Annotated in this window: 90 protein-coding genes and 3 pseudogenes (1 of these 93 cut by a window edge); 49 read left to right on the top strand and 44 right to left on the bottom strand. The window is 49.2% G+C overall.

Going from position 1 to position 115,343, the window contains the following annotated elements:
- Positions 1–321 precede the first annotated feature (321 nt).
- Positions 322–3,771: a hybrid sensor histidine kinase/response regulator gene (locus JWG88_RS19600; RefSeq protein ID WP_205235489.1), complete on the top strand. Its 3,450-nt coding sequence runs from the start codon at positions 322–324 to the stop codon at positions 3,769–3,771.
- Between the two features lie 1,523 nt (positions 3,772–5,294).
- Here JWG88_RS19600 and JWG88_RS19595 read toward each other — a convergent pair.
- From JWG88_RS19595 to JWG88_RS19570, 6 genes and pseudogenes are all read right to left on the bottom strand, one after another.
- Positions 5,295–6,480: pseudogene (locus JWG88_RS19595) on the bottom strand (IS3 family transposase).
- 152 nt (positions 6,481–6,632) lie between these two features.
- A complete protein-coding gene (locus JWG88_RS19590) occupies positions 6,633–7,736 on the bottom strand; it encodes an oxidoreductase (protein ID WP_205235488.1) in 1,104 nt (367 codons plus the stop codon).
- A gap of 168 nt (positions 7,737–7,904) precedes the next feature.
- Entirely contained in the window at positions 7,905–8,585 is a 681-nt protein-coding gene (locus JWG88_RS19585; RefSeq protein WP_205235487.1) for a type 1 glutamine amidotransferase domain-containing protein, read from the bottom strand.
- Positions 8,586–8,607: 22 nt separating this feature from the next.
- On the bottom strand, positions 8,608–9,645 hold the full coding sequence (gene curA, locus JWG88_RS19580) for an NADPH-dependent curcumin/dihydrocurcumin reductase (protein ID WP_205235486.1): 1,038 nt from the start codon (positions 9,643–9,645) through the stop codon (positions 8,608–8,610).
- A 148-nt stretch (positions 9,646–9,793) separates the two neighbouring features.
- Entirely contained in the window at positions 9,794–10,390 is a 597-nt protein-coding gene (locus tag JWG88_RS19575; protein ID WP_205235485.1) for a TetR/AcrR family transcriptional regulator, read from the bottom strand.
- A gap of 404 nt (positions 10,391–10,794) precedes the next feature.
- Positions 10,795–11,298: a lactoylglutathione lyase family protein gene (locus JWG88_RS19570; protein ID WP_205235484.1), complete on the bottom strand. Its 504-nt coding sequence runs from the start codon at positions 11,296–11,298 to the stop codon at positions 10,795–10,797.
- Between the two features lie 177 nt (positions 11,299–11,475).
- On the opposite strand from JWG88_RS19570, the gene JWG88_RS19565 reads away from it, so the two are divergent.
- The 17 genes and pseudogenes from JWG88_RS19565 to dctP (JWG88_RS19485) all read left to right on the top strand — a co-directional run bounded on the left by JWG88_RS19565 (position 11,476) and on the right by dctP (JWG88_RS19485) (position 29,709).
- Positions 11,476–11,814 (top strand): winged helix-turn-helix transcriptional regulator, encoded by a 339-nt coding sequence (locus JWG88_RS19565; protein ID WP_205235483.1) that lies wholly within the window; start codon positions 11,476–11,478, stop codon positions 11,812–11,814.
- 613 nt (positions 11,815–12,427) lie between these two features.
- Positions 12,428–14,215, top strand: a complete 1,788-nt coding sequence (locus JWG88_RS19560; protein ID WP_205235482.1) for a sensor histidine kinase — start codon at positions 12,428–12,430, stop codon at positions 14,213–14,215.
- A gap of 209 nt (positions 14,216–14,424) precedes the next feature.
- Positions 14,425–14,500, top strand: a pseudogene (locus tag JWG88_RS19555).
- A 318-nt stretch (positions 14,501–14,818) separates the two neighbouring features.
- Positions 14,819–16,024, top strand: a complete 1,206-nt coding sequence (locus JWG88_RS19550) for an S-methyl thiohydantoin desulfurase domain-containing protein (RefSeq protein ID WP_205235481.1) — start codon at positions 14,819–14,821, stop codon at positions 16,022–16,024.
- Between the two features lie 4 nt (positions 16,025–16,028).
- On the top strand, positions 16,029–18,023 hold the full coding sequence (locus JWG88_RS19545) for a hybrid sensor histidine kinase/response regulator (protein ID WP_205235480.1): 1,995 nt from the start codon (positions 16,029–16,031) through the stop codon (positions 18,021–18,023).
- A gap of 36 nt (positions 18,024–18,059) precedes the next feature.
- Positions 18,060–19,010, top strand: a complete 951-nt coding sequence (locus JWG88_RS19540) for a HipA domain-containing protein (protein ID WP_337833146.1) — start codon at positions 18,060–18,062, stop codon at positions 19,008–19,010.
- 107 nt (positions 19,011–19,117) lie between these two features.
- Complete coding sequence (locus JWG88_RS19535; protein WP_240194632.1) at positions 19,118–20,098, top strand: calcium/sodium antiporter; 981 nt, start codon at positions 19,118–19,120, stop codon at positions 20,096–20,098.
- Positions 20,099–20,239: 141 nt separating this feature from the next.
- Positions 20,240–21,409, top strand: coding sequence for a Fic family protein (locus JWG88_RS19530; RefSeq protein ID WP_205235478.1), 1,170 nt, complete (start codon positions 20,240–20,242; stop codon positions 21,407–21,409).
- Positions 21,410–21,442: 33 nt separating this feature from the next.
- Entirely contained in the window at positions 21,443–21,925 is a 483-nt protein-coding gene (locus JWG88_RS19525) for a GNAT family N-acetyltransferase (RefSeq protein WP_205235477.1), read from the top strand.
- A 536-nt stretch (positions 21,926–22,461) separates the two neighbouring features.
- Positions 22,462–23,583, top strand: a complete 1,122-nt coding sequence (locus tag JWG88_RS19520) for an FAD-dependent oxidoreductase (protein ID WP_205235476.1) — start codon at positions 22,462–22,464, stop codon at positions 23,581–23,583.
- Complete coding sequence (locus tag JWG88_RS19515) at positions 23,576–23,887, top strand: 2Fe-2S iron-sulfur cluster-binding protein (RefSeq protein ID WP_205235475.1); 312 nt, start codon at positions 23,576–23,578, stop codon at positions 23,885–23,887. The genes JWG88_RS19520 and JWG88_RS19515 overlap by 8 nt, the downstream gene beginning before the upstream one ends.
- Entirely contained in the window at positions 23,871–25,298 is a 1,428-nt protein-coding gene (locus JWG88_RS19510) for an NAD(P)/FAD-dependent oxidoreductase (protein ID WP_205235474.1), read from the top strand. Before JWG88_RS19515 ends, JWG88_RS19510 begins: the two co-directional genes overlap by 17 nt.
- Positions 25,299–25,319: 21 nt before the next feature.
- Positions 25,320–25,685, top strand: coding sequence for a RidA family protein (locus tag JWG88_RS19505; RefSeq protein ID WP_205235473.1), 366 nt, complete (start codon positions 25,320–25,322; stop codon positions 25,683–25,685).
- 85 nt (positions 25,686–25,770) lie between these two features.
- Complete coding sequence (locus JWG88_RS19500) at positions 25,771–26,253, top strand: TRAP transporter small permease subunit (RefSeq protein WP_205235472.1); 483 nt, start codon at positions 25,771–25,773, stop codon at positions 26,251–26,253.
- A gap of 2 nt (positions 26,254–26,255) precedes the next feature.
- Entirely contained in the window at positions 26,256–27,560 is a 1,305-nt protein-coding gene (locus JWG88_RS19495) for a TRAP transporter large permease (protein WP_205235471.1), read from the top strand.
- A 44-nt stretch (positions 27,561–27,604) separates the two neighbouring features.
- Positions 27,605–28,603, top strand: coding sequence for a TRAP transporter substrate-binding protein DctP (dctP, locus tag JWG88_RS19490; protein WP_205235470.1), 999 nt, complete (start codon positions 27,605–27,607; stop codon positions 28,601–28,603).
- A gap of 101 nt (positions 28,604–28,704) precedes the next feature.
- Complete coding sequence (dctP, locus tag JWG88_RS19485) at positions 28,705–29,709, top strand: TRAP transporter substrate-binding protein DctP (protein WP_205235469.1); 1,005 nt, start codon at positions 28,705–28,707, stop codon at positions 29,707–29,709.
- Between the two features lie 11 nt (positions 29,710–29,720).
- Here dctP (JWG88_RS19485) and JWG88_RS19480 read toward each other — a convergent pair whose 3' ends face one another.
- Positions 29,721–31,589, bottom strand: a complete 1,869-nt coding sequence (locus JWG88_RS19480) for a sigma-54-dependent Fis family transcriptional regulator (RefSeq protein WP_240194617.1) — start codon at positions 31,587–31,589, stop codon at positions 29,721–29,723.
- Between the two features lie 608 nt (positions 31,590–32,197).
- Here JWG88_RS19480 and JWG88_RS19475 point away from each other — a divergent pair.
- From JWG88_RS19475 to JWG88_RS19445, 7 genes are all read left to right on the top strand, one after another.
- Positions 32,198–33,172: an aldo/keto reductase gene (locus JWG88_RS19475; RefSeq protein WP_205235467.1), complete on the top strand. Its 975-nt coding sequence runs from the start codon at positions 32,198–32,200 to the stop codon at positions 33,170–33,172.
- A gap of 423 nt (positions 33,173–33,595) precedes the next feature.
- A complete protein-coding gene (locus JWG88_RS19470) occupies positions 33,596–34,270 on the top strand; it encodes a FadR/GntR family transcriptional regulator (protein WP_205235466.1) in 675 nt (224 codons plus the stop codon).
- Between the two features lie 81 nt (positions 34,271–34,351).
- Positions 34,352–34,849, top strand: coding sequence for a tripartite tricarboxylate transporter TctB family protein (locus JWG88_RS19465; RefSeq protein ID WP_205235465.1), 498 nt, complete (start codon positions 34,352–34,354; stop codon positions 34,847–34,849).
- Between the two features lie 96 nt (positions 34,850–34,945).
- Complete coding sequence (locus JWG88_RS19460) at positions 34,946–36,439, top strand: tripartite tricarboxylate transporter permease (protein ID WP_306793133.1); 1,494 nt, start codon at positions 34,946–34,948, stop codon at positions 36,437–36,439.
- 75 nt (positions 36,440–36,514) lie between these two features.
- Positions 36,515–37,453 (top strand): tripartite tricarboxylate transporter substrate binding protein, encoded by a 939-nt coding sequence (locus JWG88_RS19455; protein WP_205235463.1) that lies wholly within the window; start codon positions 36,515–36,517, stop codon positions 37,451–37,453.
- Positions 37,454–37,700: 247 nt separating this feature from the next.
- Positions 37,701–39,467 (top strand): gamma-glutamyltransferase family protein, encoded by a 1,767-nt coding sequence (locus tag JWG88_RS19450; protein ID WP_205235462.1) that lies wholly within the window; start codon positions 37,701–37,703, stop codon positions 39,465–39,467.
- 240 nt (positions 39,468–39,707) lie between these two features.
- The gene (locus tag JWG88_RS19445) at positions 39,708–40,712 is read left to right on the top strand and encodes a bile acid:sodium symporter (RefSeq protein ID WP_205235461.1); all 1,005 of its coding nucleotides are present in this window, start codon (positions 39,708–39,710) and stop codon (positions 40,710–40,712) included.
- A gap of 16 nt (positions 40,713–40,728) precedes the next feature.
- Here the strand turns inward: JWG88_RS19445 and JWG88_RS19440 are convergent, their stop codons facing one another.
- From JWG88_RS19440 to JWG88_RS21730, 4 genes and pseudogenes are all read right to left on the bottom strand, one after another.
- Positions 40,729–41,535 carry an NYN domain-containing protein gene (locus JWG88_RS19440; protein WP_205235460.1) on the bottom strand — a complete coding sequence of 269 codons (807 nt, stop codon included), beginning with the start codon at positions 41,533–41,535 and terminating at the stop codon, positions 40,729–40,731.
- Between the two features lie 212 nt (positions 41,536–41,747).
- Positions 41,748–42,578, bottom strand: coding sequence for an MBL fold metallo-hydrolase (locus tag JWG88_RS19435; RefSeq protein WP_205235459.1), 831 nt, complete (start codon positions 42,576–42,578; stop codon positions 41,748–41,750).
- 150 nt (positions 42,579–42,728) lie between these two features.
- Positions 42,729–42,983: a hypothetical protein gene (locus JWG88_RS19430; protein ID WP_205235458.1), complete on the bottom strand. Its 255-nt coding sequence runs from the start codon at positions 42,981–42,983 to the stop codon at positions 42,729–42,731.
- 336 nt (positions 42,984–43,319) lie between these two features.
- Positions 43,320–43,457 (bottom strand): annotated as a pseudogene (locus JWG88_RS21730) (IS1595 family transposase); the annotation flags it as partial.
- 399 nt (positions 43,458–43,856) lie between these two features.
- Here JWG88_RS21730 and JWG88_RS19425 point away from each other — a divergent pair.
- Entirely contained in the window at positions 43,857–45,890 is a 2,034-nt protein-coding gene (locus tag JWG88_RS19425; RefSeq protein WP_205235457.1) for a hypothetical protein, read from the top strand.
- On the opposite strand, the gene JWG88_RS19420 is transcribed toward JWG88_RS19425, so the two are convergent.
- A complete protein-coding gene (locus JWG88_RS19420) occupies positions 45,856–46,131 on the bottom strand; it encodes a hypothetical protein (RefSeq protein WP_205235456.1) in 276 nt (91 codons plus the stop codon). The genes JWG88_RS19425 and JWG88_RS19420 overlap by 35 nt on opposite strands.
- Before the next feature lie 167 nt (positions 46,132–46,298).
- Between JWG88_RS19420 and JWG88_RS19415 the strand changes: the two genes are divergently transcribed.
- On the top strand, positions 46,299–47,543 hold the full coding sequence (locus JWG88_RS19415; protein WP_205235455.1) for an exonuclease SbcCD subunit D C-terminal domain-containing protein: 1,245 nt from the start codon (positions 46,299–46,301) through the stop codon (positions 47,541–47,543).
- A gap of 11 nt (positions 47,544–47,554) precedes the next feature.
- Positions 47,555–50,806: an AAA family ATPase gene (locus tag JWG88_RS19410; protein ID WP_205235454.1), complete on the top strand. Its 3,252-nt coding sequence runs from the start codon at positions 47,555–47,557 to the stop codon at positions 50,804–50,806.
- Positions 50,807–50,812: 6 nt separating this feature from the next.
- On the opposite strand, the gene JWG88_RS19405 is transcribed toward JWG88_RS19410, so the two are convergent.
- From JWG88_RS19405 to JWG88_RS19385, 5 genes are all read right to left on the bottom strand, one after another.
- On the bottom strand, positions 50,813–51,484 hold the full coding sequence (locus JWG88_RS19405; protein WP_205235453.1) for a potassium channel family protein: 672 nt from the start codon (positions 51,482–51,484) through the stop codon (positions 50,813–50,815).
- Positions 51,485–52,948 carry a TrkH family potassium uptake protein gene (locus tag JWG88_RS19400; RefSeq protein WP_205235452.1) on the bottom strand — a complete coding sequence of 488 codons (1,464 nt, stop codon included), beginning with the start codon at positions 52,946–52,948 and terminating at the stop codon, positions 51,485–51,487.
- A gap of 320 nt (positions 52,949–53,268) precedes the next feature.
- The gene (locus JWG88_RS19395) at positions 53,269–53,424 is read right to left on the bottom strand and encodes a bacterioferritin-associated ferredoxin (protein WP_205235451.1); all 156 of its coding nucleotides are present in this window, start codon (positions 53,422–53,424) and stop codon (positions 53,269–53,271) included.
- Positions 53,425–53,627: 203 nt separating this feature from the next.
- On the bottom strand, positions 53,628–54,665 hold the full coding sequence (gene proX, locus JWG88_RS19390) for a glycine betaine/L-proline ABC transporter substrate-binding protein ProX (protein ID WP_353740707.1): 1,038 nt from the start codon (positions 54,663–54,665) through the stop codon (positions 53,628–53,630).
- A 687-nt stretch (positions 54,666–55,352) separates the two neighbouring features.
- The gene (locus tag JWG88_RS19385; RefSeq protein ID WP_205235449.1) at positions 55,353–55,997 is read right to left on the bottom strand and encodes a YceH family protein; all 645 of its coding nucleotides are present in this window, start codon (positions 55,995–55,997) and stop codon (positions 55,353–55,355) included.
- A gap of 299 nt (positions 55,998–56,296) precedes the next feature.
- On the opposite strand from JWG88_RS19385, the gene JWG88_RS19380 reads away from it, so the two are divergent.
- From JWG88_RS19380 to JWG88_RS19370, 3 genes are all read left to right on the top strand, one after another.
- Positions 56,297–57,430 (top strand): restriction endonuclease, encoded by a 1,134-nt coding sequence (locus JWG88_RS19380; RefSeq protein WP_205235448.1) that lies wholly within the window; start codon positions 56,297–56,299, stop codon positions 57,428–57,430.
- Positions 57,427–58,038 (top strand): hypothetical protein, encoded by a 612-nt coding sequence (locus JWG88_RS19375; RefSeq protein WP_205235447.1) that lies wholly within the window; start codon positions 57,427–57,429, stop codon positions 58,036–58,038. The genes JWG88_RS19380 and JWG88_RS19375 overlap by 4 nt, the downstream gene beginning before the upstream one ends.
- A gap of 83 nt (positions 58,039–58,121) precedes the next feature.
- On the top strand, positions 58,122–58,541 hold the full coding sequence (locus JWG88_RS19370; protein WP_205235446.1) for a VOC family protein: 420 nt from the start codon (positions 58,122–58,124) through the stop codon (positions 58,539–58,541).
- 215 nt (positions 58,542–58,756) lie between these two features.
- On the opposite strand, the gene JWG88_RS19365 is transcribed toward JWG88_RS19370, so the two are convergent.
- From JWG88_RS19365 to JWG88_RS19335, 7 genes are all read right to left on the bottom strand, one after another.
- Positions 58,757–60,388, bottom strand: a complete 1,632-nt coding sequence (locus JWG88_RS19365) for an amidohydrolase (protein ID WP_240194630.1) — start codon at positions 60,386–60,388, stop codon at positions 58,757–58,759.
- Between the two features lie 5 nt (positions 60,389–60,393).
- On the bottom strand, positions 60,394–61,434 hold the full coding sequence (locus JWG88_RS19360) for a proline racemase family protein (RefSeq protein WP_205235444.1): 1,041 nt from the start codon (positions 61,432–61,434) through the stop codon (positions 60,394–60,396).
- A 111-nt stretch (positions 61,435–61,545) separates the two neighbouring features.
- The gene (locus JWG88_RS19355) at positions 61,546–62,646 is read right to left on the bottom strand and encodes an ABC transporter ATP-binding protein (protein WP_337833145.1); all 1,101 of its coding nucleotides are present in this window, start codon (positions 62,644–62,646) and stop codon (positions 61,546–61,548) included.
- A gap of 130 nt (positions 62,647–62,776) precedes the next feature.
- Positions 62,777–63,940 carry an extracellular solute-binding protein gene (locus tag JWG88_RS19350; RefSeq protein WP_205235442.1) on the bottom strand — a complete coding sequence of 388 codons (1,164 nt, stop codon included), beginning with the start codon at positions 63,938–63,940 and terminating at the stop codon, positions 62,777–62,779.
- A 256-nt stretch (positions 63,941–64,196) separates the two neighbouring features.
- A complete protein-coding gene (locus JWG88_RS19345; RefSeq protein ID WP_205235441.1) occupies positions 64,197–64,991 on the bottom strand; it encodes an ABC transporter permease in 795 nt (264 codons plus the stop codon).
- A gap of 3 nt (positions 64,992–64,994) precedes the next feature.
- Complete coding sequence (locus tag JWG88_RS19340) at positions 64,995–65,861, bottom strand: ABC transporter permease (protein WP_205235440.1); 867 nt, start codon at positions 65,859–65,861, stop codon at positions 64,995–64,997.
- Positions 65,862–65,996: 135 nt separating this feature from the next.
- Positions 65,997–66,779, bottom strand: a complete 783-nt coding sequence (locus JWG88_RS19335; RefSeq protein WP_205235439.1) for an IclR family transcriptional regulator — start codon at positions 66,777–66,779, stop codon at positions 65,997–65,999.
- 339 nt (positions 66,780–67,118) lie between these two features.
- Here JWG88_RS19335 and JWG88_RS19330 point away from each other — a divergent pair, with 339 nt between their 5' ends.
- Positions 67,119–69,578 carry a radical SAM protein gene (locus JWG88_RS19330; RefSeq protein ID WP_205235438.1) on the top strand — a complete coding sequence of 820 codons (2,460 nt, stop codon included), beginning with the start codon at positions 67,119–67,121 and terminating at the stop codon, positions 69,576–69,578.
- A gap of 41 nt (positions 69,579–69,619) precedes the next feature.
- Positions 69,620–70,282 carry a peptidoglycan DD-metalloendopeptidase family protein gene (locus tag JWG88_RS19325; protein WP_205235437.1) on the top strand — a complete coding sequence of 221 codons (663 nt, stop codon included), beginning with the start codon at positions 69,620–69,622 and terminating at the stop codon, positions 70,280–70,282.
- 133 nt (positions 70,283–70,415) lie between these two features.
- Here the strand turns inward: JWG88_RS19325 and JWG88_RS19320 are convergent, their stop codons facing one another.
- Positions 70,416–70,883 (bottom strand): thioesterase family protein, encoded by a 468-nt coding sequence (locus JWG88_RS19320; RefSeq protein ID WP_205235436.1) that lies wholly within the window; start codon positions 70,881–70,883, stop codon positions 70,416–70,418.
- 281 nt (positions 70,884–71,164) lie between these two features.
- Between JWG88_RS19320 and JWG88_RS19315 the strand changes: the two genes are divergently transcribed.
- Positions 71,165–71,980, top strand: coding sequence for an EcsC family protein (locus tag JWG88_RS19315; protein WP_205235435.1), 816 nt, complete (start codon positions 71,165–71,167; stop codon positions 71,978–71,980).
- Positions 71,981–72,054: 74 nt separating this feature from the next.
- A complete protein-coding gene (gene recD2, locus JWG88_RS19310; protein ID WP_205235434.1) occupies positions 72,055–74,529 on the top strand; it encodes an SF1B family DNA helicase RecD2 in 2,475 nt (824 codons plus the stop codon).
- An 11-nt stretch (positions 74,530–74,540) separates the two neighbouring features.
- On the opposite strand, the gene JWG88_RS19305 is transcribed toward recD2, so the two are convergent.
- Positions 74,541–75,530, bottom strand: coding sequence for a transposase (locus JWG88_RS19305; protein WP_205235433.1), 990 nt, complete (start codon positions 75,528–75,530; stop codon positions 74,541–74,543).
- A 498-nt stretch (positions 75,531–76,028) separates the two neighbouring features.
- Here JWG88_RS19305 and JWG88_RS19300 point away from each other — a divergent pair, with 498 nt between their 5' ends.
- The 3 genes from JWG88_RS19300 (at position 76,029) to JWG88_RS19290 (ending at position 79,554) form a co-directional block, all read left to right on the top strand.
- Positions 76,029–77,507, top strand: coding sequence for a sensor histidine kinase (locus tag JWG88_RS19300; protein ID WP_205235432.1), 1,479 nt, complete (start codon positions 76,029–76,031; stop codon positions 77,505–77,507).
- 122 nt (positions 77,508–77,629) lie between these two features.
- Entirely contained in the window at positions 77,630–78,205 is a 576-nt protein-coding gene (locus tag JWG88_RS19295) for a hypothetical protein (protein ID WP_205235431.1), read from the top strand.
- Positions 78,202–79,554, top strand: coding sequence for a sigma-54-dependent transcriptional regulator (locus JWG88_RS19290; protein WP_205235430.1), 1,353 nt, complete (start codon positions 78,202–78,204; stop codon positions 79,552–79,554). The genes JWG88_RS19295 and JWG88_RS19290 overlap by 4 nt, the downstream gene beginning before the upstream one ends.
- 166 nt (positions 79,555–79,720) lie before the next feature.
- Here the strand turns inward: JWG88_RS19290 and JWG88_RS19285 are convergent, their stop codons facing one another.
- From JWG88_RS19285 to JWG88_RS19275, 3 genes are all read right to left on the bottom strand, one after another.
- Complete coding sequence (locus tag JWG88_RS19285; RefSeq protein ID WP_205235429.1) at positions 79,721–80,062, bottom strand: hypothetical protein; 342 nt, start codon at positions 80,060–80,062, stop codon at positions 79,721–79,723.
- 380 nt (positions 80,063–80,442) lie between these two features.
- Positions 80,443–80,985, bottom strand: coding sequence for an adenine phosphoribosyltransferase (locus tag JWG88_RS19280; protein WP_205235428.1), 543 nt, complete (start codon positions 80,983–80,985; stop codon positions 80,443–80,445).
- Between the two features lie 75 nt (positions 80,986–81,060).
- Positions 81,061–81,894, bottom strand: coding sequence for a 50S ribosomal protein L11 methyltransferase (locus tag JWG88_RS19275; protein ID WP_205235427.1), 834 nt, complete (start codon positions 81,892–81,894; stop codon positions 81,061–81,063).
- A 247-nt stretch (positions 81,895–82,141) separates the two neighbouring features.
- Here JWG88_RS19275 and JWG88_RS19270 point away from each other — a divergent pair, with 247 nt between their 5' ends.
- Together JWG88_RS19270 and purL are read left to right on the top strand one after the other, a co-directional pair.
- Entirely contained in the window at positions 82,142–82,537 is a 396-nt protein-coding gene (locus JWG88_RS19270; RefSeq protein WP_205235426.1) for an HAD family hydrolase, read from the top strand.
- A gap of 507 nt (positions 82,538–83,044) precedes the next feature.
- Positions 83,045–86,857 (top strand): phosphoribosylformylglycinamidine synthase, encoded by a 3,813-nt coding sequence (purL, locus tag JWG88_RS19265; protein ID WP_205235425.1) that lies wholly within the window; start codon positions 83,045–83,047, stop codon positions 86,855–86,857.
- 152 nt (positions 86,858–87,009) lie between these two features.
- Here the strand turns inward: purL and JWG88_RS19260 are convergent, their stop codons facing one another.
- The 3 genes from JWG88_RS19260 to JWG88_RS19250 are packed head-to-tail and all read right to left on the bottom strand — an operon-like array spanning position 87,010 to position 90,571.
- On the bottom strand, positions 87,010–88,824 hold the full coding sequence (locus JWG88_RS19260) for a serine/threonine protein kinase (protein ID WP_205235424.1): 1,815 nt from the start codon (positions 88,822–88,824) through the stop codon (positions 87,010–87,012).
- Positions 88,825–88,832: 8 nt separating this feature from the next.
- Positions 88,833–90,167: an L-cysteine desulfidase family protein gene (locus JWG88_RS19255; RefSeq protein WP_205235423.1), complete on the bottom strand. Its 1,335-nt coding sequence runs from the start codon at positions 90,165–90,167 to the stop codon at positions 88,833–88,835.
- A 23-nt stretch (positions 90,168–90,190) separates the two neighbouring features.
- A complete protein-coding gene (locus tag JWG88_RS19250) occupies positions 90,191–90,571 on the bottom strand; it encodes a RidA family protein (RefSeq protein ID WP_205235422.1) in 381 nt (126 codons plus the stop codon).
- Positions 90,572–90,882: 311 nt separating this feature from the next.
- Here JWG88_RS19250 and JWG88_RS19245 point away from each other — a divergent pair, with 311 nt between their 5' ends.
- From JWG88_RS19245 to JWG88_RS19210, 8 genes are all read left to right on the top strand, one after another.
- Entirely contained in the window at positions 90,883–92,943 is a 2,061-nt protein-coding gene (locus tag JWG88_RS19245) for a serine protein kinase PrkA (protein WP_205235421.1), read from the top strand.
- 47 nt (positions 92,944–92,990) lie between these two features.
- Positions 92,991–94,352, top strand: coding sequence for a DUF444 family protein (locus tag JWG88_RS19240; RefSeq protein WP_205235420.1), 1,362 nt, complete (start codon positions 92,991–92,993; stop codon positions 94,350–94,352).
- A gap of 52 nt (positions 94,353–94,404) precedes the next feature.
- Positions 94,405–96,039, top strand: a complete 1,635-nt coding sequence (locus JWG88_RS19235) for a SpoVR family protein (protein ID WP_205235419.1) — start codon at positions 94,405–94,407, stop codon at positions 96,037–96,039.
- Positions 96,040–96,087: 48 nt separating this feature from the next.
- Positions 96,088–98,385 (top strand): serine protein kinase PrkA, encoded by a 2,298-nt coding sequence (locus JWG88_RS19230; RefSeq protein WP_205235418.1) that lies wholly within the window; start codon positions 96,088–96,090, stop codon positions 98,383–98,385.
- A 38-nt stretch (positions 98,386–98,423) separates the two neighbouring features.
- Positions 98,424–98,924 carry a thiol peroxidase gene (gene tpx / locus JWG88_RS19225; protein WP_205235417.1) on the top strand — a complete coding sequence of 167 codons (501 nt, stop codon included), beginning with the start codon at positions 98,424–98,426 and terminating at the stop codon, positions 98,922–98,924.
- Between the two features lie 324 nt (positions 98,925–99,248).
- Positions 99,249–100,019 carry a purine nucleoside phosphorylase YfiH/LACC1 family protein gene (locus JWG88_RS19220; RefSeq protein ID WP_205235416.1) on the top strand — a complete coding sequence of 257 codons (771 nt, stop codon included), beginning with the start codon at positions 99,249–99,251 and terminating at the stop codon, positions 100,017–100,019.
- Between the two features lie 12 nt (positions 100,020–100,031).
- Positions 100,032–100,706 carry a response regulator gene (locus JWG88_RS19215; RefSeq protein WP_205235415.1) on the top strand — a complete coding sequence of 225 codons (675 nt, stop codon included), beginning with the start codon at positions 100,032–100,034 and terminating at the stop codon, positions 100,704–100,706.
- On the top strand, positions 100,687–102,054 hold the full coding sequence (locus JWG88_RS19210) for a sensor histidine kinase (protein WP_205235414.1): 1,368 nt from the start codon (positions 100,687–100,689) through the stop codon (positions 102,052–102,054). The genes JWG88_RS19215 and JWG88_RS19210 overlap by 20 nt, the downstream gene beginning before the upstream one ends.
- 5 nt (positions 102,055–102,059) lie before the next feature.
- Here JWG88_RS19210 and JWG88_RS19205 read toward each other — a convergent pair whose 3' ends face one another.
- Positions 102,060–102,815 carry an endonuclease/exonuclease/phosphatase family protein gene (locus JWG88_RS19205; RefSeq protein WP_205235413.1) on the bottom strand — a complete coding sequence of 252 codons (756 nt, stop codon included), beginning with the start codon at positions 102,813–102,815 and terminating at the stop codon, positions 102,060–102,062.
- Between the two features lie 252 nt (positions 102,816–103,067).
- Between JWG88_RS19205 and hemC the strand changes: the two genes are divergently transcribed.
- The gene (gene hemC, locus JWG88_RS19200) at positions 103,068–104,003 is read left to right on the top strand and encodes a hydroxymethylbilane synthase (RefSeq protein WP_205235412.1); all 936 of its coding nucleotides are present in this window, start codon (positions 103,068–103,070) and stop codon (positions 104,001–104,003) included.
- An 83-nt stretch (positions 104,004–104,086) separates the two neighbouring features.
- On the opposite strand, the gene hypB is transcribed toward hemC, so the two are convergent.
- The 11 genes from hypB to JWG88_RS19145 all read right to left on the bottom strand — a co-directional run.
- Positions 104,087–104,803 (bottom strand): hydrogenase nickel incorporation protein HypB, encoded by a 717-nt coding sequence (hypB, locus tag JWG88_RS19195; protein ID WP_205235411.1) that lies wholly within the window; start codon positions 104,801–104,803, stop codon positions 104,087–104,089.
- Positions 104,804–104,836: 33 nt separating this feature from the next.
- The gene (locus tag JWG88_RS19190; protein ID WP_205235410.1) at positions 104,837–105,184 is read right to left on the bottom strand and encodes a hydrogenase maturation nickel metallochaperone HypA/HybF; all 348 of its coding nucleotides are present in this window, start codon (positions 105,182–105,184) and stop codon (positions 104,837–104,839) included.
- Positions 105,185–105,188: 4 nt separating this feature from the next.
- Positions 105,189–105,695: a HyaD/HybD family hydrogenase maturation endopeptidase gene (locus JWG88_RS19185; protein WP_205235409.1), complete on the bottom strand. Its 507-nt coding sequence runs from the start codon at positions 105,693–105,695 to the stop codon at positions 105,189–105,191.
- 28 nt (positions 105,696–105,723) lie between these two features.
- A complete protein-coding gene (gene hypE, locus JWG88_RS19180; RefSeq protein ID WP_205235408.1) occupies positions 105,724–106,737 on the bottom strand; it encodes a hydrogenase expression/formation protein HypE in 1,014 nt (337 codons plus the stop codon).
- Positions 106,738–106,805: 68 nt separating this feature from the next.
- Positions 106,806–107,888 (bottom strand): hydrogenase formation protein HypD, encoded by a 1,083-nt coding sequence (gene hypD, locus JWG88_RS19175; protein ID WP_205235407.1) that lies wholly within the window; start codon positions 107,886–107,888, stop codon positions 106,806–106,808.
- A gap of 12 nt (positions 107,889–107,900) precedes the next feature.
- Positions 107,901–108,164 (bottom strand): HypC/HybG/HupF family hydrogenase formation chaperone, encoded by a 264-nt coding sequence (locus JWG88_RS19170; RefSeq protein WP_205235406.1) that lies wholly within the window; start codon positions 108,162–108,164, stop codon positions 107,901–107,903.
- A complete protein-coding gene (gene hypF / locus JWG88_RS19165; protein ID WP_205235405.1) occupies positions 108,115–110,505 on the bottom strand; it encodes a carbamoyltransferase HypF in 2,391 nt (796 codons plus the stop codon). The genes JWG88_RS19170 and hypF overlap by 50 nt, the downstream gene beginning before the upstream one ends.
- Positions 110,477–111,115 carry a Ni/Fe-hydrogenase, b-type cytochrome subunit gene (gene cybH, locus JWG88_RS19160; protein ID WP_205235404.1) on the bottom strand — a complete coding sequence of 213 codons (639 nt, stop codon included), beginning with the start codon at positions 111,113–111,115 and terminating at the stop codon, positions 110,477–110,479. The genes hypF and cybH overlap by 29 nt, the downstream gene beginning before the upstream one ends.
- Positions 111,116–111,162: 47 nt before the next feature.
- Complete coding sequence (locus tag JWG88_RS19155; RefSeq protein ID WP_205235403.1) at positions 111,163–112,863, bottom strand: nickel-dependent hydrogenase large subunit; 1,701 nt, start codon at positions 112,861–112,863, stop codon at positions 111,163–111,165.
- Between the two features lie 104 nt (positions 112,864–112,967).
- Positions 112,968–114,056: a hydrogenase small subunit gene (locus tag JWG88_RS19150; protein ID WP_205235402.1), complete on the bottom strand. Its 1,089-nt coding sequence runs from the start codon at positions 114,054–114,056 to the stop codon at positions 112,968–112,970.
- A 404-nt stretch (positions 114,057–114,460) separates the two neighbouring features.
- Positions 114,461–115,343, bottom strand: the 3' portion of a protein-coding gene (locus JWG88_RS19145) for a tRNA nucleotidyltransferase/poly(A) polymerase-related protein (protein ID WP_240194616.1). Its footprint extends 473 nt past the window's final position; 883 of the gene's 1,356 nt are visible here — the last part of the coding sequence; its start codon lies beyond the right edge, outside the window; the stop codon is at positions 114,461–114,463.

Genomic DNA, 115,343 nt, shown 5'->3' with positions numbered 1-115,343 from the left:
GTAAATTATAGCTTACCAAAGATAGGTTATGGTCTCCAATTTCTTTATTTGTTTTTAGCCATTTGCCAATAATAATAGTTTTGTCTGGTAATAGGTACCTTAGCTCCCCATTTATCTAAAATCCTTTGAGGTTACAACCGGCACGTTAATAATAATCTGCCGCTAATGGATACTATCAACAATTCGCCTTAGTAGATAACTTCAGGATGTAAGCTTAAGTGTTTGTTTTCTAAAGGATGCCTGTGCTATACTCCAACCATTAACGAGAGCACAAATACTGCAAGTACTCGAAAAAATGAAAATGCCTCAAAGGAGTAAAGAATGAGTTCCGATGGTCATTATTTAAAAGATGAACTCTACAATTTGATTAAGACTGATTCTTCTATTTTCGAATTCTTGCAAAAAGGATCGTTGGATGGCATTTGGTATTGGGATCTGGAGGAGCCTGATAACGAATGGATGAGCCCTCAATTCTGGAAGACATTGGGGTATGATCCGCAGGAAAAAAAGCATTTTGCATCTGAATGGCAAGAATTAATCAATCAAGACGATTTAAATACTGCTATAGCAAACTTTCAGAGGCATTGTGATGATCCCAACCACCCTTATGATCAGGTTGTTCGATATCAACACAAGAACGGGTCAACCATATGGGTTCGCTGCCGAGGAATAGCCATTAGGAATGAGAGTGGCAAGCCTGTCCGCATGCTTGGAGCTCACAATGAACTGACACAATTAAAAAAGGCCGAAGAGGAAGTGCGGGAGAACGAGAAACGCTATCGATCTCATTTTCTGCATTTTCCAGTGCCAATTTTTGTCTGGAAACATCAGGATGGGAAATTTGTCCTTTCCGACTACAACGAAGAAGCTGAAACCATCACAGATGGTGAAGCAGCTAAAATCATAGGTATTACTGCTGACCAGCTTTACAATGATGAAAACTCATCACACCTCATTGACACGCTTCTGGACTGCTTCCATCAAAAGCGAACAATCCGTAAAGAATTCAAGTACAGGTTGAAGACAACTGGAGAGGTAAAATCGATCAATGGTACCTGGATTTTCGTTAGTCCTGATACAGTTATGCTGCATACGGAGGATATCACCGATCGCAAGCGGATTGAAGAAGGGCTGGGGGAGTCTAAGACATTTCTGGAGAACATTACTGATATCGCTTATTTGGCGGACGATAAAGGGAATGTTCTCTGGGTAAATCGGGCAGCCGAGCGGGTAACTGGACTTCCTCCAGAAGCAATAATAGATAAACCATTCCTTCCTCTTTTTATGGAAAGGGATCACACCTCCCTGATGGATGTATACAAAAGAACATTGAAGGGAGAATCACTCGAAAGCACACTGACGTTTAAATCTGGTGTCATTTGTCATTTTAGCAGTTTGCCTAAGTACAATAAGAAAGGAGAAATCGTCGGAACTTTCGGTGTGGCAAGGAATATCTCCGAATGGCACGCTGCCGAACGTGCACTCCAAACAAGCGAAGCCCGTCTGAAAAGAGCACAAACAATGGCTAAAGTCGGCAACTGGGAATATGACATTGTCACAGGAAGAGTCTGGGCATCGGAAGAGGCATTCAGCATTTATGGCATTGAGCGAACATCTGAATTTCTTCCTCTCGATGAAGTTGAAAATTATATCGTTGATGCAAAGAGAGTTAAACAGGCCCTTGTGGACTTGCTAGCCCAAAACAAGACCTATAACATTGAATTTCAAGTCAACCCGAAAAATGGAAAAGAATTGATACATGTTCATTCAGCAGCCGAACTAATTTATGATAATGACGGTAATCCTGTGAAGGTGGCTGGTGTAATCCAGGACATCACGGAAGCCAAGCAAGCTGAGGAAATTTTGCATAAAAGCCATGAGATGCTTAAACGCACCGAGGCCATGGCCAGTATCGGCAGTTGGGAATGGGATGTTCAGCATGACCGGGCGTCCTGGTCAGAAGAGTTGTTTCGTATATTCGGATTGGATCCCGCAGAGGGTGCCCCCTCCTTTGCGGATCAATCAGAGCTCTATGCTAAAGGAGACATACAACGTTTAAGTGATGCTGTTGAGATTTGCGTTAAGCAAGGGAGGTCATATGAAATTGAGGTACGAGCCGTTCGAACTGATGGTGAAATAAGGCATTGCATTTCCAGGGGACAACCACAATATGATGAAAATGGAAAGGTCTTCCGGATCGCCGGATCTTTCCAGGATATCACGAAACGCAAGCAAACTGAGTTAGCCCTCAAAGAGAGTGAGGAGCGTTTCAAGGCACTTCATAATGCTTCTTTTGGAGGCATTGCCATCCATGAACAAGGCCTCATCCTGGAGTGTAATAAGGGTTTGTCTGAAATTACAGGCTATGGGTACGAAGAATTGATCGGTATGGATGGTTTACAACTCATTTCTGACGATACCCGTGATATGGTGATCCAGTACATCAAGACCGGCTATGAAAAGCCGTATGAAGCTAAAGGTGTTCGCAAAAATGGTGAGATCTATCCTCTTCGACTTCAGGCCAGGAATATTCCCTTCAAAGGCAATAATGTCAGAGTCGTCGAGTTCAGGGACATCAGCGAGAACAAGCGCACAGAGAAAGAAAGAGAAGAACTCGAGGGAAAGCTGAGACAAGCCCAGAAGATGGAGGCTGTTGGCCGTCTGGCTGGAGGCGTGGCCCACGATTTTAATAACATGCTTAGCGTAATTATCGGCCATGCTGATATGGCCATGGAGGATATGGACTCCTCCGAACCAGTGTACGACAGATTGAAGGAGATTAAGAAAGCTGGTGAACGTTCTTCAGACTTGACTCGACAACTTCTGGGGTTTGCACGTAAACAGACCGTCTCCCCCAAAGTGCTCGACCTCAATAAGACTGTAAAGAGTATGACCAGTATGCTGCATCGCCTCATAGGAGAAGATATTGATCTGGCCTGGTTGCCCGGCGATAACGTCTGGCCGGTAAAAGTTGATCCCAGTCAGATCGACCAGATCCTGGCCAACCTCTGTGTCAATGCCCGGGATGCCATTGCGGATGTGGGCAAAGTCACCATCGAAACCGGCAATACCTCGTTCGACGAGACCTACTGTAGCGATCATCCTGGATTCAATCCTGGTGAATACGTACTTCTGGCCGTTAGTGACGGCGGCTGCGGAATGGACTCCGAGACATTGGACAATATCTTCGAACCGTTTTTCACAACCAAGGAATCTGGGAGGGGCACAGGTCTGGGGTTGGCCACGGTATATGGCGTGGTCAAGCAAAACGAAGGTTTTATTCGAGTTTATAGTGAGCCGGGCGAGGGGACGACCTTTAATATCTATCTCCCACGATATCGGTCCAAAACAGAAGCTCTCCCGGATAAGGTTAAGGACCTCCCTACCGAATTAGGTTACGAAACGATCTTACTGGTTGAAGACGAAATTGCAATTTTAAGGATGACGGCACAGATGCTTCAAAGACAGGGGTATAAGGTTATTACGGCTAGGACACCGGGAGAGGCTATTTGCCTGTCACTTGAGCATGCTGGCGACATCCATCTTCTTGTGACTGATGTAGTTATGCCTGAAATGAACGGTCGGGATCTGGCCAAAAACATCCTCTCTATTTACCCAAATCTGAACCGTCTATTCATGTCTGGGTATACTGCGAATGTCATTGCCCACCACGGCATTCTGGATGAAGGTATAAACTTTATTCAAAAACCATTTTCGAGGGAACAGCTTGGGAGAAAGGTACGAGAGGTGCTGGATAAGGGTAAAGGTTAGAGCTGTGAGGGACTCACTTTATTCATGATTTCGGCATTTCTAGATTTTTCCTAAATACCAATTTGCTAATTGGATAGACCAATTAGCAGCAATGATCATATAATCTGAGATGAAAGGTTTCACCTTCCAATTTAAAATGGATGATGGAATTTCTTCATGAAGGTTTTTCTGAGAGGGTAGGCTCGATTATTTAAATGGAATTGTTTAGAAATGGAGTAACTGGAAAGAAGAGCTTACCAAAGAGAATGTATAGGTTCCCCATGCTGCACGGCGAGGACCTGCACCTGTTTTAAATTGCTGGTGAATTCATACCAACAACCACTTACAAAGCGTAAATGGACTCCTCTAAATTAACAACTCCATTTCAATTGACAGTCGCCAATGACATCCGAGGCATAAAGAATCGGCAGAGATTATCTCAATGCTTGTAAAACGAGGGGAAATAGTTGAGGACGATTCAAAAAAAACAGCTTTTTTTGCCCAAAAAGATGGTTCCGCATGGGCATGACTGCAACGATCTATGAATGCTAAAATATTGATCCTCGCAAAACAAACTGGGTGATTGCCAACATTCCGATGCTCCCAATTGCCACAATCAAAACTACCAAAATTATACGCCATAGCTCCAAATTATTACCCTTTTCCTATCTCAATGTTCCCTTTACACTAAATCGATATGGTATTGTGATTTATTAAGCATAATAGTCTAATGGCATAGGCATTGCGAATGAACTTTCTGGTACAATGAGAAAGAAATGAGATCACCTTCGCATATCCCTTCTCAAATCCCTTCAGTTGCAACTGTAGCAGGAGGTGCTTTAGGACTTGCGGGTTTACGGAAATCTAAAAAACAAATAACCAGTTAGAAAATACTCCACCATGCATTTGAGATTACCAAAAGCAAGTATTTTTGATAAGTTTTTGAGAGTGGTTGGTAAAAAAAGAGTAGTATATTTTCCTGCACTGTCTCATGCAGAGCACTGCCAATTAATTGGGAAAAAAGAGAACTTTCTTAGGGCACTTTTTAGACCAAAAAGTAAAGAGATAAAGGAAGACGCTTTGCATGTTTTTTCAAATGAAGATCTGTGTTGAGTCTTCAAGGAAGTCGCTCTCTATGAATACTGATACTCAAGGCTAATTGACATACCTTATGAGCTCTGATATAAAAATGGTAGGTAATTGAAATGTTGATCATATGTTGATCAGTATAAACTCAACATACTGGAAATATTAAGTTTTTAATGATGAGGCGCCGATTCGACTCCCGCCGCCTCCACCAGTTAAATGTAGTAAAATCAAATAGTTACTAGTGTAAATTCCGGTCGGTAAACGGTCGGTAAGTCCCGCAAGGGGTGATCTTCTTGGTCACCCCTTTTCTTGTTTTTTGCGATCTCAAAATATTCATCTGCCAAATTCATTCATTTAGGACATTACAAGAGTCAGCTATGATGTCGGCTTAAACACTGTAGGCTTAATCATAAATTTGATACTACTGATCTTGCCACAGTAAAATGGAATTTCAGTTAAGCCACTTTTCTTTGTTCCCACCATTCAGTTTCATAATCAGCCGGAGATTTGGTAACCGTTCGTTGAATGCTTTCTTTGACGATTGTAATAAATCTCTATGTACTGAAAAAGAATCCGCTCAGCTTCCCCTATGGTTTTAAACTGACAGTGATGAATCAGTTGGGTCTTGATCGTATGAAAGAAAGACTCAGCTACTGCATTATCCCAGCAATTACCTTTACGGCTCATGCTCTGGATAAGACCGTTTCTCTTCAGCTCCTGTTTAAAATCAGCGCTTGCATACTGAATACCACGATCACTGTGGACAAGCAGGCCTTCACCTGGCCAGCGGTTAATCACTGCTTTTTTCAAGGCTCTTATTGCTGAGTGTCGCTCAAGTGATGAACTCAGATCCCAGCCAACCACAATCCTGGAGAACAGGTCTATGAATACTGTGAGGTAATGCCATCTTCTGCCAATTTTCAGGTACGTTATATCAGTTACCCAGGCTTGATCTGGTGCTGTTGTTGTGAAATTCTGTTTGAGCAGGTTGGGCGCGACGGGCTCATTGTGTTTGGAATCAGTTGTCACAACAAACTTCTTTACCGTTTTGCAGCGGAGCCCCATCTGCTTCACGAGCCGTGCTACCCGCTGCCTACTGACATTAGAGTAGTCAGGGAAATCACGTAAATCTGCAGCAATCATAGGACTACCAGCCATACCCTTATGTTTAGCAAACAGATCTCGTATAATCTTTTGAAGATTCTGCTTCTCGGTTTTCCTTTTAGATATCGGTTTTCTGAACCAGCGATAATATCACGCTCTGTGAAACATCGATCACCTGACACATCTTCTTCACCGTAAATTCAGAGCGATTTTCTTCTATAAACTTGTATTTGATTTCGGTGCTTTGCTGAAGGTGGCCATGGCCTTTTTTAGAATATCTCTTTCCATCCTGGTATCTTGCAGTTCTTTTTCAAGATCGCGGATTCTTCTTTCTTGTTCAGTTAATGATTCTTTGCCATGTCCAGGAAAGGCCAAATTCTCACGAGATCTATATTCTCTTCTCCATCTGTAGAGGAGATCTTTGGATATCCCTAAATTCTCTGCTACTTCAGTTACTGTTCTCCCTTCCTCTTCAGAAAGAAGAACTGCGTTTCTCTTAAAGTCAGGATCGTATTTCCGTCGTTGTTGAACACTCATATTATTCCTCCTGTTATTTTCATAACAGTGGCTTAACTTCGTGTCCATTCCTCTGTAGCAGGATCATTATGGCCAGATTGATAATTGAACCACATAATAAAAGGCCGCCACTTTCATAAAGTGATGTGGTCAAGTAAGCAGCAAACAATTTTTTACTCCTTACTCTTTTTTTCAACGGCACAGTGTAAAGCTTCTTTCGTGGATAAAGTTGAGAAACATTTATTGCAAGAAATACATGCCGCCTTTGTCCTGTCTCCGCCTGCCCATCTGCTGATAAGGTTTGGCTCCCTTATGAGAGGACGTGAAAGGGCAACGTAGTCGGCAAGCCCTGAAGCCACGACATCTTGCACAACGTTAAATGACAGAAATCCTCCAACAAGAATAAGAGGAATACCTATCTCTTTTTTGAAGGTTTCGGCAGCCTCTCTGTAATAAACTTCCCGTCCTTCTGACTTTGAGGTGCCGACCCTGGATGGAATGAGCATCCCAGATTCAAAGGTCCCACCACTCATTTCGATGGCGTCCACCCCACAATCTTCAAGCATATGGGCCACCTTGATGGTTTCTTTAACGGTAATTCCGTTTTCAATAAAATCCTCCGAATTGATTTTGACCATTACCGGGTATGACGTGCCAACCCGTTGCCTGATTTCATTGTACACTTGGAGAAGAAGTCTTGCCCGATTCTCAAGATTTCCACCGTAACTGTCACTTCTTTTATTATAATGTGGAGACAGAAACTGACTTAGTAAATAGCCGTGCGCTGCATGGATCTGAATCCCGTCAAATCCTGATTTTACAGCTCTTTCAGCTGCATCACCAAAAGCGATTACCGTTCTTTTGATGTCGTCAACTGTCATTGCGGAAGCTTTTTTAACACCAGCTTCAAGTACATCTGAAGGTCCAAGAGCTGCATAATCATTTGTTCCTATGCCATTTTTTCCGGCATGGGCAAGCTGCACGGCAATAACTCCGCCATTTTCGTGAACGATCGACGTAATCCGTCTTAGGCCGTCAACCATTGCATCAGAATAGATGCCCATCTGCCCTGGACCTGCTTGTCCTTCCCTTGTAACGTGAGCGTGACCAGTAATGATAAGGCCGACCTCACCACGGCTGAGTTGCTCCATATAGCCACATAGCTGATCTTGCACCGTTCCGTCCAGTCCCGCCATTGCTTCATAGGTTGCAGATCTTACAAAACGGTTTTTTAACTTCATTCCGTTGAGTTCTGTTGTTTCAAAGAGTCCTGTCATTTTTTTCCTTTTATAAAATATAGTTGCCTGGGGTTTGCAAAGTTAACTTCAATCAAAGTGAAGACCTCTTAAGGTCAGTTAATGTTCCAAGATATTTTTGAAACGACACATTAAGGAGGAAGTCATGGTGACCATATCCTCCTTATTAATAGCTCCACGGTAAAACTGTTAACGGCTGAGAAGTTCAACAATGCCTAAAGCAGCAGCTTCTGAGGATGCCGGGTTCTGGCCAGTTACCAGGTTTTCGTCAATCACCACATAATTCCCCCAATCTTCACCTTTGCAGTACACTCCCTCATTTTGTTTGAGCATATCTTCCACTAGAAAAGGAACAACGTTGGTCAGCTGAACAGCTTCTTCTTCAGTATTGCTGAACCCGGTTACTTTTTTCCCTTTAACTAAATGTTCTTTTTGGGCATTTTTAGCATGGCGTAGAACTCCGGGGGCATGACAGACAAGTCCCAGCGGTTTGCCTTTCTGGTGAAACTCCTCAATCAGAGAAATAGAATGCTTATCTTCAGCCAAATCCCAAAGCGGCCCGTGACCACCAGGGTAAAAAACGGCATCAAAATCTTCTGACTTGATCGAATCTAAACGGAGGGTGTTGGCAAGAGCCTTTTGGGCCTGCTCATCTTTTCGAAAACGAGCTGTAGCCGCTGTCTGGAAGTCAGGCTCATCACTTTTGGGGTCGAGCGGGGGCTGTCCTCCTTGCGGGGATGCCAATGTAACTTCAAAAGACTGGTCTTTAAAGACGAAGTATGGTGAAGCAAATTCTTCTAACCAGAAACCGGTCTTTAAACCTGTATCGCCCAGTTTATCATGTGATGTAAGAACCATTAAAATTTTCATCAATTCACCTATAGTATTTTTTTTACAGCTCGTTATTTACTTTGATCACAAGTTTGCCAAAATTTTTACCTTCCAGTAGGCCCATAAATGCTTGCGGAGCACTCTCTAAGCCTTCAACAATCTGTTCCCGGTAGTGTATTTTCCCGGTTCCCAGCATTTCTGTCATGTCTCGTGCGAATTCATCGTAGCGATGACCATAATCGTCAAAGATGATAAAACCCTGCACTTTGATGCGTTTGACTAAAATTGTCCCCATGAGAAGTGATAAACGATCAGGGCCATCCGGGAGCTTGGTTGCATTATATCTTGAGACAAGGCCGCAGACTGGAATTCTTGCACCGACATTCAGCAATGGTAAAACCCCATCAAATACTTTTCCGCCAACATTCTCATAATAGATGTCAATGCCATCAGGGCAAGCCTGTTTAAGCATATCGGCAAAATCTGGATCTTTGTGATCAAGACACTCGTCAAAACCAAGCGTTTCTTTGGCATAGCGGCATTTTTCAGGCCCACCGGCAACGCCGACCGCACGACAACCTTTTAACTTGCCTATCTGTCCGACAGTTGCACCAACCGGACCAGTCGCTGCAGCTACCACCAGGGTGTCACCTGGCTTTGGTTTACCAATGTCTAACAACCCCATATAAGCTGTAAACCCAGGCATTCCCAAAATTCCTAGAGCAAACGATGGCTTTTCTGGATTTTTACCCAACTTAGTGAGATCAGAACCATCCGACACTGAATAGAGCTGCCAACCGCTGTAGGCCAAAACCCATTCGCCTCTCTCAAAATTGGGGTTTCGGGAATCTTCAATTTGACAGACAGTAGCACCAACCATTACGGAATTGACATCTACAGGCGGAGCGTAAGATGGCGCATCACTCATCCGGCCGCGCATATAAGGATCAAGTGATAGGTAGATACTCCGCAACAAGACCTCTCCTTCTCCCGTCATTGGTATTGCAATTTCTTCTAACCGAAAATTGTCTTGAGATGGTGCACCTTTCGGGCGGGAAGCAAGCACAATCCGTCGATTTATATTTTCATTTTGTCCCATAGTCTTTTCACCTTTTTGAAATTGTATATTTTTGTATGAGGTAGTCGGTATTATCAATTGGTTTAATTCATTGCCTCGCCTTAATAGTCGACCAGTCGTCTAGTGAGACTCGCAAAGATAATCCACCAAAAAGATTGTTGGCTACGATTTATGTCACTGTATTGTTATTCAAAATTGATGTGGTTATTCGCATGGCCTGTTGCAGACCATCTGCGTTACGCTGCAATTTGCTCATCAGCGTTGCCCCTAGCCACATGTTATAGAGAAAATCAGCAGTTACGGCTGAATTGCTCTTTACTATTGAGCCATCATCCATGCCTGCTTCAATGCACTGTGCTATTCTTTGAACGACTTGAGAAGACCCGTTCAGCAAAGCGACACGCATCGGTTCAGAAAGATCCGCCACCTCGGCACTCAATTTGACAACCAAACACTTTTGATCAACACATGAATCAGATTGCGTTTCAATCCAGCGTTGCCAATATTCCATCAGACGATTGTAAGCAGAACTGCCTCGTAGTTGAAAAATATTATCAAGAGCAACAAGATATTCTCTGAAGTAATTACTAATAATTTCTTCACCAAACTGTTCTTTAGACTTAAAATAATAGTAAAAAGAACCCTTAGGTACTCCTGCAGATTGGAGAATTTCTGTCAATCCCACGCTAGAGAAACCTTTGCTTACAATGAGCTTATAGCCGGTATCTAAAATGTGCTGACGAGTTTCTTTGGTATCTTTCTTCATGGAAAATACTGTAACACCTAATAGACCGGTCGTCTATGGATGTTTGATAATTATCTTATGAAAACACATCCACCCATTTGTTATGGATGCAATTCAGGGCGGTTAAAGGGTTCATTTTATTTTTCTAAAAACTGAAAGTCGACCTTTACACATGGTATCCTATTGAATTTTTCCTGCAATCAGTACTGATTGCAAGAAAAAATACCTTATGGCAAAACTGAATATGCCTTAATATAAACAAGTTCAGCTTGTTCCTGGTATGAACCATCAGAGCCCTCAGCTACCAATACTATTTTGTTATTAGTACGGGCTCCCATAATCTTTCAAAGTCGATATACATTATCACTCTCTACTACTACTGTTTTTAAGACGAAGGTCGGTTGCCACGCTGATGGCTGTAAAAGTTACAGCTTGTCTTGATATGCTCCTGCAGAGTAGGTCAACTCATAGCTGTGGGAGTAAATCTCGATAAGATTCCCGAATGGATCTTCACAGTAAACCATTCGATATGGTTTTTCCCCTGGGTAGTACTCTCTTACCGGCATTCTCTGTTTGCCGCCATTTTTTACAATTTTAGCAGCCAGTCCTTCAACGTCAGGATCCTGCACACAGAAGTGAAATACACCAGTTTTCCAATATTCAAAGTTGTTTTCACGTTGTTCTGCGTTTTTAAATTCAAAAATTTCAACGCCGATTTTGTCGCCTGTTGAAAGGTGGGCAATCTTAAAGCTTCCCCAGCCTTTACCGAAAACGTCATCGCACATTATCCCAATTGCAGAGTCATCTGATGCTATCTCAGTTGGTGGCATAATTACGTACCAACCGAGTACCTTGGTGTAGAATTCTACCGCTTTGTCAAGGTCAGTCACAGATAATCCGATATGAGAAAAAGTTCTTGGATATGTCATTTTAGTGCTCCTATATATTTTATTGTTGTTCAGATGTTATCGTTGGTACAGTGACACTATAGCAATAGGAAATAGAGTAACAAGAAGGCACTATTTTGTTCGACACGAACCAATTGGTTTGAATTGTCTGAATTAGCCGGTTCTATGATCAATTTTTTTTGAGGGTTACACGATATTATGATTAGCTGGAACGAAAAGCAATACCACTGCCCGGTTGAAGTTTCCATGGCTCTATTGAGTGGAAAATGGAAGTGCCTGATGCTTTGGCATCTAAATGAAGGGACTAAACGTTACAACGAGTTGGAGAGAATAGTGCCGGGAGTCAGTCAGAAAATGCTGACTCAACAATTAAAAGAGTTGGAAAAAGACGGACTGATATTACGAACTGTATATCCGGAAGTACCACCACGGGTTGAATATAGCTTGACCGAACTTGGTCAAAGCGCATTTCCTATTTTAGAGATGATGCACTCATGGGCTGTCAAACAGTTGGGGTTTATCGATCCAGAAGCATAGGTTCGTAGGGGAAACATTAAAGGGTAGCAGATATCCTCACATTGAGATTTTTCCTGTGAGGGTAGGATCGGCTAAACAGAGAATTGATCAGAAATGGAGCAACTCGAAACTTTAGATTACCAAAGATCACCTTGTGTAACGGAAATAGAGCTCCAGTTTTAGGTGTCTACTGTTAGTGGTAAAAAGAAACCGGAGTGTTATACAACAGCGCGAACCATAGTAGTATCTCTCTTCTTCCCATACCACGCCCCCTCATGGAATATTCTTTTGCCAGGATGGGTCCCCTTTTTTGGCCTTGGGCAGAAGCAAGCGGCGACATACCTGCGGGGAGGATAGCGCCTGCAGGGCATCGATACCACCGTGACCATCACCATAGATTCCGACAAAACCGTCGGGGCGATCTTCTCCGCGCAGGGCGATATTTCCATCCCTGAACCTTTATAGAGTAGAACCAGAAAAAGAAACAAATCAAGATTTTAAGAAGGTCTCTGTAAGATAGATATTTTAAGTTTTTTCCCAACAATCACATTGAAAGGGACACAAACACCCGGCGGCTTTTCCGTAGTTTATTGTCTCCTTGAAATGTTTTTCCTAAATAGAATATGCTTAATACATGAGCCATTCAAAACAAAAATATTCCCAATTTGATGAGCGCCTTTATCCTATTTTATTAACACAAATATACGAACGATCTAACACTGGCATTCTTGCTACCCTCATTAATTCGGCAATATTATTATTAGTTCTGTGGCACCAGATATCGCACTGGTTATTGGTTTCATGGTTTTTGACACTCTCTCTTGTATCCTTAGTGAGACTTTTTCTAAATTCATATTTTCTAAGGATAAAAAAAGAAGAAAAAAATATGCGCCTATGGGGACTGCTGTTATTTTTTGGCCTAGGCATATCTGGCATTTTGTGGGGTTCGACCGCAATCTTTCTTTTTCCGGTACAATCATTAGCACACCAAGTATTTATTGCTTTTACACTCGCAGGCATGACAGCGGGCGCAGTGGCTGTTTTTTCTCCAATCATGCCTGTTTTTCTCGCTTTTATCATACCTGCTTTAGCTCCCATAATCGTAAGGTTCGTCATCATTTTTGATATGATTCATCTAGCTATGGCTGCTATGGTTACTCTTTTTGCTATACTTTCATTTAGAACAGCACAGTACACAAATAAATCCACTAGAGAGCTTATTATACTGAAAGAAAATTTTGCTGACCGTCTGGATACACGAACTTTCGAACTAAAAAATACAAATGAACTATTAAAACAGGAAATAAAAGAACGCAAGCATACTGAAGAAGAATTGCATAAGACGTCCTCTCTGTTGCAGGAAATGGCGCTGGGAACAGACGATCTGATTGCCGCACAGGACCTCGAGTTTCGATATTTATTCGTCAATGAGGCCTATTGTCGAGAAATGAACAAGTTGTTTGGGGTGCACATCGAGGTGGGAATGAGCACGATGGAAATGCTTATCCCCTGGCCAGAAGATAAGCGCAAGACGGAAGCAGTATGGCGCCCGGCTCTTGAAGGTAAATCGTTCAGCACTACCGAATCATTCGGCCCAGCTGAAAATGAACAGATCTACGATATACGCACGTATCCGCTGCGCGATGAGCATGGCAAGGTTTTCGGTGCAGCGCAAATAGCGCGGAATATTACAAAGCAGGTAAATACCCAAAAGGCACTTGAGCGCCAAACCGAAGAGCTCGCCACTGTCAACCGTGAACTTGAGGCCTTCTCCTATTCCCTCTCCCATGACCTGCGTGCTCCATTGCGCGCCTTAGTCGGCTTCAGCTCCCTTCTGCACAATTATGCAGATCAACTGGACGGCAAGGCGAATGAGTATCTGCAGAGAATAACGGCGGGGGCTAAAAAAATGAACCTTCTGATTGATAATATGTTGCGTTTGTCACGCATCTCCAGACAGGAGGTGGATATTCAGGAAATCGATCTGAGTTTTATGGCCAAAGCCGTAGTCCACGAACTTGAACAACAGCATCAAAAAAAACATGTCGAATTACATGTTGCCGACGGGCTGAAGGTACAAGGAGATGCTCAGCTTATAAGGATAGCGTTGACCAATCTCATAAGTAATGCCTTGAAATATACCAGTAAGACCACCGGAGCCCATGTAGAGTTCGGCAGCTATCAAAAAAATGGAAAGAAGGTGTTTTTCATTCGCGACAATGGTGCAGGATTTCCTATGGAACAGGCCGACAGGCTGTTTCAGCCTTTTCAGCGGCTGCACAGCGAGAGCGAATTTTCCGGGACGGGCATAGGTCTCCCCATTGTTGAAAGAGTGATTAAACGCCATGGCGGAGAAATTTGGGCCGAGGGAGAGGTCGGAAAGGGGGCCGTTTTTTATTTTACCCTGCCCGCAGAGCGATAACATTTGAAGGTAATAACCGTACCACCCGGGCGATGCCAGCGAATAACAGCTACCATATTTTCTGGTGTTAGCATTTGAAACTTCCAATGGACACCTTAATAACTACCATATTTTTCAATATCTTAGCTTACTACTGTACATCTTGTTTTTGTATAACCGAGATTTTAGTCAAGGTCCTTTTAGTCGGTAAATAGTCGGTAAGGTGATAAGGAAATGGTATAAAATTTTGAAATATATATAAAAATATGACCTGGGCTGCGGGTTCGACTCCCGCCATTTCCACCAGTTAAGTAGTCGAAATTAAACAATTTATTACTGTTTGGTTTCGGCTATTTTCTTTCCCAGTTCTTTCCCGGTTGCTTTCGTGAACCCAGGAGAGACCCGTAAAGCTGAAAACCCGACATGAACACAACGGAGAGCTGTTGGCGGCCTTGCATATACGGCTGGAAAAAGATACGATGCAGCGTTGATTGAATAGAAAGCGATGGCTGACCACCTAATATCTCACTTTTGCTTGAATCAAGCGCTAGGCGCTTGCTAAAAGCAGTTCGATATAGGGAGAGCCAATAAATAATCTGGAAAACAATATGGAATGAGGCTGGTATGGTCAATGATTACTACAGGATTGCTGATCTTAAGTATATTGCTGCAGGTGCTGCAATCCTGGCCAGCGGTGGCGGTGGAAGCTATCTCGACGCTGTGAATATCATCAAAGAATTTGAGGCTACTGGTTGGAGCGGTGCCATTCCCATACAAGAATATGATGGCGCAACAAACTGTTGCGTACTTGCCATGATGGGTTCACCGGATGCCGCCGCCAACATGACGCTATCTGATGTTAATCATTCCATCGCCAATACCATCAGCACATTTCAACAAGCAGCAGGCTTTGTTTTGAGTTGCGTCATTCCAGTTGAAATCGGGGCAATCAACACTATCGTACCCTTCCTGGCAGCGGCTCAAACCGATAATTCTATCAGCTGGGTCGTCGATGGCGACGGGGCCGGCAGAGCCGTGCCGGAACTGCCGCAAACCAGCTACGGTGGCAGCCCTAACCTGGCAGTAAGCCCCTGTTCACTGGCAAATAACGCCGGTACATTAACAGCTATTCAATCTGCCACTTTAAAGGCAGGATCTGCAGCGCAGATGGAAGCCTTAGCCGGCAGCATCACTTCTGCTTTTGGAAGCTTTGCAGGCATAGCCCTCTGGCCATCCAATATCAGTAATCAATATGCATTGTCGGGGAATTATATAAAGAATACTGTCAGCCAAACCAGAGCCTTAGGGCAATTTCTGCTGACTGCAACAACACCTCCACCAACAGCCATCGTTGCCTGTAAAATTGCAGAACTCACTGATCGAGCTGCAGTACCTGTGCTTACCAATTTTTATATCACCGCTATTATTCAAACGACAACCAGCGGTTCCCTTGATGCCGGCATCATTCGTTTGGACAATTCACCAGACCAGAGCAAAAGCACGGAAACACATTATTTATACAATCTCAACGAGAACTTAATCATGTATTCAAGTCTTGGCAGTGTTCCAAACATCATCGCCCCGGATTCTATCTGCTATTATTCGGAAAGCAATGGACTCGGTTTTTCCAATGCGACTAACGACCTCGCTCTTTATTTCAATTCAGAAACAGGGAAAAGCACAGGCAGTACGGTGAGCATCATTAAGGTCAATGCAGCGCCGACACTTTGCAAGACTCCAGGGGTGGTCGCTTCTTTTGCAGAGCTGTTGCGCAACATCGGATATGCAGGCGCACTCCCATATCCTCAAGAGCTAGAGTCTGGAATTTAAAGCGATGGGTGAAGAAGAGCTAGATAAAGATCGCCTGGCACTTGCTTTGGAGGCTGCGGGACTTGATCTTTGGGAGAACGATCTGGTTACCGGTGAGGTTACCCGCGAGGCATCTAAAACATTTACTGAACTCGGCTATAGCGAAGAGGAGGCCCTTGTCTGCATAGATGACCAGTTTGCCTTTGTCCATCCAGAGGATGTCCCCTTAGTCAAGGCAGCAATCAATGAGCATTTGACAGGGGTAACACCTGAATACCGATGCGAGTTTAGACTGAAGGCCAAAGACGGGTCATGGGTCTGGTACGCCAATTACGGAAAAATCATGCAGAGTTCGAATCATAAGCATGGCAGGCGGTTTGTCGGTGTGACCTTCAACATTAACAACAGGAAATGTCAGGAAAACGAACTCCGGCTTGTTAATCTAAAACTCGCCGAGCAAAATGAAATGCTGAGGAAGTTGAATAACACCTTGCGGGAAAGCGAAGACAAGTTCCGTACAACATTTGATTTCAATCCCGATGCAGTGGCCATCAGCCGTCTGGATGACGGTTGTTTTGTCGATATCAATCAAGGGTTTACGAAAATTACAGGTTTTACCCGTGAGGAAGTTATAGGCAAGACGGTCCTGGAACTCAATCTTTGGCACCATCCAGCTGATCGGAGCATATTAGTCCAAGGGCTTCGGGAAAAAGGGTTTTACCAGAATCTTGAGATGCAATTTCGATTAAAAAACGGCAGCATCATTACCGCATTGATATCGGCGAGACTTATCTCCCTCAAGGGGGTTACACATCTCCTCTCTGTCACCCGCGATATAACGGAGCTGAAAAAATTCGAATATGAAAAGCTGAAATTTGAGAAGCTGGAATCCCTGGGTGTGCTTGCTGGAGGAATTGCCCATGATTTCAACAATATCCTGACTGGAGTCATGGGTAATATTTCGTTTGCGAAAATTTTTCTCGATCCCACCCATAAATCCAACAAACCCTTGGCACAGGCTGAAAGGGCAGCGGTGAGGGCCGGAGAGCTGGCGCACCAACTATTGACCTTCGCACGCGGCGGTCAGCCGATCAAGCACGTGGTATCGCTCAAACACCTTGTAGAAGAAGCGCTTTCCTTTGCCCTACTGGGTTCAAATGTCAAAGGAATCGTTGACATACCTGATTCCATCCATGCCCTCGAAGCCGACGAAGGCCAGATGACCCAGGTTTTTCATAACATCATCATCAACGCCACGCAGGCGATGCCGGGAGGAGGCGTGCTGAAAGTCTCCGCCCGAAATGAACTACTGAACGAAAAGAATGCATTTTCACTTCCCCCAGGCCCCTATCTCCAACTGACATTTATCGATCAGGGATGCGGAATACCCACAGATGATCTTAAAAAGATCTTTGACCCCTACTTCACGACCAAATCGACCGGCACCGGTATGGGACTCTCATCGGTCCACTCGATCGTACACAGGCATGGCGGCCATATTCAAGCAGCTTCCACTGTTGGCAATGGAACGACCTTTACAATCCACCTGCCATCAATCGGAAAAGCCTCTGCACATTACCAGGAAGAAACCTCCGGACAGCCGGTGGACAAGCATATAGGCGGGTCAATTCTCGTCATGGATGACGAAGAAATGATCATTAAAATTGCATCGTCGATGCTCGCCTATCTTGGATATGTCGTGACAACATGTTCAAACGGAGAAGAAACGATTGATCACTATAAGGCGTCGATGGACTCCGATACTCCATTTCTGGCAGTTATAATGGACCTGATCATTCCCGGAGGAGTGGGAGGCAAGCAGGCAGCTGAGCAGATCCTCTCTCAGTTCCCTAACGCCTGCTTGATTGTGTCAAGTGGTTATTCGAACGACCCTATCATGTCAAATTATCGTGATTACGGATTTAGCGGGGCCATCGCCAAGCCTTATAATATTCAGAAGTTCCAGGAAGTGCTCGACAACGCCCTTAGGCATTGCGAGAGTGGGTCGGACTTGACTTAATGATATTTCGAATGCCAATAAAATGCCGGAATTTTAGTGAATGGGCTTGAAAGCTCTTCCAAGGGATTGCTGACATTTATTTATGATCAGAGCTGGCTTGGCCATGATGAGCGCAGATCTATTTCTCTTTCTCTCCCTCTCAGTTCACAAAAGTATTCGGGCATCCTGGTTTATCAAGGGGCCTGGTGCCGGCCATCAAGAGCGACTCCAACAAGTCATATATTTAAACTGCCCATTGGTGAGCTTGGCCACACCGGAGTTGACCTGCGGGAGAGCGTTGAGAATGAATGGCTCTGCCAGAGGCTGCTGGAAACATTTGGTGTGCCAATGGCAAAAGTCGATATTGCCCGGTTCGGTGAACAGAAGGTGCTGGTGGTTGAGAGATTCGACAGGCGTTGGTCCACAGACGGGAGGTGGTTGATGCGATTGCCGCAGGAGGATATGTGCCAGGCAACTGGAACGGCGGGTGGTCAAAAATATGAGGCTGAAGGTGGCCCGGGTATGAGACCTGTCATGGGTATCCTGTTAGGTTCGGCAAGTAGTCAGGAAGACAGGGAACTCTTTATGAAATCGCAACTGCTGTTTTGGATGCTTGGCGGGATTGATGGTCATGCAAAAAATTTCAGCATCTTTCACCTTCGTGGTGGGCTGTATCGAATGACCCCCTTGTACGACGTCATTTCAATATACCCCGTGGTTAGTGCAAAACAGATTGATATTCAACGGGTCAAGATGGCCATGGCAGTTCTGGGTAACAACAGACATTACCGCTGGGACCGCATTGTCAGAAGACACTGGTTGGAAACTGCTAGAAAATGTCGTTTTGACCCAATCAGTATGGAGTTAATACTACAGGAGTGCTGTGATATCGTGGGTGACTGTATTATGACAGTAAAAGATATGATCCCTAAAGGTTTTCCAGACCATATAGCCGGTGCAATTTTTACAGGTCTTATGAGGGCGAGAGAGAGACTAGTGAAGGGATAACTGACTCATCTTGTATTCGGGTGGGAACTCTCCATGTTCGAAGCGCAGAAATCTCAGTGCGTGTGGGTACTTAACGGGGCGGATTTGAGTTACATGGGAATTGGATGATGGGATTGTCAATTTCAGCTTTGATAGTCGGTCTTGTTCTTCTGGTATGGAGCGCGGACCGTTTTGTGGAAGGTTCAGCCTCCACCGCAAGATATTTCGGCATGCCGCCGCTGCTAATAGGTATGGTAGTCGTTGGATTCGGGACTTCCGCACCGGAAATGGTGGTTTCTGCGTTGGCTGCTTTTGACGGCAGTCCGGGAATCGCTCTTGGTAACGCATACGGCTCAAATATTGCCAACATAGCCCTGATACTGGGCGTGACTGCTCTGATAAGCCCGATCATGGTACATTCGAGGGTATTGCGCAAGGAACTGCCCATACTGGCGCTTGTGACCCTTCTTTCCATCGTATTGATTGCAGACCTTGATATAACCAGGCTCGATGCTGTTATTCTGCTGCTGGTATTCGGCGGCTTGATGGCATGGACCATTTACCAGGGATTGAGACGAAAGACCGATTCTCTTGCAGAAGAGGTTGAAGTGGCAACGGCTGAAAAAGTGATGCCGCTTAACCGAGCAGTTTTCTGGCTGGTGGTCGGGTTGCTGATGCTTATTGCCAGCTCGCGAATTCTGGTGTGGGGTGCTGTTGAAATTGCACAGGTTTTTGGGGTGAGCGACATGATCATTGGTTTGACGATTGTGGCTGTAGGTACCTCTTTACCGGAACTGGCATCGTCCGTTATTGCGGCCCGAAAGGGTGAACATGATATCGCTCTGGGCAACGTGATCGGTTCCAATCTGTTCAACACACTGGCCGTTGTCGGTATAGCCGGGACGATTCATCCTTTGGCGGTCGAGCCTGAAACGCTCTCCCGTGATATTGTCGTCATGGGGGCTTTGACTGTTTCACTTTTCCTGATCGGCTATGGATTCAGGGGCCGGCAGGGACGCGTAAATCGACTTGAGGGAGCGGCTCTGTTGCTGGTTTATGCAGGATATACAGCATGGCTGATCAGCACGGTATTACATATTCAGACATGAGTTGTAACGCACACCGCCGGGTTATGTGCAAAAATATATTTAAGAAAATGCGCTTGATTTATCTTCCGCAAGTCTTTATTTTAGGATGTAGGTCTAAGTTAAAATAAAGACTAATCTTATTTTAGGATCGAAGCAGGCAGGATGAAACGAGAACTCCAAGGCAGATACGTGCCCATATCGACGGTGGGTGAGACGGCGAAAGCCTTTGTGCCCGCACCGCTGCCGCCGCTGCCGCCCATTGATTGGACGCCGGAACTGCTCAGCAAGTTCGACCAGGCGCTGCTGTCACTCGGCCGGTTGGACAGCGTCTCGACCATGCTACCCGATACCTCTCTGTTCCTCTACATGTACGTTCGCAAGGAAGCGGTACTTTCCTCTATGATCGAGGGAACCCAGTCGTCGCTTTCGGACCTGCTGCTGTTCGAGTTGGATCAGGAGCCGGGCGTCCCGTTGGATGACGTTTGGGAGGTCAGCAATTATGTCGCGGCTCTCGATCACGGCCTGGGCCGGCTAAAGGAAGGTCTGCCGCTTTCACTCCGGCTGCTCCGTGAGATCCACGCAGTGCTATTGACCAAGGGCCGTGGAAACAATCAAAGCCCGGGTGCGTTCCGGCGCAGCCAGAATTGGATCGGTGGCACCAGGCCGGGCAACGCGGCATTTGTTCCGCCTCCGGCTGAAGAGGTGCTGGAGTGTATGAGCAAGCTCGAGTTCTTCGTCCATGATAAGCCGGAGCCGACCCCGGTATTACTCAAGGCGGCGCTGGCCCATGTGCAGTTCGAAACCATCCACCCGTTTCTCGACGGTAACGGCCGTCTTGGTCGTTTGCTGATCACGCTGCTGTTGTGCGAGCAGAAGGTGTTGCGGGAGCCGATGCTCTATCTCAGCCTCTACTTCAAAACGCACCGGCAATATTACTACGAACTGCTCAACAGCGTACGCCTGACCGGCGACTGGGAAGCCTGGCTCGATTTTTTTGCCGAAGCAGTCATTGTTACTGCCACCCAGGCGGTCGAAACGGCACAACAGCTTCTGGAACTGTCGAACCTGGACCGTGACAAAATCAGAGGTCTCGGGCGAGCGGCGGCATCGACCCTGCAAGTCCACCGAGCGTTGATGGAGCACCCTATCGCCACCTCGGGCTCGTTGGTGGAGAAGACCGGCATTACCCCGGCCACTGTCAACAAGGCACTCGGTCATCTGGAGCAGCTCGGCATCGTCAAGAAACTAATCGAACGGAAACGCAACCGCCTTTTCAGCTATGCAGGCTATATTGAGATTATGAGTCGCGGCACGGAACAGCCAAGTTGGTAAGCCGGTTTGAGTAATTCTCGAAGGTGATTATTCATGAAAATACGTAAGCTTACTCCAGATAGTTATGCAAAGGCTTCTGCGCTGCTGCGCCAGGCTTTTCCACGCAGCAGATATGAGGTTCAGCTATTTGAAAAACTGCATGGCAACGGCAGGGAGGTGTATGAGTGGGTGTGCATTCATCGCAACTCGGTTATCGCCTATATTGCCTTTACAAAAGCCTTTGAGAAGAAGAAAGTCTGCGGATTGCACCTGGGACCGCTGGCTGTGCATCCGTCGATGCAGAATAAGGGGATAGGATCGGAGTTGGTTGAATTTGCATTACGACAGGAAATTATAAAGGGTAATACCATTTATGTCCTGGGTGATCCCAGATTTTATCAAAGGTTTGGGTTTGAGCGCTGTACTACGCCTATCTGCCCCTTTGATAAAAACAACGCTCACTTTTTGAGTATACGAAACAATGCATCACACCGGTTTACTGTTGGATATGAGCCTGAATTTAATTTTAAAAATTAACAACTCCCGTGAAACCAACTCAGCTGAGCTGAGCACGGAAACAGTTCGTCGATGTTCATACCAACCTGCTGTATCAGAAGATGTCTTCAGTAGCACATTATCTTATAACAATGTCTTTATTAGAGACATGTGTATATATGAGACACAAATTTGCTCGCGCACTGTTTTTTTTTGTAAAAGTTGCAATGTAGAGAGTGTATGTGTTTTGATATGAAACAAATCTCTCATGATTATCTCTATTGATTATTACCCATTTTTATTTAAACAGGGTTAATAAAACTTACTAAAGCCCACCTCTTTTAGTCAGAAAATCCAAGTATAACAAATATATATCTATTCTTGTCGCATTTTTCTTGCGGCATTAATGTACTCGAAAACTCACTTGGAATAATATTATTTTGCCTGGCACATATCTCGCAACATCGGCCGTGAAGTGTAATTAATGCCTACACATGATAACAAAATGTGTGAGTGATCACCTTCAGCGTAACCAGCCAGTTTCAGCCTATTCAGTTTTACTATATGGAGAGAATTTGGTGGCTTCAGCAGACGTAGCTATTATCGGCGGTGGTATCAGTGGCGCGGCGGCAGGCCTCGGTTTGGTTGAGGAAGGTGCCGGCAAGGTTCTCATTTTTGATGAACAGCTTCCTTCGCAGCGCTTATCGCGGGGCAATTTTGGATTGACCTGGTTCATGTGTAAAGGCGCCAACAATCCTGTTTATGCCAAATGGTGCCGTATGGCGACACGGCAATGGCCGGAGTTCGCGCATAGATTAGAAAAAGAAACAGGATACAACCTGGAGCTTGAATGGACCGGAGGGGCTATTCAGGCTTTTGGTGATGAACAGTACCAAAGCTACGCCCAGTCCATAGAGACCCTCAAAAAGGTGTGCGCTGAGGAAGGCCTTGACTATCCGGTGAGGATGCTTTCCAGAGAGGAATTTGCTGATATGGTGCCGGACATAAAGGTCGGTAATGATGTCACCGGAGTCATGTATACGGCTGATCAGGGACATATCAATCCTTTAAAGCTTCTCGCGGCGGTGCGCTGCGCCTATCAACAGAAAGGTGGACTCTATTATGGAGCCCATAATGTAGCCGAAATTGTCCCGGAAGAAGGAGGTGCCATAACGGTAAAGACCAACAAAGGGTCCTATAGTTGCGGTAAGGTAGTGATTGCAGCGGGGCATGGTTCGCAGCGGCTTCTGACACCTTTGCGGCAAAAACTGCACATTTATCCGCAGCGAGGTCAATTGATGGTGAGCGAGCGCTATAAGCGGGTATTAAAAATTCCCGTACTCTGCACTCGACAGACTCCCGACGGCACATTTATTATTGGATTTTCCACTGAAGACTTTGCACACGACTGCCGGGTAACTCTATCCGGTATGAAAAATCTGGCAAGCAATGCCATTCGGCTTTTTCCGATACTGGCGAAACTCAACTGGGTGCGTTCCTGGGGAGCTATCAGGGTAATGACCCCGGATGGTGCCCCGATCTACAGCAGACTTCCCGAGCACAGCAATATTAGCATGTTGGCTCTGCATAGTGCAGTTTCGCTGGCACCACTGACAACAAGCACCATTGCACCTTGGATTCTCGGCAAAAGTGAAGCATCTCAAATAGCACATTTCAGCAACGAGCGATTCAATGTTTAGACAACAGGATAATCAGACCGTCGTAAACCATGTATCCGTCATTCTCGATGGTGAGAAGAAAGACCTGCAGGGTGGCGTGAGTGTTGCCGCAGCTTTGTTGGCAATTGGTGAAATTACTTCCCGAATCTCACCTTCTTCTCACAAACAGTGCTCGCCGCATTGTCTCATGGGGGTTTGCTATGAGTGTTTGATGGAAATAGATGGAGTGCAGCGGCAGGCCTGTATCGTGGAGGTTGAGGAAGGGATGGTTATCAATCGACGGCTGCAAGAACAGGAAGGGGGTGGCGATGAGTCGCTATTATGATGTTATAGTTGTAGGTACCGGTCCTGCCGGACTTGCTGCAGGCAGCAGCCTTGCCGAAATGGGAATACGGGTATTGACCCTTGACGAGCAGCATAGAGTTGGTGGCCAGATTTACAGAAAAGTAGAAACCGCCTCCGATTCAACTCTGCGGATCATGGGTGAGGACTATAGCAGAGGACTGAATCTAGCCGAGCGTTTTCATAACAGCGGGGCGGAGTACGAAGGTGGTGCCACCGTCTGGAATGTTGAAAGTGATGGCCGGGTCGCCTATTCAAGAAATGGAAAATCTCAGGAAGTGCAGGCCGGCTATGTAATAATTGCAACAGGTGCCATGGAGCGCCCTGTGCCCCTGCCGGGCTGGACTTTACCAGGTGTAATGGGGGCGGGAGCCGCCAATAATCTGGCCAAGGAGGCAAATCTTATCCCTGCAGGCCCGGCAGTATTGGCGGGAAGCGGACCGTTGCTGCTACTTGAGGCGAGCCTCCTGATAAAAAAAGGAGTTCGTATTTCAGCCATACTCGAAACCACTGCTAAAACACCTTCTGTTAAACTACTGCCGCCCGTGGTATCGGCATTACGCCGTGCAGACTTTCTTTTTAAGGGTCTGCAGATGCTTAGGGATATAAGGAAAGCAGGTATCCCTCACTACAAAGGAGTCACCGAGATTTGCGCTCTCGGCGAAGATAGAGTTGACTCTGTGGAGGCAACCGTTAACGGCAGCAAAAAAGCATTTCCTGCAAATTTACTACTCCTTCATTTTGGCGTAATTCCAAATGTTCATATTTTCAGACTGTTGGGCTGTGCCATGCAATGGAACAGTGAACAGCGTTACTGGTATCCCATCTGTGACAGATGGGGCCGAACCAACTTTGAGAGGATTTTTGCAGCAGGAGATGGCGCCGGCGTCAGAGGTGCCTTGGCCGCGGAGTACAGGGGAGAAATTGCAGGTCTGGAAATTGCCAGGTGTCTTGGCCTTCTGCCTGCGTATGAACGTGATGCTCTGGCCGCACCCATATTGACGGCCATGAATCGCGATGCCCTGCCAAGACCGTTTATCGATGCAATGTATGCTCCTGAAATTAAAGGAAAATATTTTAAAGATGAAACAGTACTGTGTCGCTGCGAGAATATAAAGGTAGCAGATGTACGCAAGGTTGTGAAGGAGGGCGTGAGAGAAGTCAATGAAGTGAAAATAATTACCCGCTGCGGTATGGGACCATGTCAGGGCCGAATGTGCGGACCCGCCCTTGCTGAAATTGTTGCAGCTGAGGTGGATGCATCTCCCGAACAGGTCGGAATGCTCACAGTGCGACCTCCTCTAAAACTTGTTCCCTTGGGGGAAATTGCGGAAATGGAGATAGAAAATGCTTCCCAAGGGCAGGCGGATATATTTAAGAACATGAAAAAATAATTACCGGAGCAGGAGTAAATTATGTTTGATATCAGTAGAATGGAAACAACAGAGCGCATGAGCAAGGTTGTCAGGCATAACAGTGCAATATATCTCTGCGGACAGGTTGCTGATAACAGCGAGGAGGCTATCGGACCTCAGACAGAAAATATGCTTGCCAAGGTTGATGCTCTGCTGAAGCTTGCCGGAAGTAATAGAAAGCATATGCTGTCGGCCACAATTTATTTGCGGGACATGAAAGATTTTGCCGCCATGAACAGTGTCTGGGACAACTGGGTGCCGGAAGGATTTGCTCCGGCCAGGGCCTGTGTCGAGGCAAGAATGGCTCGCCCTGATCTTCTCGTTGAGATCTCGGTCATTGCTGCCGCCTGCTCGGTTAAGGAGTAAAGGTATCTGATAGGGGACGGAGGTTGATTACCAGGAACAAGGGGTGATCAAAAAGCGAGCATCATAGCCGACAAAGGAGGGATGAGTGGAGCGGTTTTTCAAATATACACTGACGATATTGATTAGTACAGTTGCCGCAATGGAATTTTACCAGGTCATCATGCGCTACATTTTCGAAATCCCGGTAATGGGCCTGGATGAGGTGCTGGTATATCCGACCCTCTGGCTTTATTTTCTAGGAAGTGTCAACGCATCCCGTGAAGATACCCAGATAAAGGCCAATGTACTTGACGTCTTTCTCAAGACCGATCGGGCAAAGCTGACCGTCCGGGTAGTTGCCGATGTGATGAGTGTTGTCGTTTCCTGCTGGCTTACCTATTGGGCTTGGGAATATTTTCGCTATGCCTTGCGTGTCTGGAAAGAGAGCCCAACCCTCTATGTTCCAACCTTCTATGCAGAATGTTCAGTTTTTATAGGCCTTGTCTTGATGACGATGTATGCGGTGGCATACCTGGTAAAAAATATCCGTAAACTTTTAGCCGGCCGTCAAGCTGAGCAAGGAGCATAACCATGGAAATAGTCACTCTTTCACTTATCTCCCTGGGGGTGCTCGTTGTACTACTTAGCTTTGGAGTACCGTTACCTTTTTGTTTCGGTGGAGCGCTAATGGTTATGTGTACCTTGGGCGGGGGTACCATGAGAGGGACAATGGTCTGGGGTTTTACCCAGCTTGCCAATCCAGTCCTTCTCTGTATTCCGCTTTTTGTCTTTGCCGGATCAATTATGAGCGAGAGCGGTATTGCCGCCAGTCTGCTCCGTTTTGTCAACATATTCGTCGGCAGGATTCGCGGTGGTCTAGGTATCGTTGCCACAGTAAGCTGCGCCATCATTGGTGCCATTTCGGGGAGCGGTCTGACAGGTGTCGCTGCCACCGGCCCTCTGCTTATCCCGGAGATGACTGAAAAAGGTTATCCTCGCGGTTACGCCACGGCATTAGTGGCAAATTCCTCGATACTTGGCCTCCTTATTCCTCCCAGTGTTACCATGATTATCTATGGATGGGTCACGGATACCTCCATTCTTGCCTGTTTTCTTGCAACTCTTGGTCCCGGTTTATTAATTACCGGACTCTTTTGCGTAGTTAACATGGTCATGGCAAGAAAATTCCCCCTGGTAATCGATCCGCCTATGACTCCGGGAGAAACTGTCAGGGAAGGAGTGAAGCGCACCTCGCGAGCCATACCGGCCCTGGTCATGCCGGTTATCATTCTGGGTGGTATCTATGGCGGCATAATGACCCCTACCGAGGCGGCGGCCGTAGCGGTGATATATGCACTTCCCGTTGGTTTCCTGATCTATAAGGGACTGACGATGCAGTCATTCATGAGGGCGGCAAAAGGCTCTGCAACGGCAGTTGGGGCCATCATGGTAATGATTATCTTCAGCCTGATGCTGAGTCAGATATTTGTTATGGAGGATGTTCCTCAAGCCTTGGTAGAAGGTGTTTTTACAATAACTCAGAATAAAATATTACTCCTTATCCTGATCAACTTCCTCCTGTTCTTTGTCGGCATGATTGTAAATGATGTGACGGCAATTATCCTTATCGCTCCACTGCTGCTTCCTTTGATGGAAGCAATAGGTGTCAGTCCTGTGCAGTTCGCCGCCATCATGGGCGTCAATACCGCCATGGGAGGAGTCACACCACCGTATGCATCCATTCTTTATCTGGGCATGCGTATTGGCAAGGTTGAATTTTCTCAAATTATTAAACCGGCAATGATTCTTATTGTGTTCGGCTATGTTCCTGTAGTGTTCCTAACGTCTTTATGGCCGAGTCTTTCTCTCTTCTTTCCGAGTCTTTTCGGATATTAAGACTTTCGGCTACTGATTAAAAATCAACAAAGGGGCTATTTCAAATGAAAAAACGTAATAGATTCAGTTTAGCGGTGATAGTCATTGCCGCGGTATTGGTAACCGGTGTGGTCCAGGCCAAGACATTGAAAATATCTCATGTGCGTCCTCAGGATACGGCTATTGACAAAGATCTTCGCTGGTTTTCGGAAAAGCTGGCCGAGACAAGCGACGGTAAGATAAAAACAAAAATATACCCGGCAAGCTCATTGGGAGACTATACCGTCGTGCAGGAGCGGGTCGGAATGGGTGCTGTTGATATGGCCTGCCAACCTCCCGCTTCTGCCGCCGATAAACGTTTTCAAGTGGTCTATTTCCCGTACATGGTGAAAAATTGGGAACAGGCCAAAAAGAACTATGCAGTGGGGGCGCCCTTGCGCAAGGTGGTGAGCGATCTTTATGCAAAACAGAATATCCAGCTGCTCGCTGCCTGGCCCGTGTACTTTGGCGGCATCGCTTTGAATCGAGAACCTGTATCCCCAGGTGATCCGGATGTTGCCAAGGGTATCAAGCTTCGTGTCCCTCCGATGAAGACATTTCAGCTCCTCGCTGACAATACTGGCTACATGGGGACGCCAATACCCTTTTCCGATGCCTTTACTGCTGTTCAGACAGGCGTTGTCGACGGGGTAATCGGCTCTGGCGCCGAGGGCTACTACTCTTCTTTCAGGGATGTCACTAAATACTACATACCTCAAAACACTCATTTTGAGGTGTGGTACCTCATTATCAATAAGGAATATTATGACGGCTTGCCGGAAGACCAGAAAAAGCAGTTAACCGAAACGGCCGGTCAATTTGAAAACCGCCGCTGGGATACAGCGGAAGCAGATCAGGCTGCAAACGAGAAACGGCTTGCCGATTATGGTACAACAATTGTATCCATCACCGATTCTGAAATTGCCGCAATTGCAGACAAGATTCAGAAGAATGTCTGGCCTGAAGTATTAGACGATGTAGGTAAAGAATGGGGGCAAGGTGTCATTGATTCGATAGTTGAATAAACAGGATCTTAGTGAGATATCATCCCGCTTAGTGGACAACATTTCCCGGCAGAGAACTCTGCCGGGGATACAAGCTGCACGGAAAAGAAGAGGAGAAGGCCATGAGAAAGCTGCTGGAAATCAAAATTCTTTGCGGTGTTATACTTTGCTTTCTTCTGCAGGCAAATGTTAATGCCCAATCAGGAAATATATGGAAGATTGGGCATACCAGAACGGCAGGATCGGCGGTTGATGTCGATATTCAAAAATTCACCAAAAATATCGATGAGTATACTCAAGGAAAGATCCATTTTGAGGTTTACGAGGCAAACAAGCTCGGAGATTACTCTGTGGTCCAGGAGAGAGTTTCTCTAGGCGAAGTCGAAATGTATCTCGGCCCCTTTGGCACAGCCGTTGATAAAAGGCTGGTCCTTGCGTTTGTACCTTTTCTTGTTGAAGATTGGGATAAAGCTGAGCAGGTATACTCGCCTGGAAGTCCACTTCTGAAGCATATGGAATTATTTCTCAGACAACAGAACATCAAAATCCTGGGCGGTTATCCCGTCTATTTTGGCGGCCTTGCCTTGACTGAGAAACCTCAGGCTCCTGGTGATCCTGAAGTAAATAAAAAGATGATCGTCAGGATTCCCCCAATACGCAGTTTTGAACTGACAGCTCGGGAACTTGGCTATACTCCTTATCCGATTACCTGGATGTATGCACGGATGGGGCTGAAAACCGGGATGGTTAACGGTATAATCGGAGGCGGTGCTGAAGGGTATCATGGGCTTCCTGCCATTCGATATTATCTGCCTGTCAAAGATCATTTTGAATACTGGTTTATTTATATGAACCTGGATCTCTGGGAAGAACTCTCTCCACAAGACCAGCAAGCTATCAGCAGGGCTGCCGAAGAAATGGAGGCAGAGCGCTATCGGTATGCAGAAGATAATGAAAAGAAAAGCATTGTCGAGCTTCGTCGAAGCGGCATAGAGGTATTGGAAATAGAAGAAAAAGAGCTAGACGCCCTGCGTCGTAAGATAAGGCATACGGTATGGCCAATTCTTCGGGAGGATATCGGTCCAGCTTTTGATGAAGTTGTGCGTTTTTTAGGAAGTAGTGAATAGATTTACTGAATCTATAGACTTGTTTCTGTCAGCCCATACTCCTGAACCTTGCGGTAAAGGGTGGCTCGAGAAATACCTAAGCTCTTGGATGTCCTCACCATATTCCCTTTGCTTTCCCTAAGTGTGGTGTAAATCAATTCCCGTTCCATTTCACGAATGGTCCCCGGCTTGGCCTTGAGGGTATTTGCAGATTTTACCTTAATGCCAAGATGGGCAGCTTGTAGTTTTCCATTATCGCAGAGATGTAAGGCTCTTTGAATTGTGTTTTCCAATTCCCGCACATTGCCGGGCCAGTCGTATTTAACTAATTTATCGAGTGCTGCGGAGCTGAGCGGGGTGCCCGGGGCATAGCGTTTGATGAAATGAAGAGCCAGCGCTTCAATATCTTCGGCACCTCTCTCGCGAAGAGGAGGTAATATTATTTCAATAATATTCAAGCGATAAAAAAGATCTCTGCGGAATACATTGAGTGCGATAGCCTTTTGCAAGTCAACATGTGTAGCGGCGATAATCCTGGCGTCGGTTCTGGTAACCTTGCCGGCACCAATTCGCTCTACTTCTCCGGTCTGCAGGACGCGAAGAAGTTTGACCTGCATATCATGTGGCATGTCGCCGATCTCATCGAGAAGAATGGTACCGCCGTCCGCCAATTCGAACTTACCTGGCCTTCCATTTTTCGAGGCACCGGTGAATGCTCCGTCAACGTACCCAAAAAGCTCGCTCTCCAAAAGCTCGTTAGGTATTGCGCCGCAGTTTATTGGGATGAACGACTGGCTGCGGCGCTTGCTGCCATTGTGGATAGCTTGAGCAAAAAGCTCTTTACCTGTACCGGTTTCTCCTAGAAGAAGCACTGTAGATGATGACTGCGAAGCTCGAATGGCAAGATCGATTGCTTTTTTAAAAGGTTTTGAATTACCGATTAAGAGATTAAAAGTAAAAAAGGGTTCTGTTCCTGAAATTCTGTCGACCAGTTTTTTGATATCCTTAAATTCTTCAAAAACCATAACTGCCCCAAGGAGATCGTTGTTTTGAGAGACGACAGGCTTGGCGGAATAGTAAAAATGTATGTCTTGCTCGTCTATTTGAAGATAGGCTTCACGTTCCTTCCACTTTTCCGGGTGGAGGTGAATATCATCGAGGTTGAGGTTCAAACCTCGCAAGATCGAAGCCGGTTTACCATCGAGGTGCTGCTGCTTCAATATGTGTTTACCTTTCCGGTTAGTCTTCCAGATTCGCATTTCCTTATCAAGCGTAAGAATACCTGTTTCTGCAGATTCAATAACTCTGTCGAGAAAACCGCTATATAGCGACATTTCCCGATTTCGTCGTAGCAGGCGCATATGTTTTTCGATGGAACGGGCAGCCATTGTAATCATGATGAGAGTGTGGGGATGGATTAAGCTGCTGTCGCCTGAGACCACCAGCACCCCCTCAAGGCTGCCCTGTTTACCGAAAATAGGTGCGGCGGAACTTGAAAAACCATGTGCACGTACACAATAATGATCCTTGTCGTTAAGCTGGATGGGAAATTGTCTTTTCAAGCAGATGCTTATAGCAGAAGTGCCGACGTCTTTTTCCGTCCAGCGGTATCCTGGTGAACAGTTTCTCTCCGCAAAAACCACCTTTATCGCCTCGCTCCCAGCTAAGTGTAGAATATATCCATCATTTTTAACATAGGCTACCATGAAGTCATCAGGAGAGAGCAGCTCATAAAACTCCTCTATGTGCGCGATGACCACGTCAAGGAGATCTCTATTCCTCTCTCTCTTGTCTTCAAGTTCAGTGGGAGACAATTTTACCTGTTTCTCATTGCGCTCTTGACGGCAAACACCATATTTCTGAGAACGCTTATGGGAGGCAAGAATTTCTTGTCGCATCATTTTGTTACTTGGTATTATTTTCTGGGCTGCTTGATGTTCCATGTTGCACCCTTCTATAGGGAGGAGGTTGCAGGAAAGGACTTTCGCTAAACTTGTGTGTAATATTGAAACACTTTTATCCTAACAGAAAAGCAAAAAAGATCAACATAATATGAAAGAAGATGGGTGTATCAATATGAGATTGTTTTTCTTTGATATAACTACTTTATTCCGTCCGGATTCACTTCACGGTCCATCTTGCGAAACAGTAAATTGCGAATTATTTTAATACATAGCCTTCATCGGAAGATTTTTCTTTATCGGCACCCATCAACATTATCCGCAAAGAGGCGCTGAGATTACTGCTGGGACACTGAGATAATTAAAATTGATGCATTCAGGTTCTACTCATTCTATTTCCATTTATAGCACACACGAAATTCATTCTCGAAGAAGTCCTGACGCTCATTGAAACGCCTTTTAAGATTTTCACACGGCTGAACAAGATAAGGGAAATACTCGATCAGCCCTGAGACCGCACTGAAACAGAACACTTCAATATTGATAATCCTTCCGTGAGGGGGTAGTTTGATGATAAAAGAACTGCCAAATCACTTCAGCTAACTATCATGAAAATGACTCTACTATCTGCAGATTTTTCCAGCCCCGCTCTGGGTCTAGGCTGTTGGGGTATGTCCGATGCCTACGGTCCGGCCGATGAAAAGGAATCAATGGCCACAATTGAAGCTGCTCTGGCCGCAGGTCTCCGCCATTTTGATACCGCCGACGTGTATGGTGACGGCCATAATGAAACTTTGCTGAGCAAAGCCCTGGCAGGTCGTCGGCAGGATGTTTTTCTGGCGACGAAATTCGGTTTTGTCGGGGATGAGCATGGGCAGGTTCGGGTTGACGGCCGTCCGCAGCGGGTCAAGACCGCCTGCGAAAGCAGTTTGCGCCGGCTTGGAACTGAAGTGATCGACCTTTACTACCTGCATCGGCGCGATGAACGGGTGCCTATTGAAGAGACGGTAGGCGCCATGGCAGATCTCGTTCGCCAGGGGAAAGTCAGGTATCTCGGTCTTTCCGAAGTCTCGGCCGAAACTCTCCGCCGGGCCTCGACCATTCATCCGATAGCCGCCGTTCAGTCGGAATATAGTCTGTTCACCAGAGATCCGGAAAAAACCGTGCTTCCCGCCTGCCGCGAACTCGGCACGGCTCTGGTAGCCTTTTCCCCGCTTGGCCGTGGCCTGCTGAGCGGCAAGGTGAAATCTCGGCAGGAACTTGCCGATGGGGACTATCGCCGGAATATGCCACGCTTTGCCGATGATAATCTGGAGGAAAACCTTGCGCTGGTCAAGGCACTGGAAAACATGGCGCTGGAAAAGAACGCCACCGCCGCACAGGTCGCACTTGCGTGGCTGCTGAACCAAGGGCCGGACATTCTGCCCATTCCGGGCATGAAGCGGCTGAAACATCTGCAGGAGAACCTTGGCGCGCTGAACATCAAGCTCTCGACCGACGATCTTTCCAGGCTTTCCACCCTCAGTGAAGCCGTCCAGGGGCAAAGGCATAATCCCCAAAACCTGAAATTCATTGATTCCTGATAAGCGCAAAGTTATTCCAATTCTCTCATGCTTCCTCTCGAATATTCCAGGCTCAGTCTTTTTTTAGGGATCATATGTGCTAGGTGTGGTTGATCCAAAAAGCGATCGAAAATTTATGGTTTAGTTATTTCAATCAAACCTGCAATGAATTGCCAATACTCCTTAAGAGCATCTGGAAATAAATTGTTCAGCAAAAAAGATTAATAAACAGCATGATAGTAGGTCAATTGCTTCGGTCGCCTTAAAGGAAAATGCAACTTTAGCAACTTTGACTGAATGTTAATATTGCTTGACAAGCAAAATAACCTCTGGCATATATTGGTCCAACCAGGGCCATTTATTGACCATAAAGTAAAATTGGTTGGACCAGTGGCTCGTGCCAAGCTATATTTAAAAAGCGATTGAGAGGGAAAAATAACAGCCTTGAAAGCACATCAAAAAGTTGTCGAGCAAATAAAGAAATTGATCGAGGAAAAGGGACTCACTGAAGGCGAGCAACTACCTTCGGAAAGGGATCTGTCGCAGGCTTTGAAGGTTTCCCGGCACACTGTACGGGAAGCAGTCAGGAGGCTTGAGCAGCAGGAAATCCTGCAGACGAGACCGGGGAGCGGCACCTTTGTTTATAAAAATATTCAGCACGATTTTGTTTTGAACAGCCTTGCCAATATCGTCCTCCATCAGGACAACGAAGTTAAGGATGTCATGGAATTCAGGATGATGGTTGAGCCTCAAGTGGTGCGGCTCGCGGCGCAGAACGCCACAAAAGGTGATATTCTCTATCTGGAGGAAACCCTGCATCGCCAGAACTCTGCCGCAGACAGTCCCGAGTCTTCTCGTTATGATAGTGAATATCATCTTGGTATCGCCCGTGCTACAGGCAACATGGTTCTGCTCGCGGTTATCATGAACTTGAATGATATAGTCAATAAATACAGGGAAGGGATCTATTATTCCAAAGAACGCGCAAGCTGTTCATACGTCGGCCACTTAAAAATTCTAGATGCAATCAGAGCCAAGGATCAGGATGAAGCTGAGAAGACCATGAAAGAACATCTGACAAGTATCGCCAACGAGATTTTAAATCAGGAATTGAACTGATCAGGGCGTAGGAGACCACTTGCCGGCGGATCATTAGGCATATTCTAAATAACTCGAAAATTGGAGACAGGAGTATCCGGAATGGTAATAAGTTTGGTGATAAGTCTGTTGATTGCTCTATTGAGCGTTTTCTTTTTGATATTGGCCAGGAATCTGCCTCATCTTTCCTCGGTTGATCCGGCAGGACCCGCCCTTTTTCCGGTAGCTGTAGCCTGCATTGCTGTTTTTGCGGTTTCTTTGGATTTACTCATCGGGATAGTAAAGAATAACAGTTTTTTCAAAAATGCCGGCGCTGAATTCCTCTCTTGCTTTTCTGACAAACATATCGCGACAACGCTGAGGCTGGCGCTGGTAATGGTTCTGAGTGCAATATATCCCTATTTTATCATTAAAATTGGCTTTATAGCCGCGACTGCAGGATACATGTTTATCCTCATGAAGATTTTCAAGCTTCCTGTCCTATCTTCAGCCGCCATTTCTATTCTGGTGGCCTTTCTTCTTAATTTTACCTTTGTTCATTTACTCCAGGCCACGGTTCCGGAAGGGGAATGGCTTTATTCTCTGGGTTTCCTGTCATGAAACAGGAGCAGCGCACAAAAATCCTCCTGCTTCTTACCCTCAAGCGGCATGTCGGTATATCAATTTATTATAAATAAATAATTAAGGAGATTTGCTTTGATCGAAAGTGCAACATGGGCTGCCCTGTATTTATTTGATCCAGTTCATTTGGCTTTGCTGGCAGGAGCTGTGATTATGGGAATTGTAGTAGGATCAGCACCAGGCCTTACGTCAACCATGGCCATAGGACTCCTGCTTCCTTTGACTTTCGGCGTAGATAAGTATATCTCATTTATTCTGATGCTGGGGATTTACTGTGGTGCAATATATGGCGGATCAATTACGGCTATTTTATTTAATATACCAGGGACTCCAACTGCTGCAGTTACAGCACTTGATGGTTATCCTCTGGCAAAAAAGGGAGAGGGGGGAAAAGCGCTGGGGGTGGCTACCCTGTCTTCGACTCTGGGAGGATTGTTCAGTTGTCTGGTCCTGGTGACCCTGTCGACTCACCTGGCCAAAATTGCAGTGGCTTTTGGTTCAGCCGAGTATCTCACGCTCACCATTTTTGCTCTTTGTGTAGTTTTTTCTCTTGCTTCAAAATCTATTCTTAAAGGACTTGCCTCTACCGCTCTTGGTCTCATGCTCGGCTGTATCGGCATGGACCCGATTGCCCAGTCGCCGCGTTTCACTTTTGGGCTTTTTGAGCTTATGGTCGGTATTCCCCTGGTCCCGGCTACCATAGGCATGTTCTGTGTGGCCGAAGCGTTCCGAATTGCAGAGCAGCCTGAGCTGAAAATACAGAAACAGCTTGCTCTTTCAGGCATTAGCAGTGCCTTAAAACTTTTCCCCCGATTATGGAAAACCATACTGCGATCATCCGGGATAGGTGTTCTGATCGGTGTCCTCCCCGGGACCGGGGCGATGATGGCATCATTTATGGCCTATGGCGAAGCCAAAAGGAACTCTAAGACCCCGGAAAAGTTCGGCGAGGGGGAAATCGAGGGAGTGTGTGCCAGCGAATCGGCAAACAATGCCGTTACCGGGGGAGCCATGGTACCCCTCTTATCCCTGGGAATTCCTGGTGATCCGAACACATTGATGATGCTTGGTGCAATGACGGTTCAGGGCCTCATACCGGGACCCATCCTGTTCAAGGAAGAGTCGCAGCTTCTCTATGTTATCTTTGGAAGCCTCATTCTGGCCAACCTTTTGATCCTTCCACTGGGGTTGTATCTCTGCCAGTATTTCGCCAAGGCGGCTCAACTTAATCGGAAATATCTAATGCCAATTGTTGCCGTTCTTTCCATTACCGGGGCATCAATCGGTTACGGCCACATCTACTATTTCTGGATTTCGGTGATCTTTGGAATACTCGGCTATTTCCTGAGCAAGGGAGGGTTTTCGGTACTGGCGGTGGCCCTGGGGTTAATGCTGGGACCAACCATGGAAAGGTATCTGAGGTCCCTGTTCATGATGCCGAACAACGAATGGCTGGGCCTTCTGTTGAAACCGATTCCACTCCTTTTTATCCTTGGATCTGTTCTGGTTATTTTCTTTGGTGTGTATAAAAACGGGAAGGGACAAATTAAGCAGGCATCTGTCTCTTAATTATATATATGCCGGAATGCCGGCATCCGGAGAGTTCAAATGCTCTTTACTAAACCTAATTGACTGGAGGAACGAATGAAGAAGATTTTATTTTTGCTTGTCTTTATGCTGATGCCCGTGTTTTCGCATGCAGCAGATTATCCAGAAAAGAATGTAAAGGCTATTGTTGTATGGAGTGCAGGTGGCGGGGCAGATACTGCCTTTAGAATTTTCACAAAATATTTTGAACCGCATTTCGGTGCAGATATTATTGTTCAGAACGTGACGGGAGGCGGGACCAGTATCGGTTATATGACAGCCAAGAGAGCACGACCTGACGGATATACCCTGGTGAATATTCAAGGTGATCTGCCGAAATTCAAACCCATGGGAACGGCTCCTCTTTTCATTGAGGATTTTGATAATCTGGGCGGATTCGCCTTTCAATCACCGGTTCTCATCGTCAATGATGATTCACCATGGCAAACCGTTGAGGAATTCGTTGAGGCCAACAAGAAGGATCCCGGCAAATATACCATCGGTGTTTCGGATATCGGCGGCGTCTTCCATCAGCCTCTTGTTTTGTTCATGGATGCCGCAGGCTTCAAATCTACGCCGATAACTCATCCCGGTTCTCCACAGCAGAGCGCGGCCTTAATAGGCAGGCATGTGGATGGTATCGTTTCCTGGCTCAGACCCAACCTGCCTTACCTCAAGGAAAATAAAATGCGCATCCTTGCCTACTGGGGATCGGAAAGAATGGATGAATTTCCGGAAGTGCCCACTCTGCTTGAAAAAGGTTGGGATGTAGTCTGGGAACACCCCTATGGGATTGGCGGCCCTAAAGGACTGCCTGAAAATGTCAAGCAGCATATCGCTCAGGCACTGGAGAAGACTTGGAAGGAACCCGGCTTGAAGGAAGAATTGAACAACAGGGGCTTGATGCTTCTGCCTCTGCCGGCGGAAAAGTTCAGAAAACACATGCTGCAGGTACAAGACAATATGGCTAAGTCACTGGAACTGATACAGAAATAATTATCTCAAAAACAGTCTGCGAAGCCCCGGATATCCAGCAAGAATGCAGCGGATGGAGGAGGTAAGCGAGATGGTTGAGAGTAGAACTTTGGACAGGTTCTCGGCTGTACACATTGGTACGCCGAGACCTGTCTAAATCCTGAAACGCTGGATGCGCTTTTTTTTGCGTGTTTAAACAAAGTGAATACAACACTTTGTTGTTGAGAGGCAGCAGCTGTTAATGAAGCGGATATAAAAGGATCCAACAATGACCGATGAAAAAGTATATTCAAAATATGAGAGCATAAGAACCTGGACACGGCCGGCGGCCCGAGGCCGGAATTATGCTGTTGCCAGCGGGCATCACCTGGCCAGCCAGGCGGCCATGAGAATTCTGGATAAGGGCGGAAATGTGGTTGATGCCGGGATCGCGGCAGGATTATGTCTCTGCATTCTGCAGCCTGATATGGTCAATTTTGCAGGCGTTGCACCCCTCATGATTCATCTGGTCAAATCCAATGAAACGCGGGTCGTTACGGGCTTGGGTCCATGGCCCGAAAAGGCAAACGTTGAATACTTTGCAGAAAAGCATGACAGCAACCTGCCTGAAGGTATTTTACGAACTGTCGTACCGGGGGCTCCTGATTCGTGGCTTCAGGCTCTTAAGGTCTATGGCACCATGACATTTAAGGAAGTAGCCGCAGATGCTCTGGATTGTGCAAAGAAAGGTTTTCCAATGCACAGGTATCTCAAAAACGGCATAGATGAGAACCGGGAGGCCTACCGGCGATGGGAGGAAAACGCCCGGATATTCCTGCCCTCCGGCAAGGTTCCCGAAGTAGGGGAGCTGTTTTATCAGGAGGATCTTGCTTCGGTCATCGAAGAAATGATTGAAGAAGAGAAAAATAGTGGAGCGATCAGAGAAAAAGGCATAGATGCGGCGAGGGATTATTTCTACAAGGGGGCGCTCGCCCGAAAAATTGCCGCTTACCACCAGGAGAAAGGCGGCTTTCTTAGCTATGATGATCTCGCTCAATTTGAATCTTCTATTGAAGAACCTGTGCAGAATACCTTTGGACAATACACACTCAAAACTGCCAGAGCCTGGTGCCAGGGTCCGGTGCTGCTTTCCGTGCTCAATATTCTGGAGCATTTTGATCTGAAAAGCATGGGGCATAACAGCATGGAGTACATCCATACCATCGCCGAGGCCTTCAAGCTGGTCTATGCCGACAGAGAGGAATGGTACGGGGACCCCGACTTTACAGTTATGCCGGAAATGGGTCTCATTTCGAAGGGATATGCCGAAAAACGCGCCTCCTGCATCGATCCTGAAAAGGCTTCTGCCGGTATGCCCCCACCAGGCGATCCCTGGGAATTCGATCCGGGAGAAAGGCCGGAGCAGAAGCGGATGGCTCCCTGTGACCTGCCGCAGGATGAAAGCCGGGATCTGGATACAAGCTATGTGAATGTGATGGATGTTCAAGGCAATTGTTTCTGTGCAGTTCCAAGCGACATGTCTTTTTCCGGACCGGTTGTGCCCGGGACGGGAATGGTGATTTCCACCAGGGGTTCACAATCGTGGGGAGTTCCGGGGCATGCTTCCGAGGTTGCGGGGGGCAAGCGTCCACGGCTGACACCCCATCCTTCGATGATCTTCAAAGACGGCAAGCCTGTGATGATAATCGGAACGCCTGGAGGAGATGTGCAGTGCCAGGCAATCGTGCAGGTGTTTCTGAATATCGTGCTGTTTGATATGGCGGTTCAGGAGGCAATCGAGTCACCTCGTTTCGCCACCTTCAGTTTTCCCATCAGTTTCGCTCCGCATGCCTATAATCCCGGTCTGCTGAGAATAGAGGAGAGGTTGTTTGAAAAGGTTGCGCAAGGGCTGGAGGAGAGGGGGCACAAGGTTGCACCCTGGGCTGATATGGGCTGGAAAAGTGGTGGAGTCTGCGCAATTGTCAAGGATGAAGACGCAGGAGTGCTCTGCGCCGGCGCTGATCCTAGGAGAGAATGCGTTGCTTTGGCATGGTAAGCAGAAAAACCCCTTATGCCGTTGTTTTTGTGGGTGACGTTAATCCAGAAAAAACAATGATCGTTTGACTTTTCAGGAAAAAGGAAAAAATCCTTAGCTTAAAAATCAGCCGATGGACATCATTTTGGATGTTCAGTTGCAATATTTTGTGTACTTTTTTCAGGCGATTTTATTAAAGAATCTAGTATCACATTGAAAATTCATAACTTTTAATTTGAAAGAGCAGGTAGTGGGTTGGTCATGACAATTTTAAAGAAAAACTGGTTTTTTGTAGGTATCGCTTTGATGTTCGGTTTGGCCTTTGCCCTGCCGGGGCTGGGAGAGGTTTTCAGAGAGTATAGGATCCTGAACGTCGCAATTTTCTTAGCCTTCTTTTTGACCGGGCTAAGCCTTGATACCTCGACTGTAAAAGAACAGGCCCGCCAGACAAAGATTCTGTTTGCGGCGATTCTATCCGCCCATTTTTTAATTCCCTCTCTCGCCTTTGCCTTTGGAAACCTGCTGTTTCCTCATCATCCAGACATAGTCATCGGTCTGATCATTATCGCTTCTGCTCCTGTTACCGTGGCTTCGGGAACGGTAATGACCAATGTCGCCAGGGGAAATGTGGCTCTAAGTCTCTTTATCTGCGTCCTCTCTAATTTTGTGGGAATCCTGATTATCCCCTTCACCCTGAAACTGTTTATCGGCATCGGTCAATATGTCGAATTGCCGGTGCTTCAGATGTTGATTTCCCTATCCCTCAAGGTTTTACTGCCCACCATAATCGGACAATTGCTGCGTCCTAAGGTGTGGCCATACCTCCAACCTCACAAAAAATATAATTCGATCTTTCAACAGTGCGTCGTTCTTCTCATTATATTCAATGCGACTTCAAAGGCCAGTGGAGAACTGCTTCAGGCTGGACCCCAGCTCTTGCTGATGGTTATCGCATCAACGGTAGCGCTGCACACCATTATCCTGGTGATCAATTTTCTGATAGCAACCAAGGTGATCAGGCTTGATTTACCCTCAACCGCTGCCTTTACCATTCATGTATCGCAGAAGACGCTTACTGTTTCGTATCTGGTGTGGGCCGGATATTTTGCCAATCAATACCCCCTGGGCCTCATTCCCCCGATATGTTATCACCTTACCCAGATGATTATGGACACATTCATTGCCGACAGGTTTAGAAAAAAGGCCTTGCAGGTGGAGCGGAATTCTGCTGTTGATCGTGATGGCAAGGGCAATTTAAAGAGATAACAAGGACTGTGTTGGGCTATTTTGCTCGCACGTACAGTATCTTCTGATTTGACCCCGATGCCTGACGTTCTTCCGTAATAAACAGATCCTTCCTGGCTCTGACCAGATCGGATAATTTTTTGAAACCGTACAGTCTGGAGTCAAAGTCCGGCTGAAGCTTGGTGAGGTAGCTGCCGAAGGTACCGAGTTGGGCCCAGCCTTCGTCGTCTGTTGACTGCTCCAGGGCGGTCATGACAAACTCTTTTGGAAATTCAGGAGGATGCTCGTGTGTTTCCGGTGGTGTTTTGGCTGGCGCCTCTTTAGGTTTGCGTCCGTTTTTGGGTGGTTGTATTTCAGTCTCTTTGCGGGTGGATGGGCGCAGAATCTCCGTAAAGACAAACTTGTGACAGGCATTGCGGAAGGCCTCCGGTGTTTTTTTCTCGCCAAAGCCGAGCACAATCAGACCTTCCTCGCGCAATCTCATGGCAAGTCCCGTGAAGTCGCTGTCGCTGGTGATCAAGCAGAAGCCGTCGAATTTACGGGTATAAACCAGATCCATGGCGTCGATAATCAAGGTGCTGTCCGTTGCATTTTTACCGGTGGAATAAGCAAACTGCTGGACCGGTTTGATGGCATAACGCTGCAGAACCTTCTTCCACGAAGCGCTTGTCGGTGAGGTAAAATCGCCGTAGATGCGTTTAACCGTTGCTTCCCCAAATCGAGCTATTTCGGCTAGAAGACCTTCAATGACGGTAGCCTGGGCGTTATCCGCATCAATTAGAACGGCCAGCCGAAGAGTTCGGTCTTCGGATTCGATTTTTTCGATGAGACGGGGAGATGCCATATCTGCTCCAATAGTGTTGAATGCGCCGGGCCCGGAAAAGCAATGCGTTAAAGAATCAAATAAACAGTATCATTCATAGTTTCCTTTCTTGCTGTCCAATGTACATTAGCTTTAAATCCTGGCATCTGCAAGGATCTTTTTGGAGAGGTTGTTCTCATTGCCAAGGCACTTATACCCCTTGGGGTACTGTAAAAGAGTCCAGCCCGGCCGGGTTAATATTGCAAAGACATTCCTACTCCGACCTCTTTTATATCAACAACCTGGGAAAGTGCGATTTTCGATTGCAGGTCGGTGCAGTGACAGGCATGCATCTGCTTCATATTTAATGTATGGATATAGTTTAGAGTACCCTGCAATTGGTCGCGTGACGGTTCTTGAAGATGCAGGCCTCCGAGCACATCATGAATTCGCTCTTCCTTGCACACTTCCCTGGCATACTCGATAATATTGCATATACCGGCATGAGAACACCCGGTAATGATAACCAGACCATTGTCGGATTTATAAGCAAGTGCCGAATCCTCGATCACCCGGTCCTCTTCGTCTGAACCCTCTTTTTTCCCGAATCCCAGAACCGACTCGAATTCGTTCTTTCTTGGAATTTCTCCCAGAAAAACCAGGCGATCTGTCAACCACATTGGTTTATCCGTCAGTTTCAATTGAAAATGCCTGGCCAGTTTTTCTTGAGAAAGCAGACATCCGAATTCGCCGAAGGTTTCCTCGACCACGCTGGTGAAAGTCTCAGTGTGGGTGACGATAACCGGCTTGGCACAGGGCATTCCAACTGCTCTCAACTCGGAAAAATGCCTGATAAGAGGATCCAGGCCCCAGGTATGGTCCATATGGCTGTGCGAAAGCACAAGAAAATCGAGATGGCTCAGGTCCAAGCCCATTTTCTGACTGTTGCTGATAAAAATATTAGAATATCCGGTATCGAACAGAATGCGGCATTCGCCTTCTTCGATTAGTACGGAAAATCCAGGCTCGGCCAGGAAGTACCTGTCGATTATGCTGTTATTGTCCACCAGTACGTGTACTTTCATAGCATGTCTCCGGCGATTTTTTGAAACCGAAAAGCGTTATTTCTAAAACCACAGCAGCAGGAATGCCGTCTTTTCAGCCAAAAGGCCAAAATCGCACTACTTTCATCTCCATTCCTGGGAGGTCACAGAAAATTGTGAAGGGTTTATTGCCTACTTGTCTTCTTTCAGGCGAAGGAGTATTTCCCGTTCCATTTGTTCGGCGACCAGTGCCAGGTTCGGCGTTTCGGCAACTGGACCGGTGTCGTTCCATCCCTTTTTCAGGGCCAGCTTTTTTTTCTGGCGGAACTCTTCGATGGAGCCGACATACATTTTGTAGCACAACAATTTTTGCAGAACATGCCTTTCGGCAGGCGAGAAATCCCTGTCGGTATCAAGCTTCTTTGCCTCATTTATCTGAAATATCATATCCTGGCCCACTGTCTGAAGGAAAATCAGGAGAGTCTCTTTCCGGTGTCTCAATTTCGTGTATAGCAAATTCTCGTCGTTTTGTAAAAAAACCTCTTCTCCAATTGCATCGACCGGCTCTCGCCTAACCCATTCATGATATCATTTTTTTGACTGACTTCCTTTCAAATCTGACTCTAATCTGATATATTCAGAGAAGAGATTCTCAGAAGCTGCGGCTTTTAATATTCTGGACCCTTGCTCCTCAGCAAGTCTCAATCGGTGCGGAGGAAATGTTTTTTGGTGCTGCTGCATGTTTAATAAGGGTTCCAGTCATTCAACACATGTAAAAGCTTAACTCAGCCGCATGTGTATCGGATGACCTTCCTCATTATCAGATACTGCAGCACAGAAATACGTCTTGCCCATAGCCTCTCGGCCGCGTTTACCACCTTTTCCTTTGTCGCTACAGTAGACGTCATCGAGTTCGAATATAGCCTTTCAGGGTTAGTTGAACGTCAGCACTTTTCATATTTGTGATGAAGAAGATAGAGAGGGGCCGTGTTGTCAGCGGCAATTTTTTAGAAGTCCATCACAACTGGTAAAGCTTTTTCCTGCACATCGTTTCTCAGTTCCGTATTTATCAACAAAATCTATTTAAACTCCGGCCTATTTGGAAACCTGACTCAGCTGAGCTGGAGAAGGTAGGTCGCAGGTTGTGGCCGCTTTTGAAATACCTTCCGTATTCTTTATTATACGGTTTTTTAGAAGCAAGTCATTTTGTGCCTGTTGCGGCTGATATAGCAACGAGGCGCGGGGATAGAAAAGAGTGATAGAAGGCTAAACAAGGGGGAATGGCTTTTATTTAATTTATCCACAGGGGAGGATATGATTATGAGAAAGCAAAAGTTTCAATTGAGTTTCCTGCTTGCGTTGATCATTGCAGGTGGCCTGCTGTTATCATTGCCGCAAATGTCCATTGCCGGAAAGAATGGTTATATGGGAGGAGCAGGCAAGATAAAGGTGGATGAAGGTGACGGCGGTGCCGGATCAGATACCGGTGGCTCGGATGGCTCCCAAAAATCGGATACCGGTAAATTATTTGGTGACCTCTACAGGATTCTTCGCCAGCAGGGGGTTGAGGGAGACCAAAAACTGGTGCCGCAGGTGGACGCCGCAGGACCGGTTTTGACTGAGTTAGAGATAACAGATCCTCATTACCCATATTTTCCCGAAGGAGTGCAACTTTTTAATGTATTAGAGAACAGTACCGATTTCCCCGATGAAGTAATAGGCGGCGAGCCGGTACTCACGGTGATTGATCCCGGGGCCGAAAATGATCTCAGGGATTATGGCTGGTATGCCGTGGAAACAGGGATAAATACGGATGGAACCACGATCTATGAGGCCAGGCAATCGCCCTATCCGGCGCAATGCGTTCAGCCGGTAGCGAGTTTTCAGCGTTGGGGCGACATCAGTCCGAAGACCGGCCTGACCAGAAACCGTCTGCCCCTGGTCATCACCTACGATGCCACCTGGGATCGGAGCGAGTGTGAAGTCGGCCAGTTGAACGGAGAGGTGACGGTCGATGCTGCCACCGGGGAGCTGCAGATTCCCATAAATTCTTATTTCATCGAGCCGTGTGACGTTGACGCCGCCGGACCGATACCAAGCGAAAAATGCCAGTGGGCGGATCCAAACAACGGACTGGTCACCTATCCCTACGGCGTAACCTGGTCCGAGCTGGTCGAAGAAGTCCATTTCGGACGACTTAACATGGGCCGTTCACCGGAAGCGGTGCTGCAATCTGCTTTCGACGAGGCCATCAGCACCATAAACAGTGTTGACACCGTTGCCATTAATATCGATGCGGCAGGACGGCTGCTGCTCACCAAAAATGTCTATGATGAGATCGAGGTCGATCCAAATACAGGTATGCCGCTGCTCATCGGTACCATCGAAAAGGCCATAGACTCGCCGCTCGAAAATCTTTCTCTCTATGTCAAACTGATGCAGGATGGCCATCTGGTCACTCCTGCAGACGAGCGTCTACCCATCGACAGGTCGGTTCAGGGTGGAATTCCCCTATGGAAGATGCTTGAACTCGAGGATGGACCGGCCGAGGCTGCGCTCCGCCCCACCATTGATATTGACAAGATGATTGATAATGGGTTGGGTGCATTGGTTGATGTCACCCCGGTTGACTATTACAGCTACTACCAGTGCCTTAACGGCAGCGGCATGCCTACCGACTGCTTCTGCTGGAATCCCGACCCTGTGCAACCGGAGCAGTATGAAGTCCTCGAGGTCTGCGACGCCGTGGTCAGCAGGGCTCTTACCTCTGTTACCGGGTCATGTCCGCTTTCCGCAGATGTCGATAACCCGATCATCTGCGAGGGCCCTTTCACCGGGATATTGAGTGATGGCAATTATGAAGCCGACTCTACAGATATGAACTTCACGGCCGCCTTTCTCGCTGCTGCGGCCGATAAAACGGGCGACATCAACATGGATATGGTTGTCTATCTCAATTCCATCCTGGGTCTCAACAAAGTTATAGGCTACAGCGAATATGACGCCGTAGGCAATCCTGCCAGCAACGCCATCGATTACAGCCTGGACCCTCTGTATTACAACTTCCGCCGGGTCAGCGGTTATCTCCCCGTAGATACCTTTAATGCCCGGGGGGATGGGGGATCCGTATGGGTGCTGCAAGGCGGTTCGCCGACTTGGACGGAACAATTAGTCAGCATCATTGGCGCGCAAATGGACGGCCAGTCGATTTTCGACACCTACGGCCAGACACCTGAAGGTTCTCCCACCAACTTAAGCGCCAGCGAGAATATTCTCGGCTTTGTGCAGCAGGCCGATGACAATCTTAGTGTCATCGAGTTCATTCACACCTATCAGATTCCGGCAATGCGTTAACTGCCACCTCGCGCAATCGCGACAGTCCGGCTTTCTGTTTCAGGCTGGACTGTCGCCGTTGCTCCCAAGCCGTCCTTTCTTTCCAGCTCCGCCTCGAATGACTTACTGCTATTTTCTCCTCTTTTTTCGCCGGCGGCAGTCCTGAAGGCCGGACCAACCTCCAACCGAAGGCGATCATCATCCCCGCCACCATTTCCCCTCTCTCACCTCGCTGATCTTTTCCCTGCTTTTTTGGATCCATAAAAAGTTCACGGCTCAGAAAAATGCCATCAACTTTTGCACAATTCGATCTGTTATATTAATGTGCAAAAAATCTATTGTTGATAGAATGTCGCGGGTTGATTTTTGTACGTTCTCTATCGGAGATAAACCAGCCGAAAACAAAACACGTTGTGTTGATAAATACCGATGAAAATTCTCCATACATCAGACTGGCATCTGGGCCGTTCTCTCTATGGCCGCAAGCGTTATGATGAATTTTCCGCGTTCCTCGACTGGCTCGGTGAGACAATAGAGGCGCAGGGAATCGATGCGCTGCTGGTGGCGGGGGATATCTTCGATACCGGCACCCCCGGCAACAGGGCTCAGGGATTGTATTATCGCTTCCTCTGCAGGGTCGCCGATTCCTGCTGCCGTCATATTGTGGTTATCGCCGGAAATCATGACTCGCCTTCTTTTTTGAACGCACCCCGGGAGCTTCTGCGGGCCTTGAATGTCTATGTGGTCGGATCCATAACCGACGAACCCGGGGACGAAGTCATCGTGCTGCGCAACGAACAGGGTGACCCGCAGGCCATCATTTGTGCCATACCCTATTTGCGGGACAGGGATATTCGCACCGTCATGCCGGGGGAGACGATCGAGGATAAAAACTCCAAACTCATAGAAGGGCTCCGCGCTCACTATGCCGCCGTCTGCGCTATAGCGGAGTCGCGACAAAAGGAGCTTGCCGAAAACGAGAATATCCCCAATGTGCCGATCATCGCCATGGGACATCTCTTCACCGCGGGCGGCAGAACGGCAGCCGGCGACGGCGTCAGAGAACTCTACGTCGGCTCACTGGCCCATGTCGGACGGGAAGTCTTCCCCGCCTCCATCGATTACCTGGCCCTTGGTCATCTGCATGTGCCGCAAATGGTCGGGGGAGCGGAACATTTCCGCTATTGCGGTTCGCCGATTCCCATGGGCTTTGGCGAGGCACTCCAAAAAAAGAGAGTGGTCGTGGTTGAGTGGGACAGGGGGGTAGCGGCCATCGAGGAGATCACGGTACCATGTTTTCAGCCTCTGCGGCGCATCGTCGGTTCACTGGAAGATATTGTCAACGGCATAGGGCAGCTCAAGGAAGAGCAGAGCACCGCCTGGCTGGAAATTGAATACACCGGCGCCGCCGGGCAAGGCAATCTGCGCGAGCTGCTCGAGGAGGCCCTGCAGAATACCTCCATGGAGATCCGGCGCATCAAGAATAAACGGGTAAGCGATCGGGTCATCAACAGCCTTCACCAACATGAAACCCTCGATGATCTCGATGTTCACCAGGTCTTCGAGCGCTGTCTCGATACCTTTGACGTACCGCCTGAAGAACGCGCGGCAATGATCCAATCATATGATGAAATTATCAAGTCTCTTCATGAAGAAGACGTCAATGCGGAATAGAGGGGCGGAGCATGAAGATTCTCGAACTCAGATTTAAGAACCTCAATTCGCTCTATGGCGACTGGGTCATCGATTTCACCTCATCGCAATTCAGCGCAAACGGTATTTTCGCTCTCACCGGCCCCACCGGCGCAGGTAAATCGACCATTCTCGATGCAATCTGCCTGGCCCTGTACGGCACCACCCCGCGTCTTGGGAAGATTACCAAAAGCAGTAATGAAATCATGTCCCGGCAAACCGGCGAATGTTTTGCCGAAGTAACCTTCGAGTCGCAGGCAGGTACCTTCAGGTGCCACTGGAGCCAGCATCGGGCGCGTAAAAAGGCTGGAGCTAAGCTCGCCGAATCAAAACATGAAATAGTCGATGCCAGCAGCGGCAGGATTCTTGAAACCAAAAAACGCAACGTTGCCGCGGTCATCGAAGAGAAGACCGGCATGGATTTCGAGCGTTTCACCCGGTCCATCCTTCTGGCCCAGGGCGGCTTTGATACCTTTCTCAAGGCGGATGTAGAGCAAAAATCGAAGATCCTGGAGCAGATCACCGGTACCGGAATTTATACGGAGATATCCCGGCGGGTGCATGAACGGCAGCGTGCCGAACACGAAGCCCTTAATCTGCTGCAGGCCGAAACCAATGGAATTACCGTTCTCAGCGGGGAGCAGGAAACCGAGCTGCGCCTGGAACTGGTCGGCAAGCAGAAACTGGAATCCGGACTGGCGGCCGAAATTGAGCAGACCAACAAGACCATCGTCTGGCTCAACACCATCCAAACCCTGCATACGGAACTTGCAGGGCTTGCCACAGAGGCCGATAAGCTTGCCGGAGAGCTGGAAACATTCGTCCCGGAGCGGCAAAAGCTGCAGCGGGCCCGGAAGGCCGCTGAACTGGAGGGTGAATACGCTACCCTGATTTCCATGCGTAACCAGCAGGAGACGGACAAAAAAGCCCTGGCTGCCGATGAAGCCCAACTTCCCGGGATGGAAAAGGCGGCTTCGGCCAAAGATGTGCTGCTGCAAAAGGCCGAACAACTGACCTGCACGGCCAGGGAAGAGTGCAAGACCCAGGCCCCGCTGATTCAGAAAGTACGGACGCTGGATCAGCAGATCCTCGATAAGAAGAAGTTGATAGATGCCGGTGCGGCCGAGGAGAAGCATATTGCCGACCAGATTGCCGAACATGGCAAAACCCTGAAGCAGTCACAGGCCAATCATGAAAAGGCCGAAAAAGAACTGCGGCGCGTGCGGGAGCAACTGCTGGCCAACAGTGGTGATGAATTGCTTGTTGGCGGTCTCGGGGGTATCGAGGAACAGCTCAACAACCTGCAGGCTCTGCTGCGGGATGTCTCCGTTCTGCGGCAATCCCAGGAAAATGCCGAAAAGCAGCGGCAGTCCGCCGCAAAGAACCTTGTCCGGCGTACCGGCGAGTTGGCTGACCGCACGCGGGAGCTGCAAGATGCCCGGAAGCAGCTGGAACTAAAAAAAGGTGAGTTGCAGACTCTTCTCGGCGACCGCCTGCTGCGGGAATATCGCACCGAACTGGAATCATTGTGGCGGGAGCTGGCCTTTCTGCGAAAAATCGCCGGGCTCGAAATGGAACGAGACAAACTCGAGGACGGCAAGCCCTGCCCGTTATGCGGTGCCGAGCAGCACCCCTTTGCCGAGGGCAATATCCCGACAACGGATGAGACCGAACAGAGGATCACTGTTCTGACCCAATTGATATCGAAAGCGGAGCATATTGAAACCCGCATCAAAGAACTCGAAGCTGCAGAGAAAAAGGCTGCTGAACTTGTTGTTTCCGTAGAGAAACAGGAAGCGGAAGCGGTGAACAACAGCCAAAATGCTCAAAAAAGCCTGAACGACATCAGTGCCGAGATTACCAGGGCCGATGAACGTTTCGCCCTGCTCAAATCCCAAGCCCTCATTAAGCTGCAGCCCTTGGGTATTAAAGAGATACCGGAAGATCAAATACCAGCGCTGCTGGCATCGCTGCAGGGCCGCCTCATGAATTGGCAGAAGCAGCAGCAGGATCAGGAAAAAATTGAGAAACAGCGCGACATCCTCGCCGCAGAAATCGATAGGTTAGAGGCAGTTATTTCTACCCAGGGTCAGATCTTGATCGACCGGGAAAAGTCGCTGCAAACCCTCAATAAGGAATATGCCGACCAGATTGCCGAACGTCGCGGAGTCTTCGGCAGCGATAAGCCGGATGTGGTGGAAGAGCGCCTGGAAAAAAGAGTTTCCGAAGCGGAGCTTGCCGAGAAGGCAACTCGGCGGGAAAGGGATGAAGCCGGAAGGCGGTTGCATGAGGTTAAAGTCCACATTGCCTCATTGAGAGAACGCATTGCTGCACGAATCCCCGAACTGGAGGCGCTGCAGGCCGCCTTTGTCGACAACATGAACGCAGCGGGGTTTGCGGACGAACAGATATTTATCGCCAACCGCCTGCCCGTAGAGGAACGGGAGCGGCTGACGGCCAGGGCCGGGGAACTCGATGCCGGCAAAGCCGATATAGAAGCGCGCCGCCGGGATCGCGAAAGACGGTTGGCCGCGGAAACGGAAAAAAAGATCAGTGAATCTTCGTTGGAGCAACTGGAACCCATCTATAATGAACTAAAAGAAAAGGCGAGGCTGCTCGGAGACGACATTGCCGGTCTGAAATACACAGCGGCCGAAAACACCAGGGCAAAAGAAAGAATAAAGGAAAAGCAGGGCCTGATCGACGCTCAGAAAAAAGAATGCAGGCGCTGGGAAAATCTGCACAGTCTCATTGGCTCGGCCGACGGTAAAAAGTACCGCAACTTTGCCCAGGGATTGACCTTCGAACTGATGGTGGCGCATGCCAACAGGCAACTTTATAAGATGACCGACCGTTATCTGCTGATACGCGACGACAACCAGCCGCTCGAACTCAATGTCATCGACAACTATCAGGCCGGTGAAATCCGTTCCACCAGAAATCTCTCCGGCGGAGAAAGCTTTATCGTCAGCCTCTCGCTTGCCCTGGGGCTTTCCAAGATGGCCAGCCGCAAAGTACGGGTAGACTCTCTTTTCCTCGATGAAGGTTTCGGTACACTGGACGAAGAAGCACTGGAGACCGCCCTTGAAACATTGGCGGGCCTGCAGCAGGACGGCAAGCTGATCGGCATTATCTCTCATGTTCCGGCCCTGCGGGAGCGCATCAGCACTCAGATCAACATCCTGCCGCTGTCAGGCGGCCGCAGTACCATAACCGGCCCGGGCTGCAGCACAATGATAAATTAAGATAAATTAAGAGCCTTGCTCGTTCTGCTCGTCCTTGGGAAAAAATCTTTTCTGCAGTGTGGAAAGATTTCTGCTGTGCGTCAGGATGACGACTTCGTCGTCCGCCTTGAGAGTATACTCCCCTTCAATAATATTGAAGTTGCCTTCGCGGTAATAACATACGGCTTTAGCCTCCTCCGGCAGATCAAGGTCTTCTATGGATCCTTCCTTCTGCTTGTCCACCGTGAAAGAAAAGAAGCGGGCCTCGTCCTTGATTATGGTGGACAGCTCAAGAAAATCGATGCCGGTGAGCATGTCGGCAAGATAGCGGCTTATGGTACCTGTCGGACTGATGGTGTCTTTCAGGCCGAGTTCGTTGCAGATTGTCTGGAATTCCTCATCCCGGATACTGGGGACTACCCGGTGAAAGCCTTGCGATCTCCCTACGAGGCCGGCGATGATGTTGTCCTGATCGTTTTTGGTCAGGCAAAACAACACATCCGTCTGCTTCGGCCCGACCTCGCGCAGGATGGCTGGTTTAGAGCCGTCGCCATGGATGAATCCGCAGTCCATTTCATCGGCCAGTTCATCTATTTTCTCTCGTTCCTGCTCGATAATAACGACCTCGTATCCTCGCTTTATAAGTATTCGCGCCGTTGACAGACTAAGTTCCCCGGCACCGATGAAGACAACTCTCATTTAGGCCTCCGCTCGTTTTCCTATCCATGTTTTGGGGTAAAAAAGCACGATCCAGACCACCATTTCCAGTCGCCCCAGGAGCATGTCGAAGCAGAGAATCATCTTCAGGAACCATTCCAGGTTTGCGGTTGTTACGCCTGTGGAAAGTCCCACCGTCCCCATAGCGGAGACCACTTCGAAAAGGCTGTCAAGAGGATCATATCCCATTGTCAGAAAAGGCAGCCAGGAAATGAACACGATCACCAGAAACAGCAGTATGATGCAAAGCGCATCCTTTATCTCCTCATCTTCCAGACGTCTTCTGCCGAGGCGGGGATTGAGGATTGCATGCGGCGGCAGACATGTTTTTATGATAACGACCTGCAGGACCCTCATTAGAATGAGCAAACGGAGAAGTTTAATTCCGCCGGCGGTTGATCCGATTCCGCCGCCAATGGCCATGGAACAGATAAGCGCACCTTTGGAAGCGGCATCGAGTCCGGCGACGTCGACTGTGGAGAAACCCGCTGTCGTCTGGGCCGAAATGGCCAGTAGCGGAGCGTGATAGAATGCCAGAGACCAATCCTGTCCTTCTGTCAACATAAGCGCGGCCAGCACCACCGTGAAAATAAGGCACAGGACAAGCAGGGCGCGCAGCTGCGGATCGTCATGGAAGATCCGCCGATTTTTGTAGATGGCTTTATGATAAAGGGCAGGCGGCAAGGCGGAGGCGAAGCACAGCAGGACGACGATCCACTGCAGGTGCCTGCCGTCAAACCCCTTCAGGCTTGTATTATGGGGCGAAAAACCACCGGTGGAGACAGCCGAAAGGGTATAGAGGATGCTTTCGGAAAAATCTCCTCCCAACAGCCACAGCACGGCGATGCCGGCTGAGGTAAGAGAGGCGTATACATAAATAATCCACCTGGCGTTCACCTTGGTGTTGCCGGCTATGTCATCCTCCTGATGCTCTCCGCCGACGGCCAGATTCTTTGCGGCAAGACCCGGCTTGATCAGAATCGCCAAAACAAGAATGATGATGCCCAGCCCTCCGTACCATTGCATCCAGGCGCGGGAAAAAAGAAACGGATACGTTTTCCCCTCAATGTTTGCGATTGTACTCAATCCGGTGGTGGTTCCCGCAGAGACGGCTTCAAAGAAAGCATCGAGAAAATCAAGTTCCGCCGACATCAGAGGATAGGTCATCAGCAGCGGTATAAACAGGAAAACAAGTGCAGCGATCACCATCGCTTCATTGGTCTGAATGCGCCGAGAGGGTCGCAACTGTGACAAAAGCAGTCCGACGCCGGACAAGGCGGCAAGAACAATCATATAGCGCAGGCTTATGGCGTGCTCCCCGGATATCAAGGATACAGCCAGGGGGACGGCTGTCAGCATTGCCAGAGCGAGAAAGAGTTCGCCTAAATACTTCCCCACCGTGTTAAAGCGTATCGAGTATGTCAGCGCCGAAATCTGTTGGCTCATGGCTATACATCCCGCTTATTCTGAAAGAAGATCCAGCTGGAAGTGTCGAAGAATATCCTCTCTCCCCATGGCTCGAGCCTTGTTTCCCTGGCTTTGTCTGCTCTTGTTTTTAAAAGTCTTGTTTTTAAGAATTGCAACAGGGTCTATCAGGGATTGCCCCTGAGCCACAAATAAAGGTCAGAAAATGCTGTGTTTCAGGGTAATAAGAATTGTTTTTGTCTAATTTAATCTCCTTCTTTATTGAAGTTCTCGAAGGGATTTGGCACGACCCCTTTAAATCTTGCTGCCTTGTCCACCAACTGGCGAACATCAGCAAGGCATCAGCGCCCTTTCGGGTTCTTCACGTGACACTGACACCCACCTGCTTTTTTTTCAGACAGGATCCTCTCCATGATCACGGATCTGCCATTTTCCATCACGTCTTCCTCGATATCGGAAGCGGTGTAGCCAAAGCAATAACAAATCAAGCCGTTCATCTTTTTACCTGCTAATGGGGGATTCTGTTCACGGAAATTTTGCAAAAATACCGTTTGGAAGCATCATAAATACTTGAATAATCATTAAACAATTTTTTACCAGCAGTGCTGTCTTCCAAGCATCCTCATCAAAAGCTCAAAAAAAAATCCCGGAAACCATAAATGATTCCCGGGACCGGACTAAATTAAAGCTAAAATATAGCTTACATAGCAGCTTTACGAGCATCTTCCAACCAGCCATTCCAGGTAGATTGGTTTTCAGTGATCCACTCATCAGCATGACCTTCGATGGCCTTCTGGCTTTTCTCACCGTCGTTCATACGGGTGTTCTGCCTATTGATATCAATAAGCGGCAGAGTGAAGACCTCAAAGAACTTCCGGGCAGCAGGGTTGGCTTCCGCGAAGTCTTTGTTGGCAACAATCTGGATATCGGAGACGACAAAGCCCAGATCAATCGGATCTGAAACAGCACCCTCGACGCCGCTCAATGTCATCCGGTCAACAGCATTTTTCTGTGAATCTTTAGGAATAATTTTAGGTACATTAATCCACATCACATCTTTACCAGGCTGTAATTTAAATATGGTCCAGTTTGGCGCCCAGGTGTAGAAAAAGATCGGTTTTCCTGTCTTGTAATTGGCCAGGGCCGATGCCATTCCGGCCTCATAGGATGCTGTTCCGGGGGTGATGTGATCTTTAAGGTCATAGACGTCCATATGATGACTGATCACTGTTTCACAGCCCCAGCCAGGAGGACAGGCTGTCAGATCGGCTTTACCGTCACCGTCGTTGTCAAATGCCTTTTTGACTTCATCGCGTTTGAAATCATCCAATGACTTGATGTTGTATTTCTCCACATGCTCTTTGGAAACCAGGTAGCCGCCAAGTCCACCGGTTTTGGCTACATATCCGTAGGTGTCGGCATCTTCATAGAAATTTTTGGGTAGCTGGGCATCATGCATGGGGAACCAGCCGTTTGTCCAGTAATCGACATCGCCAAGCGCGACGGATTTATAGAAAATAGGATTCTGCAGATCTTTTGGCTTTTTAACATCATAGCCAAGTTCTTCCAGTCCCCGGCGCACCAGGGCTTCCTGGAAAAAACCGGTGTTCCAGGTAGCTCGTGCAGGCTTTACGGTAACGCCTTCACCGGGCTTGTCCGGTGAAGCAAATGCAGTTGTCGCTCCTGTACAAACGAGTGTTGATAAAACAGCACCCATGAGCAATTTTTTCATCATCATCATTAAATCTCCTTTATTCTTTTTTCTTTTTCCATTTCAACGGTTATAGCCCTCAGAAGGGTGTATTCGCCGGGGAACAATGTTCCGGGACCCAAACGCAATGCAGAGCGCCAATAAAACCATGGAAAGGGTATTGTGGGGCTCCAGGTTCAGCCGGGTATATGGATCGGCCGGGGGAACCGGAAGTGTATGCAGCACCTTTGAGTATTTTCGTTATAATTTAGTGCAGTTCCAAGATGTGATTATAGCAATTATTGGTGTGCATTTCAATGGGAAAGATTTTGAACAATATTATATAGTACAATAATATTGTGCTAAGAACCTATATTGTGGGAAAATATCACGTGTAGAAATATTTACGAAATGCGTTAAAAGACCATCAGCCTGACATCCGGAATGTCGAATATCCGAAATGTTGTCTATAAAATGAAGAGTTAGCTTCAGGAAGGGCGTTTATGAATGAAAAAAATTTGACGATCCGGATTTACAGCATCGTATAATTTTGATTGTTCCCTTTAGTACCTTACGGATATTTGTTATGCTCTCAATTTTTTTTACCAGGGTTCCGCGAGATCAAGATGAAATTTCTGAGAAAAGTGGAAATAAGACATCGGCAAGTCCTGAATTAGGAAAAGAATTTGGGGAATAAAGTGCTGGAGAAGAAGCTCTATACATCCTCCTCACAAATCATTCAAACTGGGATTTAAATTCCATAAATTCCCGGCGCAGATCCACTAGTTCCCGATCCAGCCTTGCAACCTGCTCTTCCAGTTCCGTTATTCTGTCGTTTTCCCTGGAAGGCGTTGGAGTGGCTGTTTGAAACTCGAGATCCAGCGCTGCTTCCTTTCGCTCTCCGCTTAAAAGATGATCGTATCGAGATTCTTTGCGGCCCGGTTGCCTGGGCAGTTTTGTCACCAGCCCGCTCTCTTCGAGGCTGCTTATGGTTGCCTGGACTTCCCCGAGGTCGGTGAAACTATAGAGGCGCTCGGTGCGGCCGCGAATCTCTCCTACAGTTTGTGGTCCACGCAGCAGAAGAATAGCCAGGATCGCCTCCTCGCGACCAACCAGATTCAGACCTTTTGTAAATATATGTTCGTATTTTGCAACCCGGCTGACATTGCTCTGCCGGACGAGCTTCTGCGCAATCAGGCTATCCAGTGCGGAAACAACGGTTTCTTCATCATAGGAGACCACCGGGTCGCGGTTCGATTTCTGGTTGCAGGCGTTGATTAAACCGTTCAGGGAGAGGGGATAGTAGTCGGGAGTCGCTCTTTCCTTTTCCATCAAACAGCCAAGCACCCTAACTTCCGTATCGCTGAGTAGTATATCCATCTATTCAACCTCACTGTTATTTTGACTGTGCTGTAAATATTCTTCCCCAGTCATTTGCCGCAGAAATCTTGATCCTGGGATGCCGGAAACGGGGCAGCGGCAGGCTTTTTGCGTTCTCATCATTGTTAGCATCACTCTCCGTGTTGGTGCAATAAAAATCGGTGTGCTCAAATTGAGATCGATTCTGCGATAAGCATTTTTACGAATCCATCACCATAACCTGACTGATATATTGATATTATCGAGGAGCAGTGGTAATGGTTTGGAAAGCCGATTTTGAAGCTGCCAGGAGATAGCCGATGTCCCGTAAAAATATCCTTGATGATATGCTTTTTCTTGCTGCCAAACTGCCGTGGTGGCTGGGAGTGGGTTGCGCCCTGCTGTCCTACCTGCTGCTGCACCACTATTCTCTGCAGCCGTTGTCTCCTGCATCAGGCCTTGATGATCTCATTAACGGCGTTTATCTCGGGGCTTTCCGTGCACTTGCCGCCTTTGGCCAATACATCCTGCCGCTGCTGTTTCTGCTGGGGGCGTTACTATCCGTGCTGCAGAAACGGAAACGCAAAAACCTCTTTAAGGCAGCTTCGCGCCGCAGCTCGGCGGAGAGTTTGAATGACATGCCCTGGCGGGATTTTGAATTTCTGGTGGGCCAGTATTTCCAGCGTCTGGGCTTCAGAGTTGAAGAAACGGGAAAAGGAGCAGACGGCGGTTATGGTCTGATTGCCGTCAAGGACAGGGAAAAATTTCTTATCCAGTGCAAACAGTGGAGAGTCGATACAATCGGGGTAAAGATTATCCGGGAGCTGTTTGGTGTAGTGACGGCAGAGCAGGCCAGCGGTGGAATAGTGGTTACTTCAGGTAAATTCAGCAAAGACGCACTCGCCTTCGCCAGGGCCAATAGGATTATGCTGATTGACGGTAAGGAGTTGCACGGCAATATACGCTCGCGGGCGGGGACGGAAGATGGGCCGGACAGTAAAAAAGGCTGTGATCACCCGAAGCTGAAATGGGCCTGTGCGGCACTTTTACCGCCCTTAGTCGGTGGAGCAGTGCTGCTGTTTACGGAACCAGGGAGGATGGTGTATTCCTCTTTTTCGACACGGAATCAGGATCCGGCACAAAGCCATGAAAGCGGATCTGCCTGGCAGCCGCAGGAGAATGACCGAGTTTTCAGCGTCGGGCAGGTCCGGCAGGCTATGGAAGAAGTGCTGCGCAACAACAGCCGGCAGGCAGAAAACAGGGACGGTGAAGGGGCTGCCGAGCCGGTCCTCTACCGCTACGAGATAGAGCTGCATAGCGGTGGCTGGATCTCCGTCGATAATGCCGAGATTAGCGATAAGACAATTATCTATACAGGAAGGCGCGGCCTGGTTGTCTCCCTTGATCGGAATGAGGTACGCAGTATGAAGCGGGTCCGTGTGGAAAAAGAGTGAAAAAGAAATCGATGAGCGATGATTGTCACAATTTTCTGAAAAAATGTCTGCTCTTCGATATTGAGGTAAATAAGCGCAATGTCATTTATTCGATCGGGGCCGTCCATGTCGGCATGTCCCGTGCCCGGGAAACCCTGCACCTTTTAAAGATCGATGGGGTTACCAATCCCCATGCGGAGGTATTTTCCGGTAAATTCCTGCAGGAGAGAAGACTGCTCCCCTCTGGGAATAAGGAGCGGACTTCATACCGCTATGCGCTGCTCGGCATGGAAGATCTATTCATCGATTATGCCGGCAGAAGGCTGGAAAACAGCGCGATCCGGAGGGCTTTGACGGTGCTGAATTGCGGAGATGTGCTAAGCCTTGCGGGGCGCGGCGATCATCTTGAACTGGTTAATAACGAGGGCGTTTCCGTGGCTCGTTTGTCAAAAAAAGCCAAACATATCTGGGATTCAAGGCTTGAATTCATTGAAGAGATAACTATTGTGGCAATGATCAGGCGCTACCGTGACGATGTCGATGATGAAAAATTTAAAAACAGATGCCACGGAGATATGTGGGAGGTTCCTGTGGTGGAGTTGTCGTACCGGTCACTGCCGACACCGTAAATCTCCACTACCGTGATTCCGTATACCGTTCCGCATTCCGGAACGCCTATGAATATTAACTAACAGCAAAAAAAGGAGAAAACATGAAATTTTTACACACCATGGTCCGGGTAAAGGATCTTGAGCAGTCGGTTGCCTTTTTCACCGATATCCTCGGATTGACCGAAACACGAAGGAATGAGTATGAAAAAGGCCGCTTTACCCTGGTCTATCTGGCAACCGCTCCCGGTGAACCTGAGGTCGAATTGACCTACAACTGGGACCAGGAAACACCGTACAGCGTGGGGGACAACTTCGGCCACTTGGCATTCAGTGTGGAAAATATCTATGATTACTGTCAGATGCTGATGGATAAAGGCGTTACCATTCTCCGTCCGCCGCGTGACGGCCATATGGCTTTTATCCGTACTCCGGACCAGATCTCTATTGAATTTCTGCAGGAGGGAGAAAGACTGCCGGTGCAGGAACCCTGGGCGTCTATGGAGAATAAGGGGAGTTGGTAAGGGCGGCAGGCTGGAAGGACGGTAGTCTGCATGTATTTAGAGGCTTTTGTGAGGTGATGTCAGCCTGACAATCCTGTACTTAGACGCACTTATGAAAAACTATCCTTTCCCTATCCCCCGGCACTACTTTTCTACCGTCATTCCGGACCCCGATCCGGAATCCATAATAGTTACTGTATGGAGCGTGCTGACATAAAACTGCAGTATTCCGAGTACTAAAACAGCCGATGTACAACCCGGCCTTCAAAGATGGTCATATCCACAGAAGTCTCAGCAATATGCTCCGGCGGTTCAGCTAAGATATTGTTGCTGAGAACGGCCAGATCGGCCTTCATGCCTGGAGCGATAACACCCAGATCGTCAGCCTTATGCACCATCGCAGGCACCGCAGTAAAACCATTCAGTGCTTCGGCGACATTAACCCTTTCCCCGGCATGCCAGCCCTCGGCAGGGGTTCCGTCGAGCCGCTGCCGGGTGACCGCGGCATGAATGGCCGGCAGCGGTGCCGGAAGGCACACCGGACAGTCGGAGCTGAACATCACCGGCGCACCGGTGTCCATGAGGCGGCGGAAGGCATAGGTCCATTTGCCCTTTTCGCCGACCGCCTGGTCGATAAGGTTGAAGTCGAGGACCATGTTGCAGGGAGTGACGCACAGGGCCAGATCGAGGTTTTCAAGCCGCCGGGCATCCTCGGGCCGGATCATCTGCACATGTTCGATGCGGTGCGGGTATACAGGCCTGTCTCCATTTCCGCGGTTTGCCTGCAGTTTCTCAAAAATATCGATCAGTTCCCGGTTGGCGCGGTCGCCCACGGCATGTACCATTACCGCCAGGCCGGCAGCCTCGGCTTTGGCGATGTCCCTGGACAGTTCGTCCATGTCCAGCATCGGCATGCCGCATCCGGCATCGAGGAAAGGATCGATCATCCAGGCGGTGCGGGCACCCATGCCGCCATCCGAGAAAAACTTGACATGGCCGAGGCGCAGCTTGTCGCCTCCGAAGCCGCTGCGCAGGCCGAGTCCGATAATATTATCGAGCTGGTGTCCGGGTAGAGTGACCCAACTGCGCAGCTCGAGCCCCCCCTGCTCGTCGAGTTTCTGAAAACCCTGCAAAGCCCTGGCGCCGTCGCTGTCCTCCATCAACCGGACATCGTGGATTCCGGTGATGCCCACTTTGTGCAAAGCTCTTGCACCTTCTCTGAATGCATCCAGCACTTGGGCTGAACCTGGAGGTTCTACGGATTTGCGCAGCAGGTTGATGGCAAGCTCGCGCAATACTCCGGTGGGCTCACCAGCCCCATCCCGCTCGATCCTGCCCTCGGGGGGATCGGCCGTGGAGGCGTCAATACCGGCAAGCTGGAGGGCTCTGGAGTTGGCCACCGCCAGGTGAAGATCGCAGCGCCATAACAACACCGGATGATTGGGGGCGGCTTTATCCAGTGTGGTGCGGCTGGGCATCACCGGCTCGCTCCAGTCGGTCTCGTTCCAGCCCTGGCCCATGATCCATTGATCTGAGGGGAGTTGCTCTCCTTTCCGCCGCACCATGTCAAGCAGGTTGTCCAGACAGCCAAGACCTTCGAGTTGGAGGTCGCGGCGCTTGAAAGACCATTCGTAGAAGTGGATATGGGTATCGATGAAGCCCGGCACCGTCAGCCTGCCGCCAAGATCGATTTTTTCGGTGTCCGCTGAAGCCAGAGGCAGAATGTCGTCGTTAGAGCCAATGGCCATGATGCGGCCGCGGCCAATGGCCAATGCCTGTGCTCCGGCGATGATGGGCGCGGCGGTGTCCCTGTCGGCAAAGAAACCGTTGTAGAGAATGATTTCAGGAGCAGGATATGTCCTCTTCATGTCGCTCACAGCAGGAAACCCTCCGGAAAAGGATCCTGCGGATCGATGACAAACTGATGGGATCCGGTCATCACCGCGCTTCCCCTGACCAGGGCCACGATGCCCTCGAAATTGCCGATCTTCTCCAGCCGGATTATCTCACCTTCGAAAACCGTGCCCAGCGGGCTGCTGTTTCGGTAAACCTGCCCGGGTTTCAGTTTGCCCTTATGGTGGAGCAAGGTCATTTTGGCGGTGGTACCGGTGCCGCAGGGCGAGCGGTCCATATGCGACTGCCCGTAGATGACCACGCTGGTGCCGCGTCCTTCGCCGCCTTTGCCGTCCTCGGCATAGAATTCGACAACGTCAACGGTCTTGACCTCGGGCCGCTGAGGATGGCGGACTTCAAGCGTGCGGTTGGCCGCCTCGATTATCTCCATGCCCAGGGAGATGAGTTTGTTGCTGTTGGCGGGAATAAGATCGATGCCGATGTCGGCCGCCGACACCATGGCAAAGAAGCCGCCGACATAGACAAGATCGATGCTGATCTCACCGAACTCGGGGATGTACAGGAGGCTGCCGGTCTGGGAGACAAAGGAGGGCACCATCTCCAGGCCGACGGACTCGACCCGGCCGTCGCGGATATGGGCATGGGCCTGCAAGGGACCGGAGGGAGTATCGATAGTGATAACCGTGTCGCCGTTATCCACCTCGATGGCTCCCGTTTCCACCAGCGTTGTGACCGCACCGATAGTGGCATGACCGCAGAGATAGGGAAAGCGCCTGGCGTCCATATAGATCAGCCCGAACAGCGCTTCCGGGCTGACCGGCTCGGTGACCATGGCAGCAAACATGTCGCGGTGGCCACGGGGTTCGCAGGTCAGCAGCATACGTATATTGTTGTGGCGGGCAGCGAAAATATCCCGTTTTTCGGCGATGGTTTTTCCCGGCAGATCGACGCCGCCGAGCAGTAGCCGGGTCGGCTCGCCCTGGGTGTGCGAGTCGATGGTCCGCAGAAAATTTGAATAACGGCCGGTAAATCCCTGCACGGCCTGCTCCAGGTTGAGCATCGTTGTCCCCTTATGGTGGAGAAAGAAAGTGGAGAATACTTAAAAACGAAAAACCTGAAAACGATAATGTCTGTTTTCAGGTTTAATGCAATTCTACAGTAAAGATCCGCTTCATTCAATGGGAATGAGATGGCAATGGTGCGGTGCTACCTCGACACTGACCTTCTCCCCGACATTATAGATTCTGGTTCTCATCATACTGATGATATGGATCTCCCGACCGCCGCCGAGTTCGATAAAATAGCTGACCTCACCGCCCATATAGCTGCGATCCTTGATCTTGCCCTCGAAGGCATTCATTCCTTCAGTAGCGTCAAACTCCTCCATGGGGTAAAGATCGAAGCGCTGCGCCCGGACCACCAACTCAACCCGATCTCCCTGGCTGAACATATTTTTGTTGTCGGCGATAAGCAGGTCGCCTGTTTCAATCTTGACCCGGACATGCTCTTTTTCAACCTCGACAATCTCGCCTTTGATAAAGTTGGAGTGCCCCAGGAAATCGGCGACAAAATGATTGATCGGTTCGTTGTACACCGTCTGCGGATCGCCTTCCTGCTGTTTGCGCCCCTCTTTCATCACCAGGATTTTGTCGGACATGGACAGGGCTTCGCGCTGATCGTGGGTGACGAATATGGTGGTCACGCCCAGCAGTTCCTGGAGGTTGTCGACCTCTCGGCGCATCTCTTCGCGCAGATTTTCGTCAAGAGCTGAGAGCGGCTCGTCCATGAGCAGGACATCCGGTTCGATGACAATGGCGCGCGCCATGGCAATACGCTGCTGCTGGCCGCCGGAGAGTTGGCTGGGCATACGATTTTCCACGTTGGGAAGGCGGACCATTTCCAAAGCTCTGGCCACCTTTTCCCGGATCTCATCCTTTGATACATTGCGGTATTTCAGGCCGAAGGCCACATTGTCAAAGATGTTCTTATGGGGAAAAAGAGCATAGTTCTGAAAGATCATGCCGAGATTGCGCTTATGGATCGGAGTATCGTTGATCCGTTTTCCCTTGATGAAGATATCGCCCTCGGTGGGATCCTCAAGACCAGCCACCATGCGCAGCAGTGTAGTCTTGCCGCAGCCGGAAGGTCCTAGCAGGGTTACCAGGCTGCCTTCCTCGATATCAAAATCCATCTTTTCAACGGCGACGATATTGTCGAACCGTTTCATTATGCCTCTGAATTCCACAATAGGCTGTTTCTTGCCGGTTGCCACTGTCCTTTTCTCCATGTTCCAAATTATACGATAACCTGGCCGGGCTCCCATGCCCGGCCCGTGCTGCTGTGCTGCGGCGTATTGATTTTTTGGGTGATGGAAAAAATCAATACGCCCGGGTTGTGGTTAATCAGCTGCCTGCCTTGATGCGGTCCCATTTTTCCGTCCATTCCAACTGGTGCGCATTCCAGTATTCAGGTTCGGCGAAAAGATACCCTTCCAGTGTACCGGTTGGATCAAAGGCCGGAAGTTTCTTGATACTCTCCGGCAATTCAACCTTGGTGGGATCGAGGCTCGGCGGATAGTTCTGTCCCTCGGCCACGGCGATGGCGGCTTCCGGCTCGAGCATGAAGTTAAGCAGCTGCTGAGCAACTTCAAGGTCTGTCCCCTTGAGCACAAAAAGATATTCCATCCAGGAGTAGGTGCCTTTCGGAGAGAGGTAGCCGATGGGATGTCCTTCCTGCTGCAGAGCGGCGATCCTGCCGGACCAGGCGGAGGTGGCGTAGATTTCCTCGTTGGCCAGCAGACTCATGAGTTCGGCTCCTGAGCTCCAGTATTTTTTCATCAGATCGCGCTGTTCACGCAGGGCTGCCCAGATGGCATCGATATCGGTCATGTTGTTTGGACTTTGACCGGTGTGCAGCGCGGCATACCACATATTGGTCCTGAAGTCGCCGCCCCAGCTGCCCAGCTTGCCTTTGAGTTCCTTGTCCCAGAGCAGGGAGGCGCCCATTTTTTCAGCCTTTTCCTTGCTTATCTTGGTGGTGTTGTAGGCGATGCCTGTCTGACCGAGATCATAGGGGACAGCAGACAGAGTGCCGCCGGTAATATCGCGTAGCGGCTTGATCATGGCTTTCATCACCAGATCCAGGTTGGGGATTTTCGCCTCGTCCAGTTCCGTGGAGAATCCCAGATCGACATAACGGGCGTAATCGAAGACGGCACTGAGGTGGGCGATATTAAATTCACCGCCCGGTGGATAAGAGGCCTTGACCCTGGTGAGATACGAGTCCATGTCACCGAACTCGCCGTCGATTACCTTGATGCCGGTAGCTTCGGTGAAGGGCTCAAAGGCGTATTTGCGGAATGCCTCTGAGGTACTTCCACCCCAGCCGTCGAATCTGATGGATTCCGCTGCCTGGGCATTGCCGAGCATCTTGCCGAAAGGACTTCCCATCAGGCCGATGGTGGCGCCTGCCATGGTAAGGTATTTGAGAAAGTCTCGGCGGCTGAGATTACCGCTTTTGTAGGCATCATAGACACGATCCAATTTTTCCTTGGTAACGATTGACATGTGTTCTCCTCCCTGTTGTGTTTAATGTGACGTAACTCTTCAGCAGCATACCCGATGTATGGCTAACCGCCCTGCTTATGGACATATGGCGTACTGCTAAACAGTTACAGACCGGTGGTTGGCCAAATAATGCGGATCAACCTGAATAGTTACAATGTGACTTTGAATCCATCCTCTGTGATTGCCGAAACCGAGTTGTTCCGGAGTGGTCCGGAAACCGTCAATCCCTGATTATTCCGGCGCTATTGCAACCTGTTCACTCCTTAAACTTGGAAAATCTGCGTGACAGATATCCAGCCAGCAGCGGCGTGGAGACTGTCAGCACGATCATTACCGTACCAAGGGCGTTGATTTCGGGGCTGATCGAATTTCTCAGCATACTGAATATCTTGACCGGTACGGTCTGGTTCTCCGCCGTCGCCCAGAAAAGCGTGGCGGTGATATCGTCGAATGAAATCGTAAAGGCAAAGAGGGCTCCGGCCAGAATGGCGGGCAGCAGCAAGGGGAAAGTGACTTCCCTGAAGGTCTGAAAGCCGTTGGCCCCCAGTGACCGTGCAGCCTCCTCATATTCTTTTTTGATGCCGACCAGACGTGCCTGAACAATGAGCAGTACATAAGGCAGGGTCAGAACCACATGACCCATGAGCAGCAGGGCGAAGCTTTTTGGTTGCTGCAGATAGCGCAAAAAAAGGAGCAGAGCCACGCCCAGCACCACCTCGGGAATCATGATAGGAGAGAGCAGCAGGGTATTGATGGTGTTTTTGCCGGGGAAGTCAAAACGGATAAAAGCCAGTGCCGCAAGTATGCCGATGGCGGTTGAGATAATGGCGGTGAGTGATCCCAGGATCAGTGAATTTTTAAAGGCGTCGATGATCGAGTCGTTCTGGGCGAGTTTAATGAACCAGCGCAGGCTGACCCCATCCATCGGGAAGATTCCGAACTGCTTGGGGTTGAATGACAAAACAATGACAACCACGATGGGCGTGAACATGAAGATGTAGACCAGTATGGTGTAGAACCTGATGAGTGACCATCCAATTGAATGTCGCATGGGTTATTTTCCCTGAAAGCTTTTGAAAATCTGGTTGATACCCAGGTAACGATTGTAGGTCCAGACAATCACAAACAGCAGTGACAGCAGGATCACACTGATGGCGGAGCCGAAGGGCCAGTCCAGAGTGCCCACGACCCGTTTGAAAATAAGGTTGGCGATCATGTCGTTGCCGGGCCCGCCAAGGATCATGGGCGGTAGATAAGTCCCCGCCGTCAGCACAAAGACCAGGAGACAGCCGGCGCTGAGGCCGGGCAGGCTCAGAGGCAGAGTGACTTCGCGGAAGGCCTGCCATTCGGTACAGCCCATGGAACGGGCGGCCTCGAGCAGGCTCTTGTCGATGCCTTCGAGGCTGACGTAGATGTTGAGCACCATAAAGGGCAGCAGGTACATGATCAACCCCATCAGCACGGTAAACTCATTATAGAGCATGGAGATAGGAGTTTCCAGCAGCCCGATCTTTATGAGGAAATGGTTGATAAGACCGGAATCGCCCATAATGTTAATCCAGCTCATGGTCCGGATAATGAAGCTTATCCAGAAGGGCAGCATGATCAGCAGAAGATAAATCTGTTTGTACCGACTGGTGCTCCGGTAGAAAAAATAGGCCGGGATGTAGCCCATGATCACGCAGAGAAAAACGGTTTCAAAGGCAATTCTGATGGTGCGGAACAGTATTTTGGGATAAAAAAAATCTTCGAAGAATTTAGCGTAATTGCCAAACTGGAAAGCCGGGATGTCGGCGCCGCTCGGGGCGCGCAGCCAGAAGCTGTATACCACAACGAAACAGACGGGGATGACGAGAAGAAAAAAGACTGCGCTCATGGAAGGGGCCAGGAGTGCCCAGGGTTTCCAACTTTTGGTTTTCATAGCTGTCGATCAGAGGTTGAAGTGCGTTTTTAAGTATTTAAACCGTGTCCCGTATTTAAACCGTGTCCCATATGCATGTAAAATGTGCAGCAAATCAGTCCTGACCATTGGAAATAATGTCCCGCAGGCCCGGCACTAAATTTTTGCAGAGGGAAGCAGCTGAGAGAGTTGGGCGGCTGTTTCCCTGACCATATCTCCGTATTGAGCCATGATGCTCTCCGCGGTGTGCTGCAGTACTGAAAAATCAAAAGATACCGCACCCACCGACGTTGCGTTTATGGGGTCATACAGCGGTGCGGCAATAGCCAGCACGCCGGGCAGATACTCTTCCACCTGCATGGCGAATCCGCGCTTTCTGGTAATTTCTATTTCTTTGAGCAGTGTATCTTTATCGCGGATGGTGTTTGCCGTTTTGGCAACCAGATCCATCCGCTCAATTTTTTCAGCGATGATGTGGTCCGGCAGGCTGGAAAGATAGGCCTTGCCCAGGGCCGTGTTGTGCAGACAGTTTGTTGAAAATTCCGGCAGGCTGAAAGTCAGGGCCTCCTCCGCCTCCCTGTGGTAGAGACGTACCAGGGTATCATCTACCGCATAGGCGACATCGATGCTGATATTGTTTTCCCGGTGGAGCCGGTCGACGACATCCTTGATCATTTTGAGGTTATCGGTGGCCTGCATCAGGTTGATGCACAGCAGCAGACACTGGGTCGACGGCCGAATCTCCTTGGTTTTTCGATCTTTTTCCAAATATCCCATCTCTACCAGGGTGTTGATGTAACGGTAGGTGGATGTCATATTGAGATCCAGAGTCTTGGCGATTTCGCTCTGGGTTAACACAGGGGTGTCATTCTTGAAAAGAGACAGTATTCTCAAGCCCTTTTCCAATGATTTGGAAAAATAGTATTTTCCTTTTGACATTCCGTTTTGGGATGAATTATTATCTGTCATACTATAATGGGAAAGTTATTACTATAATAGTTAAAATTGCAGATTTTGAGGAGAATGTCAAATAATAATCTGGTGAAATTCCGGATGCTTCCCGTTTTTATAATTTGGGGAATTTGTTTTTGTTTATTAATTTCAGTTGTTTGTTTCTCCAGGTGAAGCGGAATGAGAGGAGAGGAGAGTTTTTTTTACCTGGCTCTGAAATATGTATATTTTGGTAGCTGTTGAATACCTCCCTGATCGGTCATAATCAGCAGAAGTGTGTTTTGACGGCTCTATGTTTTATTATCCTCTTATATTGGGAGAACGAGGATGTCTGAAAATGAGACGATGTTGGAAATTGATTATGCAAATTCCGGGGAAAAAAACGAAGCTTCCCTTACGGACCTTACCGCCGCTCTTACCGGTTTCTTGGAACAACTGGGGGTAAGGCCCCTCATTGACCGTTCCTTTTTCGAAGTAATTCAGATCGGCGATGGTCTGACTAAACGGGAGAGGCTGCTTGAAGCTTGCGGATACGCGGACGATCCTCAGGGATTTTTCACTGATCTCCTGGCGCAGCTGGGCAAAGCCGACGGTACCAAGAAGATCGTTGTCGGTGATATTGAAATGCCCCACCTGCTGTTGATGGCCATTCTTGAGGTGGTTCTGCCCGGAAACAGATTTATATCCATCAAGAACACCGAGCAGCTGGAGAAGGTTGCCAATATCAGGATCAAAAAGTCCGATCATGCCGACATGCAGAAGGTGATCGATACCTATCCGGTGCGGTTGTCGATGCATACTATTCGTCAGATGCGGGTCTCCGGCAGTGTAGCGTATCAATATCTCCCTTTTGTAGAAGAGCTTGATACCATTGGCCATACCAATACCTGGATCGGTCAATTTCACCAGGGACTACTTGAGCAGATGTATCTGAATCGGGTCATTTTCCTGCTCAATATGGCCTGCCCCGTCTACTGCAGGTTCTGTTTCCGCAAGCATAAGGAGGAGAGAAACCAGCAAAATCCGAGCGCCGAGGATGTCCGTACGGCCATCGAACATGTGGCCAACTCACCGGCTATAAAAGAGATAGTCATCACCGGCGGCGATCCTTTCATGAACCGGGAAAATATAGCGAGCGCAATCGACGGGCTGATGGAGGTCGAACATGTGCAGACGCTGCGCCTGGCCACCCGCTCCATCGCTTATTACCCCCATTTGTTTCTCGCCGATGATGCCTCGATGCTCAACTATCTGAAGCGCAAAAACCTGGAGCTGCAGGAACGCGGCAAGCGCATGGAGATCGCCACCCACTTCATCCATCCCGATGAAATTTCGCCGCAATGCCTGATGATCATCTCGGAGCTGGTGAAAAGCGGCATAGTCGTTTATGTGCAGACACCCTTCCTCAAAGACTGCAACGACCAGGGGCCCGAACTGGTCCGGCTTTTCAGTCTGCTGCGCGGTGCCGGCGCTGAACTCCATTATATCTATATCCCCTGCAGTCCGATCCACGGCAACAGCATTTATTGGTCACCCATTTCGAAAGGACTGGAGATGGGTAGCTACCTTCGGGCTCATCTCTCCGACCGGGTCATCCCCAGGATCTGTACGGCCACGCCGATCGGCAAGATGGACTGGAATATCAGCGGTTGGGCAGTAGAGCCGGTGGAGGAAAACGACAATTTCATCTGGATCCGCAGTCCCTACAATCCCGACTATTTCAAGGAGTTCGCTCCGATAGCCAATGAGCTTGAAAATATACGGGTCAATGAGGAGGGCACCATCGATATCCAGTATATGGCCAAGATCGGTGACGACTCGCTCTTTCTCGGTTCACGCCCGCTGCGTTTCGGCGGCGGCATGACTCAGCCGGAGAGCACCGAGGCGGTTCTGGAAATGATGAGGGAGGAGAGGAAGCTCTCGCCTTCGCTGGTCGATACCAGATCCTTTAACCTGTCACGCGTCCATGAGACCAGGGTCGAAGTCGATACCGAGTGCACGGAGGAGGATCTCTATTATATCCGTGGCGATGAGCGCATCACCGATGTAGTGATCATCTCGGAAACCGATGCGGTCGATTCTCTCTATCAGATTGACAGAATCGTTAAAGTTCTCGATGACATACCTCATGTGAACGCCATTCGTCTGCGCAGCCTTAAATTTAATTATGAGCCGCAGTTGTATACAGCTGAGGTGATCGACAGGCTCGCCGGTCTGAACAAGCTCACCCTGGTCAACCCCAAACGGCTGGAAATCGAAACTCATTTTCTGGTGGCGGAGGAATTCACCGAAGAGCATGGCCGTCTGGCCCGACTCCTTAGAAACAAAGGTATCACGGTATACAACAACACCCCGCTGCTGGGACGGATCAACGATACCCCGGAAACCATACATCTTCTCGCCTACCACTGTCGCCAGGCGGGCATTGAATTTCATCATCTCTATGTCGCCGGGCTGGATGTGCAGAACCGCTGGAACAGTGAAAATCCGGTGGCACTCTATGATGTTATCGACATTGCCACACGGGTGCGCAGGGACGGCAGCGGCCGTGAAGTACCCCGCTATATCGTTCACACCTTGCTGGGCGAAGTCGACTTCGGTATGGCCTCTACGATCATCGGGGATGGCGAAGACCTCTCCCTGAAGCTGCTGCCCTACGATCTTGACTACTTCAAAGGAATGTCGGCCGATTTTGAATGGCCGGAAGGTGTCAGGGAAGACAATGACGGCAAACCTGTGGTGCCGATTACGGGACTCTTGAAAACTACGGATTTTGCTCTTTCGTAGCACCTTGATTTATTAAGATAACTTTGGCGCCGGGAGGGCCTATGCATTATCCATTTATGTTGTATAGCCGCAGGGTCGAGTATCAGCCGATCTTTCATAATCTACGGGGTGATCCATTTATTGCCGATCTTTCCCCTCGAAGCAGCCTTCTCTCAGGCGTCGATATGCGCGATCAGCGGAGTTTTCAACAGATTCTTGAGGAAAAGATGGGGGCGGAGTACAGTTGGGGGGTGGCAGCCTATCTGGAAAACAGGGATACCCTGCTGGCGGATTGTCCCCAGATGGTGGAAGAGGGACGCTTCATCCATCTCGGTTTGGACATTATCGTCGGTTTGGGGACCCCCCTTCATACCCCGCTTGATGGTGTTGTCGCCGAAAGCGGTTATGAGAGCGGAGAGGGTAACTACGGTAGCTTCGTCCTTCTCCGCCATGAAAGCCCCTATTTCGAGCCCTTCTACAGTTTTTACGGTCATCTGCGGCGAGAGAGTCTGCCGCCGGCAGGGAAAATTCTCCCTGCGGGGCAGGCTTTTGCGGAAATTGGTGATTTTCATGAAAACGGCAACTGGTTTTACCATACCCATCTTCAGGTCATCACCTTGAAGGGACTGAAGTTGGGCTACGCTTCCAAGGGGTATTGCGCTGCAAAAGATCTGGCGGAGATGAATGAGATTTGTCCCTCTCCGATACCGCTGTTTAAGGTGTAGGCGGAGGCCTTGTCTTTGAAACATTGTATGCATTCCGCATCAGGCATGGAATGACGTCCGTGGAATGGAGATGGGTGCTGCCACATACCCGTCATTCCGGACCACGATCCGGAACCCAGCAGTTGCGGTTATCTCAACCGATCTGGTATGTCGAGGTACCCGCAGCAATCAGCAACTTCTTGTCGTTGTGAAGTTCGGTGCGGGTGACCGCCACCCTGTTGCCCTGGCGCAGGAGGGAACCGGAGGCAATAAAATATTCACCCTTACCGGCTCTGAGGTAGTCAACGCGAAGATCAATGGTACCGAGTCGTGCCATACAACGTGCTATCTCCTCGTCGTTTTCATTTTCAAGTTGCTTGAGAAGCTTGACGGAAACGATAAGCCCGCCGGTGAGGTCGAGCACTGAGGAAATAGCGCCGCCGTGGAGGATTTCACGGACAAAGTTACCGATCAGCTCCTGCCGCATGTCGATACGAACCTGGACTTCCTCCAACTCAAGACGGATTATTTCAATGTCCAAAAGCCTGTTGAAGGGCATTCTCTTTTCATAAATGTCTTTTAAAACATCAAGATTATCCGCAAATCGTTTGTTTCCCTTCATCTTTCTCCCGAGTTCGTGGTATCTCTTTTTCGAGATAATCGTTTATGGTTTAAATAGAGACGGTAGGATCTTCCGGCAAAACATAGCCGGTTATGGTTTGTATTTAAAGGAAAAGATTGGCCAACTTGTGGATGTTTATCCCGGATCAGCAGGTTTTTATTATCTAGTGTGGCGGTTCTTCCTTTTGGCGTTAGTGCCGTTATGGATTAAAGTACAGTGATGATACTGTCTCTTTTCAGAAAAATATGGATTCCCCGGCGGAAATTACAAGGAGGAAAGTGATGACGGAATTATCACCTCAGGATCTTGACGATCTGTTATATGCACGGACACTGTTGGAGAATCCGGGCCTTGCCGTGAAGATTACCAATGCTGTAGGCACTCCGATAGAAAAGGCCTTCGACCTGCTGCCACGGAACTGGACCGATGTTGTTCATCGAAGCACGCAGAGGGCTCTTGAAATCGCGGTAAACTCGGCCCTGCTGACCTTGAGGAGAAAAAATACCAGGCAGGCCGCCAACACCCTGCATAAATTTATGGCCGCCGGGCTGGGTGCCGCCGGCGGTTTCTGGGGACTACCCGCGTTAAGCGTCGAGCTGCCCGCTTCAACTACGGTAATGCTGCGGTCTATTGCCGACATTGCCCGCAGTGAACTGCACGATCTGGAGGATGCGGCGGTAAAAGTCGCCTGTCTCGAGGTGTTTGCTCTGGGTGGGCCGAGCGAGGCAGACGATGGCGCTGAAACCGGGTATTTTGCCGTCAGAGCGGGGCTTGCCAAAACCATCAATGATGCCGTACAGTATATTGCGGCAAAGGGGCTGTCCGAGAAATCCGCACCCGCTCTGGTCAGGGTCATCTCGCAGATTTCTTCACGCTTCGGCCTGCAGGTCACCGAAAAGATGGCGGCCCAGTCACTGCCGCTTCTCGGAGCAGTAGGCGGAGCGGTGATTAACAGTCTGTTCATTGATCATTTCCAGAATATGGCCCGTGGGCATTTTATTATCCTGCGTCTGGAGAAAATCTATGGCCGGCAAACAATAGAGGAAATATATAAATCGCTGAAGGGAGAAGAGTACCAGACCGGCAATTACCAATAATTCCCATACCCGACCTGATTCGCCATCTGTTTTCTGATATTCAGGCGGCAGCAAAGAATTTCCACGCAGACCTGATGACATTTATCACTGAAACATTGAAGGGCATCGTCCAGCGCGTCACCTATCATAATCCGGAGAACGGCTGGTCGGTGCTCAAGGTGCAGTCTTATGCCAATCCGGGGGATCCGGTGACGGTGACGGTTCATCAGACCACGGTTTTTGCCGGGGCTACCATGGAATTTCATGGCTCCTGGACCGTCCATCCTCAGTTTGGCAGGCAGTTCAAGGCAATCAATGCCCTTGAAAAAAAGCCGGCCTCCGTCGGCGCCCTGGAAAAATATCTGGGTTCCGGGCTTATCAAGGGCGTCGGTCCGAAAACAGCAGGGAGAATAGTTCGACATTTTGGTCATGACACTCTTACGGTTTTTGAAGAGCAGATAGAGAGGCTCACTGAAGTTCCGGGTATAGCCTCCGGAAAGCTGACGATGATCAAGGAGGCCTGGTATGAACACCGCATGATCCGTGAGGTGATGATCTTTCTGCAGGGCCATGGCATTTCAACACTCTTTGCGGTGCGCATCTATAAAAGATATGGAGATCGGGCTATTACCATGGTCAGCGAAGATCCCTACCGGCTGGCCCGGGATTTTTACGGCATCGGCTTCTTTTCAGCGGATGAGGTGGCGCTCAGCATAGGCCTGGCCAAAGACAGTGAAGAGAGGATTATGGCTGCGATCCGGCACGTGCTGGCATCGAGCAGAGAGCAGGGGCATTGCTATCTTACCCGCGAGCAGATCGGTGAAGAGGTGGAAAAACTGCTGGAAATAAAACTGGCGGAGCGCCTTGATACGGTGCTCAAGCTCATGGAGGATGACAACCAGCTTCGCTTGCGAATGCTGGGCAGTGGTGAGGGAGGGGAGTTAATCTGCTACTATTCCAAGACCCTCTACTACGACGAGTTGACGGTGGCTGCCCGCCTGCACCGGCTCACCGGGCGCCCCCCTGAAGAAGACGTCCGGATGAAACAGTGGATTGAACGCTATTGCACAAAGTACGACCTGCAACTCAGCGGCGAACAGGCGGCCGCCGTTGCCGCCATCGTCGGCTGTCCCTTTTCCGTTCTTACCGGAGGTCCGGGCTGCGGCAAAACCACTACCACCCTGGTGATTGTACGGCTGCTCGAGTCCATGAAAAAGAAGGTCCTGCTTGCTGCTCCGACCGGCAGGGCCGCGCAGCGTATGGGCGAGGTCATCGGTCGTCAGGCCAAGACCCTGCACCGGCTGCTCGAGTGGCAGCAGGGCAGCTTCCTGCGCAATGAAGAACAGCCTCTGGAGAGTGATTTTCTGATTGTCGATGAGTGTTCCATGCTCGATATCTCCCTGACGGCTTCGCTGCTGAAGGCTGTCCCCGAGGACTGCAACGTGCTTTTTATCGGCGATGCCGACCAGTTGCCCTCGGTCGGAGCGGGCAATGTTCTGCGTGATATCATCGATTCCGGAAAAATCCCCTGTTTCCATCTGACCGAGGTGTTCCGACAGGCCAAGGAATCGTTCATCGTTGAATACGCCCACCAGATTAACCGCGGCGAGATTCCCAGAATCGAATCCCCTTTCAAGTATCCGCAGATCTGGAAAGACAACACCGACTGTCTTTTTCTCGATTCCGAGCAGGCCACCAACGAGCAGCTGAGCTTTGTCGGCCGGATGAAACGCGGCGTCAACCTCGGTATCAGCCGGCTGGAGGGGTTAAATAGCGGTGAGACGCCCTATGAATTCCGTACATCGGAAGTGATATCCTCGGCCTATGAAAGTGAATTTGAAGTGCCCGCCAAATTCAGACATGTCGATCTGGAGCGACTCTGCCGGGCCGGCGATGCGGTGGAGGAGCTGAAGGCGTTGCTGAAAAAGGTGCATCCATGGTCGACTCTGCATTATGGTCTGACCGCGGTGCAGTCGGTGGTGCAGCTCTATCGGGAGTGGATACCCAGGTATTACGGCAGGGATGCTGAAATTCAGATCCTCTCTCCCATGACCCGCGGGACCCTCGGCACCGCCAATCTGAATACGGTTATTCAGCAGGCCGTCAACCCCGCCGGGCAGGAAAAGGCCCAGATCCAGGTGGGTGAGCGCATCTATCGCAGTGGCGACAGGGTCATTCATCGGAGGAACAATTACGACCTCCAGGTTTTCAACGGTGATATCGGCATTATTCAGTCGATTGACAGCCGGAATCTGACTATGATGATCTCCTTTTTCCCCGACGGCCGGGAGGTGGAATATCAGAAGGACGATATTGTCGAACTCGATCTGGCCTATGCCATCACCATCCACAAATCCCAGGGGAGTGAGTTTGCTGCGGTGATTATTCCGGTGCTGACGCAGCACTTCAAGATGCTTTACCGCAATCTGATCTACACCGGTCTGACCCGGGCTCGAAAACTTGCGGTCCTGGTCGGCACCCGCAAGGCCTTGGCAATGGCAGTTCGCCGCCAGGACACCGGCAATCGTCAGACCGCCCTGAAAGAGATCCTGCAGAGTGCAGAGCATTGATGAAGCAGGATTTAAAGACTTCTCAAGCGTTCCAGGCGTGTTTCCAGAAGAGTCATTCCTGCATTGAGGGCAGGGTCGTGAAGACGTTTCTGCCGTATTTTTTTTCGGGTAAGGCTGATCGAGGTATAGTCGAGATTCATTAAAACGGCGATGGCCGGATTGGTAAGGCCCCCGTAGCGATAGAGCATATCCATGGCAATACTGCGTCGGTCTCCGGGAATTTTTAGCAGCTGATCACGCTCGCAGTGCAGTCCCCGTTCAAGTTCCGTGAGAATTTTTTCCTGTTCCAGAAAACGGCCGATCTTTTTAACTCCGGGCTGTTTATGAGGCAAGGTTGTGCCGCTTCTTTTTTTCATCTCCCTTACAAATGCGCTGGAACCCAGAATGGATTGGTCGATGATTTTCGCTTTCAGCGAAAGACCGTGGCCCGGCAACTGAAGCAGCGCCTCCGTATATTTCCGTCGACCCTGCGGAGTATCTCCCCCGAAAGAATCCAGGACCAATTGATGATTGATAAAGTGGTACCTGGGATAAGTGCCCATGAAACCGGGAAGGCTGCTCCATTTCCAGGTGGGCAGAAAGGCGTTCCTTCTTGATCTGCTGCACCTCTTTTGCATCCCGACCATAATGGGATTGAGGTGCAGATACTGCGACAGAGGCAGGAGGTAAAGGTCCTTTTCCAGAACTATGCTCTTGTATCTTCCCGCGTAAATATGTCCTCTGCGCTGGTATATCCTGTTAAAATATGCAGTATAGGTTATATTCAGGTGGCGCATAAACTCGCTGAGATTACCGAGAGGCGTTTCGATCAGAAGGTGAAAGTGGTTTTTCAGGAGTACAAAACCATGGAGGGCTGTGCTGTGCGTTGCCATGGATGTTTTTAAGATCTCAAGGAAATTTGCATAGTCATCCGCCGACTTAAAAAAGGCTTTCCTTTCATTGCCGTATTGGGTGATGTAATAAAATGCACCTGGATATTGAATACGCAGTGGTCGTGCCATTTTATCCGGTCATTCGAGAGCGTTAATGGTGACGATTTAGGAGTCCATCAATATTAGAGCTGTATAAGAGGCAAGGTGAAGGCGGTCTTATTCAGCATACTGAAAAAATGATATCACCTAAAAACTTATAAAAGTTGACGAGATGGACGGGTCCAACAAAAAATGAATATATCAGAACTTGTGATTTCAACAACGGTTTGTTATGAATAGGGCGGAGAATGTCATAAGCCGTTGTAATACGGTGTATATTTAATCATATGAAGTTGTTGGAATTATAAGAGAAAAAGAGTAATTATTCAGTAGCCATCCGGTCAGCATTACCTGTCCTCGAATCGTCCGGAAGAGCAAAGATAGAGCTGAACGCGCTGTGTTCAAATCTCTGCCGCATTCTGTATTGCCGTGGAAAAAACATGCCGCATAGTGGCAGGTCGTTCGGCCGGCTTGACGATTATGACCTATTACCTGAATAGTTTAATCAACAGAGTGGGACATAAAAATTTGAGAAGATTAGGTAACTTTAAACTCGGCATTACCAAGAAGGTACTGGGAGCATTTTTGGTCTTCGTGCTGATATTTTATGGTACACTTTTGATATTGTTCACTAATACTCAGAAAATTGTCGCGGTGACCGAGCGTATAGTGAGCAAGAACAATGAAATATCGGCAATTTCCAAGGTGTTGTACGAGAGCCTCCTGAGTATGGAAGCCAACGATAAAAAATATCGATTGCTCAATAAAGATATTTACCTGGACTATTTTTACGAGGAACAGGAGAGTTTCGAATCGAGCCTGGAAAAACTATTGTCACTGGAATCTCCTGAATTTAAAGTTGCTTCGATCTGGCAGGACTTAGCCGCCGAATATAACGATCATGTGCAGAGCATTCGCAATGGTGATGAAGGTGTGTCGCCGGGAAATCATAAATGGGCCCCGGAAAGGAAGATTAATACCTGGCTTGAAACCATATCTGCGGCCAGGTTGGCTAACGATCGGGAGATAGAAAAATCGCTGTTCGATATCAACAATCGGGGAAAGTTAAGTGTTCGAAACGGTCTCATCGGCATGGGAATTACCATTATCGTCGGTCTGATTGCCGTACTTTTTCTCTCAAAATCGATATTGCAACCGCTCAAGGAACTGAAACACGCGCTCAGAAACATTTCCTCCGAAAAGGACACCGAGGAGATCAATATCGATCGTAAAGATGAGTTTGGTGAACTCGCCGTGGCCTTCAATGATATGAGCCGGCAACTGAAGGAAGAGGAAGAGCTGCGTTCGGAATTTATAGCCACTCTCAGTCATGAAATCCGCACGCCCTTGTCTTCCATCAGGGAGTCCGTCAATATGATACTGGAAGGTGTATTGGGTGGAGTAAATGAGAGGCAAACTCAATTTCTGGAGATAGCCCAGTCGGAAATTTATCGTATAAGCGATCTATTGAATCATCTTCTTCAGGTTTCCCGTCTTGACGCTGAAACCAGAAAGGTCACTCCTGTATTGATCGATCCCAATAATCTCGTTTTAGAGGTTTCCCGAGGGCTGATACCGACTGCCAAAGCGAAAAGCGTGGCAATGAAGTTCTATAAAATGTCAGATCCACCCGTTCTCATCGGTGTGAAAAAGGAGTTGCAGCAGGTTCTTTTTAATCTTCTTGAGAATGCGATCAAGTTTTCTCCAAAAGGCGGAAAGATCGATATAGCGCTTTCTCTGGAGAGTAAAAATGATATGCTTGTCTACCAGATTACAGATCAAGGCCCCGGAATCACAGATCAAGAACAGTCTTTAATATTCAGCAAATATTACCGTGCTAAAAACGCCAGAAATCATATGGACGGCGTAGGTCTCGGCTTAAGCATTTCCAAGAGAATTATTCAGTTCCATGGCGGTGAAATATACGTTAAGAATAATAATAAAAAAGGATGCTCGTTCTATTGCTCTCTCCCGTGTGAAATAAATGAAAAGAAGAAGGCCGCCTGAACTTTGACGGCGACTAAATAAACCTGATTCCCCGTATCATAGGTTTTTAGCCATCCGGGAACTTCGAGTCAACTTACCCTTCCCTAAATAACTTGTTTGATGCTCAAATTATGTGGTGCTGTATGTTGAAAAAAAATATTCGTGTTTCACTGTGTTGTTTTTTATCGGCAGCTTTGCTCGCTTTGGGGCTCTCCGGCTGCAGTGTCATCCAGACCCTTGAGGGATTAGGTGTTCCTGATCCTGAAATAGGATCACTGTTCCATGCGGAATATGCCTTTTTCGCAGGAAATTACACGCTGGCTGAAGAACTTTACTCTAAGGTCCGGAACAACAGCGAAAAACCATTCTATGTCAACCAGGCTGTTTATGGTCTGGCCAGTCTTGCCATCATAACCGCAGAAAACACTAATGAATTGGAACTGGCGCTGGCGATGATGGAACAATGGCAGGAGCCGGGGGTTGAAGTAGACGGCTATGGAGAAAATCCGAAGATGTTGGCCACCGCCATCAGCGCGCAGGTAGATCTGCTTGAATGCAGGCCTGAAATTCGATATGTAACCACCAAGAAGGAAGGCGAATTGATAAAGAAACATCAGGAGGAAATCGAGGAGTTGCAAAAAACAATCAAAAAGCTTGAGCACCAGATATCAGTTCTGGAAGCCATTGATCAAGAGATACAGGAAAAAAGGAAACCATGACCACTCCGACAACAATTCTGGTTGTCGATGATGATCCCAATATTCTTGTAGTTTTGGAAGCAAGACTATCGGCAGCCGGATTCTCAGTAATTCAAGCCAGCGACGGCCTTTCCGCTCTGAAAACTCTCAAAGAGACAAATGTCGATTTGATGATTTCCGACATGAAAATGCCGGAGATGAGCGGTATGGACCTTTTCTGGGAAGTTCGCAAACAAAGCCAGTTCCTGCCCATTATTTTTCTCACCGCCTACGGAACTATCCCGGATGCAGTGATGGCTGTGAAAGCCGGTGCTGTCGACTACATCTCCAAGCCCTTTGATGGAAAAGAGCTGGTAGCTAAGGTCAACAGTACTCTCCAACAGAATGCAGGTCCTCCGGATACCTCGGAAACGCCGTTATTTGAAGATGGTTTCTATTGGGGTACTAATCCGGTAATGCAGGAGCTCCATACAATGACCAAGAAGGTCGGCGCCAGCAATGTGAATGTTCTGATCCTTGGTGAGAGCGGGGTCGGCAAGGAATGCATCGCCAAAGCGGTTCACAACCATTCCTCAAGGCGGGGAGCTGCATATATGGTGGTGGATTGCGGTTCCACACCCCCGGGAATCCTGGAGAGTGAGCTGTTCGGTCATATGCGGGGTGCTTTCACCAATGCGGTACAAGATAAGCCTGGTTTGATAGAAGCTGCCGATGGAGGCACTCTCTTTCTTGACGAAATAGGAAATATTTCCTCGGAAATGCAAAGCAGATTACTGCGCTTCCTTGAAGAAAGAAAAATACGAAGAGTCGGGGCAATTAAGGAGATATCTGTTGATTGTCGTGTGGTTTCGGCCACCAATGCAGATTTACCCCTGGAGATAAAGGAAGGCAATTTCCGGCAGGACCTCTACTACCGGCTTCGGGTGATCACTATCAACGTGCCGCCGCTACGGGAAAGGAAAGAGGATATTGCCGCCCTGGCCCGGTTTTTAGTGAAAAAGCAGTGCGACGAGCAGGGCCTGCCGCCGGTTGAGATTCCGGAAGAGACCATCGCCTGGATGGAAAATCATCAATGGCCCGGTAACGTCAGAGAACTGAAGAACGCGCTGGAGGCCGGTGTCGTATTGTGCCGCAACAATAAACTGCTGCCTGATGATCTGCAGCTGGCAGTGGCGGAAGAATCGACCGAAATAGAAGCAGAGACAACCAAGTCGTTTTCCATTGAGCGAAGCGAGAAAGAGGCCATAATCCGTGCTCTCAAGCAGACAAACGGTGTCCAGAAACGTGCTGCCGAACTTCTCGATATCAGTAGAAGATCAATCCATTACAAGATCAAGAAATATAATATTCAGGTAGCCGATTACAAATAGTTGTCGGATGGATGACGGTAGAATCTGCAGGAATGGGCAGGAGTCGAAAAACAGTGGAGGGTAATTGTAATTAACCAGGCAGGGGAGTTCCTGGAAAACCAAACCCCTCCACTATCTTGGCCGATATTATGCGGAGAAAGGATAGGTTGGCGGTATATTTCAGGTGCTACTCACGAGAAGCCAGTTGGGCGCGTGCCACCTGGATCTTCTCAACAGTGCCTTCCTTGACAACGGTACCGATAATGTTGACAACCTTTCCGACAATGCCTTCAAAGTTCCCGCCGGCCAGGTGATAGGTGGCATTGGGAGTGACCAGGGCGGTGCCGGTGGGAATCTTTTTGACTGTTCCGGTAAAAACCAGATTGTTGACATCCGTCCCCAATTGCACAGGGATTATCGGAGACTGTGGAGATGGTTTGGCAGAGGAAATAGCCATTGTATTAGTGGCAAGGGTAAAGACAAGGACAAGAAATAAGACGGCAACGGCGGACAATCTCTTCAGTTTCATTGGTTTCTCCTTTTGTTGAGCTGACGGAAAGAGTTTTTTGAGACAAGACCCATTTCATTTTGCATAGATTGTGCCATCCGTTTCCATATAAAAATAATCAATAAATAGCGTAACATATACTCACGGCCCACAGTTTTGCTGAAATAATTTCTCATGGTGTTACAAAGGTTGCACATATACAGGGTAAGAATTGCACTGAGGGTGTACGTTGGGCAGGGTATTCGCTGTTCATGACCACAGCGGTCTGAAAATAGATGCCTTCACCATGGTGTCGGTAAAAGACGGCGCTTTTGTGCCGTTTGCTTCCAACTGGTAAGGGCTTTAGAGATTTCAATTTCGGTGCAAAGCGGGGAATCCCAAAACTCGGCAGTTTGCCCTGTTCAATCCCCTTCGAATTCACAGAAGGTGTGAACCGATACTCCTGCGGAGCGGAGTTTGGCGCTACCGCCGATATCGGGCAGGTCTATGATGGCCGTTGCCTCGAAAATTTTCGCTCCTAACTGCTCGATAAGCTGGGCTGCGGCGAGCATGGTACCCCCGGTAGCGATCAGATCATCAACCAGCAATACTCTCTCTCCCTTTTGCAGGGCATCTGTATGTATTTCTACTTCCGCTTCTCCATATTCAAGAGAATAGGCCCGGCCTATGGTGTCTCCCGGGAGTTTGTCTTTCTTGCGCACAGGGACGAAGGAGGTATTTAAGAGATAGGCAAGCGGGGCCCCGATAATAAAACCTCGGGCGTCTATGGCCACCACTGCATCGATTTCCGCCTGAAGATATCGATACACAAAGACATCGATGACCTTTCTGAAAATCAGCTTGTCGGCCATCAGGGTGCTGATATCACGAAAAACCACACCCTTTTTGGGCCAGTCGGGAATAGATCTGATATGTTTTTTCAGTTCTGCGAATGATGAATCCATAGAGTCGACCTCGGTGATAATGGTGATGGTTTCTATTGAGACCGCTTGCCAGCTCCGGCAACCTCTGAAGCGCCCTCAAGCTGTTGCGGTTATGCCTAAAATAGTGTGCCAGGTGCCGTCCTGGCTCCATCTTTGCAGAATAAGCACCGGCAGTCCGGCGAGATATTCCTCTACCTTCGCCGCTTCGCTGGTCAGAAGGCCGGAGAGTACAAACCATTTCTGTTTGAGAAATCCTTCAGAGCGGATAATGTCTTTCATAATATCATAATGGATGTTGGCCACCAGCAAATCCGTGGGGATCTCCGAGAATATTTCGGCCTGACTATTTATAACCACAATGTTGTTTTCCATTTCATTCAGGACAACATTGTCTCTGGCCGTCCGGCATGCCAGAAAATTATAGTCGACCGCCACTGCCTTTATACAGCCCCGTTTAATTGCGGCCAAAGCGAGAATGCCTGTACCAGTGCCGAGATCGAGCATGGTTTCGACTTTGCCGCCGGCGCATGTGATTTCTATTGCCTGGAGGCAGTCTCTGGTGGTCGGATGCAGGCCGTTGCCGAAAACCACGCCGGGGTCAAGAGTTATTACCGTGGAGGGTTCTTCGGCAGGAGGAGTAAACCACGGCGGAACGACAAGGAATCCGCCGATTTGGCGGGGCTCGATCTTGCCCCCCTGCCATTGTTCATAGGTCATCTGGTAGGTATCGAGCAGGACCAGATCTTTCTGTTCCTCTATCAGAGCCTCTATGGCATCAGGAGCCTCCTGGAGAAAAAAAACAAAAGAGAATTCATCTTCTTCCCAGGTTCCCAAATAGTTTTTATTAACAATTTTCTTGTCTTTTGCTATTCTACCTTGGAGGTAATAGATATGTAGCATAGATTCAGGGGTTAATTTCGCTGACTGCATAGTGGTATCATCTGGCTTTTGATTGTATCGGGTCCGGCTGTGATGCCGGCGCTTTTCAAGATGTCTCGATCGTCCTATATACCCGCTGACTTTAAATGGCGAAAGGACTATTTTGACTCTCCAAGCGAGCCATTCAGCTCTGTATCCCCTGTGAAAATCGAAGAAGAAACCTGCTGAGCTTCTAGTAGTACCTTCGGTGAACTGTCTGTGAAGGTATCTTTTCGGCTCGGCCGGGTTGGGAGTGTGTATGATAATTTGTGTGGATTTTGACGGCACCATAGTGGATCATTGTTTTCCGGAAATTGGAAAACCAGTACCAGGCGCAATAAAGTGGCTGAAAAGGTTAAATAAATACGGAGCAAAATTGATTCTGTTCACCATGCGCTCGGACAGTATTCTTTTCAAAACGGCGTTAAGCGATGCCAGGCGCTATTTGCAGGAGCAGGGGATTGAGTTCTATGCGGTGAATGAAAATCCAACGCAGAAAAGCTGGACCGTCAGCCCCAAGGTTCATGCTCATGTGTATGTAGATGATTCCGCCTTCGGCTGCCCTCTCATTTTTCCCAAGGGATTCAACCGTCCCTGTGTAGATTGGAGTGAGGTGGGGCCGGAACTTGAGCGCATGTGCCTGTCTCATGGATAGCCCTTAGGCCACTAGCTTCAGGGGAAGCCGTAATCCTGTATCAGGAGAGCGTCGGATATCGAATTTTCAGCTGCCTGGGTAAACTGCAGCCGGGGTCGAAGTCTCCTTTACGAAGCCGTGAGTTTGTGGTTAAATGTCTGGGCGTAAGTCACCTAACCCCGGAAAGCCGGTTAACCGGCCAAGATAAGTACCTTGCCGGTAGACTCAACCTGCTATTTTTTAATATAGTTTCCTTTTTCTTGTTTTTTTTATGACAGTTTTGGGGAGTAACGTACTAAATTTCCAGATAGTAATATGTAAAAAAAAGGATTACCAAATTAACTCAGCCAATGACATTTGTCTTTTCCGGTAAGGCGCCAAAGAAGAATTTGGAATGACAGTAAAAAAGGTTTTCAAGATCTTCAGCCCCGGCAAGCATAAAACCTGCTGAGCTTCGTTAATAATCAACTAAAAAAGACTTTATACCGGCCCTTGGCCGGATGGATACCAGAGGAAAAGGATTATAGAATGGGTTCAACTGTCGTCGTGCAGCTCTACCGAGCCATTGATGAAACAAGGGCATATTGTTTTAACATCGAATCAACCAGGCCTTTGAACGAAAAGGAGATAGAGTCTCTGCGGCTGGTCCTGGCAGATGGATTCCTGGTGGAGACAGTATCTACAGCGCCTGTTCTTCATGGTGATCGTGTGGTCGAGGTGGGACCGCGCCTCAATTTTGCCACCGCCTGGTCATCCAATATGGTGTCAATCTGCAGGGCCATCGGCCTTGATACGGTAACCCGCGTCGAACGATCAAGACGCTATATTGTGCCTGAGGGAACTTCCATTGAAGAATTTTTAGAAAGTCACCATGACCGGATGACGGAATGCCGATACAGCCGGGCACTGACTACTTTTGAGACCGGGGTCGAGCCGGAGCCGGTATACGAAATCGATTTGATGAGCAAAGGCCCGGCGGCTCTCGAGGAAATTCCCGGTATTTCAATGGATGAGTGGGATCGGAATTTTTATCATAGTTATTTCGTCAAAAAGATCGGCCGCAATCCCACCATCGTCGAGATCATGGATCTCAATAACGCCAACTCCGAACATTCAAGGCACGGCTACTTCAAGGGCAAGCAGGTGATTGACGGCAAAACCTGTGAAGCCACTCTCTTCGAGATGGTTACCGATACCTTGAAAGCCAATCCCAAAGGATCCGTCATTGCCTTCAAGGACAACTCCAGCGTCATTGCCGGCTACGATATCAAAACGCTGTTGCCTGAAAATCCCGGAGCGCCATCGCAATTTGTCGAAAGTGAAGTATGTTACGATGTGCTGCTGACCGCAGAAACCCATAATTTTCCAACAGGCGTGGCGCCTTTTCCGGGAGCGGAAACAGGAACCGGTGGCAGGATTCGCGACGTTCAGGGGACCGGACAGGGCGGCTTTGTGATTGCCGGTACTGCGGGATACTGTGTCGGTGATCTTAATATTCCCGGTTATCCGTTGTCCTGGGAGCATTCCTACAGTCGTTCCGAGAATCTGGCATCTCCGCTGGAAATCGAGATAGAGGCCAGTAACGGAGCTTCAGATTACGGCAATAAATTCGGTGAACCCCTGATCCAGGGATTTACCAGATCCTTCGACATGGAACTGCCCAATGGAGAAAGGTGGGCCTTCCTGAAACCCATCATGTTTACCGCCGGTATCGGCCAGATCGACCACAGACACATAGAGAAGGGTCCGCAGGAGAAAGGGCTGCTCATTGTGCAGGTCGGCGGACCGGCCTACCGTGTCGGCTTCGGGGGAGGCGCGGCTTCCAGCATGCTCCAGGGCGAGAATGTCTCGGAGCTTGATTTTGATGCCGTCCAGCGCGGTGATGCGGAGATGGAACAGAAAATGAACCGCGTCATTCGCGCCTGCAACGAAATGGGCGACAAAACTCTCATTGACGTGATTCATGATCAGGGTGCCGGTGGACCTGCAAATGTGCTTAAAGAACTGGTTGAAGATTCCGGAGGATGGGTCGACATCCGCAATATCAGGGTCGGCGATCCCACCATGTCTGTCCTGGAGATTTATGTTGCCGAATACCAGGAACGCACCGGTTTCCTCATTCATCCGGATAATATCGAAAAATTCAAACGGATCTGTGCCAGAGAAAAGGTGGCTTGCGAGGTGCTGGGTGAGGTCACGGGGGATCTGCGCTTCGTCGTCCATGATTCATGGGATGGCTCCACTCCCGTTGATATTGAGCTCGATGAACTGCTGGGCAATATTCCCCGCAAGGTTTTCGAAGATCGACGGGCCGATCCCAAGCATGTCCCTCTGACCTTTTCCGGCGATTTAACGGTAAGGGATGCCCTTGATGATGTACTGCGTCTGGTTTCTGTCGGTTCTAAACGCTTTCTCACCAACAAGGTCGACCGTGCCGTCACCGGACTCATCGCCCAGCAGCAATGCTGTGGCCCGCTGCAGCTGCCGCTGAGCAATGTTGCCGTCGTGGCTCAGAGCCATTTCGGCAAAACCGGAGGCGCCACGGCTATAGGTGAGCAGCCCATTAAAATACTGGTTGACCCCGCGGCCGGAGCACGGATGGCGGTCGGTGAGGCCCTGACCAACCTGATGTGGGCCAGGGTTGAAGAACTCGACCAGGTAAAGTGCTCAGCCAACTGGATGTGGGCTCCCAAACTCGAAGGCGAAGGAGCTGCCCTGTATGATGCCGCCAAGGCCATGAGAAATGTGATGATCAGCCTCGGCATTGCGGTGGATGGAGGCAAGGACAGTCTTTCCATGGCGACCATGGTGGAGGGCAGAACCGTAAAATCACCGCGGCAGCTTGTGGTCTCTCTCTATGGCGCGGTACCCGATATTACCAAGGTGGTTACTCCCGATATCAAGGAGCCGGGTTCAATCCTGCTGTTCATCAATCTGAGCAAGGATTACAACAGGCTGGGAGGTTCCTCCTTTGCCCAGACCCAGGAGCAGATCGGTTATCTTGTCCCCGATCTCCGGGATACCGGCCTGCTGAGAAGATGCTTTCAGACGGTGCAGGACCTTATTGATAAAAACTTAATTCTTGCCGGCCATGACCGGAGCGACGGCGGCCTGATCGTCACCTTGCTGGAGATGGCCTTCGGTGGCAATTGCGGTTTTGAAGTGGATGTTCAGGGATGGGAATCGGCGATTGCCTCGCTGTTTTCCGAGGAACTTGGGATCGTTCTCGAGATTCGCGAGGATACCCTCGAGGAAGTCAAATACTCCTTCGATGTAGCCGGTATATCCTATGAGGAAATCGGCCGAACTCTGGTGGAACCCCAGATTATCCTCTCCTATAATCAGGAGATCGTCCTCCAGGAAAATATGTACGTTCTCCGTCAGATCTGGGAAGAGACCAGCTACCAGATCGAGCACCTGCAAATGAACCCCGATTGTGCGGATGAGGAGAAAAAGAACATCTTTCAGCGTACCGGGCCGGAATATAAATTAAGTTTCGATCCGCTGCCGACGCCGGCTGATTTGCTGGTGCGTAACGATAAGCCCAAGGTTGCCATCCTGCGCGACGAAGGCTCCAACTCGGATCGTGAGATGACTTCGGCTTTTTACAGCGCCGGCTTCGAGCCCTGGGATATCTGCATGACGGATCTGCTGGAAGGTCGGGTCACACTGGAGAGCTTCCAGGGGCTTGCCGCGGTGGGTGGTTTTTCCTACGCCGATGTGCCTGAGTCGGCCAAAGGATGGGCGGCAACCATTCTTTTTAACGAGCGGCTCAAAGCGCTGTTCGATGAGTTTTACAACCGCCAAGATACCTTCAGCCTCGGAGTATGCAACGGTTGTCAGCTTTTCGGACTGCTGGGCTGGGTGCCCTGGCGCGGCCTTTCCGCAGCCGAGCAGCCACGATTTGTCGCTAATGTATCCGGGCGCTTCGAGTCGAGATGGTCGACGGTCAAGGTGAAAAAGTCGAAGGCAATGATGCTTGCCGGCATGGAGGACCTGGTCTTCGGCATCCATGTCGATCATGGTGAAGGCAGGCTGATTTTTCCAGACGCTGATGTGCAGAACAAGGTGCAGAACCAGGGCATGGCCCCTCTCTTCTATGTCAATGATCAGGGCAATACCACGGAAGCGTATCCCTTCAATCCCAGCGGTTCCACCAAAGGAATTGCAGGACTTTGCTCGGAAGATGGCCGTCATCTGGCCCTGATGCCTCATCCGGAAAGGGTGTTTTTGCCCTGGCAGGCGCACTATCTGCCTGTGGAAATGCGGCATCTTAAAGTCTCACCCTGGATGCGCATGTTTCAAAATGCCTATGAGTGGTGCAGGCAAGGGAAAAAGTAAATCTGATTACCCCTGAAACTCAGGATTTTCAGGCATTGTGCTGAGGATTAAGAGGAATCAGGAAAGTAACAAAGAAGGGGCAGGCCGGTCAGGCAGCCTTTCCCGCAGAACATCGGATATGGAGCAGCCTGAAGAGACAGAATCCTATCCCATTAGTTGAGTTCGACCGGGACTTTGGTCCTGAAGCCAACGTCGAAAAAACCTTCCCACGGATAACGCGGGGAGGCTTCCTGGTTTCTATTGATCATCGCGGCATCGATGACACCGCTGAAGAGCTGTTCCTGCTGTGATTCATCAGGTGCAGCATCTTTAGGTACACGGACCCACTCCTTGATTTCAACCCCCATTTTGTCCAGGACCTCCCTTTCAACCACTTCTTCCTGAGGAGGAGAGGGCTCGTGCATCATCATCTGGTGACCAGCTGGTTCCCCGGGTTGTTCCTGCGGAGTTTCATCTGCAGGGTTTTCCAGGTGATAGAGGTAGGCGAAACGCCACTCATCCTCAGTGAGAAGCTCTTTGCCGTAATGTCCTGCATACATCATTGCCCCGTGATAGGTCACACGCAGCACCGGTGTGTCGCCGTTCTCCTGATTGAGGAGGTGAAAGGTGTCATGTTCGAAAATTATCTGCTGTTCGGCTGTTGAGTCTCGGCCGATATAGTTGACGATGGTATCCCCGTGGCGAACAACGCCGTTTTCAACAAAGACCTTCTCTTTGACCGCATTAAGAAATTCCACAAACAAAAAGTTGGTGACCTTCTGCCAGTCCATGTAAAACGGAGGATTTGCACCGGACATGTCCCGTTGACCGGTCAATATCATCCGGCTGCCGTCTCTGCCCGTCAGGAAAGCTTCCAGACTCTGAGCATCATCTGCCGAAACGATCATTTGATTGTCTGCTGAAGTGCCACCACTGCCAAGATGAGCCTGCTCCTCCAGGCTGACAGGACTGTCGTCTTGCTCCAGCATGTGGTATACGGTCATTGCCGAAACTGAAAGAATTGCCGCAATAACGCCCGCCGCAAGCCATTTATGGTGCCGCCCCATAGCTGTCGCTCCACTTTCCCCTGCTTCACCGCGGCCGCTTTTTTCGAAAAGGGAAAGAGCTTCCTGCACTTCATTCCTCAGCCCCTGCACATTTTGATAACGTTGTTCGGGTCTTTCCGCGGTTGCCTTTCTGATTACACCATCGATCGCCGCCATGAACTCACCTTCGGAATCATCGATACCAACGGAGGTGAAGGGGACGATTTTCTGGGTGAGTTTTCCATGAACCGCTTCAAAAAGAATTTTACCCAAGGCATATATATCGGTGGGATAATCGGCAGTTTTAAAATCGGAACACTGTTCGGGGGACATATAGGCCAAAGTACCAAGCATCTCGACTGAACTGGTCACTGCCTTCATTTGGTAGGATCGGGCCAGCCCGAAGTCGGCGATCTTGGGTATATTCCCGTCCATGAAGATATTTTCCGGCTTGAGGTCGCGGTGTACGATTTTGTGGGTATGCAATACCTCTACTCCGTCAAGTACAGGTAGGAAGTAGTTGCGAATCCACTGAGCAAACAGCTCCGGGGCATCATCGAGACCGTCGTCGGAGAGGGTGAAGCGCAGGGAATTGCCTGGAATATATTCCATGACGATATAGGCCGTCCGGAAACCTCCGGATTCGCTGTCGGCTACTTCTCCATAGTCGTATATGGTGAGAACGTTGGGATGACGGACCTGTGCCATGGTCTGCACTTCTCGCTGAAATCTGGCAAAGGCAATTTCCAGTTCAACAGGATCTTCCTCTATCTCGGAAAGGATGGTTTCCGAGATAATCTTTATGGCAACATCGCGCTTTAGATTGGTTTGATGGGCTCTATATACCTCCCCCATGGCACCTTTGCCGATGAGCTCGATGATTATCCACTTGCCGTCAAGAACCTTTCCGGGCTGAAACGTTATATTTTCCTTTTCGTCCATAGGAGTCTTTAGCTCTTCCCGGCTTTGAGCTGCTGCTTTTCCCTCATTATTTTGATGATGGTTTTATCCGTTGCTACCATTCCCTCGGTACTTATAATTCCCATATTGCGGACAGTCGATTCCGGGCCGTCGCCGATGATGCCGTCGGTGTCCTGCACGCTGATACCCTGCAGCGAAAAAAGAGCGGCCTGAACCGCTGCCCCGGCGGCGGTGTTGAGCTTGATGGCACAGCCAGCCTTGGCGCCGTCGCAGATTATTCCGGTGAGATCCTCAGAGATGTTTTTGATCGCCCCGGCCATATGTCCGGCGTCGCCGCCGATCAGGTAGGTGATTCCGGCGGCGGCACCCGCTCCGGCGGCGACAGAGCATCCGCAGACCGCCGAAAGAGTGCCGATGTGCGCCTTGACATAGGCGGTAACGATATGGCTCAGGCCCACGGCCCGCAGGACAGTTTCGTGATCATGATCGATGAAATCCTTTATCGCCCAGATCGGCAGGGTGGCGGTCAGGCCATGGTTGCCGCTGCCGGCGGAGCTCATCGCGGGCAGTCTTGCCCCGCCCATGCGGGCGTCGGCCGCCGCGGAGGTGAGGATTTTAGCGGTCATGGACATATCCCTTGTCAGCAGTTTTTGTTTGAGCATCCTCTCCAGTGCCTTGCCAATGCCGAGTCCGGTACCGTACTTGAGGCCATAGGCGGCCAGTTTAAGATTACATTGAATCCCTTCTTCGATGAACTGCAGATCTTCGGCGTCCAGACCCTCTATCAAGGCCACCAGATCTTCCAGGCGTCTTTGTTTCAGCCAGTCCTCGAGCTGCTGATGCCGGCTGACGGTTGTGCCATCGTTGAGCTCCTTCAGCAGAGGCGATCCTTTCTGGATTATGCCATTGAGTCTTAGTTCGACAATATTATTGTGCCGCCGGACGATGACTGATTCGGCGATAACTTCTGCGCTTTTGATCGTGGTATGCACATAGAGACCGGACTCTTCGCGCAGATTGACGGTAACTCCTTTGTGCTCGAGAAAAGTCTTTGCCCCAGCCACGGTGTCGTCATCGATATCGGCCAGCACTTCGAGCCCGAGCGCAGGATCACCGCCGAGTGCTCCAAGAATTGAAGCAGTGTCCAGCCCGATCATGCCGTGAGTTCCGGGAATGATGACGGCAAGGCCGTTTTTGTAGATGTTGGGATCGAGCAGGATCTCTATGGAGTCGATGGAGTCAATGGTGCGGTCCGGAAGGAGCGAGGCTGCCGCAGCGGCACCAAGGGCAACGGCGACGGGTTCGGTACATCCTAGGGCAGGCGCCACCTGCATCTGCAGAATATCTTTTGCGCTGAACGACATAACATTTTTTCCTGAAGGGATTTTTACGCCATGGAAACGACGGCCTCGATTTCAATGCGGGCATTGAGCGGCAGTGCAGCCACCTGCACAGTTGAACGGGCCGGTGGATTGTCTTTAAAAAACCGGCCATAGGCCTCGTTGACTTCGGCAAAATCACCGAGGTCTTTCAAGAATATTGTAGTCTTGACGACATTTGCCAACCCTGTCCCGGCGGCTTCGGTAACTGCCGCGAGATTGTGTAGTATTTGTTCGGTTTGGGCGCCCATGTTCCCCTCGATGATCGTGCCGTGTGCCGGATCGATGGCGAGCTGGCCGGAGACGAAGAGAAAGTCTCCACTGATAATACCTTGGGAATAGGGACCGATAGCCGATGGTGCCTTGTCAGTTTGTACAGGTTTGTTCATCTGTATCTCCATGTTGAGTTGTACCGCAGGTTTTACGGATAGTCTTAGTATAATTATAAATGGTGTATTTGGATACCCCGTAAAGTTTCGGCGATCGCTGATTTTTTCCCTGGGAGTCATAGCTGCCGGCTTCTCCCTGTCTCCACAAGATTTTGCGCGAAAGAGATTCGCTGGTTTAAGCAGCCGATATCGCCGGTGAGAGTCATGATAGCATAATTCAACCTTAATAATTACCTTGAAATAACGGGAAACATATGCGGATAATACATACAGGATACCTGTGTTAATCTGATTTGCTTAAGGAGGGCAAGATGCCATCACCAAAAAATATAACGCTTCATCAGCATATAACCGCTGTTAAAAAAGGGGAAAGAGTTTTTGAAAATGCTTTTCAGAGTGTTTCCCGGATGATTCTTCAGGGCAAGATAGACAAGGTGCTGGTCAACGGTAAGACCACCTTCGATTTTACAGTTTTCAGAGAGGGAAAAAAGCATATCATCGGCATGTATGATGAAATCAATTCCTTTGTCTCCTTCGTAAAAGATGCCGCGGAAGGCGGATCATCAAAAGAAATGGCATTCGTGCTGGTCGGTGAACCTGGCAATGGCAAGACCTTTCTGGTGGAATATATCTGCTGGCTGTATAGGAAATTCCTCACTCATCCGCAAAACAGAAAATATACTTTCAGATACAATGGGGTGGATGAAATAGGCAGTTATGGCCATATAAAATATATCGATTCCCAGACCTATGAAGACCCGATGGTTCTGGCAATGAATCTCCACGAAACCGTCGAGGAATCTCAGAATTATCTGGCCAGGCGCTATCGCTTGACCGACCATCAGCTGGAAAGCTGGTTTGGTAACTATCGGCCCCTGGGGGCATGTTCATCCTATATCTGGAATGACATCCGTAATCATAACGACGGCAACCTCGATGACATGCTCAAGCATATCGAGATTATTCCGGTCCCGCTTACCGAGAGCCTGGGGACGGTGACCGGAAAATATCCGGCCAAGGATAAGATCACTTCCTCGGCTGTTGATCTTCTCGGTGAGGAATCAATCCAGAGGCTGCTGCATATAACCGATACCAACAACCCCTATCGTTTCGACCTGCGTCGCGGGGCTCTGGCCCGGGTGGCCGGGGGCGGCATCCATTTCAGCGACGAGATCTACAAGAACAAAAAGGATCTGGTCCAGGTATATCTGGGCATTATCCAGAACAGGTCTATCGAAATCGACGGATACAAATGGCCGATCGACACCCTGATCATCGCAACCAGCAATAACTCGGAATTCAACCGCTTTCTCGCCGAGAAGGAGGAGGCGCCTATCGTTGACCGCTGCCGCATCTGCTATGTGGCCCATAATACCAACTACAAGCTGCAGCATGATTTGACCGCCTATGCAATTGGCAACGAGGCCAAATCCACACTTACCGGGGATGCGATGCACCAGGATCCGAATCTGAATTATGCCGCATCCATTGCCGTGGTACTGAGCCGTCTGCCGCGCAGTGAAAAGCTGACCACCATCGAGACCATGAAACTCGCCTCCGGCGAGGTTGCCGGAGAAAAGAGCATCAAGACGCTGTCAGAGGTAATCGACACCCTTAATCAGGATCCGGATATTACCAAGCGCTTCGGCCAGAAAGGGCTGGGGCAGAGAAATCTTGGCCGGTCCATCCAGCTGCTTCTTGAAAGCTCGGAAACCAATGAGGGCAGCTGCATGTTTGCCTATGATATCTTCCGTTGCCTGGAGAGGGTGGTTCTCGATTATGTTTCCGAGTCACATGACAGAGCCAAATTTCTCGATGATCTGAAAATTGCCAAGGGGTTGTACCGGGAACGGATCATGACCGAGATGTTCAACGCCTATATGGATGAGCCGCTGGCAATCCGCAAGGATGTGATGCATTATGTCAATATGATCATAGGTATTGATGCCGAGAATCTCGGACCCGACAAAATGTGGAAATACAAAAATCCTCAGACCGGTGAGCTGCAGGCATTGAAAATCGATGAGAGGTATATCGACTCGGTGGAGGACAGGCTTGGTTTGAAGACCAAGGAGCAGAAAGAGACCTTCAGGACCTCGATCCGTAAGATTTACGGACAGAAAATCTCCGTTGATCCGAATTACGATTTCATGGACAACCTTGAACTGGTGAAGGCGGTGACCGATGTTCGCCTCAAATCGGATATCGCCGGAGCCGGCAGCCTTATCGGCGCCCTGGCCAATCGAACCAATGAAGAGAACCAGAAGCTGTACGACAGGATGGTCGACACCATGCTCAACAAGCTCAACTACTGCCAGACCTGTGCTCAGAAAACTATCGAATATTTCTGTACGCAGGAGGATGAAAACTGATCCTGCTCCAGCCACTATGGCAATGAAACAGCAAAGCGGATGGAAGAATGAAAGAAAAAATGGAAATGCTCAACCGGCGGTTGAATGATAAAAAACTGACCCCGAAGCAGAAACGCATTATTGAGCTTGAGCTCCGCCTGATCAGGGAAAATCAGGAAAGACTCAAATGTGCTGCGCCGTTTATCAAAAGAATCTGGGAATATAATGATCTCGATACCCTTCAGGATAATGTCGTGATGAGAATGCCCATGACATTTTCTCAGTCCATTGATGATCTGATTGCCCGGGACACCCAGCGGGAAAAAGACGGCTTCCCCCGCAAAATCCGCATTGGGAAAATGATAAAGCCGAGTCAGGACGGCGCCGAAAAGGTGGTTGTCGTCCCTACCACCGTGGAGGAGAAGCTGCTCCACGACCAGATACGTGAAAACGAAGAAGAGAGCGAGAACGAAGGCGGCAGCGGCGAAGGTGAAGAAGGAGAAGTGATCGGTGAACAGCCGGTGCGCGAAGAGCAGGAAGGCGGCGAGGGGGGTGCGGGCCAGGGAGAGGGCGGCAGTCATGAGACTGACACCAATGCCTATGATATGGGACGGATTCTTACCGAGCAGTTTCAATTACCGAATCTCAAGGAGAAAGGAAAAAAGCGTTCCCTGTCGCGTTACGTCTATGATCTTACCGACAAGAACAGGGGCTTTGGTCAGATCATAGATAAAAAGGCGACCCTGAAAAAGATCATAGAAACAAATATCGGCCTGGGCCGCATTAAAACCGGACAGATTATCGAGCCCCGGGACCTGCTGATCTCTCCTGCAGACCGCATCTATAGAATTCTCTCCCGTGAGAAGGATTATGAGTCACAGGCCGTGGTCTTTTTTCTGCGCGATTATTCCGGCTCGATGCATGGCAATCCCACCGAAATGGTGGTTACCCAGCATGTTCTCATCTATTCCTGGCTAATCTATCAGTATGAGAATCATGTGGAAACCCGCTTTATCCTGCATGATACCGAAGCAAAGGAAGTGAAAGATTTTCATACCTACTACAACCTTCGGGTGGCAGGCGGTACCCAGGTGGCCTCTGCCTACAGGCTGGTCAATGAGATTGTTGCCCAAGAGAGCCTGGAGCGTGATTACAATATTTATATCTTTCATGGCACCGACGGAGATGACTGGGATACCACGGGCAGGGAAACCCTGCCGGAATTGGAAAAAATGCTGACCTATGCCAATCGTATCGGCATAACGGTTGCCGAAAACGGCTACGGCATCAGCGGTGGCACCGAAGTGGAAAAATATCTAAAAAAATCGGGACTTCTCGAAGAAAAAAAGGAGTTGCTGCGCCTCGATGTGATGAAGAAAGAGAGCGATGAGCCGAGACTGATCGAGGGTATCAAGAAACTGATATCCTAAGGCCTTGGATCGCTACAGGAAACAAAATGAAAAGTAATACAGGACGATCAAGATGGAACTGATCAGCCAGCATGCCAAGAAAATAATGGAAGGATGCAAGGAGAGGGCTCGGGGAAAGGGACTGAGTTTTCAGGATGAGAGCCTCGAATACATCGTCACCAACCGTGATCTTCTTGAACTTTCACCAAAAAATATGATTCCCACCCTCTATGACTACTGGGTGCAGGATGTTGAAGTACTCAAGGGGAAGGGCCGTTATGAGCTCTATCCCGGCAATCCCTACGAGACCGTGATCAACACCAGGCCCGCCATCTCTTTTTATAATGATAATAATCCCGACTGGCTCAACGTGATGATTTTTTATCATGTTATCGGACATATTGATTTCTTTCAGAATAATCTGTATTTCCGCCATACCTGGGATTATGATTTCGTCTCCCGCGCTCTCTCCGATAAACGGATGATAGCCAAGCTGCGTTCCGAGAAAGGGCGTTGGGTTGATTACATCATCGAGTTCGCCAGGGCCCTTGATAATCTCGTCGGATTTCATAAGGAACTGGCCAGGTTTTCCGGACCGAAGAAGGGGACCAAGCTGAAGAGGCTCGACTTCTATTTCGATATATTCCTGCAGCGCCAAAAAAAGGTTTCCGTTACCTCCTACGTCAAGGAGATTGAACGGTACAACTCCCTGGTAAAGGAAAATCCCCAAGAGGCGGAAAACCAGTTCATCGAATCGGTGCAGACTAAATTTGCCGAATTCGAATCGCTCTACTCCCAGTACCGTAAAGATAAAAAAACAGGAGGTCACCAGGACATTTTCCGGTTTCTCATGGAAAATTCAGAGTTTCTCAACAAAGACAAGAACCGCTGGATGCTGATGATCCTGGAGGCGGTACGTGGCACCTCTCTCTATTTTCAGCCGCAGATCAGGACCAAGATTCTCAATGAAGGCTGGGCCAGTTACTGGCATGAGGAGCTCTTTCTCAGCGATGACCGGATAAGCGGACACGAGGTCGACTTCGCTATTGTCAATGCCAAGGTAACCTCGATGCCCAGGGTGGGGCTTAACCCCTATGCCCTGGGAATGCGCCTCTTTTCCTATCTGGAGGATCTCGGTAATAAAGGAAGGATATCGTGGAATTTCAGTCATCTCAGGGATAGGGCGGAACGTGCTGAATTTGACGAAAAAACCATGAGCGGCCGTGACTATATTTTCCAGGTGCGGGAAAACTGTTCAGACTCCATGTTCATCAACTCCTTTGTAGATCAGGATTTTGTCGACCGGCATCGGCTTTTTGTCAGCGGCAAAAGACTTAACAAGGAGCGCATGACCTGGCAGTATTATGTCAAGAGCAGGGATGCCCAACAATATAAAAAGATGGTGCTTGATTCTCTCTATCACCCTCCCTCCATCGAAATCAGCGTTACAGAAGACAACAGTCTCCATCTCAACCATGTTTTCGAGGAAAAACCACTGGTGAAGGAATATATCAAGGGAACATTGCTTGGTCTCGAGTATCTCTGGGGAAATCAGGTTTATCTCGATACCTCGGAGGCGACACTGCGCAATACCACTGGTCCCGCAGGGCGTCCGCAGAGGACGGAAAAACCGCCGCAGGAAGTCTCCTGGAGACGGGTGCGCTATAGGATGAAGGACCGGATGCTGAGCAGAAAAGACCTGGGCTGATTTTCTGCAGAAATAGAACCTTGTCAGTATCATTTCAGGAATGTAACTATGCCGAATGTATCACAAGCGCTTAAAAATATACAACAGAGTGAAAGCGAATGGAAACAGCACCCGACACTTTCCTTCAGCGAATTCCTCGAAGAGTTGAGTCTTCATCCGGAAAGGGTCATCCGCAATATCTATCAATACTATGCCGACATGTTCCATACCTATGTCACCGCGGATCAGGACGAATACCATGATGATCCCGAGTCGATAAACTATGTCAATTATGACAGCAGCCGGCTCTTTGTCGAGAATTCAGACCGTCCTTTTTTTGCCGACAGGCTTTTTGCCAACCGTTTGGCCAGGCATGTGGAATCCCTCTCGGTGGGCGCCCAGCAGAATAAGATTTACATTTTCGAAGGTCCTCATGGCAGCGGCAAATCGACTTTTCTCAATAATCTTCTGCGAAAATTTGAAGAATATTCGCGGACCAGTGAAGGTAAGCGTTATGAGACGGTATGGCGGCTCAAGCGCGATCATCTTTTTGGCGGCATGCACTCTTTCAATAATCTGACCGACAGATTGGCCTGGTATCTTGAAAATGAGGGCAAGGAGGATCTTGCAGAGGAAATGCGCAAAGCCTGTAAGAACGGGGATGAACTGCTCGGCGATCATATCGAGATTGCCTGCCCCAGCCATGATAATCCGATCCTCCATATACCGAAAAACGCCCGTCGCCGGTTCTTTGACGATCTGCTTGAAAATGAAGAGTTTAAATGGAAGCTCTTCACCGAAAAAAAGTATGAATGGGTTTTTCTCGATACTCCCTGCACCGTCTGTATGTCGCTCTATCAATCCCTGATGCGTTTACATAATGATCCACGCAAGGTGCTGGATATGGTGTATGCCCGGCCATATATAAAAAACAGACGGGTGGGAGAGGGCATTTCGGTTTACAACCCGGGTGACAAGCCGTTGAGCGAAGCCGTACTTCGCAACGAGATGGTGCAGCGCAGTCTGGATATCCTTCTCAGTGATTCTGACCGGGTTGATTATATTTATTCGAGCTATGCCAAAACCAACGATGGAATCTATGCCTTGATGGATATTAAATCCCATAATACCGAGCGGCTCATGGAACTGCACAACATAATCAGCGACGGGGTGCACAAGGTCGAGAATACAGAAGAATACGTTAACTCACTCCTGTTGGCGCTGATGAATCCCGAGGATAAGATGATGCTCAAGGATCTGCAGGCCTTCTCGGACAGGATCGAATATATTAATGTTCCCTACATTCTTGATCTGAAAACGGAAGTGGAGATATACCGTAATACTTTCGGCAAACATATAGATGAGAGTTTTCTGCCCAGAGTTCTACATAATTTCGCCAGGGTTATTATTGCCACCCGTCTCCACACAAAGTCCGAAGCAATGCTTGACTGGATTGGTGATCCGGGGAAATACGACACCTATTGCGATCAGAATCTGCAACTCCTTAAAATGGAAATCTATACCGGCCATATTCCCAAATGGCTGTCGGAGGAGGATTTAAAGAGCTTTACCGCCAAGAGACGGCAGAAGATAATTGCCGAATCCGAAAGAGACGGTTGGAAAGGTTTGTCCGGCCGGGATTCCCTGAAGATGTTTAATGAATTTTATGCGGACTATTTTTCAGAAGACAAGCTTATTGATATGTCCATGCTCGTGAAGTTTTTTAAGAAATACTGCAAGCAGGACAAGAACATCCTGCCTCCGGGTTTTCTCGACTCAGTGCAGAAGATGTATAACTACGGAATATTGCAGGAAGTTAAGGAGTCTTTGTATTATTATAACGAGGCGCAGATCTCCCGCAGTATACAGAATTATATGTTTGCCGTGAATTTCGAACCCGGCACTATCGAAACCTGCAGGTTTACCGGTGATAAAATTGAAGTCACTGATGAGTTTTTTCAGCGCATCGAATCAAAACTGCTTAGTCAAAGAAGTAATGCCAAAGCGTTTAGGGCCGATGTTCAGAAAAAATATACCTCGGTGACTCTCCCCCAGGAAATTCTCAGGGATAATCTTGATATTACCAAGACCAGTCTTTTCAAGCAACTGCACAGCAAATATATTCATAATCTAAAGGAAAAGGTCCTTGAGCCTTTTTTGAAAAATGAAAATTTCCGTATGGCCGTCAAGGATTTCGGCAGCGAGTCATTTAAGACTTACGATAAAAAAATCCGCTATGATGTTACCTATATGATTGAGAATCTGCAAAAAAAATTCCAATATTCCCACCAGGGGGCAAAAGAAATCTGCATATATGTCATTGACAACAATCTGGCGAGTTTCTTCTCGAGACAAAGAGACTTGTAATTCACCATCAATGAAAAACACAAACCAAGGAAGATACGATGACCACTATTACACTGAAAGGCAACGCCATAGAAACAATCGGGGAACTTCCGACAATCGGTGGAAAAGTTCCCGATTTCACCCTGGCTGCAACTGATTTATCGGACCGCAGCCTTGCAGATTTTACCGGCAAAAGGATAATTTTCAATATCTTTCCAAGTCTGGATACTCCGGTATGTGCCGCCTCTGTAAGAAAATTCAACAGTGAGGCTTCTGCTCTGGATAATACCGCTGTTCTGTGCATATCTGCAGATCTGCCCTTTGCCCATAATCGGTTTTGCGAGGCGGAAGGGCTTGATAAGGTAACAGCCCTCTCCACCTTTCGTTCGCCTCGGTTCGGTGAGGATTATGGTGTAAAAATCACCACAGGCCCCCTGGCAGGTCTTCTTTCCAGGGCAGTTGTGGTGACCGATGCCGAGGGAGTTGTCAAATATACCGAACAGGTTCCCGAAATAGCACAGGATCCTGATTTCGATGCCGCACTGGCAGTGTTAAAATAAGCGCTTTTTGAGCAAAGCCGCAGCGCGCATTCTTCTCTGCCCCGCACTCCGTGAAGAGCAATTTCCGGGATCGGTTAAAAAAGTGATTGCCGCACTGGTACAACTCACATAATATATGGAGGTGCCTTGATCTGCAAAAGACCAAGGCATCGGGGACAGGAAAAACATGCTTGCTTCAAGCGTCCGGAAATTCTCTGGTTCCGCCATCCCTGGATTTGAATAAGGGTTTTTGTTGTTTAAGATTGGTTTTCATCTTTCGGGAGCCTCAACAGGACGTCCACCTGAAGGATTTGGGAATCATTCAGTCGGAGTGTGATGGCGTATATGCTGAATGATAATACCGGGGGAAACGTGCTGCCGTTGTTGAGAAAATCTTTTGCAGGCATTGTTCATGGAACGGTATCACGCCATGGCGGAGTGAGCAAGGGACTCTTTGCCGGAAATAACATCGGTTTCGACATCGGTGATGATGCCGACAAGGTCGAACGCAACAGAGAACGGCTCAGAACCGGATTCGGAATCCGGCACTTAATCTCCTCCCGCCAGGTTCATGGCGATAAAATCTATCATGTTCGGTCACTGCTGTCTGAAGGTAGGCTTGACGGATATGACGCACTTACGACAGATCTCGCTGATGTCGGCTTGATGATCTCACATGCAGATTGCCAGGCTGTGTTGATCTACGATACGGTGCGCGGTGTGGTTGCTGCTGTTCATAACGGCTGGCGCGGCAGTGTGGCAAATATTCTTGGAAAAACAGTGGCAGCCATGAACAGCGAATATGGTTCACTGCCGCAGGATCTCGAGATTGGGGTTAGTCCGTCTCTGGGGCCATGCTGCAGTGAATTTGTGAATTACCGCGAAGAGCTGCCTCATGATTTCTGGAAGTACCTGGTGAAGGAAAACCATTTTGATTTCTGGCAGATTACCCGTCGGCAGCTTATGCGCTGCGGCATTCGCAGCGAATCCATCGCCATCGCCGGTATCTGCACTTCATGTTCCGTCGATTATTTTTCCTATCGAAGGGCTGTCCGTCTGGATTACGGAATTACCGGAAGAAACGGCACCGTTATCGCCATGGTGGAAGAAGAATGAAAGGGAGTGTCAATGCGGGTGTTGTTAATCGAAGATGATGAGAAAATCGCCTCGTTTATCGAGAAGGGACTGAAAGAATCGGGTTTTCTTGTTGATTCAGCCGGCGAAGGCAATACTGGACTTTCGCTGGCGCTGACCAATCCTTATGATGCCGCTGTGGTGGACATCATGCTGCCCGGTCTGGATGGCCTGAGCATAATAGAGGAGATGCGGCGGCGGCAAGTAGAGACTCCGGTGTTGATACTCAGTGCCAGGCAATCTGTTGACGACAGGGTTCAGGGACTGCAGAGAGGAGGCGACGACTACATGATCAAGCCCTTTTCCTTCAGTGAGCTGCTGGCCCGTCTTCAGGCGCTGATCAGGCGCGACAGATCCAACAGCAACTCCACTCTGCTGGAGGTGGGACAACTGCGTATGGATCTTCTCAGACATGAGATATACCGGGGCGATAAAAAAATCGAACTGCCGGCAAAGGAATATGCTCTTTTGCAGTATATGATGCGAAATCCGGATGTGGTTCTTTCTAAAACATCCATACTGGAGAAGGTGTATGACTATGCCTTTGATCCACAAACCAACGTTGTCGATGTTCTGGTGTGTCGCCTGCGCAACAAGGTGGACAAGGACTTTCCACGCAAGATGATCCATACTGTCAGGGGAATGGGGTATGTCCTCAGACCACAATAGGTCCGGCCGTCATTTTGCCGCCGGCTATCTTTCTCTTTTCTGTTTTCTTTCCCTGGTCTTTCTGCTTTCTCTTGCGGTCGTGCTGCTTCTGGTCAGAAAAGAACTACAGGAATATTGCCGTGATGATGTAAGCGGCCGGCTGGAAAAATATCTGCAGCAGCGCTCAATTGATCCTTTGATTCTTACCGCGAGGGGTGAAGGGGGCACAGTCCTTCACGGTCTGAATTTCGTCAGATTGATCAGTGAAAACCAGCAGTTTTTTTATTCCGACAGCCCGGATTTAAAGGTGGATTTTGAAGGCCTCGTCAACCTTGATCCCCTGCGCTCGGCACAGTGGATATCCTTACGAGATACCTCCCGAAAGGGGCAGTGGACGGTGCAGTCCATCAGTCTCGGCAACGGTTTTATGGTCCAGGCCGGAAGAAAACACCCAGACATCGTTGATCTTTATTCCGATTTGCTGAGAACAGTTTTCATCATGGCCGTCTTGTCTCTGGTGATGGCAGGTGTTCTGACCGCCATCAGCCGCAGGAAAAGTCTCGTGCCTCTGCGCAGGGCGGAGGACTACTTGAGAAAAATCACCGAGAAGAATGAAGAACCGCGGCAAGACTATGACGATGATGCAGCTGCCGGGCTGTATCAGCTGTTTGATGGCCTGACTAGCAGAAACAGGCGGCTGATCCAGGAAATGCAGGAATCGCTCGATAATGTGGCCCATGACTTGAGGACTCCCATGACCAGACTGCGTTCCGTCGCCGAGTACGGCCTGCAGCAGAATTCTCCGGAAAAGCTTGCCGAAGCCCTCTCCGACTGCCTGGAAGAGTCGGAACGGGTGCTGTCGATGCTCGGCATCATGATGAGTGTTGCCGAAGCTGAATCCGGAACAATGCGACTCAGCAGGGAACCAGTGCAGCTCTACTCGACAATTTCCGATGTATTCAGCCTTTACGAATATGTGGCGGATGAAAAGAATATCGAACTGCAGATGAATATTGATCCGCAGATTATCATACAAGTCGATAGGATGCGAATAACTCAGGTTTGGGCCAATATAGTCGACAATGCCATAAAATACGGCAGAAAAGGGGGATACGTCAGAATCTCGATGCGAACTGGAGAGGGTGGCGTAACCGTCATTTTCGAAGATAACGGCATGGGCATTTCAGAGAACGAACAGGAACGCATCTGGGAGAGGCTGTTTCGCGGAGATAGGAGTCGGAGCCGACCCGGGCTGGGGCTGGGCCTGAATTATGTACGGGCGGTGGTTGAGGCGCATGGAGGCCGGGTTGCCGTAACCAGCACATTGGAGGTGGGTACCTCCTTTGAAATACTGCTTCCTCTTTCTTGAGGAGCTCAGGCTATACTGCAGAAGGACTCCGTGAAGTCAAGATCGCAGATCAGGGGGGAGTGATCGGAGAGCTGAACGTCGGGAATGGCAAATTTACTGACTTCAAGCTCGCTGCTGTGCAGGATGAAGTCGATCTGTCGGTGGGGCGCATGGCTGGGATGCGAGGGAAGTCCATCCGGATTGGCGCTGCACAGACCTGTGGCCGCAAGAAAAAGCTCCAGCTCATTGCTGCCCCAGAATGTGTTGAAATCACCACCTATGACTACCGGTTTGTTGGTGGATTTAACCAATTGATGGAGTCGCTGCAGCTGGTTCTGGCGGTGACGGAATTTGAGGGAGAGATGGACGATAAAAAAGACGACTGAATCGAACTCCGCCTCTATCACCAGACGCTTGATGCCCTCGTCGAAATAGTGATACCGGTGTTTTACAACATCCTGACGGGTTAGAAGGGCATTGGATTGTTTGTTGAGGACCGGCACCCTTCTGGTAAGTGATTTGTCGCCGTACTTGGTCTCGACCAGATGCGAATAACCCAGAGCCTGGGCTATCGCTTCAGCCTGACAGCTTCTACCGCTGCGGTATGATCCTGAATCGACCTCTATCAGTCCTATGACATCGGGGGCGTAAGAACCGATGAAATCAATAATTTCATCAAGCTTGCGGCGTGTTGATCGGAAAAAACCGGAATAGGGGAACGGCAGGTGATAACCGTTGTTGTGACCGGTGGCATATCGAATATTATAAACTAGAAAGCGCATATATAGTTGCTGCAGGTTATTACTTTTGGGTGATATCTATACTCCCCGGACGAACTACAAGTTGCGAGGAGGATATATTTAAAGAGTTTGATTTCCGGGCTGGTAATATCTTGGAATTCCATAAACGGCAGGAATATGGTATGGAACATCTGTTTTACTGTTTTTTCAATCCGGGTTGAACAAGACTCTTAAAATACTGCTCAGCTTTGAACCGGATCATACTATACTCATTTATTGGAGAAGGTGCAATCAATGACCACGATAAGGATAGGTACACGAAAGAGTAAACTGGCCATGTGGCAGACCGAAACCGTTGCCGAAGCTTTGCATAAGGAAGGAATAGACACTGAAATCAGCGGAATGGAAACGAAAGGTGATAAGATTCTCGACACCTCGATTGCCAAAATCGGCAGCAAGGGAGTATTTACCGAAGAGCTTGAAGAGCAGTTGGCCACCGGAATTACCGATATTGCCGTGCACAGTGCCAAGGATATGCAGTCCAATCTGCCCCGAGGGTTTGAGCTGATTGCCTTCACCACCAGGGAACAGGTAAACGACGTATTGGTCAGCGATCTGCAGGATATCGATATTACCCAGAGCAGCCGTCCCTTGACCATAGGGACGTCTTCGGTAAGAAGAGTGGCTTTGCTGAAGCATTTTTATCCGCACCTACGGACCGTCGATATGCGGGGAAACCTGCAGACCAGAATTGCCAAGATGCGTGCCGGTGATTGCGATGCTCTCCTGCTGGCCTATGCCGGAGTCAAAAGAATGGGATATGAGGATATGATCGTCCATGTCTTTCCCGAATCCATCTTTATCCCGCCAGTGGGCCAGGGCTGTATCGCCGTTGAGGCTGCTTCCTCTCTCTCCTCTGAAAAAAGAGAGCAGGTGCGAAGGTGTGTCAACGATGAAGAAAGCGAGGCCTGTCTTCTGGCCGAGCGTGCCTTCCTGCATAAAATGGAAGGTGGCTGCTCCATACCCTCCTTTGGTTTGGCAACTCTTAAGGGTAGTCAGTTAACCTTGCAGGGAGGTCTTGTCAGTCTTGACGGGCAGGAAATAATCAAGCATAGACTGCGGGGGCCCCGTGACAAGGCATTTGATATAGGTGAAAAAGTGGGAGAATACATTCTGGAAAACGGTGGCCGGGAGCTGCTTGCCCGGATACGGAGAATGCAGGAGGGATAAGTATGCGCAGTGCCTGAAGGATCTGCAGGGATCACAGGGCCCATGCACAAGCAAGGCACAGGCACCTGTGAGAGAAGCGAAGACTATTTACTGAATTCGGCGACCAGATTGCGAAGGTAGTCGAGCCATGCCTCAAATCCTTCTCCGGAGGTTGCCGAAAAGGCCAGAATTTTTAGTTTGGGGTTAAGCAGCAGGGCATCTCCGCTGGCATCTTCCACTTTAAAATCAAAATAGGGCAGCAGGTCCGTTTTGGTGATCAGAAAAGTGTCGGAACTGGTAAATGCCTTCGGATATTTTGAAGGTTTGTCTGGACCCTCCGGCACCGAAACCAGCACGATACGGTGATGCTCGCCAAGATCAAAGCTGGTGGGACAGACAAGATTGCCGACATTCTCGATGAAGAGAAGATCCAGCGAATCCCCCCCCGACTCCTGCTGCAGCTGATGAAACCCCTTATGGGTCATAGCGGCGTCGAGGTGACACGCTCCGCCCGTGGTCAGCTGGACGACGGGTACGTTTTTTGCCCGAATCCTTTCTGCATCCCGTTCGGTTTCGATGTCCCCTTCGATGACGCCGATCTTCAATTCTCCGGTCAGTGCTTCGATGGTATGCTCAAGCAGGGTGGTCTTTCCGGAACCGGGGCTGCTGATAAGGTTGATGGCAAGCGCACCGGCCTTTTCAAAATGCTCTCTGTTGCTTTTTGCCAGTGCCTCATTGGCGGCAAACAGGCTTTCATGAACATCAACGGTTTTGGTATGAGAGTGGTCCGTTGGGGAGGGACATCCGCATGTATCACACATAATCATATCCTTCTGTTTGTTGTATGAGGAAAATCATTCCATTTCCACCTTCTGCAGTATCAGCTCGTCGCCGCCCTCGGCTAGGAGAAAGCGTTCTCCGCATTCCGGGCAGCAGTCTGGTCGTGTGCCGCTGGTTTGATGGCTATAATTACATTGACAGCACCTGTAGGTTACCGGTGTTGTGCTTATTATCAGTGTGGCTCCGCTCACCAGATCGTCCTCCTTGGAAAGGATGTCGAAGCCGAACCTGAAAGAGTCCTCGACCACGCCGGAAAGCGGGCCGATATCCATGGTGACCGAAACGACCTTGGTCGTTCTGTTTTCCCGGGCCAGCTCGGCCAGCTGTTGGAGAAGACCTTGAACTAAAGAAATTTCATGCATCGCATCAACCATCCTCGTGTCGTTTCTCTACCTTAACCCCCATCTTTTCGAGGCGTGCCAGCAGCTTTGCAGCGATCTCCGCAACCCTGGGGGCGACGACGTCGGAGAGTTCCATGCTGGTCTCCAGATCCCTGGGTACCACGCAGTAGAATTCGACACATTCCGGGGCGGCGTCGCGGAGCTTGCAGATCTCGAGGATTTCCAAAAGACCCAGCTGGTGAGGAGACATCTTTGTCTGGATGTTGCCCATCTTGACATCTTCCGTGCTGTAAAAATGTATGGATCCCGGTTCGGCATCGATATCGACGACATCGATGACTAAAACAGGATCGCATTCTTCAAGAAAGGGTGAAAGATAGATTCCTGCAGTTCCGGCATCCTGAACGATAACGTTGTCGGGAAAGATATAATGTTCCTCAAGATAGCGAATTGTGTGAACACCAAATCCTTCATCTCCGCAGATCAGGTTGCCGATACCTACTATCCCTATTTTTTTTGGGGTTGTATTCATATATGTACACAATAAAAGATTACGGGGGTTAACATATCCTCGGGAGAGGCTCGCCATGCAGCGGTGCAACCACTCGTGAACCGCCGATGGGGGTATTGATGACCACCCTTCCCGACTTGCCTTCGCTCATTTTTCCTATCACTACGGCATCTTTGCCTTCCCTGCAGCTGCGCATCACTGCAAGAGCCTGCTCCGTTTTCTCCGCACTGACCACGACCAGGCATTTTCCCTCATTGGCGAGGTAGAGCGGTTCCAGACCGAGGATTTCGCAAGCTGCGCGCACCTCAGGGGTAACCGGAAGATCTTCCTCCTTCAACTCAATACTCAGCCCGCTGTTGGCGGCTATCTCGTTGAGCGAGGTGGCGACGCCTCCACGGGTCGGGTCACGCATGGTGTGGATACCCAGAGGAATTTCGCCAAGCAGCCTCTGCACCATGGTATGGAGGGCCATGGTGTCACTTTCGAGTTTGCCTTCCATGGAAATACCGGCACGCCGGGTCATGATGGTGATCCCGTGGTCTCCCATGGTACCGGAGAGAATAATATTATCGCCGGCTCGGGCATTGAGTGAAGAGATATTGACTCCTTCGGCTACTATGCCGATGCCGGAGGTGTTGATGAAAATTTTATCCCCCTTGCCCTTGGGGACAACCTTGGTATCGCCGGTGACCACGGGAACATTGCTCTCCTTGCAGGCGGCGGCGATGGAGGCGATGATTTTTTCAAGATCACCCATATCCATGCCCTCTTCCAGGATCAGGGCCAGGCTGAGACACAGAGGCTTGGCCCCCCGCATTGCCAGGTCGTTGATGGTGCCGTGCACGGCGAGCTTGCCGATGTCTCCGCCCGGGAAGAAGATGGGGTCGACCACGTAGCTGTCGGTGGAAAATGCCAATTTTCCCGGTTGATTTTCCAAAATCGCGCTGTCCTCAAGACCGTGGAGAATGGGGCTGTCAAGATATTTAAGGAAGAGGTTTCCGATCAGATCCTGGCTGGCCATACCGCCGCTGCCATGGTCCAGCAATATTGTTTTTTGAGACATGTCTTTAGTTCCGCTCGTTGATTACTGTTAGAGTGCCGATTTCGCTGAATTCCTGTGATCAACCATCATTACCTGCCATATTTATGATACGCCGCGCAGGTTCCCTCACTGGAAACCATGCAGGGCCCAATGGGAGTCGAAGGTGTGCACCGGCTGTTGAAAAGAGGGCACTCCGGCGGCACATTTATGCCCTTGAGAATCTCGCCACAACGGCAGCCTTTGGGCTCTTCCGCCTTGGGCAGCGTGATATCAAGCCGTTTTTCCGCATCGAAGGCGCGGTATTTTTCGCGGATGCCGAGGCCGCTGCCCGGGATGACGCCAAGTCCGCGCCATTCCATATCAATCGGTTCAAAGACCTCAGCCACCATATTCAGGGCCCGGGGATTGCCCTCCCAGCTTACCGCTCTGGAATAGGTGTTTTCTACGGAAACCTTACCGCTGCCGATCTGCCGGGCCAGCAGGATCAAGCTGTTGAGCAGGTCGTTGGTTTCAAAACCGGCGACCACGCAGGCAAGATTGTATTTATCGACCAGCGGCTGGTAGGCTTTGGCACCGATGATGCTGGAAACGTGGCCGGGGCAAAGCAGGCCGTCTATTTTCAGGTTCGGGTCATCCAGCAGGGCGATGAGTGGAGGCGGCATGACCTTGTGTGTCGAAAAAACCGAGAAGTTCGAAATATTTCGTACTGCAGCCGCCCGTATGGTTGCGGCGATGCCCGGTGTTGTGGTTTCGAAACCGACACCCAGGAAAACCACGAAATCGTCGGGATGGTTAACCGCCAGATCAAGAGCATCCATGGGAGAATATACAATATCAACCTTGGCACCGCGGCTGCTGGCTTCGGCAAGCGATCCCTCTGTGCCGGGAACACGGAAAAGATCGCCGAATATAGCTACTCTCACTCCAGGAAGATCCGCCATGGCGATAAAGGCGTCCATATGGGGGGCGGAAGTGACACAAACCGGACATCCCGGTCCGGAAATAAGCTCGAATCCCTCCGGCAGAACAGAGCGGATGCCGTTACGGAAAATGGCCATGGTGTGTGAACCACAGACCTCCATAACCCGCAAAGGTCTGGTGCAGGATCTCTTAAGCTCTTTGAGCAGAGGTTTAGCCAGAGCGCTGTTGCGGAATTCATCAACATACTTCATCGAGTTATCCTCTCAGCGTAGAAGTTCATCCGGCATTGACTCCGCCATTTTCCGAATAAGTTCGATATTGGCCTTGGCCTCCTTTTCTTCGAGGGTATGGATGGCGAAGCCGGCATGAATGATCACATAATCACCGATCTCAGGCCACCTGTCGACCACGTCCAGCCGAATCTCCTTGCCGATGCCGTCGGCATCGACCATTGCAATCTGAGCAGTGGTGAAATCTTCAGGATTGCCGGCCACCTTGGTCACCCTCATGGGAATTGCGAGACACATGTTGTAAACCTCCAATGAGTATCTGTCCGAAAGAAATGCCGCCGTCGTTCACCGGTACTTTTTCACCGCTGAAGACCTGCAGTTCTTCTCTTTCCAGAGTATGAAATAAGCCCTCCATCAGCAGACGGTTCTGCATACAGCCGCCGGAAAGAACGATCTTATCGGTATTATGCTGGATGGAAAGCGTTTTGACGAGCTTTGATATGGCACATATCAGCTCAAAATGGAAATCAAGAGCGATCTGCGATGCTGTAAAACCTTGTCTACGTTTGACAAGTATCACCTTAACAAATTCCGAGGAAATAATCTCCCATTTACCCGCGTCAAATGTCGAAAATGTTGAAGGAAGGGCCATAGTCATATTCAACTGTTCCTTCCATCCGGGTAGCAGGGCTTTCATGGCCGCGGCCTCAAGCTCCATGGCGGCATGTCCCTCATAATCGCTTTTCAAGCGGAGATCAAGGAGGGCGGCGACAGCATCAAACAACCTGCCGCAGCTCGATGTCAGCGGTGCATTAAACCCGTTTTCCACCATCTCGAGGATAATTTGGCGCTGAGAGGGGTTGACGGTGCGCAACAGCGGGGGTAGATTTTTCTCCGAAAGCCATTCCCTGCCAAAGGTGTGATACAGCGCCGAGAGCGCCATTCTCCAGGGTTCTTCAGCCGCCTTGTCGCCACCAGGAAGCGAAAGGGGTTGCAGATGGCCGAGCCGTTGAAAACCGGTTAAATCATTAAGCAGAATCTCACCGCCCCAGACAGTGCCGTCTGTGCCATATCCTGTACCGTCGAGGATGACTGAAAGCACTTCCTCGGAGATATGATGTTCAGCCATGACTGCAACGGCGTGGGCGTGATGATGCTGAGCTGTATAAACCGGGAGACCCTGTTCTTCGGCAAAATGTGAACTCATATAATCGGGATGAAGATCACGTACCACCAGTTCAGGCTCGATTTCAAATACCCTTTTGTAATGGTTGATCGATTCAATATAAAAGTCGAAGGATTCGAGGTTGAAGAGATCGCCGATATGCTGACTGACAAATGCGAGATTATTACGGCCCAGAGAAAATGTAGATTTCAAGCCACCACCGCATCCCAGAACCTGCGGGAGACTATGAGCGAGTAACAGCGGCGAGGGACTATACCCGCGGGCTCTGCGAAAAAGACGCATCTTGTGGTTCAGTTTTTTGGTGACCGAGTCATCAACACGAGTGAGTATCTCCCTGTTGTGGAGAAGAAAAAAATCGGCAATCTCGTTGAGTTCGGACAGGGCGCTCTGGTTGGAAATGCAGATGGGCCGGCCACTTACATTGCCGCTGGTCATGACCAGGGCGGCAGGGCAGTCTTCCTCCTGAAAGAGCAGGTGATGCAGCGGGGTGTAGGGCAGCATGATGCCGAGATCGCATACTCCGGGACTGAGATTGGGGGCCAGAGTGGCATCGTTTTCTCTTTTTTCCAGGAGAACGATCGAATGCTGTGGACTATCGAGTTCTTCTTTCTCGTGGGCGCCGATAATACATAATTTTTCAACCGCCGTCATGTCCTTGACCATTATGGCCAGAGGCTTGGTCGGTCTGTTCTTGCGCCGGCGCAACGTGGCTACGCCTTCTTCGCTGCAGCCGTCGACGACGAGATGAAAGCCGCCGAGTCCGCGCATAGCGATAATCTTTCCCTGCTGCAGAGCGGCAGTGGCCTCCCAGACGGGATTATCGCGGGAAAGAAGATTACCGGCAGCATCATGCCAGCTGATCTGCGGGCCGCAGCGCGGGCAGGCATTGGGCTGGGCGTGAAATCGTCTGTCGGCAGGATCATTATATTCTGTGGTGCAGTCAGGGCACATGGGAAAAACCTTCATTGAGGTTTTCGGCCTGTCGTAGGGAATGGTTTCCACGATGGTGAACCGCGGACCACAGTTGGTACAGTTGATAAAAGGATAGCCGTATCTCTTGTCATCCGGAGAGATAAGCTCATCCAGACAGTCGCTGCAAACGGCAATATCAGGCGGTATGGCGGTAGAGGATGAGCTGCCGGCCTCACTGGCAAGTATATGGAAGTCTGAAGAAGAAAGTAGCGCCGGGTCAAACGGCACAACGTCGAGAGCTAGGATTTGGGCAAGGGGTGGCGCTTCAGTATGAATTCTGGAGATAAAAATTTCCAAAGTACTACTATCGGCTACGGCCCGAATAAAAACTCCGGCACTGGTATTGCTGACAGTACCGGAGATTTTAAGTTGTGTCGCCAAGTTGTAAATAAAGGGGCGGAACCCTACACCCTGGACGATGCCCTGGATGCGAAGCTCGACCCCGTTATTTTCAGACTTTTTTGTGCTTGAATTTATCACCTGTGAATATAGATGAAACTAATCCCTCCGGTTCAGTCAGATCATTCCATAAAACCAGATAGATATGGATTAAGGCAAAGATCATGAACCACCACATCAGCAGGTGGTGGATGAATCTGGCATTCTGCTGGCTGGAAAAAATGGCGGTACCCCAGCCCTGCCAGGCGGCGGTTTCAGGAAAAAGCAGATAGAACCCGCTGATCATCATGAATACAGCTGCGATTATGGTAACCAGATAGGTAAGTCCGGCAATGACATTATGGCCTAAGCGGTCATCGTGTTCGCTGCTGATATAGCTGTAATGCAACAGAGTCCGGCCGAAGTTCCTGATATTTCTGCCTGTTATCGGTAAAGCATCGGTGATTCTTTCTTGAGCGTTGCCAAAAATATAGAGAAAGATTCGAGTAAGTACCGCTGCAGTAAACACATATCCGGAGACAAAGTGGATATAGCGCATCCAGGTCACTGACCAGGTATCATACTGCAGAGTATTGGTCCACGGCGTATTAATGAATAAGCCTGTTGTCACCAGAGCGACGATAGACAGCGCAAAGGCCCAGTGGTAGAGCCGCAGCAAGACGCTCCAGCATTTTTTCTTTTCGTACGTCATATTTACCTCCTTGCGGTTTGATCCGGGTAAAAAAGGTTCATATAGCCTTACAGGGCCTTAACTTTGACAACCTCTTTACCTTCCGGATCCAGCATATGAACTGCACAGGCAATACACGGGTCGAAAGAATGGATGGTTCTCAGAACCTCAAGAGGCTTCTCCGCATCGGCAATAGGATTGCCCACCAGAGAGGCTTCATATGGACCGGGCTGACCTTCCGCATCACGCGGGCCGCCGTTCCAGGTAGAAGGCACAACACATTGGTAATTCTTGATTTTACCATCCTGAATAATAATCCAGTGAGATAATAAACCACGAGGAGCCTCATGTACGCCGACGCCTCTTTGCTCACCTTTAGGAAAGGTGGGAGGATTGAAGATTTCAGTGTCGCCTGAGCCAACATTATCCACGAGGAGATCCCAGTGTTTGAGGGCGAGATCTGCCATCATCGAGGCACGAACAGCGCGCGCGGCATGACGTCCTATGGTGGAATGAAGGATCTCGGGCCCGACATTGACGCCTGCTACCGCACTGATTTTGGAAAGTGCACCGTCAACGGCCTTAACCGTCATTTCATGTCCCTGGGCGTAACCGACAACAAGCTGCGCCAAAGGACCAACCTGCATCGGTCTGCCCTGGAAGCGCGGGGCTTTCAGCCAGGTGTAGCGGCCTTCATCCTGGAAATCGGTATACTTGGGAACGGTGTCTTCTTCAAACGGATTCTTGGACCAGTCACCATCATACCATGCTCGGGCGATGGACTCCTCAACGTTGGACTTGAAGTATTCATCGCTGATACTGGTAAAAGGTTTGACGGTGCCGAGGTCGCCGTCCATGACGGTGCCGCCGGGCAGATCAAACTGAGTACCTGCGGAGTCGAGGAACATATCCGGTGCGGCGAGGTAGTTAGTGACGCCTGCGCCGTAGGGGAGCCAGTCTTTATAAAGGGCGCCGACGGCAACTACATCAGAGAGGTAGACGTTGTTGATGAATCCACGCACTTCCTCGACCAGTTGTTTGACAAAGTAGAGCCTCTCCATATTCAGGGTGGAATCATTGTTGAGATTGATGGCTGCGGTTACCCCGCCAACGGAAAGATTCTGAATATGAGGATTTTTACCAGAAATAATTCCCAGTGCCTGGGTTGCTTTTCTCTGGTAATCGAGGGCTTCGAGATAATGCGAAACTGCCATTAGGTTGGCTTCCGGCGGCAGCTTCATTGCCGGATGTCCCCAGTAAGCATTGGCAAAAGGACCAAGCTGACCACTGGCCACGAGTCCCTTGAGCTTGTCTTTCACAGCCTGGAACCTCTTTGAACTATTGCCCGGCCAGTCCGAAAGGGTCTCGGCAAGCTTTGAAGTAGCGACCGGATCCGCATCAAGGGCGGAAACAACATCTACCCAGTCCAGAGCGGAAAGTGCGTAAAAATGAACGATATGGTCCTGCAGTGCATGAATGGACTGCACCAGATTCCTGATATATTGTGCGTTTTTGGGAATCTCAAGGCCGAGCGCGTCTTCTACGGCGCGTACGGATGCCAGAGCGTGCACCGTGGTGCAGACACCGCAGATACGCTGCACAAAATGCCAGGCATCTCTGGGATCACGTCCCTGAAGTATAGTTTCAATGCCACGGAACATCTGACCCGATGACCATGCCTTTTTAACCTCACCCCCATCAACTTCCACGTCTACTCTCAAGTGCCCCTCGATCCTGGTGAGAGGATCAATGGTGATTCGTTGAGCCATGTGTCGAACCTCCTAAAATAAGATAGAATCAAAAGCGGTTGTCAATGTCAGATAGGCTTTCGATCCGGTATTGCTTCATGTCGTTGCTTCGTGGGATTGAGGATTTATGCCTCTTCTCCGCTTTTGTCTTTGCCCTTGACCAATTTTTTGCCGATACCTACGGCGGCATGGATACCAACAGCTGCGGCAGTGACGCCGAGAACCTTGCGGCCGACGCTGTCGGCATCTCCTACAATACCTGTGCCTGGAATCGAAACATTGGGCAGTCTTTCATAGAAGGGAGTCATCGTATCCCAGAATTTTGGCTCAGTGCAGCCGATACAGCCATGACCAACACTTACGGGCCATACGCCTACATCATTAAAGCGAACTGACGGGCAGTTGGAGAAGGTGCTGGGGCCTTTACAGCCAACCTTGTAGAGGCAGTATCCCTGCTTGTGAAATTCATCTCCAAACTGTTCGACAAAACGACCCTCGTCAAAATGAGGACGTCTTTCGCAATGATCGTGAATTCTCCTGCCGTAGGCAAAGGTCGGACGGCCAAGACTGTCGAGAGCGGGAAGTCGATTGAATGTCAGATAGTGGAGTACTGTACCGAGGAGTGAAATCGGATTAAACGGGCAACCGGGTATGTTGACGACGGGTTTATCCGTCACCAGCTTATTGACGCCTACCGCGCCGGTTGGATTTGGAGCTGCGGCCTGAACACCGCCGAAGGCGGCACAGGCACCTATTGCAATAACGGCGCCGGCTTTGGGAGCCACTTCCGCCAGAATATCCTTGGCGGTTTTGCCGGCGATTTTGCAGTAGATCCCATCTTCTGCCAGAGGAATAGCGCCCTCAACAATCAGGACGAATTTTCCTTCATGATTCTTGATGGTTTCGTGCAGCAACTGCTCTGCCTGATGGCCGGCGGCAGCCATGACAGTTTCATGATAGTCCAGAGAAATGATGTCCAGGATCAAGCGGGAAAGATCCGGGTGAGAACCCCGAAGCAAAGTTTCGGTGCATCCGGTACATTCCTGAAAGTGCAGCCAGACCACCGGAGGGCGCTGGGCTGTTGTTGCTGCCTCGACCAGCTTGGGGATCATGGTTTCTGAAAGTCCCAGAGCTGCCGCAGCCATTGTGCAACCCTTCAGGAAACCGCGTCGATTAATTTGCGGATCCAGAGTCTTGTTTACCGTGTCTGCCATACCAACCTCCTATTGCTGTAACAACAATTTTGCGCATTGCGCGATTGCATCGACATTGTGCCGATTGAGTTGAAACAAACAGAAAATCACTCCCGCTGTCTGTGATGAATAACCTGACTCTCCCTGTGCAAGTTATGCGAGCGGCAATGCTATTCTACGTATACTGTCATTAACCTAGTTTTTTGATCTAATAAAGAAAAAAAGTCAAATGAATTCGCGGATTGGTGGTATAAATAATATTGCGAAAAAAAGTAGAATATATTTATGGTACAATTATGTCTAATTGTTACGGTAGGATATATGCTGATGATTTGATTTGTGAGTAGCTAGCCCATGGGAGGAGGTGTCGAAGAGGAAAAAAACACGATATAAGGTAGATCTCACTATGAGAGTTGTCAAGGAGGCTACTTTCGGAAGCCAAAAACCCCGCCTTTCTTATTGGGAGAAAATGCGGGTCGCGTTTTTTTTCGGCTAAACTGTGTTCTTTCGGGTTGGGGTGGTTCGTGGTGCGATACCCCGTTGATCATACTGGAGAGGTTGTCCTCTCTTTCTGTGCCGGAAATCGCCTGTTGGCGAATATGTGCGAAAAGCAGGCAGTTGGCGAAGTAGCTTTTTTTGGTGAGCCACTTGGGCCAGGAGTTGCTTTGCACAAATCGCACAAACTGTGGAAGATTGCTGAGCAGGATTACCATTTCCTGACGAATTGATCGCCGTAAATTCAGCTGGGTACCGAGAAGGGTATCGATCTCGCTTCGTAATTTTTTGGAGAGCTGAAAAACGGCCGGGCCTTTGAGTTTCAGCCTGGAGAGACCGAAGGTTATTTCTGCCCAGGGCAGTAGAAGCAGGGCAAGGATAAAAAATTTCGGCAGTTGTCTGCACTCTCCTGTGGAGGCTTTCAGATTAATGGAATCAAGGATTTCCAGTAGAGCCCCGAGTTGATGTCTGCAAGATGGCTGAGAGGGTGGTGAGGTGGTCAGAATATTGCGGTAGAAAGGAAAAATTGCAGTAAAAATGGAGGAATCAGCGGCTAGTTCGAACCAGCCGGCGGCTGAGCCGCCATAAAGATCCTTGAAGAGCTCGTCGCGAATTCGAGAGGTTGGGCAAAGGGTGATTTTTTGATGATTTCTACAGATCGACTGCCAGGTTTCATCTTCAATGGAAAAACCGGTCCGGGCGCTGTGGCGGATGGCGCGCATCATTCGCACCGGATCGCGATTGATGCGTTTATCCGGCTGGCCGACCATGCGTATTATGGAATTATCCAGATCACGGACTCCCCCGACATAG

Origin of the sequence: Desulfopila inferna (assembly GCF_016919005.1) — a bacterium.
Taxonomy (GTDB): domain Bacteria; phylum Desulfobacterota; class Desulfobulbia; order Desulfobulbales; family Desulfocapsaceae; genus Desulfopila_A; species Desulfopila_A inferna.
Note: the sequence above shows the minus strand (reverse complement) of the source record. Positions and strands in the feature narration are given on the sequence as shown.

Bases quoted from the DNA above. Each gene is read 5' to 3' on its own strand.
- curA (WP_205235486.1), bottom strand. From the start codon at position 9,645: ATGGGACAAAATGAAAATATAAATCGACGGATTGTGCTTGCTTCCCGC.
- JWG88_RS19450 (WP_205235462.1), top strand. From the start codon at position 37,701: ATGACCGATGAAAAAGTATATTCAAAATATGAGAGCATAAGAACCTGG.
- JWG88_RS19410 (WP_205235454.1), top strand. From the start codon at position 47,555: ATGAAGATTCTCGAACTCAGATTTAAGAACCTCAATTCGCTCTATGGC.
- JWG88_RS19290 (WP_205235430.1), top strand. From the start codon at position 78,202: ATGACCACTCCGACAACAATTCTGGTTGTCGATGATGATCCCAATATT.
- JWG88_RS19270 (WP_205235426.1), top strand. From the start codon at position 82,142: ATGATAATTTGTGTGGATTTTGACGGCACCATAGTGGATCATTGTTTT.
- JWG88_RS19340 (WP_205235440.1), bottom strand. From the start codon at position 65,861: ATGAAAACCAAAAGTTGGAAACCCTGGGCACTCCTGGCCCCTTCCATG.
- JWG88_RS19255 (WP_205235423.1), bottom strand. From the start codon at position 90,167: ATGTCGTTCAGCGCAAAAGATATTCTGCAGATGCAGGTGGCGCCTGCC.
- hypD (WP_205235407.1), bottom strand. From the start codon at position 107,888: ATGAAGTATGTTGATGAATTCCGCAACAGCGCTCTGGCTAAACCTCTG.
- JWG88_RS19535 (WP_240194632.1), top strand. From the start codon at position 19,118: ATGGGATTGTCAATTTCAGCTTTGATAGTCGGTCTTGTTCTTCTGGTA.
- purL (WP_205235425.1), top strand. From the start codon at position 83,045: ATGGGTTCAACTGTCGTCGTGCAGCTCTACCGAGCCATTGATGAAACA.
- JWG88_RS19215 (WP_205235415.1), top strand. From the start codon at position 100,032: ATGCGGGTGTTGTTAATCGAAGATGATGAGAAAATCGCCTCGTTTATC.
- JWG88_RS19530 (WP_205235478.1), top strand. From the start codon at position 20,240: ATGAAACGAGAACTCCAAGGCAGATACGTGCCCATATCGACGGTGGGT.
- JWG88_RS19325 (WP_205235437.1), top strand. From the start codon at position 69,620: ATGCATTATCCATTTATGTTGTATAGCCGCAGGGTCGAGTATCAGCCG.
- JWG88_RS19210 (WP_205235414.1), top strand. From the start codon at position 100,687: ATGTCCTCAGACCACAATAGGTCCGGCCGTCATTTTGCCGCCGGCTAT.
- JWG88_RS19510 (WP_205235474.1), top strand. From the start codon at position 23,871: ATGAGTCGCTATTATGATGTTATAGTTGTAGGTACCGGTCCTGCCGGA.
- dctP (WP_205235469.1), top strand. From the start codon at position 28,705: ATGAGAAAGCTGCTGGAAATCAAAATTCTTTGCGGTGTTATACTTTGC.
- JWG88_RS19480 (WP_240194617.1), bottom strand. From the start codon at position 31,589: ATGATGCGACAAGAAATTCTTGCCTCCCATAAGCGTTCTCAGAAATAT.
- JWG88_RS19525 (WP_205235477.1), top strand. From the start codon at position 21,443: ATGAAAATACGTAAGCTTACTCCAGATAGTTATGCAAAGGCTTCTGCG.
- hypB (WP_205235411.1), bottom strand. From the start codon at position 104,803: ATGTGTGATACATGCGGATGTCCCTCCCCAACGGACCACTCTCATACC.
- JWG88_RS19365 (WP_240194630.1), bottom strand. From the start codon at position 60,388: ATGAAGAGGACATATCCTGCTCCTGAAATCATTCTCTACAACGGTTTC.
- JWG88_RS19240 (WP_205235420.1), top strand. From the start codon at position 92,991: ATGAAAGAAAAAATGGAAATGCTCAACCGGCGGTTGAATGATAAAAAA.
- JWG88_RS19285 (WP_205235429.1), bottom strand. From the start codon at position 80,062: ATGAAACTGAAGAGATTGTCCGCCGTTGCCGTCTTATTTCTTGTCCTT.
- JWG88_RS19370 (WP_205235446.1), top strand. From the start codon at position 58,122: ATGAAATTTTTACACACCATGGTCCGGGTAAAGGATCTTGAGCAGTCG.
- JWG88_RS19385 (WP_205235449.1), bottom strand. From the start codon at position 55,997: ATGGATATACTACTCAGCGATACGGAAGTTAGGGTGCTTGGCTGTTTG.
- proX (WP_353740707.1), bottom strand. From the start codon at position 54,665: ATGATGATGAAAAAATTGCTCATGGGTGCTGTTTTATCAACACTCGTT.
- JWG88_RS19425 (WP_205235457.1), top strand. From the start codon at position 43,857: ATGAGAAAGCAAAAGTTTCAATTGAGTTTCCTGCTTGCGTTGATCATT.
- JWG88_RS19315 (WP_205235435.1), top strand. From the start codon at position 71,165: ATGACGGAATTATCACCTCAGGATCTTGACGATCTGTTATATGCACGG.
- JWG88_RS19435 (WP_205235459.1), bottom strand. From the start codon at position 42,578: ATGAAAGTACACGTACTGGTGGACAATAACAGCATAATCGACAGGTAC.
- JWG88_RS19170 (WP_205235406.1), bottom strand. From the start codon at position 108,164: ATGTGTCTCGCAATTCCCATGAGGGTGACCAAGGTGGCCGGCAATCCT.
- JWG88_RS19320 (WP_205235436.1), bottom strand. From the start codon at position 70,883: ATGAAGGGAAACAAACGATTTGCGGATAATCTTGATGTTTTAAAAGAC.
- JWG88_RS19515 (WP_205235475.1), top strand. From the start codon at position 23,576: ATGTTTAGACAACAGGATAATCAGACCGTCGTAAACCATGTATCCGTC.
- JWG88_RS19405 (WP_205235453.1), bottom strand. From the start codon at position 51,484: ATGAGAGTTGTCTTCATCGGTGCCGGGGAACTTAGTCTGTCAACGGCG.
- JWG88_RS19350 (WP_205235442.1), bottom strand. From the start codon at position 63,940: ATGTCAATCGTTACCAAGGAAAAATTGGATCGTGTCTATGATGCCTAC.
- JWG88_RS19475 (WP_205235467.1), top strand. From the start codon at position 32,198: ATGAAAATGACTCTACTATCTGCAGATTTTTCCAGCCCCGCTCTGGGT.
- JWG88_RS19565 (WP_205235483.1), top strand. From the start codon at position 11,476: ATGATTAGCTGGAACGAAAAGCAATACCACTGCCCGGTTGAAGTTTCC.
- JWG88_RS19335 (WP_205235439.1), bottom strand. From the start codon at position 66,779: ATGTCAAAAGGAAAATACTATTTTTCCAAATCATTGGAAAAGGGCTTG.
- JWG88_RS19295 (WP_205235431.1), top strand. From the start codon at position 77,630: ATGTTGAAAAAAAATATTCGTGTTTCACTGTGTTGTTTTTTATCGGCA.
- hypE (WP_205235408.1), bottom strand. From the start codon at position 106,737: ATGTCTCAAAAAACAATATTGCTGGACCATGGCAGCGGCGGTATGGCC.
- JWG88_RS19190 (WP_205235410.1), bottom strand. From the start codon at position 105,184: ATGCATGAAATTTCTTTAGTTCAAGGTCTTCTCCAACAGCTGGCCGAG.
- JWG88_RS19600 (WP_205235489.1), top strand. From the start codon at position 322: ATGAGTTCCGATGGTCATTATTTAAAAGATGAACTCTACAATTTGATT.
- JWG88_RS19360 (WP_205235444.1), bottom strand. From the start codon at position 61,434: ATGCTCAACCTGGAGCAGGCCGTGCAGGGATTTACCGGCCGTTATTCA.
- JWG88_RS19155 (WP_205235403.1), bottom strand. From the start codon at position 112,863: ATGGCTCAACGAATCACCATTGATCCTCTCACCAGGATCGAGGGGCAC.
- JWG88_RS19380 (WP_205235448.1), top strand. From the start codon at position 56,297: ATGTCCCGTAAAAATATCCTTGATGATATGCTTTTTCTTGCTGCCAAA.
- tpx (WP_205235417.1), top strand. From the start codon at position 98,424: ATGACCACTATTACACTGAAAGGCAACGCCATAGAAACAATCGGGGAA.
- JWG88_RS19430 (WP_205235458.1), bottom strand. From the start codon at position 42,983: ATGATATTTCAGATAAATGAGGCAAAGAAGCTTGATACCGACAGGGAT.
- recD2 (WP_205235434.1), top strand. From the start codon at position 72,055: ATGACATTTATCACTGAAACATTGAAGGGCATCGTCCAGCGCGTCACC.
- JWG88_RS19420 (WP_205235456.1), bottom strand. From the start codon at position 46,131: ATGGATCCAAAAAAGCAGGGAAAAGATCAGCGAGGTGAGAGAGGGGAA.
- JWG88_RS19245 (WP_205235421.1), top strand. From the start codon at position 90,883: ATGCCATCACCAAAAAATATAACGCTTCATCAGCATATAACCGCTGTT.
- JWG88_RS19545 (WP_205235480.1), top strand. From the start codon at position 16,029: ATGGGTGAAGAAGAGCTAGATAAAGATCGCCTGGCACTTGCTTTGGAG.
- JWG88_RS19455 (WP_205235463.1), top strand. From the start codon at position 36,515: ATGAAGAAGATTTTATTTTTGCTTGTCTTTATGCTGATGCCCGTGTTT.
- JWG88_RS19280 (WP_205235428.1), bottom strand. From the start codon at position 80,985: ATGGATTCATCATTCGCAGAACTGAAAAAACATATCAGATCTATTCCC.
- JWG88_RS19345 (WP_205235441.1), bottom strand. From the start codon at position 64,991: ATGCGACATTCAATTGGATGGTCACTCATCAGGTTCTACACCATACTG.
- JWG88_RS19415 (WP_205235455.1), top strand. From the start codon at position 46,299: ATGAAAATTCTCCATACATCAGACTGGCATCTGGGCCGTTCTCTCTAT.
- JWG88_RS19495 (WP_205235471.1), top strand. From the start codon at position 26,256: ATGGAAATAGTCACTCTTTCACTTATCTCCCTGGGGGTGCTCGTTGTA.
- JWG88_RS19505 (WP_205235473.1), top strand. From the start codon at position 25,320: ATGTTTGATATCAGTAGAATGGAAACAACAGAGCGCATGAGCAAGGTT.
- JWG88_RS19400 (WP_205235452.1), bottom strand. From the start codon at position 52,948: ATGAGCCAACAGATTTCGGCGCTGACATACTCGATACGCTTTAACACG.
- JWG88_RS19150 (WP_205235402.1), bottom strand. From the start codon at position 114,056: ATGGCAGACACGGTAAACAAGACTCTGGATCCGCAAATTAATCGACGC.
- JWG88_RS19230 (WP_205235418.1), top strand. From the start codon at position 96,088: ATGCCGAATGTATCACAAGCGCTTAAAAATATACAACAGAGTGAAAGC.
- JWG88_RS19575 (WP_205235485.1), bottom strand. From the start codon at position 10,390: ATGAAGAAAGATACCAAAGAAACTCGTCAGCACATTTTAGATACCGGC.
- JWG88_RS19235 (WP_205235419.1), top strand. From the start codon at position 94,405: ATGGAACTGATCAGCCAGCATGCCAAGAAAATAATGGAAGGATGCAAG.
- JWG88_RS19205 (WP_205235413.1), bottom strand. From the start codon at position 102,815: ATGCGCTTTCTAGTTTATAATATTCGATATGCCACCGGTCACAACAAC.
- JWG88_RS19395 (WP_205235451.1), bottom strand. From the start codon at position 53,424: ATGAACGGCTTGATTTGTTATTGCTTTGGCTACACCGCTTCCGATATC.
- JWG88_RS19330 (WP_205235438.1), top strand. From the start codon at position 67,119: ATGTCTGAAAATGAGACGATGTTGGAAATTGATTATGCAAATTCCGGG.
- cybH (WP_205235404.1), bottom strand. From the start codon at position 111,115: ATGACGTACGAAAAGAAAAAATGCTGGAGCGTCTTGCTGCGGCTCTAC.
- JWG88_RS19305 (WP_205235433.1), bottom strand. From the start codon at position 75,530: ATGGCACGACCACTGCGTATTCAATATCCAGGTGCATTTTATTACATC.
- JWG88_RS19570 (WP_205235484.1), bottom strand. From the start codon at position 11,298: ATGACATATCCAAGAACTTTTTCTCATATCGGATTATCTGTGACTGAC.
- dctP (WP_205235470.1), top strand. From the start codon at position 27,605: ATGAAAAAACGTAATAGATTCAGTTTAGCGGTGATAGTCATTGCCGCG.
- JWG88_RS19220 (WP_205235416.1), top strand. From the start codon at position 99,249: ATGCTGAATGATAATACCGGGGGAAACGTGCTGCCGTTGTTGAGAAAA.
- JWG88_RS19185 (WP_205235409.1), bottom strand. From the start codon at position 105,695: ATGAATACAACCCCAAAAAAAATAGGGATAGTAGGTATCGGCAACCTG.
- JWG88_RS19260 (WP_205235424.1), bottom strand. From the start codon at position 88,824: ATGGACGAAAAGGAAAATATAACGTTTCAGCCCGGAAAGGTTCTTGAC.
- JWG88_RS19445 (WP_205235461.1), top strand. From the start codon at position 39,708: ATGACAATTTTAAAGAAAAACTGGTTTTTTGTAGGTATCGCTTTGATG.
- JWG88_RS19275 (WP_205235427.1), bottom strand. From the start codon at position 81,894: ATGCAGTCAGCGAAATTAACCCCTGAATCTATGCTACATATCTATTAC.
- JWG88_RS19550 (WP_205235481.1), top strand. From the start codon at position 14,819: ATGGTCAATGATTACTACAGGATTGCTGATCTTAAGTATATTGCTGCA.
- JWG88_RS19250 (WP_205235422.1), bottom strand. From the start codon at position 90,571: ATGAACAAACCTGTACAAACTGACAAGGCACCATCGGCTATCGGTCCC.
- JWG88_RS19465 (WP_205235465.1), top strand. From the start codon at position 34,352: ATGGTAATAAGTTTGGTGATAAGTCTGTTGATTGCTCTATTGAGCGTT.
- JWG88_RS19590 (WP_205235488.1), bottom strand. From the start codon at position 7,736: ATGACAGGACTCTTTGAAACAACAGAACTCAACGGAATGAAGTTAAAA.
- JWG88_RS19560 (WP_205235482.1), top strand. From the start codon at position 12,428: ATGAGCCATTCAAAACAAAAATATTCCCAATTTGATGAGCGCCTTTAT.
- JWG88_RS19585 (WP_205235487.1), bottom strand. From the start codon at position 8,585: ATGAAAATTTTAATGGTTCTTACATCACATGATAAACTGGGCGATACA.
- JWG88_RS19440 (WP_205235460.1), bottom strand. From the start codon at position 41,535: ATGGCATCTCCCCGTCTCATCGAAAAAATCGAATCCGAAGACCGAACT.
- hemC (WP_205235412.1), top strand. From the start codon at position 103,068: ATGACCACGATAAGGATAGGTACACGAAAGAGTAAACTGGCCATGTGG.